Origin of the sequence: Acidovorax sp. A1169, assembly GCF_030704685.1 — a bacterium.
Classification (GTDB): Bacteria; Pseudomonadota; Gammaproteobacteria; order Burkholderiales; family Burkholderiaceae_C; genus Acidovorax.
This window is the reverse complement of sequence record NZ_JAUZDX010000004.1, coordinates 1-111,350: the sequence shown is the minus strand read 5'-3', so window position 1 is coordinate 111,350 and position 111,350 is coordinate 1. Positions and strand designations below refer to the sequence as shown.

The window sequence follows — 111,350 nt, the reverse complement described above, 5'->3', positions numbered from 1 at the left end:
CCATCACGTCCGGGCGGTCCAGGAAGTAGGTGATGCGGCGGAAGCCCTCGGCCTCGCACTGCGTGAAGAAGGTACCCTGGCTCACGTACAGGCCCATCAGGTGCGTGTTCTTGGCCGGGCAGCAGGTGGTGAAGATCTCGAGCGCGAAGGCATCGGTGCCGGTGGGCAGGTTCTCCAGCACCAGGCGCGAGCCCTCCATCTTGAACGAGGTGCCCTGGCCGTTGACCAGCACGCGCGCCAGGTTCAGGTCCTCGCCATCGAGCTTCAGGGGCTGTTCGGCCACGTCGGGGTTGCGGCGCAGCGTCATGCGGTTGAGCACGCGCGTCTTGGCGGGGTCCAGGTCGAAGGTCAGCTCGACGCTGTCGATCCAGTAGGCGGGGGCGGTGTAATCCTCGCGGCGGATGGCAATGGCCGGTCCCGCGCCGCTTGCGTCTGCGTTAGGCGATGGCAACATGGATGCGCTCCAGAAAGTCGGTGTTCATGAGTTCGTGGTAGTCACGCACGGCGGCCAGCACATGCGGGCCCGCCAGTTCCTGTGCGCTGTGGGTGCTGCACACCGCCACGGCATGCATGCCCGCGCGGCGTGCGGCTTCGATACCGAAGGGTGCGTCTTCAAACACGATGCAGCGCTCGGGCGCGGCGCCGATGCGGCGCGCCGCTTCGAGAAAGATGGCCGGCTGGGGCTTGCCGGGCAGGCCCTCGTCGCCGCGCACGATGGTCAGCGGCTCGGGCGCCATGGCCAGGCGCGACATGGCGAAGGCCACATTGTGGATGTCGCCTGCCGTGCCTACGGCCAGCTTGTAGCCGCGTGTGCAGGCCTGCGCCGCGAAGGCGCGAAAGCCCGCCACCTCGGTGAACGAGGGGCCGAACAACTCGCGGTAGATGTCTTCCTTCTCGCGCGTGAGCGCGTCGGCCTCGGCCTGCTCGACATCGCGCTGCAGCAGCTCGCGGATGCACTCGGTGCCATTGCGGCCCGTGGTGCGGGCCATCAGGTCGGGCACGTCGATGGCCATGCCGCGGCGCCGCGTGAACTCGACCCAGGCCTTGGCGTGCCAGGGCATGGAGTCGATCATGGTGCCGTCCATGTCGAAGATGAAGGCCTCTACGGCAATCGGGCTACCGCGCGGGGCCGTGGCTGCGACGGTGGTGGCGGCTGCTGCGTCGCGCTGCATCACACGCCCTGCTTGAGCGAGGCTTCGATGAAGGCGTCCAGGTCGCCGTCCAGCACCTTCTGCGTGGCCGAGATTTCCACCCCGGTGCGCAGGTCCTTGATGCGGCTGTTGTCCAGCACGTAGCTGCGGATCTGGTGGCCCCAGCCCACGTCGGTCTTGGTGTCCTCGAGCTTTTGCTGCTCTTCCTGGCGCTTGCGCATCTCGTGGTCGTACAGGCGCGAGCGCAGGCGCTGCCAGGCGATGTCGCGGTTGCCGTGCTGGCTGCGGCCGTCCTGGCACTGCACCACGATGCCGGTGGGCATGTGCGTCAGGCGCACGGCCGAGTCGGTCTTGTTGATGTGCTGGCCACCCGCGCCCGATGCGCGGTAGGTGTCGGTGCGCACGTCGGCCGGGTTGATGTCGATCTGGATCGAGTCATCGATCTCGGGGTAGACGAACAGGCTGGCAAAGCTGGTATGGCGCCCGCCCGACGAGTCGAACGGCGACTTGCGCACCAGGCGGTGCACGCCGGTCTCGGTGCGCAGCAGGCCGTAGGCGTACTCGCCCTCGACCTTGATCGTGGCGCTCTTGAGGCCGGCGATGTCGCCCGGGGTTTCTTCCTCGACCGTGGTCTTGAAGCCCTTGCGTTCAGCGTACTTGAGGTACTGGCGCAGCAGCATGCCGGCCCAGTCGCAGGCCTCGGTGCCGCCGGCGCCGGCCTGGATGTCGACGAAGCAGTTGAGCGGGTCGGCCTCGTGGCGGAACATGCGGCGGAACTCGAGCTGCTCGATCTCGGGCTGCAGCTTGGCGGTCTCGGCCTCGATGGTCATCAGGCCGTCTTCGTCGCCGTCTTCCTTGCTCATGTCATAGAGCTCGGTGTTGTCGGCCAGCTCGCGCGTGAGTCGCTCCAGCGTAAGCACCACGCCGTCCAGCGACTTCTTCTCCTTGCCCAGTTCCTGGGCCTTCTTCGGATCGTTCCAGACCGAGGGGTCTTCGAGCGATGCGTTGACGGTTCTCAGACGTTCGAATTTGGCATCGAAGTCAAAGATACCTCCGTAACTCTTGCGTGCGCACGGTCAGGTCGCTCAAGGTGTTGCCGATGAGGTTGATGCGTTCTGCGTCCATGATGGTGTCCTGGTAAGTGTGTTCTGTAGAGGGTGACAAGGCTGAACAGGCCCCTGGTGCGCTGCGCTGTGGGCGCACGCAAGGGGATGACCCGCACCGGGGCGGGATGGTTCAGCATCGCCCGAATTGGCCATTTTCTCATGGATGGGCATGGGGGCCGGCAATGCCCCTTGCCCTCGTGAAAACAGCCTCGGAACAGTACGCAGGACCGATCAGGAAGAAAGGTGCTCTTCGATCAACCGTGCCACGGCTTCGGGCTGGTCATGGTGCAGCATGTGGGCAGCGTCCTGCACCACGGCCGTGCGGCAGTTGCGCACGTGGGTCAGGCGCTGGTGGTATTCGCCCAGGTCGTAGCGGCCCTTCCACCACTGACCCAGGCTGTCGTCGCTGGCCTCCACGGCCAGCACCGGCGCGGAGATGCGCTCGTACAGGGCCAGGGCTTCGTCGAGCCGGTACAGCTGCGAGCTGGTGATCTTGTGCGCCGGGTCGCCCAGGATCTCCCAGCGGCCCTCGGCATTGGGCTCGGCCCAGTGCCGGGCCAGCCAGTCGGCCTTGTCCTGCGACAGGCGCGGGTTGGTCTTCATCAGGCGCTGGGCCACGCCGGCCACGCCGTCGTAGGCCTTGAGGGCCATGTCGCCCGTCTGCAGTTGCTTGATCTCGTCGATCCACTGGGCATAGCGCTTGGGCGCCTGCTCGGGCTTGCTTGCGGGCATGCCGAAGCCCTCCAGGTTGACCAGCCGGCGGATGCGCTCGGGCCGCACGCCGGCATACATCATGGCGATATTGCCGCCCATGCTGTGGCCCACCAGGTCCACGGGCTGGTCGCCCACGTAGTGGTCGAGCAGCAGATCCAGGTCGGCCAGGTAGTCCGGAAAGGTGTAGTGGTCGCAGGGCGTGGGCAACTTGCTCAGGCCGAAGCCGCGCCAGTCGGGGGCGATGATGTGCCGGCCATCGGCGAACGCGGCCGAGAACGCATCCACCACGAACTGGTAGGAGGCGCCCACGTCCATCCAGCCGTGCACCATGACCAGCGGGGTTTGGGTCCTGTCCAGCGACACCTCGCCCCAGTGGCGGACGTGGTAGTTCAGGGTGCGGATGGGGACGAACTCGCTGCGCGAGGTGCGGACGGTGGAATACATGGAGGAAGCGAGGTGAATGGGTGAACAGGCGTTGCTCCGATGGTACGTCGGTAGCCCGGCGACCGTGGCTGCGGGGTTGTCGCCTTGGCGCCTGCCCGCCCATGGGTATGGAAATTGCTGGTGTTGATGCAGATCAAAGCGGCAGGCCTCGACGCATGCTGCGTCCCTTCCCACGCCGAGGTCCTGCCTGATGGTTCCCATGTCTGCCCTGTCCCTGGATCTGTCGGCGCTGCAGCAGCGCCCGCTGTTCACGTCGGACCTGCGGGTGGACTCCCATGACCTGGTGGCCCGCGAGTTCTCGGACCATGGGCTGAAATGGTGCGGCGGGCCGGTGGCCACCTCGCTGTCCAAGGTGCGCGTGCGCCAGCTGCAACTGTTCATGCTGCAATACGGTGCGGAGGTGGAAATCCGCCCGCGCCCCTTCGACGATTTCGTGCTGGTGCACCTGTCGCTCTCGGGCACGGCCGAAATGGTGTCCGATGGCGTGCCCATCCGCCTGCCCGCCGGCGCCGCCGCGCTGATCGCGCCGCGCCACAACCTGCACATGCGCTGGCAGCAGGGCGCGCGCCAGCTCATCCTCAAGGTGCCGTGCCAGTTGCTGCGCGCCTGGGCACCCGAATTGCTGGTGGGTGATTCCACCTTCGCGCACCCGCTGCTGCCCTTAAGCGCGGGGCAGGGCCAGCAGTGGCACTTCCTCATGCAATCGCTGCTGCACGTGAGCCAGCAGGCGGTGGAAAGCACCGCGCATGCGCGCTGGGTGGATCACATGGAAAGCAACGTGGCGCTGTTCCTGGCTTCGTGCGCGCAGAGCGTGCCGGTGCCTGCGGCGCCCTTGCTGGACGCGGGTGCCGACAAGCTCTTGCCAGGCGCACATGGCGATGTGCGCCGGCTCGACCGGCTCGATGCCTACATGCGCAGCCGCCTGTGTGCGCCCGTGGCGCTCGAAGACCTGGCGCGCGCCGCAGGCGTCAGCGTGCGTGGCCTGAACATGCTGTGCCAGCGCCACCACGGTGAATCGCCCATGGCGCTGCTGCGCAACATGCGTCTCGACGCCGTGCGCGCGCGCTTGCAGGAGCGTCGCGGCCATTGTGTGACCGACGCGGCGCTGGAGTTCGGCTTCGGCCACCTGGGCCGTTTCTCCAGCTACTACCGCGAGCGCTTCGGCGAACTGCCGAGCCAGACGGCGGGCAATTAGAACGACCCATGCAGATTTTCCGCAGAGGGCATGCCGCCTGAGGGGAGGGTACGTCCGTCTTCAGCGGTGGGACCGCATTTCCAACTCCACATTTGCAAGAACCGGACAGCCTGCGCGCCCTGGGTGCCGATACTGGATAGCGGGGCAGGGCGGTCATTCCTAGCATGGAGGCATACCAATCGAAGAGGTCTTGCCCATGTCCGAAACCACCGTTGTCGCTGTTGCGCCGCCCGTCTCGCTCAAGGCGCAGCGGCAGGTGCATTTTCCGCAGCCCGATGGCTCCAGCGTGCCCTACCGGGTGTTCAGCTCGCAGGAGGTGTACGAGCGCGAGCAGGAGCGCATCTTCCGCGGCCCGGTGTGGAGCTTTCTGGGGCTGGAGGCCGAGATCCCGAACGTGGGTGATTTCAAGTCCACCTTCGTCGGCGACACCCCTGTAGTCGTTACGCGCACGGCCGAGGGGCTGGCCTGCTGGGTCAACCGCTGCGCGCACCGGGGCGCCATGGTCTGCCGCGAAAAGCGCGGCAATGCCGCCAGCCACACCTGCGTGTACCACCAGTGGAGCTTTGCCGCCAACGGCGACCTGCAGGGCGTGCCGTTTCGCCGTGGCCAGAAGGGCATGGTCGGCATGCCCAAGGATTTCAAGACCGAAGAGCACGGCCTGCAGAAGCTGCGCGTGGACAGCTACAAGGGCCTGCTGTTCGCCACCTTCAGCGACGAGACGCCGCCGCTGCCTGAGTACCTGGGCGAGCAGATGCGCCCGTGGATCGACCGCATCTTCCACAAGCCCATCGAGTACCTGGGCTGCACGCGCCAGTTCTCCAAGTCGAACTGGAAGCTGTACTTCGAGAACGTCAAGGACCCCTACCACGCCAGCCTGCTGCACCTGTTCCACACCACCTTCAACATCTTCCGCGTGGGGATGAAGGCGCGCTCCATCCCGGATGCGAACCATGGCCTGCACAGCATCATCACCGTGACCAAGCCCGAGGTGGAAACGGACACCGCTGCGGCCTACAGCGCGCAGAACATCCGCTCCATGGACGAAGGCTTCGAACTCGAAGAGCCTGCACTGCTGGGCCAGATCCAGGAGTTCGACGAGATGACCACCAACCACATCCAGCCGATCTTTCCGCAGCTGGTGGTGCAGCAGATCCACAACACGCTGGTGGCGCGCCAGCTGCTGCCCAAGGGGCCGGGCAACTTCGAGCTGGTGTTCCATTTCTTCGGCTATGCCGACGACACCCCCGAGCTGCGCGAACTGCGCATGCTGCAGGCCAACCTGGTGGGGCCTGCGGGCTACATCTCGATGGAAGACACCGAGGCCACCGAGCTGGTGCAGCGCGGTACGGCGCGCGACGGCGACAAGCACTCCTACATCGCCATGGCGCGCGAAGCGCCCGAGCAGATGGACACCGTGATCACCGAGAACCTGATCCGCCGCTTCTGGGTGGGCTACCAGGCACTGATGGGCTACTGAGGCACCGCACACCATGACCACGATGACACCCCCCATCGCCCCCACCGCCCCCATCGCCCCCATCGGCATCAGCCGCCAGGAGCGCCTGCAGCTGTGGACCGAACTGCTGGAGCTGCAGCACCGCTACGTGAGCGCGCTGGACAACAACCGGCTCGAAGAGTGGCCCGGCTTCTTCGTCGAGGAAGGCCGCTACGAAATCATCCCCAAGGAGAACTTCGACGCAGGCTTTCCCGCACCCATCATGTACTGCCGCAATGCCGGCATGCTGCGCGACCGCGTGCTCTCCCTGCGCAACGCCAACATCTTCGAGGACCACGTGTACCGCCACGGCACCTCGGGGCTGGTGATCACGGCCGTGAAGGACGGCGTGGTGCACACGCAGTCGAGCTACGTGGTGGTGATCACCGGCACGGCTGGCGATTCGAGCGTGTACCAGGCCGGCACCTACCTCGACGAGGTGGTGCTGCACGAAGGCGAATGGCGCTACCGCAGCAAGCGCGTGGTGTACGACACCTCGCGCGTGGCCACCTTGCTTGCCACCCCCATCTGAGGACCAGCGCCATGCAGACAACGACCGACAGCGCACTGGAACAGGGCGCGGCAGCCGCCTGGCACGACGTGGGGGAGCCCGAGGATTTCCCGGACGGTGCCGTGTGGCCCGTGGTGGTGGACGGCCTGCCCGTGGCGGTGTTCCGCGACGGGGAAGGGCTCTTTGCCCTGTACGACCTGTGCACCCACGGCGCCGCCAAATTGTCCGACGGCTGGGTGGAAGACGGCTGTGTGGAATGCCCCTTGCATCAGGGCACCTTCGACATCCGCACGGGGGCGCCCTGCAAGGCGCCTGTCACCGAAGCGGTGCGCACGTTCCCGGTGCGCGTGGTGGCCGGGCGGGTCGAAGTGGGGCTCTGAGCCTCCGCTCCCGCAGCGCTCTTGGTTCTGGTTTTTCCCTTTTGTTGATGGATAAGGATTGAAGATGGCACAACTCTCAAGCACCTCGCTTCGCAACCGGCTGGGCGCAGCCGCCCTGGCCACCCTGGCCGCCTGCGCAAGCTTCACGGCGGCGGCCCAGCAGGGCCCCATCAAGGTCGGCATGGCGCTCGACATCTCGGGCCCTTTTTCCGGACCTGGTGCCGACGCACGCGACGGCTTCAACCTGGCCATCAAGCAACTCGCTGGCAAGCTCGGCGGCCAGCCGGTGGAGTTCGTGCAGACCGACATGGCCGGCAGCCCCGACCAGGCCAAGCAACTGGTCGACCGCTTCGTGCAGCGCGAGAAGATCGACCTGTTCACCGGGCCCATCGCCTCCAACGTGGCACTGGCCGTGGCGCCCACGCTGTTCGCCGCCAAGGTGCCCTACCTGTCGAACAACGCCGGCCCGAGCCAGTTGGCCGGCGCGCAGTGCAATGCCTACTTCTTCGGCACCGCCTACCAGAACGACCAGTACCACGAGGCCGCGGGCCAGTTCGCGGCCGACCGCGGCTTTGGCCGCATGGTGCTGATCGCCCCCAACTACCCCGCCGGCAAGGACGGGCTCACCGGCTTCAAGCGCAAGTTCAAGGGCACGGTGGTCGACGAGATGTACACCAAGGTCGGCCAGATCGACTATGCGACCGAACTGGCGCAATTGCGCGCCGCCAAGCCCGAGGCCGTGTACTTCTTCCTGCCCGGTGCCATGGGCATCAACTTCATCAAGCAGTTCGTGGGTGCGGGGCTGTCCAAGGACATCATGCTGGTGACCAGCGGCTTCTCGGCCGACGAGGACATCATCGGCGCGGTGGGCGAACCCATGCTGGGCCTGTTCAACACCTCGCACTGGGCGCATGACCTGGACAACGCGGCCAACAAGGCCTTCGTCGCGGCCTTCCGCAAGGAATACGGCGGGCGCTACCCCTCCATCTACGCCGCGCAGGCCTTCGACGTGATCAGCGCCATGGACTCGGCCGTGAAGGCCGTGGGCGGCAAGGTGTCCGACCGCGAGGCCCTGGTCAAGGCCCTGGTCAAGGCGCAGTTCCCCTCGGTGCGCGGCAGCTTCCGCTATGCCAACAACCACTACCCGGTGCAGAACTTCTACCTGCGCACCATCGGCAAGAACGCCGAGGGCCGCGTGACCAACAAGACCATCAAGACGGTGCTGGAGAACTACGGCGACGCGTTCTCCGCGCAATGCCCGCTGAAGTGACCTTGCCACCATTGCCCCTGCGCAGCCCCTTCACGCCATGAACCCGATCCTCGTCATCGAACAACTGCTCAACGGCGCAGGCTACGGGCTCATGCTCTTCCTGATCGCCGCGGGCCTGACCCTGGTCTTCGGGATCATGGACGTGATGAACCTCTCGCACGGCTCGCTGTTCATGGTGGGCGCCTACGTGGCGGCCACCGTGCATGTGCACAGCGGTTCGTTCGCGGGGGCGGTGCTGGTGGCGATTGCAGCCACGGTGCTGGTGGCCGTGCTGTTGGAGGTGACGCTGATGCGCCGCCTCTACGGGCGCGATCACCTGGCCCAGGTGCTGGCCACCTTCGGCGTGATCCTCGTGGCCGACGATGCGGTGAAGATGGTCTGGGGCCCATCGCCGGTGATGGCGCCCACGCCCGCCCTGCTGTCGGGCCCGGTGGAGTTGTTCGCCGGCCTGCCTTACCCCTCGTACCGGCTGGTGGTGCTGGCGGCCGGGGTGCTGGTGGCGGGCCTGTTGTACCTGCTGGTCAACCACAGCCGCGTGGGCATGCTGGTGCGTGCGGGGGCATCGGACCGGTGGATGGCCGAGCTGATGGGCGTGCGCGTCAAGCGCGTGTTCAGCGGCATCTTCGTGCTCGGGGCGGCGCTGGCTGCCCTGGCGGGGGCCCTCATGGGCCCGCTGATGGCGGTGCAGGTGGGCATGGGCGAGGCCATTCTGATCCCGGCGCTGGTGGTCATCGTCATCGGCGGCATCGGCTCGGTGCGCGGGGCCTTCGTGGCCGCCTTGCTGGTGGGGCTGGTGGACACCATCGGCCGCGCCTTCTTGCCGCTGCTGCTGCGTGCCACCCTGCCACCCGCCGTGGCCGCCGATCTGGGCCCGCTGTGCGCCGAGGTGGCCATGTACGCCCTGATGGCGGCGGTGCTGAGCTTTCGCCCTGCGGGGCTGTTTTCTGCCAAGGCCTGAGCCACCATGTCCGCTTCCCTGACTTCTTCCCTGCCTGCGGACTCCGCCGTGCCGCGCTGGCGCGGCGCAGTGCTGCCGCTGGCCTTGCTGGTGGCGCTGGCGCTGTTTCCGCTGGTGGCTTCGGCCCTGGGCCTGGATTTCTACATCGGCTTCGTGCGCCGGGTGCTGGTGGTGGCGCTGGCCGCCGCAAGCCTGAACTTCATCATGGGCTTTGGCGGCATGGTGGCGCTCGGGCATGCGGGCTTCGTGGGCGTGGGCGCCTATGCGGTGGTGGTGCTCAGCGATGCGGGCGCCACCTCGGCCTGGGTCGTCTGGGGCGCTGCGATGGTGGTTGCCGCGCTGGTGGCTGCACTGGTCGGCGCCATCTCGCTGCGCACCAAGGGCGTGTACTTCATCATGATCACGCTGGCCTTCGCGCAGATGCTGTACTTCGTGTTCGTGTCGCTGCGCAGCTATGGCGGCGACGACGGCTATACGCTGCCCATGCGGCCGGCGCTGGGCCTGGGCCTCGATGTGATGCACGAGCCCACGCTGTACTGGGTGGTGCTGGCCCTGGTGGCGCTGGTGCTGTGGTGGCTGGACCGGGCCACGGCCTCGCGCTTCGGCGCGGCGCTGGCGGGCATCCGCGACAACGAGACGCGCATGCGCGCCCTGGGCTACCCGGTGTACCTGCTGCAGCTGGCGGCCTTCACGCTGGCCGGTGCAGTCGCCGGCCTGGCGGGCGCGCTGCTGGCCACGGGCAACAGCTTCGTGAGCCCTTCGATGATGCACTGGACGCAATCGGCCACGCTGATCGTGATGGTCGTCATCGGCGGCCTGGGCCGGCGTTGGGGCGGGCCGCTGGGCGCCGCCGTGTGGCTTGCGCTCGAAGAGGTGCTCAAGCTGCACACCGACTACTGGCACATGCCGCTGGGCGTGTTGTTGATCGCCACCGCGCTGTATGCGCCCAAGGGCCTGGCCGCGCTGGCAGACCTGCGCGCAAGGAGCCCGCGATGAGCCTCTTTCAAGTGCAGGGCCTGGTCAAGCGCTTTGGCGGCCTGCTGGCCACCGACCATGTGGACCTCTCGGTGGCGCATGGCGAGGTGCATGCCCTCATCGGCCCCAACGGCGCCGGCAAGACCACGCTGGTCAACCAGATCTCGGGCCTGCTGGCGCCCGACGCGGGCCGGGTGCTGCTCGATGGTGCCGACATCACCGCGCTGCCCATGCACCGCCGCGTGGCCAAGGGGCTGTCGCGCTGCTTTCAGGTGACGCGCATCTTTCCCACGCAGACCGTGCGCGACAACCTGCTGCTGGCCGTGCAGGCGCACAGCGGGTCGAGCTTTCGCTTTGTGCAGCCGCGCTCGCAGGCGCACGGTCTGTACGAGGCCGCCGACCGGCTGGCCGAGCGCGTGGGGCTGCAGGCCAGCATGGGCGAGGTGGCGGGGGCCCTGCCGCACGGCGCGCAGCGCACGCTGGATGTGGCGCTGGCGCTGGCCTCGGCCCCCAAGCTGCTGTTGCTGGACGAGCCCATGGCCGGCATGGGGCCGGACGAATCGCTGCAGATGGTGCAGCTCATCGAATCCCTGCGCAAGGACATGGCCGTGCTGCTGATCGAGCACGACATGGAGGCCGTATTCCGCTTGGCCGATCGCATCTCGGTGCTGGTCTATGGCCGGGTGCTCACCGCCGGCACGCCCGACGAAATCCGCAACAACGCCGAGGTGCAGGCCGTGTACCTGGGCACCGAAACCCTGGAGACGACCCCATGAGCGCCCCCGAACCCTTGCTGAGCTGCCAGGGCCTGGAGGCCGGCTACGGCGTGAGCCAGGTGCTTTTCGGCATCGACCTCGATATCGCTGCAGGCGAGGTGGTGTCCCTGCTCGGCCGCAACGGCATGGGCAAGAGCACCACCATCAAGACCCTGGTGGGCGCGTTGCGCCCCACGGCCGGAGGCATCCGCTTCGCGGGGCAGGCCACCGATCGCCTCAAGAGCGACGCCATCGCCCGCCTGGGCCTGGCCATCGTGCCCGAGGGGCGCCACGTGTTTCCCAACCTCACGGTGCGCGAGCACCTGCTGGCCTTTGCCGACAACCGCAATGGCCTGCGCGATGCCTGGGACCTGGCGCGCATCTACGGCGTGTTCCCGCGCCTCAAGGAACGCCAGAACCACCTGGGCAACCAGCTCTCGGGTGGCGAGCAGCAGATGCTGGCCATCGGCCGGGCGCTGTCGACCAACCCGCGCCTGCTCATCCTGGACGAGGCCACCGAGGGCCTGGCCCCTGTCATCCGCGAGGAGATCTGGCGCTGTCTGGCCACGCTCAAGGCCGCCGGGCAGACCATTCTGGTGGTCGACAAGTACGTGCACCGCCTGGTGGGACTGGCCGACCGCCACGTGATCCTGGAGCGCGGCCGCGTGGTCTGGCAGGGCGATTCCGCCGCGCTCAATGCCGACCGCAGCCTGTGGTCGCGCTACCTCACCGTCTAGACCCTTAAAGGTTTCCCCATGCAGATGACCGAAGAGGCCGGCGCAGCCGTGGCCGACGCGCCCATGCACGCCATCACCTTGCTGCCGTCCGGCAAGACCTTCTCCAGCACGGCGGGCGAAAGCGTGCTCGACGCCGCGCTGCGCCAGGGCATCCTGCTGCCGCACCAGTGCAAGACCGGCACCTGCGGCGCCTGCCGCGCCCGTGTGGTGCATGGCGAGGCCGTGTGCCTGCCAGATGCGCAGCCTGCCGCACTGTCACCGGAGGAAGCCGGGCAGGGCATGCACCTGCTGTGCTGCACCCAGGCCGCGAGCCCGCTGCATATCGAATGCACCGAGATCCCGCACATCCCGGGCATCGCCGTGCGCAAGCTGCCGGTGCGCGTGGTGGCGATGGAGCGCCTGGCGCACGACGTGATGCGTGTGCAGCTGCAGCCCCCGGCAGGCCAGCGCCTGCACTACGCCGCAGGCCAGTATGTGGACGTGCTGCTGCCCGGCAAGCGCCGGCGCAGCTACTCACTGGCCACGCTGGCCCGTGAGGGGCAGGAACTGCTGGAGCTGCACATCCGCCACCTGCCGGGCGGGCTGTTCACCGACCAGGTGTTCTGCAAGCTGAAAGCCCGTGACGTGCTGCGCATCGAGGGGCCGTTCGGCACATTCGGCATGCACGATGGCGCATCGCAGGCGCCGGCCATCCTGCTGGCCAGCGGGACTGGCTTTGCACCTGTGAAGGCCCTGGTGGAGCAACTGCTGGCCACCGGCAGCGAACGCCGCGTGCACCTGTACTGGGGCGGCCGTGCGCGGGCCGACCTGTATCTGCACAGCCTGTGCCTGGAGTGGGAGCAGGCTCTGCAGGGCCGCCTGAGCTATGTGCCCGTGCTGTCGGATGCGCCGGCTGCCGATGCCTGGGCCGGCCGCACCGGCTGGGTGCACCAGGCCGTGCTGCAGGACCATGCGGACCTGTCGCAGCACGAAGTGTATGCCTGTGGTGCGCCGGCCATGGTGGACGCCGCGCGGCGCGACTTTGCGGCACAGGCCGGCATGCGGCCCATGGCGTTCTTTGCCGATGCCTTCGTGGCGCAGCCGGGGTGAGCCGGACTCAGTGGGGCTCGCCGTGGCGCTGGCGGGTGTCCGACGGGGTTTCGCCAAAGCGCTTGCGGTAGCCCTCGGCAAAGTGGCCCAGGTGAAAGAAGCCGTAGCGCGCCGCGATGTCCGAGACCTGCGGGGCACGCTCCGCCAGGCAGGGCTGCTGCAGTGCCGCGCGCACGGCATCGAGCCGCAACTCGCGCAGGAAGGCCATGGGGCTCTTGCCTGTGCACTGTGCAAAGGTCTGCTGCAGCGAACGCGCGCTGACGCCGACGTGCGCGCACACCTCGGCCAGGGTGATGGGCAGCTCCAGCCGGCTGTGCATGAACTCCTGCGCGCGCTTGACCACGCGCGGCAGCACCACGGGTGCGTTGCCCGGCTTGGCCGTGCCGGCCGCCAGGGCCTGTGAATAGTTGTGCTGCGTGGACAGCAGCAGGCTGGTGAGCAGATGGTTCTCGGCCTGTTCGGCCAGCACCGGGTGGCCCAGCAGGAAGGCGTTGGTCTCCACCGCCGAGCGCAGGTAGGCAATGAAGCTGGCCATGCCCATGAGCGAGGGTTGGGCCAGGTCCACACCGAGCTCGAACACCAGTGGCTGCTGCACCGGTGTCTGCAGCAGGGCCGACAGGCGGGTATGCAAGGCCGCGCGGTCGATCTTGACGATGAACTGCGGGCTGTCCTCGTGCCAACGCATGGACAGCGGCTCGGTGGGCGAGGGCAGCGAGGCCATGAGCGCATGCGACTCCACCGCCTGGCCGCCGCAACGCACCGTGGCACCACCGCGCAGCGGTATCTGCAGCAGGTAGAAGCCGCCCAGGTGGCCGGGCTCGATGCGCACGGCCGGGCCGTATTGCACGTAGTTCAGGCTGGCATCGCGGTGCAGGGGCACGCTGTGGTGGCAGGCATCGAGCTGTGCGCCCGGGTGCAGGGTGGCCAGCTCGTGCGGGCAGAACACGCGGCCCACGAATTCGCGCGCCTCGTCCAGGTCATGGCTGTCGAACAGGCGAAAGCGCTCCAGCGGTAGCGGGTGCGCGGTGCTGCTCTGCTGGGCGGTGTGCATGCGGTTCGGCCGGTGGGGTATTGGTTCTTGGGTAAGCACGAAACACGCCACGGCAGGGGCGCGAAAACATGCGTTTGCGGGATACGCCCCGCGCTTTCGGGATGCGGATGCGCGGGTCGCCTTTCTATTCTTGTGCATGCCCCGGGTGCTGCGCAAGAGCGTTAGCACCCGGGTGCACGGGGCGGATGTGACGGCGTGTTACCGCTGATGCACTGCAACAGTCATTGCAAAACCCACAGGAGTCAGCATGGTCCAGGGATTCGACAGCATGCGCGGCAAGAGCGCGATCGTGACCGGGGGCGCCACCCTCATCGGCGCCGGGGTGGTGCGTGCCCTGCACCAGGCTGGGGTGCGGGTGGTGGTGGCCGACATCAACGCCGAGGCCGGGCAAGCGCTGTCGGACGAGTTGGGTGACGGGGTGCTGTTCAGCCGCACGGACATCACCGATGACGCCCAGGTGGCCGCCTGCGTGGCCCTGGCCGCAGAACGCCACGGCGGGGTGAACTACCTGGTGAACCTGGCCTGCTCGTACCTGGACGATGGCATCGCCTCGCCGCGCGAGGACTGGCTGGCCTCGCTCAACGTCAACCTGGTCAGCGCGGTGATGGTGCTCAAGGCCGTGCGCCCGCACTTCCAGCGCGCGGGCGGCGGGGCGGTGGTCAACTTCACCAGCATCTCCTCGGGCGTGGCGCAGACCGGGCGCTGGCTCTACCCCGTGGGCAAGGCGGCCATGGTGCAGCTCACGCGCAGCATGGCCATGGACCTGGCGGGCGAGGGCGTGCGCGTGAACAGCGTCTCGCCCGGCTGGACCTGGTCGGCCATCATGGACCAGCTCACCGGCGGCGACCGTGCCAAGACCGACCGCGTTGCCGCGCCCTTCCACCTGCTGCGCCGAGTCGGCGACCCGGCCGAGGTGGCCAACGTGGTGCTCTTCCTGTGCTCGGACATGGCCAGCTTCGTGACCGGTGCCGACTATGCGTGCGACGGCGGCTACTCGGCCATGGGGCCCGAGTCGCATGAGCCTGCCATTCCCAAACTCATGTCCTGAAGGAGTGCCACCATGACCAGAACCGTAGGCATCATCGGTGCCGGCTTTGCCGGCCTTTCCACAGCCAAGGTGCTGCGCGCCTTCGGCTTCGAGGTGACGGTGTTCGAGAAGGAGCCCGACGTGGGCGGCGTCTGGGCTGCCTCGCGCCGTTACCCGGGCTTGACCACGCAGAACCCGCGCACCACCTATGCGCTGTCGGATTTTCCGATGCCGGCCAGCTACCCCGAGTGGCCTTCGGGCCAGCAGGTGCAGGCCTACCTGCAGTCGTATGCCGAGCACTTTGGCCTGGTGCCGCACCTGCGCATGTCCACCACGGTGGAGAGCGCGGTGCTCGATGAAGAGGCCGGTGTGTGGACCGTGAAGGCGCGCCGTGCAGCGACCGCCCAGGGCGGCGCCTTGCCGGCCGAGGTGCACCGCTTCGACTACCTGGTGGTGTGCAACGGCATCTTCAGCGAACCGGCCGTGCCGCTGTACCCGGGCGCGGATGCCTTCGTGGCTGCGGGCGGGCGCGTGTGCCATACCAGCCAGTTCAACGACGCGAACGAGGCGCGCGGCAAGCATGTGCTGGTGGTGGGCTACGGCAAATCGTCGTGCGACGTGGCCAATGCCATCGCGGCCGACAGCGCCAGCACCACGGTGCTCGCGCGCCAGCTGATCTGGAAGATCCCCAAGAAGTTCATGAATGTGCTGAACTTCAAGTTCCTGCTGCTCACGCGCATGGGCGAGGCGCTGTTCAAGTACATCGAGCCCAAGGGCTTCGAGAAATTCCTGCACGGCCCGGGCTTGCCGGTGCGCAACTCCATGCTGGGCAGCGTGGAGTCGGTGGTCACGCGCCAGCTCAAATTGCGCGAGATCGGTCTGCACCCGGGCACCCCGTTGGAGACCATTGCCCGCAGCACCGTGAGCCTGGTGACCGACGGCTTCTACGAGAAGGTGGCTGCCGGCGAATTGGGCGTGCGCAAGGGCGTGAGCATCCGCACGCTGCAGCCCGGCCAGGCCGTGCTGAGCACCGGCGAGACGGTGCCTGCCGACATCGTGGTCTGCGGCACGGGCTGGCACCAGCAGGTGCCTTTCTTCGACAGCAGCGTGCTGCAGCGCGTGACCGATGCGCGCGGCAATTTCCGCCTGTACCGCTCGATCCTGCCGGTGGCCATGCCGCGCCTGGCGTTCAACGGCTACAACTCATCCTTCTTCAGCCAACTCAACTGCGAGATCGGGGCGCTGTGGCTGGCCAACCACCTGCGCGGCGGGCTGCAGCTGCCACCGCCGGACCAGATGAACGCGCAGATCGACCGGCGCCTGGCCTGGATGGAGGAGCGCACCGACGGCAAGCATTCCAAGGGCACCAACATCATCCCGTTCTCGGTGCACAACATCGACGAGCTGCTGCAGGACATGGAGCTGCCCCTGGGCGTGTTCACCCGCTTCAAGCAGTGGCTGGGGCCGGTGGACCCGTCGGACTATGCTGTGGTCACCCGCCATTTGCTGGCGCGGCATGCGGGCGCACCCTCCACGGCAGGCGCCCCCCAGGCAGCCCCCGGCGCTGCTGCCTCCTGAACCCTTCACCAAATTCCACTACACATAAAGGATCCCCACCATGCCAGGACAATGGACCACGCTGGACGCCGCAGACGGCAGCGGCAGCTTTCGCGCCTACCTTGCCACCCCCGCCAGCGGCAGCGGCCCAGGGCTGGTGCTGGCGCAGGAGATCTTCGGCGTGAACGCGACCATGCGCGACGTGGCCGACTACTACGCCGAGGAAGGCTACGTGGTGCTGGTGCCCGACCTGTTCTGGCGCCAGGAGCCGGCCGTGGAGCTCGATGCCGCCAGCGACATGCCGCGTGCCTTCGGGCTCTACCAGGGCTTTGACGAGGCCAAGGGCGTGCAGGACCTGCAGGCGGCCATCTCGGCGCTGCGTGCGCGCCCCGAGGTCCGCACGCAGGGCGGCAAGGTGGGCGTGCTGGGCTTCTGCCTGGGCGGCAAGCTGGCCTACCTGGCGGCCTGCCGCACCGATGCCGACGTGGCCGTGGGCTACTACGGCGTGGGCATCGAGGCCGCGCTGGCCGAGGCCACGGACATCCGGTGCCGCCTGGTGCTGCACATCGCCGAGCTCGACGGCTTTTGCCCACCGCCCGCGCGCGAGGCCATCGTGCAGGCCCTGTCGGGCCGCGAGAACGTGGAGCTGTACGTCTACCCCGGCACCGACCATGCGTTTGCACGAGTGGGCGGCGACCATTTCCACAAGCCCTCGGCCCTCATGGCGCACCAGCGCAGCGTGGCCGCGTTCCGGCGCGCAATGGGCCCGCACTACGACCTGTCGGCGCTGTGGGACAAGCACTGCGAATACGAGTTCGCCACGCGCGACGTGGACGCCACCATGTCCACCATGGTGGCCGAGCCCTATGTGAACCACATCCCCACCATGACGGGCGGCGTGGGCCATCGCCACCTGCACGACTTCTACACGCGCCACTTCGTCAACAGCAACCCGCCCGATACCCGCCTCACGCCGATCTCGCGCACTGTTGGGGCTACGCAGGTGGTCGACGAGATGTTGTTTTGCTTCACCCACACCACCGAGATCCCCTGGATGCTGCCCGGCGTGGCGCCCACCGGCCGGCGCGTGGAGATACCGCTCTTGGCGGTGGTGAAGTTCCGCGGCGACAAGCTCTACCACGAGCACATCTACTGGGACCAGGCCAGCGTGCTGGTGCAGGTGGGGCTGCTCGATCCCAAGGGCCTGCCCGTGGCGGGGGTGGAGACGGCGCGCAAGCTGCTCGATGAAACGTTGCCGTCAAATGAGCTGATGGAGCGCTGACCCCGCGGTCTCTGTGTTCTAGGTGATAACCCGACAGGCCGTGTGACTGATGTGCCGCATCAGAAACAATGATTGGCCGCCGCTGCTGCGCGCGCCTACATTGGGGCCACTAGAACATCAAGGAGACATCCATGCAGCGCATTCTTTGTGCCGGGGCCCTGGCCGTCGGTCTGTTCGTGCAGGGCGCCCAGGCGGGCACAGTGACGGTGCTCACCTCGTTCCCCAAGGAGCTGACCACGGCCTACCAGAAGGCGTTCGAGGCGAAGAACCCCGGGATCAAGGTCGAGATCCTGAACAAGAACACCACGGCGGCGATCGCCTACGTGCGTGAGCTGCCCGAGGGCCAGCGGCCCGACATCATGTGGGCATCGGCCCCCGATGCCTTCGAGGTGCTGGCGCGCAACAAGCTGCTGCAGGCCGCCCCGGACACGAAGAACCCTGCAGCGCCGGCCAAGATCGGCAACTACCCGCTCAACGACCCGCAGGGCCTGTACTACGGCCAGGCGCTGGCGGGCTACGGCATCATGTGGAACACGCGCTACCTGCAGGCCAACAAGCTGGCAGCGCCCAAGGAGTGGGCTGACCTCACGCGCCCTGAATACTTCGGCCATGTGGCGATCTCCTCGCCATCGCGTTCGGGCACCACCCAGCTCACGGTGGAGACAATCTTGCAGGGCGAGGGCTGGGACAAGGGCTGGTCGCAGCTGCTGGCCATGATGGGCAATGCCGCCGCCGTCACCGACCGCAGCTTTGCCGTGCCCGATGGCGTGAACAACGGCCAGTACGGCATCGGCATCGTGATCGACTTCTTCGGCCTGGCAGGCAAGTACTCGGGCTTTCCGGTGGACTTCGTCTACCCGGCCATGACCGCCGTGGTGCCGGCCAACATCGCGCTGATCGCGGGCGGCAAGAACACCGATGAGGCCAAAAAATTCATGGCCTTCAGCATGTCCACCGAGGGCCAGCAACTGCTGTTCGATCCCAAGATCAGCCGCCTGCCCATCCTGCCCTACAGCAGTCTCAAGGCGCCCGCGGGTTACCCGGTGCCGCAGGACGTGGCACAGCGCGCCAAGGTGCAGTTCGATGCGGACCTGTCGGAGAACCGCTACCAGGTGGTGACCAGCCTGTTCGACCAGATGGTGACCTTTCGCCTGAAGGAGTTGCAGGCCGCCACGCGCGCCATCCACGACGCGGACAAGGCCTTGAAGGCCAAGCCCAACGCCAAGGGCACCGAGCTGCTGGCGCAGGCGCGCAGCCTTGCCTACACCGCACTGGTGGGCGAGAGCAACGTGAAGAACGAGGAGTTCCTGGCGCTGTTCCGCAAGAACCGGCGCGACGTTGAGGTCTCCAAGCAGCTCACGGGCCTGGAGCAGCTGTGGGCCACCAAGGCGCGCGAAAACTACGAGCGCGCGCGGGGTTTGGCGCAGCAAGCGCAAGGCATGGCCAAGTAGGGGCCTCCACCCTCTCTCCTTCAACTGGGCGCCCTGCAGGTGCGCCGGGAAGCCACCACCATGTCTGCTGTCTATTCCGAACCCGGCGCCGCCGGGCCCGGTGCGGCCCGCCCGCGCCGTCTGCTGCACGCCCTCACGGGTGTGGGGCCCTGGGTCGCCTTCGGGCTGATCCTGGCCTTTCTACTGCTGTTCCTGCTGATCCCGGTGGGGCTGGTGGTCTACACCGCCTTCATCAACGAGACGGGGGCGCTCACCATCGGGCACTTCGCCAATTTCTTCGAGCAGTCGGTGTTCCGCGAGTCGTTCTTCAACAGCCTCGTGGTGTCGATGGCGAGCGTGTTCTTTGCGAGCCTGATTGCGGTGCCGCTGGCCTACCTCACGGTGCGCTTCGAGTTCCGCGGGGCGCTGCTGATCCAGACGCTGGGCGTGCTGCCGCTGATCATGCCGCCCTTCGTCGGGGCGGTGGCGCTGCAGCTGATCTTCGGGCGTAATGGTTCCCTCAACCTGCTGCTCAATGAGTATTTGGGCTTCACCATTCCCATCATGGATGGCCTGGTGGGCGTGACCTTCGTCGAGAGCATCCACTACTTTCCGTTCATCCTGCTGAACCTGGTGGCGTCCATGCGCAACATCGACGGGGCCATGGAAGAGTCGGCCTTGAACCTGGGCGCGCGCGGCTGGCGGCTGTTCCGCCGGGTGATCTTTCCGCTGGCCATGCCGGGCTACCTGGCCGGTGCGGCCCTGGTCTTCGTGAAGGTGTTCGACGACCTGGGCACGCCGCTGGTGATGGGCGTGACCAACATGCTCGCGCCCCAGGCCTACCTGCGCATCACCTCGGTGGGCATCGACGACCCGCTGGGCTATGTGATCAGCGTGATCATGATCGCCTTCTCGATCCTCGCGCTGTGGATGGCGGCGCACGTGATGAAGGGCAAGGATTACGCCACCTTGCAAAAGGGCGGCAGCTCGCTGCAGCGCAGGCGGCTGTCGGCCTGGGAGTCGGTGCTGGCCTATGGCTGGATAGGGCTCATCCTGCTGGTCACACTGGCGCCGCACATCGGCATTTTGCTGATGTCGTTCTCCAAGGTGTGGAGCTTCTCGGTGCTGCCCGATTCCTACACGCTGGAGCACTACGCCACGGTGTTCACCGACTCCAAGCAGATGATTGGCAACACGCTGCTGTACTGCTTCATCGCGGCGGGGCTGGACGTGGTGATCGGCACCTCGATCGCCTACCTGATCCTGCGCACGCAGCTGCCGGCGCGCCGCTGGCTCGACTACCTGGCCTCGGCCGCTCTGGCCATTCCGGGGCTGGTGCTGGCCATTGGCTACCTGCGCATGTTCAAGGGCGTGAACCTGCCGTTCACCGACACGCCGGTGGTCACCACCTGGGTGCTGATCATGCTGGCCTATGCGGTGCGGCGCCTGCCGTATGCGCTGCGCTCGTGCATGGCGGCGCTGCAGCAGGTGCATGTGTCGCTGGAAGAAGCGGCGCAGAGCCTGGGGGCGTCGCGCCTGTCCACCATCCGCCGCATCATGGTGCCGCTGATGATGGGCGGCATTCTCGCGGGTTTCGTCACCAGCTTCATCACAGCGGCGGTGGAGCTGTCGGCCACCATTTTGCTCTCGTCGGCGCAAAGCCAGGCACCCATGAGCTACGGCATCTACCTGTACATGCAGAGCATCTCGGGCCGCGGCCCGGGCGCGGCCCTGGGCGTGCTGGCCGTTGTGGTGGTGGGGCTGGGCACATATTTCTCGCACCGCTTCGTGGAGCGCTCGCGCACCACGGTGCAGGCCAAACAGGGGTGAACATTCCATGCATCTGAACAAAGTCTCTCTCGAAGCCCGGCACATCAGCCTGAGCTATGGCAGCACCGAGGTGCTGCGCGACGTCAACCTGCGCATCGAACCTGGTGAGTTCTTCGCGCTGCTCGGCCCCTCGGGCTCGGGCAAGTCGACCCTGCTGCGCCTGATCGCAGGCTTCAACCAGCACCAGCGCGGCGAGCTGCTGGTGGATGGGCAGGACATCACCGGCACGCCACCGCATGCGCGCAACGTGGGCATGGTGTTCCAGAACTACGCGCTGTGGCCGCACATGACGGTGTGGGACAACGTGGCCTTTGGCCTGGTGGAGCGGCGCGAGACCAAGGATGCCATCCGCCGCAAGGTGGGTGCGGTGCTGGAGCTGGTGGGCCTTTCCGACTACGGGCAGCGCCGGCCCGGGCAGCTCTCGGGCGGGCAGCAGCAGCGCGTGGCGCTGGCGCGCACCGTGGTGATCGAGCCCAAGCTGCTGCTGCTCGACGAACCCCTGTCCAACCTGGACAAGCAGCTGCGCGTGCAGATGCGCGAGGAACTCAAGAACCTGCAGCGCAAGCTCGGGCTGACCACCATCTTCGTGACGCACGACCAGGAGGAGGCCATGACCACCGCCGACCGCATGGCCGTGCTGGACAAGGGCATCCTGCAGCAGGTGGGGGCCGCCACGGGGCTGTACGACTTTCCCATCAACCGCTTCGTGGCGGGCTTCGTGGGCACGGCCAATCTGCTGGAGGGGCAGGTTGTGTCGGTGGGCGGCGAGACGCTGGTGTTCCGCGTGGAGGGCCTGGGCAACCTCACGCTGCCCCGGCCGGCCGACCCGCCGGCCGTGGGCGCGGCGGCCCTGGCCTTCCGCCCGCACCAGGTGAGCATTCGCGTGCGCGACGAGCAGGTCGATGCCTCGCGCCTGTGGCTCAACGGGCTGGTGGAGAGTGCCGAGTTCCTGGGCGAGTTCTCGCGCTACCGGGTGCGCGTGGGCGAGGTGGCCATGGTCACCGACCAGCCGCACTATGCCGGGCTGGCCATGTTCGCGCCCGGCTCGGAGGTACGCCTGGGCATCGAGCCCACGCAGGTGCGTTTTCTGGACCAGTAAGAAGGTGTGAGCACGCCACAATCCAGCCCAATGCCTGAACCGTTCTTCTTCTGCTTCTCCGTGGCCTGACCGGCATGGAGATCTACCAACTGCGTGCCTTCGTCACGGCGGCCAAGCTCGGCCACGTGACGCGCACCGCCGAGGCGCTGCACCTGACACAGCCGGCCATCACCGCCCAGATCAAGGCGCTGGAGGAGGAGCTGGGCGTGGCCTTGTTCGACCGGCGCCCCGGCCGCATCAGCCTCACGCGGGCCGGCGAGGCCTTGCTGTCCGATGCCGAGAACGTGCTCACGGCCGCCGGGCACCTGCTGGGCAAGGCGCGTGACCTGCAGGGCGAGGTCACCGGCTCGCTGACCCTGGGCACCGTGGCCGACCCCGACACCCTGCGCCTGGGCTCGCTGCTCGGCGCGCTGGTGCGCACCTTGCCGTTGCTGGAAATACGCACGCGCAATGGCCCGGCCGAAGAACTGCGCGAGCAGGTCGCGGCGGGGCTGCTGCAGGGTGCCTTCTACATCGGCCCCAACATCCCGCGCGAGGTGATGGGGCTGGCGCTGCAGACCATCCACTACCGCATCGCCGGGCCGGCCAGCCAGGCGCCGCAGGTGCTGCATGCGGGCTGGCGCGACATCGCGGCCATGCCCTGGATCGGTGCGCCGCCGCTGCACCATGTGCAGACGCTGATGCGCGACATGTTCGCGCGCCAGGGGCTCACGCCGCACCAGGTGATCGAGTCCGACGAGGTCTCTTTGCCGCAAAGCCTGGTGCGCGCGGGCGTGGGCCTGTCGCTGCTGCGCGAGGACGTGGCGCTGCCCGCCAGCGAGCGCGGCGAGGTGGTGATCTGGCCGCATGCCCGGGTGGGGGCGCTCTTGAGCTTCATCTACCCGCGCGCAGCCGAGCACGACCCGGCCATCGTGGCCACGCTGCAGCTGCTGCGCAGCGTCTGGGGTCTGTCGGGGTAAGGGCTGGGGGTGGTCCGGCCCTGGCCTGCAGACTTTTCCGGCAACCCGTAAACTGCGCGGCTTGCCAACGGAGTCCGCATGAAAACCATCCAGCTCGGTCAGAGCGATCTGCACGTCACCCCCATTTGCCTGGGCACCATGACCTTTGGTGAACAGGTCAACGAATCCGATTCCCACGACATCCTCGCCCGTTCGCTGGCCCGGGGCGTGAACTTCATCGACACCGCCGAGATGTACGCGGTGCCCGCCAAGGCCGAGACCTTTGGCGCCACCGAGACCATCATCGGCAACTGGTTCGCGAAGAACCCAGGTGCGCGCGAGAAGCTGGTGGTGGCCACCAAGGTGGCCGGCCCCTCGCGCGGCATGCCCTGGGTGCGTGAAGGCAAGGGCCTGACGCCTCAAGACATCGTCGCATCCTGCGAAGGCAGCCTGCGCCGCCTGCAGACCGACGTGATCGACCTCTACCAGATCCACTGGCCCGAGCGCCATGTGCCGGCTTTCGGCACCATGTACTACGACCCGGCCAAGGAAACCTCGGAGACGCCCATCCACGCCCAGCTGGAAGCCCTGGCGGGCCTGGTCAAGGCGGGCAAGGTGCGCTATGTCGGCCTCTCCAACGAGACCGCCTATGGTGTGCACGAGTTCGTGCGCCTGGCCGAGCAGCATGGCCTGCCGCGCGTGGCCACCGTGCAGAACCCCTACTGCCTGGTCAACCGCACCTGGGAAAACGCGCTGGACGAGACCTGCCACCGCCTGAATGTGTCGCTGCTGGCGTACTCGCCCCTGGCCTTCGGCCTGCTGACCGGCAAGTACGACGACAGCGGCACCACCGGCCCGGATGCCCCCAAGGGTGCGCGCATCTCGTCCTACGAGTCGGTGCGCAAGCAGCGCTGGGGCCGACCCGAGTCGCTGGTGGCCGCGCGCCGCTACAACGCGCTGGCGCGCGACAACGGCCTCACGCCCACGCAGCTGGCGCTGGCGTTCTGCTACACCAAGTGGCAGGTGGCCAGCACCATCATCGGCGTGACCTCGGTGGCGCAACTCGAAGAAGACCTGAACGCCTGGGGCACGGAACTCTCGCCCGAGCTGCTCAAGGCCATCGACGCCATTCGCCTGGAGCTACGCGACCCGGCGCTGTGACGGCCGGGTGACGGCCCTGGCCGTCACCGTGCTGTCAAGCCTCGGTGGCCAGCGCGCCTTCCTTCCAGGGCACGCCACCGGGCTCGCCCAGGTCCCAGAACAGGCCCGCCATCACGGCCAGGCCTTCGCGGGCCACGCTGGCCAGCAGGTGTTCGTTGGGCGCATGCTGGGCACAGGCCGGGTACGAGTGGGGCACCCACAGCGTGGGCAATCCCAGGTCGTCCGCGAAGATGTCGTTGGGCAAAGAGCCCGCCAGGTTGGGCAACAGCGTGGCCGGGCTGCCTGCGCTGGTCTGCATGGACGCCAACGCCCAGTCCACCCAGGGGTTGTGCAGGTCCAGGCGCGTGGCGCCGCACTGCATCCCGAGCTCGATCTCCACGTCGGCAAAGCCGTGTGCGTCGAGGTGGGCGCGCACGATGTCCTTGAGGTTTCTCCAGTCCGTGCCGACCACGAAGCGCAGCTGGCAGTGCGCCACGGCGCTGGAGGGAATCGCATTGACGGGGCGCGCGGGCAAGCCTGCGCCCAGGGCCAGCACCTCCAGCGTGTTCCAGCCCACGAGCTGCTCGGCCGGGGTCAGGCCCGGCTCGCCCCAGCCCGGCGTCAGGGCTGGGTCGTCGGCGCCGCCGCCGATCACCACGTCTTTCAGGGCGGTGCGCAGCTTCTCGGGCAGGGGTGGGGGCAGCAGGCCGGGCACGAGCATGCGGCCACGGGCGTCCACCATGCTGGCCACTGCATGGGCCAGCACCGTGGCGGGGTTGGACAGCACGCCGCCCCAGTTGCCCGAGTGGTAGGCCTTGGGCCGGCTGTTCATCTTGAGCGAGAAATTGATGGCGCCGCGCGAGCCCAGGAACAGCGTGGGCCGCGCTGCGTTCACGCGCGGGCCGTCGCTGGCGATGAAGAGATCGGCCCTGAGGGCCTCGCGCTGCTGCTGGCAGAAGGCCGCCAGGCCCGGTGAGCCGGCCTCCTCGCCCATCTCCATGAGCAGGGTCACGTTGTAGCCCAGGCGCCCCTGGCGGGCGTCGATGGTCTGCGCCAGGGCCGCCAGTACCACCGTGTGCTGGCCTTTGTTGTCGGCCGTGCCGCGGCCGTACCAGCGGTCCCCTTCGATCTTCAACTCCCAGGGTGAGAGGCCTTCGCGCCAGTTGGCGTCCTGCCCGTTGACCACGTCGCCATGGCCGTAGGTGAGCACCGTGGGCAGATCGGGCGACTCCACGCGCCTTGCCAGCAGCACCGGGCCGCCGCGTGCATCGGGGTTGTCCAGCACCTCGCAGGCAAAGCCCAGCGGGATGAGGCCGGGCACGATCTCGTCGGTCAGGTACTGGCGCAGGGCGGGGGCACCGGGCTGGCCGGTATCGCTCTCGGTGCGCCAGCCCACGCGGCGGCGCAGGTCGGCCTCGAAGCTGCCGCCATCGAAGTGGTGCTGGACGTTGGCCAGCAGTTGTTCGCGGGATGGGTTCATCGTCGTTGTCGTCATGCTGTCATCACTCCACAATGATTTTGGCGCGGTGGGCCAGGGCGCGGTAGCGTCCGATCTCGTCGTCGATCACGGCCCGCGTGGCCACGGGCCCCAGGTGCACGGGCTCCATGCCCTGGGCGCGCATCTGCTCCTGTATGGCGGGGTCGCGCGTGATGGCCTCGACCTCGGTCACCAGCCGGCGGATGATGGGCAGTGGCGTGCGTGCCGGCGCGGCGATGGCGTACCAGGCGTCGAAGGCGGCATCGGGCAACTGGAGTTCGGCCACCGTGGGCACGCCGGGCAGCATGCTGGAGCGGCTCTTGCCCGCAATCGCCAGGGCGCGCAGCTTGCCCGCACGGATCTGCGGCGCGGCAGCCGCCACGGTGTCGATGCCCAGCTGGATCTCGCCGCCGATCAGCGCCATCAGCGACTGGCTGCTGCCGCGGTAGGGCACGTCCTGCAGCTGGATGCCGGCGGCCTGCCCCAGCAGTGCGCCCGCCAGGTGCGGGCCTGAGCCGGAGCCGAAGGTGGCGTAGTGGATGGTCTTGGGCGCGGCCTTGGCGGCTGCGATCAGGGCATTGAGGTCCTTGTAGGGCGCGCTGGCGCTGACCACCATCACCAGTGGCGCGCGGGCCACGGTGGCCACCGGGATCAGGTCGGTCGCGGGGTCGTAGGGCAGCTTGCTGCGCAGCGCGGGGTTGACCGAGTAGCTGGTGGAGCCCGAGACCAGCAGGGTGTAGCCGTCGGGCTTGGCACGCACCACGGCCTCGGTGCCGATGATGGTCGAGGCGCCGGGCTTGTTGTCCACCACCACGGGCGTACCCAGCCGGATGCCGAGCTTCTGGCCCAGGGCGCGGGCCACCGCGTCGGTGCCGCCGCCAGGCGGAAAGGGCACGACCAGGCGCACGCTTTGCTCTGGCCAGGGGTCTTTGGCGGCAGGGGCGGTCTGGGCATTGGCCGCGGCAAATACGCTGGCAAGGGCTGCCAGAAGCAGGGAGGCGCGAAGGCGTTGTGTCATGGGGGCTCCAGGGTAGGGCGCCGGGCCTTGCACCACAAGGGGTGGGCCCAGCGTGGCTATCGGTTGATTGGAGCCTCTATGCACGCAAGATCGATGCTGGTTTACCATTGCTATTCATAGAGAATAAGCAACTAACCATTGCCTTGAAGGCAATACAAGAGCACCCCATGTCCCTGTCCCTGCTGAGCCTGCCCCTGCGCTACTTCCTCGAAGTGGCCCGCATCGGCTCGGTCAACCAGGCCGCGCAGCGCCTGCATGTGGCCGCTTCAGCCGTGAGCCGCCAACTGGGCAAGCTGGAGGATTCGCTGGGTGTGGCCCTGTTCGAGCGGCAGTCGCGCGGCATGCGCCTGACAGCCGCAGGCGAGCGCCTGCTGGCCCATGCGGGCGCGCATGCGCAGGAGTCGGCCCAGCTCGTCGAGCAGTTGCAGGGCCTGGCGGCGCAGGAGGCGCGGCGCGTACGGCTGGCCTGCACCGAAGGTTTCGCCGCGGGCTTCATGCCGCTGGTGATGGCGCAGTTCCGAGATGCCCACCCCGAGGTCGAACTGCAGTTGCATGTGGGCGTGCCCGAGGAGGTCTCGGCGCAGGTGGCGCGCGGCGATGCGGACCTGGCCCTCAAATACAGCGTGGCGCCCGAGAAGGGCCTTGCGGTGCTGCACTCGGCCATTGCCCCGGTGTTCGCCATCACGGTGGCAGCCCATCCGCTGGCGCAGCAGCGCATGGTGAGCGTGGCCGACGTGGTGCGTTACCCGCTGCTGCTGGGCACGGCCGGCATCACCGGGCGCCAGTTGTTCGACCTCTCGTGCACGCTGCAGGGCCTGCGCTACACGCCGGCGGTGGTGAGCAACTTCTCGTCAGCGCTGCTGCCGCTGCTGGGCCCGCGCGACGTGGCGCTGGCCAGCTACCTCACGGCAGCGCGCTGGGTGGAGGAGGGCGTGCTCGCCGCCCGCCCGTTCGAGGACGTGCAGCTGCAGCAGCGCCGCCTGCAGGTGCTGGCGCTCGACGGCCGCGTGCAGCCTCCGCTGGTGCAGGAGTTCACCGGCGTGCTGGTGGCCGCCATAGAGCAGTACGGCAAGCGCAAGGTGGGGCGGCGCAAGCGTGTGCCCGTGTGAATGGGTACCATCGCTGCGCCATGGCCAAGAAAGAACACGTCTCCGAAACCCCTGCCACCCAGCTCCTCAAGGCGCGCAAGGTGGCCTTCACCGAGCACCCCTACGAGTACCTGGAACACGGCGGCGCCCTGCACAGCGCCGAGGTGCTGGGGCTCGATCCGTTCACCGTGGTCAAGACCCTGGTGATGCAGGACCAGAACGCCAAGCCCCTGATCGTGCTGATGCACGGCAACCGCAAGGTCTCCACGAAGAACCTGGCGCGCCAGATCGGCGCCAAGTCGGTCGAGCCCTGCGCCCCCGAGGTCGCCAACCGCCACAGCGGCTACCTGGTGGGCGGCACCTCGCCCTTTGGCACGCGGCGCGAGATGCCGGTGTACATCGAAAGCAGCATCCTCGACTTGCCGCGCATCGCCATCAATGGCGGGCGGCGCGGCTTTCTGGTGCAGATCGACCCGCAGGTCTGCGTGCAACTGCTCGGTGCGCAGACCGTGCACTGCGCGCTGGCAGAATAGCGGGCCTGCGCACGCCCGCCGTGCGCACCCCATTCCAAGGAGCTGATTTGACCGCCGTGTACCCCCTTCTGGCCACCATAGCCGCCTACCTGCTCGGCTCGCTGTCGTTTGCCGTGATCGTGACGCGCGCCATGGGCATGCGCGACCCGCGCACCTATGGCAGCAAGAACCCCGGCGCCACCAACGTGCTGCGCTCGGGCAGCAAGGTGGCGGCCGTCGTCACCCTGGTGCTCGATGCCGTGAAGGGCTGGCTGCCCGTGGCCCTGGTGGCCTGGTTCGGCAAGCCCTACGGGATGCAGGAGGGCACCATGGCCCTGGTCGGCCTGGCGGCCTTTCTGGGCCACCTGTGGCCGGTATTCTTTCGTTTCGAAGGCGGCAAGGGCGTTGCCACGGCGCTGGGCGTGCTGCTGGGCGTGAGCGGCTGGCTGGGCCTGGCCACGGCGGTCACCTGGGTGATCATCGCCTTCTTCTTTCGCTATTCGTCGTTGGCTTCGCTGGTGGCGGCGGTGTTCGCGCCGGTGTACTACCTGCTGGCCGATGGCGTGGTCTGGAATGCCGATGGGCGCATTGCGGCAGCCATGGCCGTGATGGCCCTGCTGCTGGCCTGGCGCCACAAGGAGAACATCAAGCGCCTGCTGGAGGGCAAGGAGTCGCGCCTGGGCAGCAGCAAGGTGGTCAAGGCCAAGGGCGCCAAGGGCTGAGTTCTTCCATGATCGCGAAGGCTGCAGCCCGGTGGGCTGCTCTGCAATAGATCAGCGCGTTCCGAGCGATGCGGGTGCCGTGATGAGCGAGCGCATGCTCGAGATGCGCTGCGCCGCATACAGGCCCAGGCGCACCATGGTGCGGTGGTTGAGCTCCACCTTCACCGCCGAGCGGGCCACGGCTGACTGGATGCGCGGCTTGCCGCTGGCCGTCTGGTACAGGTTGGGCAGGTTCTGCTGCTGGCCCACGGGGTCGAGCAGGCTGGCCACCAGCGGGTAGTTGGCCTTTTCGCTGCGGCGCAGCACGATGGCCACCTCGCCGTTGTCCAGCCGCACAAAGGTGCCGGGCGGGCACAGGCCGATGGAGCGCACGAGCGTATAGCTCACCTCGTCGCGCTGGTCCACTTCCTGGCCCACGATGGCGCGCACCGAATCGGTGGCGCTGCGCCCCGCGCGCGACTTGCGCGGGCTGATCATGGCCGCGTAGCGGTCGATGGTGCCCAGGATGCGCGTGAGGCGGTCCTCGGGGTTCTGCTGGGCCAGGGGAACCTGATCGGCCATGTTGGTGTGGTGCTGGCCCACGACCTCGAGCCACAGCGGGTCGTTCACGAACAAACGCTCCAGCAGGGCCTGGCTCTCCTCGGGGTGGCTGCGGATGGCTTCCTGCTGCACGTTGCTGGGGCGCTCGCGCTGTTCGGCCAGTTCGTCCTGCAGCGCGGTCATGCCGATGTTCATGGTGAGTGCGGCACGCACGAGGCTGTCGCGTTCGCTCTGCACCAGGCGCAGGTCCTGCGCCATGATGTGGCACAAGGTGCCGCAGACCAGCGCGTGCGCTGCGCTGTAGCCCACCGACGAGGTGGAGGCCAACTGAAACATGAGGTACAGCGCCGCGTCGATGTCGTGCGCCACCAGGTCCTGCAGCCACAGGTCGAAACTGCGCACCTTGCCCGGAAAATCCTGCACCTGCAGCGGCTTCGACAGCAGCACCGACAGGGCCGACTCCAGGTCCGACCACAGGCCGAGCAAGTCCTCGTACTCGCCCTCATGGGGGCTGCTGTTACTGGGCAGGTGGGTGGTGGCGTTCATGGCGGGGTTGGTGGGGCCACGTCTGCTCAGTGGCGCTTTTCCAGCACCATCTGGTCGTTGGTGCGGGTCATCTGGAACTGCGTCAGAAAGCTGTTGCCCAGCAGCACGAAGGGCATGCCCTCGGGCATGATGACCGCCGTCACACCGAGCACTTCCACGTCGCCCAGGCGCACGGAATTGAGGCGCACACGCCAACCGGTCGCGGAGCCGTTGGCCGTGCTCATGATCACTTTCTGGCTGTCGTCGACCTTGATGCCCATGCGCTCCGCGTCGGGCCTGCCGATGGCGACCACGGACGCGCCGGTGTCCACCATGTACTTCATCTGCTTGCCGTTGATGGTGCCGGTGTTGATGAAGTGGCCCTGGTTGTCTGCCATCAGCACGATGCGCTTGCCGCTGCCGCTGGAGCCCAGCGCCACGGGGGACTCACCCAGCCTGAGCAGCCGGCGGGTGCCCTGGACTTCCACCGTGGCCTCATCGCGTGTCACGGACAGCACCTTCACGCCCTGGTGCGTCTCGCCCGGACCGACGGCGCGTGGCGCGCTGCCATCGACCACCAGCAGGGCCTTGCTGCCGAGCACGCCGGCCAGGGCGATGGACTGGTCGGCGGCCACCGCAGGCAGCGCAAGGGCCAGGCCGGCCGCCAGGGCCAGGGAGATCGCAGTGCGAAGGGCTTGCATGGAGATGGTGGCCGCGCTGTTCTTCAGTCGCGGAAGTTGTCGAACGACAGCGGGACGTCGGTCACGTCCTTGCGGATCAGCGCCATGGCCGCCTGCAGGTCGTCGCGCTTGGCGCCGGTGATGCGCACCTTGTCCTCCTGGATGGCGGCCTGCACCTTGAGCTTGCTTTCCTTCATGAGCTTCTGGATCTTCTTGGCCAGCTCGCTCTCGATGCCGTTGCGTACCTTGATGACCTGCTTGACCTTGTCACCGCCCATTTTCTGCACGTCGCCCATGTCCAGGAAGCGCACGTCCACATTGCGCTTGGTGAGCTTGTTGCGCAGCACGTCTTCGATCTGGGTGAGCTGGAAGTCCGCGTCGCCGATCAGGGTGATGTCCTTGTCCTTGATCTCGATGCTGGCCGAGGTGCCTTTGAAGTCGAAACGGGTGCCGATTTCCTTGGCGGTGTTTTCGACCGCGTTCTTCACTTCGACCAGGTTGGCTTCGCAGACGGTGTCAAAAGATGGCATGGTGGTGGTTCTCTCTCTCGGGAATACGGTTTTCGCCGCAGCGCCAGGATGCGCGGGTGCGACAATCGGGCCAATGGTAGTCGAGAAAAACGCCCCTTTGCAGCCCTGCAACACCTTCGGCATTGCGGCACGCGCCCAAACCCTGGTGCGCGTGCGCTCGGCCGATGATATTTCGGCCTTCCTGGCCGATAAAGAACTGTCTGGCAGCCCGGTCTTCGTGCTGGGCGGTGGCAGCAACATCATTCTGACCGGTGACGTGCGCCCCGTGGTGCTGAAGATGGAGATCAAGGGCCTGCGCCTGGTCGATGAAACCCCCAAGGCCTTCATCGTCGAGGCGGGCGCCGGCGAGGTCTGGCACGACTGCGTGGCCTGGACCCTCGCGCAGGGCTATCCGGGCCTGGAAAACCTGGCGCTGATCCCCGGCACCGTGGGGGCATCGCCGGTGCAGAACATCGGCGCCTATGGCGTGGAATTGCAGGACCGCTTCGAGTCGCTGGACGCGATGGACCTGGCCACGGGTGAGCGCTTTACGCTCAACGCCGCGCAGTGCGCCTTCGGTTACCGCGACTCGGTGTTCAAGCACGCCCCCTCACAACCCGAGGTGGCCGGCGGGCTGCCGCGCGGCATGGGCCTGGCCGGGCGCGCGGTGATCACGCACGTGCGCTTTCGGCTGCCGCGCCCCTGGAAGCCGGTGCTGGGCTACGTGGAGCTGGAGCGCCGCAGGGCCGAGGCCGGTATCGAACAGCCCACGGCGCAGCAGATGTTCGACTGGGTGTGCGACATCCGCCGCGCCAAGCTGCCCGACCCCGCCGTGGTGGGCAATGCCGGCAGTTTCTTCAAAAACCCCACGGTATCGCCCGAGCAGTGCGCCGACATCATTGCGCGCGAGCCCAAGATCGTGCACTACCCCATGCCCGACGGCAGCATCAAGCTGGCAGCGGGCTGGCTCATCGACGCCTGCGGCTGGAAGGGCAAGTCCATCGGCAAGGCCGGCGTGTACGAAAAGCAGGCCCTGGTGCTGGTCAACCGCGGGCGCGGTGCCCACAGCGTGACCGGCGGCGAGGTGATGACCCTGGCCAAGGCGATTCAGACCAGTGTGTACGAGCGCTTCGGCATCCGGCTGGAGCCGGAGCCGGTGGTGGTGTAGTCCTTTCGGACTGTCGAACAAATAAAAAAGCCACCCGAGGGTGGCTTTCCATATGCTGCAGGGCGTTGTTATTCGCTGCGTTCGTCGTTCAGTTGCGCCAGGGCGGCATTGCCACCCAGCGACAGCAGGCCGCTGCGTGCGTACACGCCCAGCTTGGCGCGCGTGTCGATGATGTCCAGGTTGCGCATGGTCAGCTGGCCGATGCGGTCGGCGGGCGAGAACGGCGCGTCTTCGACCTTTTCCATGCTCAGGCGCTCGGGCGCGTAAGTCAGGTTGGGCGATTCGGTGTTCAGCAGCGAATAGTCGTTGCCGCGGCGCAGCTCCAGCGTCACGGTGCCGGTGATGGCGCGCGCCACCCAGCGCTGGGCGGTGTCGCGCAGCATGATGGCCTGGGGGTCGAACCAGCGGCCCTGGTAGAGCAGGCGGCCGAGCCTGAGGCCGTTCAGGCGGTACTGCTCAATCGTGTCCTCGTTGTGGATGCCCGTCACCAGGCGCTCGTAGGCGATGTGCAGCAGCGCCAGGCCCGGGGCCTCGTAGATGCCGCGGCTCTTGGCCTCGATGATGCGGTTCTCGATCTGGTCGCTCATGCCCAGGCCATGCCGGCCGCCGATGCGGTTGGCTTCAAGGATCAGGGCCACGGGGTCGCTGAACTCCACGCCGTTCAAGGCCACGGGCTGGCCTTCCTCGAAGCGCACCGAGACTTCTTCGGACTTGACCTGCACGTCGTCCTTCCAGAACGCGACGCCCATGATGGGGTTCACGATGCGGATGCCGCTGTTCAGGAACTCCAGGTCCTTGGCCTCGTGCGTGGCACCCAGCATGTTGCTGTCGGTGCTGTAGGCCTTCTCGGCGCTCATCTTGTAGCCGAAACCTTCCTTGGTCATGAAGGCCGACATCTCGGCGCGGCCACCGAGCTCGTCGATGAACAGCTGGTCCAGCCAGGGCTTGTAGATCTTGAGCGAGGGGTTGGTCAGCAGGCCGTAGCGGTAAAAGCGCTCGATGTCATTGCCCTTGAAGGTCGAGCCGTCGCCCCAGATGTGGACGTCGTCTTCCTTCATGGCGGCCACCAGCATGGTGCCGGTGACGGCACGGCCCAGCGGCGTGGTGTTGAAGTAGGTGACGCCGGCGGTGCTGATGTGGAAGGCGCCGGCCTGCAGGGCGGCAATGCCTTCGTGCGCCAGTTGCGTGCGGCAGTCCACCAAGCGGGCCTTTTCGGCGCCATATTCCATGGCCTTGGCGGGGATGGCGTCGTAGTCGGGCTCGTCGGGCTGGCCAAGGTTGGCCGTGTAGGCGTAGGGCACGGCGCCCTTGTTCTTCATCCAGCGCAACGCGGCGCTGGTGTCGAGGCCGCCGGAGAAGGCGATGCCGACCTTTTCGTTGAGGGGCAGGTTCTGGAGGATGGTGGCCATGTCGTTCAGGGCTTTCTGGCGGCTCAGCCGAAGTGGCAGATGTAGTGGTAGGCGCTGGCGACGCGGATCTCGAACTTGGAGTTGCCGGGCACGCTGAACTTCTCGCCTGCGGCGGACTTGACCCAGGCATCGGTGCCGTCGAGCTTGTACTCGCACTCGCCGCCCACGCATTCCATGATCTCGGGCGCGCCGGTGTTGAAGGTCAGCGAGGCGGGCAGGACCACGCCCACCGACTTCTTCGTGCCATCGGGGAAGGTGATGTTGTGGCTCACGCACTTGCCGTCGAAGTACACATTGGCCTGGGTGGTGACGGACACGCCGTCGATTTTTTCGGTGGTCATGGATGCGCGTTGGTTAGAGGGAAACCCCTGATTTTAGGCCACCGTGCCGCATTGAAGCTTTCGATGCGGCGCAGGGCAAAAAAAAGAGCCCCGAAGGGCTCTTGGAGGGCTGGACGCCAGGGGAGGGCAGCCGTCAACGGCAATGGTCACTGGGCCGGCAGCGTGCGCATGCCGCCGGCTGCCTGGGCTGCCCACCCGAACTCAGCGGTTTTTAGCGCCAGTAGGGATTGCGCGGGTGGTGGTACGAGCGGTCGTAGCCGTACTCGATCACCGTGACCGGGGGCGTCACGTAAGTGGGGGGCGGTGCCGGGTAGGTCGAGGTGACCACGCCGGGCTGGGCGTAGCCTTGCTGGTACGAGGGCTCCGTGGAGTAGGTCTGGCCCGGCTGCACGCTCACGGGGATCCAGCGGCCCGGGTCGTACTGGGTGCGGGTGGTGTACTGGCGGCCTGCGTATTCGTAGGTCACGTTGTAGCCCACGGTGCGGTTCTCGTAGTAGGTCTGGTTCTGGCAGCGCTGCACGTTTTCGTACTGCGGCTGGCCGCCCTCGATGTTGTTGCCCAGCACGGCACCACCGATCAGGCCCAGTGCAGTGGCCGCCGCGCGGCCACTGCCCTTGCCGATCTGGTTGCCGACGGCACCGCCGGCAATCGCACCGATCACTGCGCCACCACCCGTGGTGCGGTTGCCGCTGTACACGGTCTCGTTGTTGCATACCTGCTGGGGCACGGCCACCTGCTGGACGATGGGGGTGGTCGAGAGCACGCGGCCCTGTTCCTGGGCTGCGGCCATGGAGGCAATGGCTGCCATGGCGGAAAAAACGACGATCTTTTTCATGGAGAAACTCCTTTCAGGTCGGTACATAACGCACCAGACTGTTGAAAAGTTTAGGCGCTACCCGTCAATACCGGGTGGGCAGGCCGTAAAACTGCGTAAAGATTTGTGCAATATCTCCGGTTTCAGTGCACGCAATCCCTGCGATGTCAGCTGTTGGAGCCCGCTGAACCCCATTCGTTCCAGGTCTCGGGCACAAAACCGACCGAAATACGGGTCGTGCCGCCCTGCACCCACTCCACCACAGGGCGTTTGACCACGCTGGGCTGGGCCTGCAGCAGGGCGCTGGCGCTGGCGTCGTCGGTCACGGCGGCCTGGGTGTCCGCGTCGAGCTTGCGCCAGGTGGTGCCTTGGCGGTTCACGAGCTTGTCGCGCCCCACGGCGGCCAGCCAGGCGGGCAAGCGGTCGGCGGGGACGCCTTGCTTCTTGAAATCGTGGAACACGTAGGCCAGCCCCTGGTCGGTGAACCAGGTGCGGGCCTTCTTCACGGTATCGCAGTTGGGAATGCCGTAGAGGGTGATGGTGCGGGGGCTTGTCATGGGTAATAGGGATTGAAGGTGTGCACGACCGTGGGCTCGGCGACAATCGCAGGCTGTATGCACACCAATAATATCGACACCCTGGAAGGCTGGCTGCAGCACTGCGAGCAGCTGCACCCGCACAACATCGACATGGGCCTGGACCGGGTCAGCGAAGTGGCCCGCCGCATGGCGCTGCGCTTCGACTGCCCGGTGATCACCGTGGCGGGCACCAATGGCAAGGGATCCACCTGCGCCATGCTGGAGGCCGTGGGCCTGCAGTCGGGCTACCGCACGGGGGTGTACACCTCGCCCCACCTGGTGCACTTCGAGGAGCGCTGCCGCGTGCATGGCGAGATCGTGGCCGCCGCCGACCTGGTGCCGCACTTCGCGGCGGTGGAGGCCGCCCGGGTGCAGGGCGGCGCGGCCATCTCGCTGACCTACTTCGAGTTCAGCACCCTGGCCATCCTGCGGCTCATGAGCCAGGCGCGCCTGGATCTGGCGATCCTGGAGGTGGGCCTGGGCGGGCGGCTCGACGCCACCAACATCATCGATGCCGACTGCGCCATCATCACCAGCATCGACATCGACCACACAGAGTTCCTGGGCAAGGACCGCGAAAGCATCGGCCGCGAGAAGGCCGGCATCATGCGCACCGGCCGCCCGGTGATCGTGAGCGACCCCATGGCCCCGCAGAGCGTGGTGGACCATGCCACGGAGATCGGCGCCGACCTGTGGCGCTCGGGCCGCGACTTCAATGTCTCGGGCGACAAGCAGCAGTGGAGCTGGGCCGGGCGCGGCCGCCGCTATGCGGGCCTGGCCTACCCCTCGTTGCGCGGCGCCAACCAGTTGGTGAACGCTGCGGGCGTGCTGGCCGCCTTCGAGGCGCTGCGCGAGCGCATCCCCGTGACGGCCCAGGCCGTGCGCACGGGCATGGCCATGGTGGAGCTGCCCGGTCGCTTTCAGATCGTGCCGGGCGAGCCCACGCTGGTGCTGGATGTGGCGCACAACCCGCATTCGGTGGCGGCCCTCACGGCCAACCTGGATGCAATGGGCTTCTTCCCCACGACGCACGCCGTGTTCGGCGCCATGGCGGACAAGGATCTGGCCACCATGCTGGCCAAGGTGGGCCCGCTGGTGGACCGCTGGTACTTCACCAGCCTGCCCACGCCGCGGGCCGAGACGGGGGCGGCGCTGCAGCAGAAGTGGAACGCCCTGCAGATGGTGGCTGGCGGGCGCCGCGAGGTGGCCACCAGCGTGCACCAAGACCCCATGCAGGCACTGCAGGCTGCCGTGGCGGCGGCAGGGCCCGCTGATAGAATCGTGGTCTTTGGCTCGTTCTACACGGTGGGCGGGGTATTGATCAACGGCACCCCTCGCCTGCACGCCAAACATCTGGGCGCGTAAGCACCCCGCACGAGTCGCAACTCCATGGCATTTTTCAAGTTTCGGTGGCCCGGTCAGAGTGAACCCGCACCGGCCGACAAGCCGGCCAAGCGCTCGCGCGCAGCGCCCCCGGCCGAAAGCATCGAAGCGATGCGCCGGCGTGCGCGCCACCGCCTGATCGGCGCTGCCGTGCTGGTGGCCCTGGGCGTGGTGGGGTTTCCGCTGCTGTTCGACACCCAGCCGCGCCCCATTGCGGTGGACATTCCCATCGAGATCCCCGACCGCAACAAGACCGCGCCCGTGGTGGTGCCAGCACCCGCTGCCGCACAGGCCCCATCGCCTGCGCCGGCCTCTGCAGCTGTGGCACGCCCAGCGGCCCCGGCCACGCCCTCCGGCAGCCGCACTGCGGTGGGCCAGGCCAGCGCAGGCAATGGCCTGAGCGAGGGCGAGGAGATCATCGCCAGCCCCAAGCCCGCGATGGTGCCCAGGCCGCCCGTGGTGGCCGCCGCGCCCAAGCCAGAGCACAAGCCCGAACCGAAACCGGAGCCGAAACCCGAGCCCAAGCTGGCAGTGGTGGCGGCTGCGCCAGCGCCCGCCCCGGCGGTGCCGGCGCGTGCCAACGACGAGGCCGCCCGGGCCCGCGCGTTGCTGGAGGGCCGCACTGCGGCGCCGGCCGCTGCCGCCGTGGCTTCGGCCAGCGCCGAGGATGCCCGTTTCATCGTGCAGGTGGGCGCGTTTGCCGACGCGGACAAGGCCCGCGAGGCGCGCACCAAGGTGGAGCGCTCCGGCCTCAAGACCTTTGTGCAGGTGGTGGATACCAAGGACGGCAAGCGCACTCGGGTGCGCGTGGGCCCCTTCAACAACCGGGCCGATGCGGACAAGGCCGCTGGCAAGATCCGTGCGCTGGAACTGTCGGCATCGGTGCTGACGCTCTGATGCTGGAGCAGGCTGCGCCGGTGATGGCCGCGCTGGACTGGGTTTTCGTGGCCGTGCTCCTGGCCTCCATGCTGATGGGGGCCTGGCGCGGCCTGGTGTATGAGGTGCTGTCCCTGGTGGGATGGGTTGTGGCGTTTTTTGTGGCGCAGTGGCTGGCCGAGGATATGGCAGCTTTGCTGCCCATGGGCGAATCGGCCGCTGGCCTGCGCTATGCGGCGGGCTTTGCCCTGGTGTTCATCGGTGCGGTGTTTGCGTGCGGATTCGTGGCGTGGCTGGTCAAGAAGCTGGTGGAGTCCATCGGCCTGCGCCCGGTGGACCGCACGCTGGGTGCGGCCTTCGGGGTGCTCCGGGGCATGGTGCTGCTGCTGGCCGTGGCCGTGGTGGCGGGGCTCACGCCCCTGCACGAGGCTGCGTGGTGGCAGGAATCGAGGGGTGCACCGGTATTGACCCAGGTGCTCGAAGGGTTGAAACCGGCGCTTCCGGAAGAATTTACGAGGCACTTGCCTTCGTGAGGCGGCAACGGCCAGAAGCTGTTGTCGTGGGTTTGCAGCGGGGATGTTCCCGCAAACGGATGGAAACGAACTATGTGTGGAATCGTCGGCGTCGTCAGTACCGCGCCCGTCAATCAGTTGATCTATGACGCATTGCTGCTGCTGCAGCACCGGGGCCAGGATGCCGCCGGCATCGTGACCCAGCAGGGCCGCAAGTTCTTCATGCACAAGGCCAAGGGCATGGTGCGCGACGTGTTCCGCACGCGCAACATGCGGGCCTTGCCCGGCAATGTGGGCCTGGGCCAGGTGCGCTACCCCACCGCCGGCAACGCCTACAGCGAAGAAGAGGCCCAGCCCTTCTACGTGAACGCGCCTTTCGGCCTGGTGCTGGTGCACAACGGCAACCTGACCAATGCCCAGACGCTGCGCACCGAGCTGTTCCAGACCGACCACCGCCACACCAACACCGACAGCGACTCGGAAGTGCTGCTCAACGTGTTCGCGCACGAACTCGAGCGCGCCACCGCAGGCGTACCGCTGCGGCCCGAAAATGTGTTCGACGCTGTGCGTGCCGTGCACAAGCGCATCAAGGGCTCGTATGCCGTGATCGCCATGATCGCCGGCCACGGCCTGCTGGCCTTCCGCGACCCGCATGGCATCCGCCCGCTGGCCATTGGCCGCAGCGTGGACGGCAACGTCATGGTGGGCAGCGAATCGGTGGCGCTGGAGGGCACCTCGCACGTGTTCGAGCGCAATGTCGAACCCGGCGAGGCCGTGTTCATCACGCTCGACGGCACCGTGCATTCGGCCCAGTGCGCCGAGAACCCGCAGCTCAACCCCTGTATCTTCGAGTTCGTGTACTTGGCACGCCCCGATTCGGTGTTGGACGGCATCTCGGTCTACCAGGCGCGCCTGAACCTGGGCGAGGCCCTGGCCAAGCGCGTGGTGTCCACGGTGCCGCCCAACGAGATCGACGTGATCATCCCCATCCCCGAATCGAGCCGGCCCAGCGCCACGCAACTGGCGCACCTGCTGGGCGTTCCGTACCGCGAGGGCTTCGTGAAGAACCGCTACGTGGGCCGCACCTTCATCATGCCGGGGCAAGGCGTGCGCAAGAAGTCCGTGCGCCAGAAGCTCAATGTGATCGCCAGCGAGTTCAAGGGCCGCAACGTGCTGCTGGTGGATGATTCCATCGTGCGCGGCACCACCTCGCGCGAAATCGTGCAGATGGCGCGCGACGCCGGTGCCCGCAACGTCTACCTGGCCAGCGCCGCGCCGCCGGTGCGCTACCCCAACGTGTACGGCATCGACATGCCCACCAGCAGCGAGCTGGTGGCCCATGGCCGCACGGTGGAAGAGATCCGCCAGGTCATCGGCTGCGACGCCCTGATCTACCAGGACGTGGACGGCATGAAGCGCGCCATCGGCTCGCTCAACAAGGCCATCGTCGGTTTCGACGCATCGTGCTTTGACGGCACCTATGTGACGGGCGACATCACCGCCGAAGACATCGCGCGCCTGAACGAAGGCCGTGTGGGTGTGGAAGAGAACGAGGAAGATACCTCGCGCCTGGCATTGCCCAACGCGCAAGACGCATGACGGGTGCCCCTTTGCGGGGCCATATTCTTCGTTGATAAGCCAGTCATGGGCGCGCCGATCATCCGGTGCGCCCATGCCGTTTCCGGGTGTTGAACGCCCGGTCACGGCGCGGCACTTATCATTAACGGCATTGACCGCCGCCTGAACCTGCCTGACCGCAGCGGGGTAGGGCGGCCCACCTAGCAAGACCTATGACCGACCAGAACAACACACCCACCCCAGCTGCGGGCCGCGTGCGCACCCGCTTTGCCCCGTCGCCCACGGGCTTCATCCACCTGGGCAATATCCGCTCGGCCCTGTACCCCTGGGCCTTCGCGCGTGCCATGGGCGGCGACTTCATCCTGCGCATCGAAGACACGGACGTGGAGCGCTCCAGCCAGATTGCGGTGGACGTGATCCTGGAAAGCATGGAATGGCTGAACATGCAGCCCGACGAGGGCCCGTTCTACCAGATGCAGCGCATGGACCGCTACCGCGCCGTGCTCGAAGACCTCAAGGCCACCGGCCTGGTCTACCCCTGCTACATGGGCATTGCCGAGCTCGACGCCCTGCGCGAGGCGCAGATGGCCGCCAAGGAAAAGCCGCGCTACGACGGCACCTGGCGCCCCGAGGCCGGCAAGACCCTGCCGCCCATCCCCGAAGGCGTGCAGCCCGTGCTGCGCTTCAAGAACCCGCAGGGCGGCGTGGTCGCCTGGGACGACAAGGTCAAGGGCCGCATCGAGATCAGCAACGACGAGCTCGACGACCTGGTAATCGCGCGCCCCGACGGAACGCCTACCTACAACTTCTGCGTGGTGGTGGACGACATCGACATGGCCATCACCCACGTGATCCGCGGTGACGACCATGTGAACAACACACCGCGCCAGATCAACATCTTCCGCGCGCTGGGCAAGGAGCCGCCGGTGTACGCCCACCTGCCCACCGTCCTGAACGAGCAGGGCGAGAAGATGAGCAAGCGCAATGGAGCCAAGCCCGTCACCCAGTACCGCGACGAGGGCTACCTGCCCGACGCCATGGTCAACTACCTGGCCCGCCTGGGCTGGAGCCATGGCGACGACGAGATCTTCAGCCGCCAGCAGTTTCTGGAATGGTTCAACCTCGACCACCTGGGCCGCAGCGCCGCGCAGTTCGACGAGGCCAAGCTGCGCTGGGTGAACGCCCAGCACCTGAAGGCCATGGACGACGAGGCCCTGGCTGCCCTGGTGTCGGCCCTGCTGCAAAAGCGCGGTGTGCCCGCGGCCGAGCTGGCCGATGGCCGCCTGCCCCGCATCTGCGCACTGTTCAAGGACCGCTGCGACACCACGGTGGCCCTGGCCGACTGGGCCCAGGTGTTCTATGGCGACGTGACCCCCAACGAAGCCGAGCGCGCCCAGCATGTGACCGAGGCCATCGCCCCCGCCATCGATGCGCTGGCTGCAGCACTGGCCACCTGCGAGTGGAACAAGGCCGCGATCAGCGCCGCCTTCAAGCAGGTGCTGGCTGCACAGGGTCTGAAGATGCCCCAACTGGCCATGCCCGTGCGTGTGCTGACGGTCGGAACGGCGCATACTCCATCGGTCGATGCGGTGCTGGAATTGGTTGGACGCGAAAAAGTTGGCGTTCGTTTGCAAAACCGCTAAAAACCTGTCTATAATTCAAGGCTCTGATGATGACGACATACACAGTGTGAATGAAGTCTGAAAAGGGTGGTTGAAAAGAAATTTTCGACCACTTCAAGTGGGGGTATAGCTCAGCTGGGAGAGCGCTTGCATGGCATGCAAGAGGTCATCGGTTCGATCCCGTTTACCTCCACCACTTACATCGGAAACAGTTCGCAAGTTCCAAGGTTTTGACCCTATCGTCTAGAGGCCTAGGACATCACCCTTTCACGGTGAGTACCGGGGTTCGAATCCCCGTAGGGTCGCCAAGTTGTAGCGCTTGGCTTGTGTGATGTGAAGACATCGTTGCAAGCGAAAGCTGCCTGCCAGGAGTGGTAGTTCAGTTGGTTAGAATACCGGCCTGTCACGCCGGGGGTCGCGGGTTCGAGTCCCGTCCACTCCGCCAGTTTATTGCCGTTGTGTGTCGCATTGGTGGCTCACAGGGGTTTGTGGGGGTATAGCTCAGCTGGGAGAGCGCTTGCATGGCATGCAAGAGGTCATCGGTTCGATCCCGTTTACCTCCACCACGGTTTGTTGAGTCAGTCAGTCAGTCAGTGAGTTGGTTCCAAGGTTTTGACCCTATCGTCTAGAGGCCTAGGACATCACCCTTTCACGGTGAGTACCGGGGTTCGAATCCCCGTAGGGTCGCCAAGTTGTAGCGCTTGGCCTGTGTCACAAAGATGCAGGCGAAAGCTATCTACCAGGAGTGGTAGTTCAGTTGGTTAGAATACCGGCCTGTCACGCCGGGGGTCGCGGGTTCGAGTCCCGTCCACTCCGCCACAATTAAAGGGTTACGTCAGCAATGGCGTAACCCTTTTTTCTTGCTCGCACGGTTCTGGGCATTAATCCGGCCAGAATCAGGGGCTGCAACGGCGGTATTTACGGGACGCTTTCGCCTATTTACCGACAGGGTGTTTTTGAATCGGGCGGCCTCGGGTCAGCGAACGGCCGAGGGCAGGTAGCCGAAGCGCGCGCGAAAGCGCTCGGCAAAGCGCGTACGCGACTGGTAGCCCGAGGCCTGCGCGATGAGCGGGATGCTCCACGACGTGGTCTGCACCAGCATCATCGCGTGGTGCATGCGCACATCGATCAGCAGATTGTCAAAGCGCTCGCGCTCGTTCGCAAGGCGCCTGCGCAGCGTGGCTTCGCTCATGGCGAGCGCGCGCCCGGCCTCATGGGCCGTCCAGCGCCTCTCGGGTGCCTCGCCGATCAGGGTGCGCAGGCGTCCGGCGGTGCTGTGCTGCGCGCTTGGCGCAAAGACATGGCCGCGTTCAGCCAAGGCTGCAAGCAGGTCCATCAGCCGGTACTGGAGCCGCTCATCGCCCACGCGCTGCACCTCGACACTGGCATGCACGTGACGCAAGGTCGAGGCGAGGTCGTCGTCCAGTAGCAGTTGCCGAAACGGGGCTGGGTGCGGCTGCCGGTCCGCTGGGGCGGGTGAGCGGGCGCGATGGAATGCCTCCAGCAGCGGGGAGGCGAGCGTCAAGAGGATCGAGCGAAAGCGCTGTTCGCTGCCACCTGGTGTCTTCACGAGGTCCGCGCGGGTGTTGGGCTCGACGAGCAGCAGCGATGCCGGTGAGTCCACCGCCACCTGCGCAACGCCGTCGTCGAGATCAAGCCGGCCTGCCGTCACCAGCACCACCGCAGCCTCGTGGAACACGAAACGTGGCGTGTGCTGCGGCTGTTTCAGGCAGGGCTGCGCCAGCGTGCACAGGCTGCGCCGCAGCACGGGCGCACCCGATGGGAACTGCCAGGGCACGGGCGTGCCGCTGGCTTCTTGCGGCGAGTGCGTGCCGGTGGAAAAGACCTGCCTGGGCGCCATCCTGCCAATCGCTCAGCCAACCGACACCGCAGGATTGAGGCTGTACAGCCCCGTGATGCTGGCTTGGCCGAGCACTGAGGACTCGGCCAGCGCCGCGCGCACGCTGGCGCCCGTCAACGGACCTGCGACGGCGAGCGTGGGCGTGGCCAGTGCATAGACGGTGAAGATGTAGTGGTGCACCAGTGTGTCGTTCCACGGTGGGCAGGGGCCGTCGTAGCCGTAGTAGTCGCCCTTCATCTGTTCGTCGCCCGCGAACCAGCCGGTGTAATCGTTGATGCCGTGGCGCGCACCGCCGGGTGCGGCAGCACCGGGTTTGCCGCGCGGCGTCACCCCGTCGGAATGGCTGCCCGCCGGGATCTGCCGGGTATCGGCCGGCAGATCGAGCAGCAGCCAGTGGAAGAAGTCCACGCGCGGCAGCGCTGCGGGCACTTCGCAGCCCTCCTGGTTCACGTCGTCACCGCGGCTGGGCACGTCGGGGTCGTGGCAGACCACCACGAACGACTGGGTGCCCTCGGGCACACCGCTCCAGGCGAGGTGCGGGTTGCGGTTGGATGACAGCGCGACATGCGTGGCGGTGTCGGGCACCGCGAACGCGAATTCGCCTGGGATCGCCTGGCCGTCCTGAAAACTTTGGCTGGTGAGTTGCATGGCTTGTGTCCTGTGTTGGGTGTGAAGGATGGGTGTTGGCGAATTCTAGGGACATGCCGCGCCGGAGACGTTCCAAAGCCAATCAAATCGACTCCCGATCCGCTCAATGTGACGGCATTTGAGCCTTTGCGTGGCGGCCGTGCCGTCAGCGGTCGTGCATCCGCTCTGCGCAGAAGTCCCGCACCACCTTCAGGGCGGGGGCTTCGGTGATGCCTTCCAGCGTGACGAAGGCAAACTGCGAAGTCAGCCGCAGCGGGCGGCTCAGCCTCAGTTCCACCAGTTCGCCCATGTCGATGAGCGCGCGTGCCACTTCGATGGCGCCCAGGAACACGGCGTCGGTGGTGCGCACCACTTCGAGCAGGCAGGCCGCCTCGTCCGACTGGAGCTGGATGGCTTCGTTGAAGTGCACGGACTGGCCGAAGTGGGCATTGAGGCTTTGCACCGCCTCATCGCTCAGGCCCGTGCCACTGGCGGCCAGCGGGTACTGGCGCAACTGGGCGAACGACACCTGCGCGGCCCCCTGTAGCGGATGGCCGCTGCGGCAGACGAAGCCCAGGCGCATTTCCGGGAACAAGGCCACGTTGAGGTCGTCGTACGGGGGCAGGGAGCGCCGGTGGATCACCAGCGCGTCCAGGTCCCTGGCGCGCAGGCTCTGCAATTGCAGCTCCGCCGGGCCGCTGGAGAGCTGGACCTTGATGCGCGGGTGGTGCGCAAGCATGTGCTGCAACAGCGGCACGGCCAGCATCGCCGTGGGCGCAGGGCCCAGGCCCAGCTTCACGGTGCCGATCTGCAGGTCCGCCAGCAGGCTGGCACTGCGCTTGAGTTCGGACAGCTCCAGCCCGATGCGCCGGGCGCGCGCCGCGACCAGAATACCGAGCGGCGTGAGCTGCTTGCGCTTGCCGGAGCGCTCGATGAGCGGTGCGCCCAGCTCGTCCTCCATGGCCAGGATGCTGCGGCTGAGCGCGGGCTGCGTGAGGTATAGCTGCTCGGCCGCGCGGCTGAAGGAGCCCGTTTCGGCGACGGCGAGCAAGTGCTCGAACTGCTGGAGGTTCATGCAACAGCCTCGGGTTTCATGAGGGTGGGTAATGGGATTTCAAATAATTATGCATTGGACGTTCTGCCAGGCGCTGCATAGCATCGCCCTGCATCCACTCACTGCAAAGGCGCGCACCATGGTTTCATATCCTCTTTTCTCCGGGCTGGCGATGGGCCTCGCTGGCCTGGTGGTCTTCGCCGCCATGCCTCTGCAGGCCCAGCAGGCCTATCCGTCCAGGGCCATCACGGTGGTGGTGCCGGTGGCCGCAGGCGGTGCCGCGGATGGCCTGGCGCGGGCCTGGGCCGACCATGTGGGCAAATCGCTCGGGCAACCCGTGGTGGTCGACAACAAGCCCGGTGCCAATGGCGGCATCGCAGCCAGCTACGTCGCCAAGCAGCCCGCCAATGGCTATGCCATCCTGTTCGGCAGCACGTCGAACATGTCGCTCAACCGCTTCTCGTACAAGACGCTCGCCTACGACCCGGTGAAGGATTTCGATCCGGTGCTGATGCTCGCGGGCACCTCGCAGGTGCTGGTGGCCAACCCGGCCTCGGGCATCAAGTCGCTGGACGACCTTGTCAGGCTGGCCCGCGCCAAGCCCGACTCGCTCAACTACGGGTCTGCCGGCAAGGGCAATTCGACGCACCTCAACGTCGAGTTCCTGGCGCAGCACCATGGCCTGCAGATGACCCACGTGCCTTACAAGGGCGCGGCCCCCGCCATGGTCGGGCTGATCGGCGGCGAGACCCAGGTCACGGCCGATGCCATCACCAGCGTGGTGCCCCAGGCCAAGGGCGGCAAGGTGGTGCCGCTGCTGGTGTTCGGCAGCCAGCGCTCACCGGCCTTGCCGAATGTGCCCACGGTCTACGAAGCCGGACTCAAGGACTTCCCTGCCGGCGGCTGGTATGGGTTGATGGTGCCCAAGGGCACACCCAGAGAGGTGGTGGCGCTGCTGAATGCCGAGACGAAGAAATTCTGGGCCGACCCGACCGTCAAGGCCCGCATGGACGCGCTGTTCATGGACCCGCCCACGGCCCTGGGGCCCGAAGCGGTGGCCAGAACGATGCAGGACGAGGCCCTGGTGTGGGGCCCGATCATCAAGCGCCTGGGCATCCAGAACGAGTGAGCACCCTCCATGCAGCGCAACACGGTGTCCGACATGCTTATTTCTCCTTCCATCGACACGGCCCCCACTGCACAACCCAGGGTGCACCTGCCACGCAGCGAGGACTTCCTGCTCTGGTCGCCCCCCTTGCAGGCCTATGGCTACCGCATCGTGGATCAGCTCTTCGCCACGCGCACCATCCGGCGTGGCAGTGCTGCAAGGCCTGCCGTGCGCGGCCGCGAGTTGCAGCTGCGCTATGCCCACGCAGGCGAGCCGCGCACGGTCGAGGACTTCATGGACCGCAACAGCGTGGCCGGCCTGCTCGTGATCCGCGATGGCCAGGTGGTGCTCGAGCGCTATGGCCTGGGGCTGCAGCCCGGCGAGCGCTGGAGCACCATGTCCACCGTGAAGTCGATGACGGCCCTGCTGGTGGGGGCTGCCGTGCGCGATGGCGCCATCGGCAGCGTGGACGACCCGGTGGTGCGCTATCTGCCGCAACTGCAGGCGTCCGGCTACGCCGAGGTCACCGTGCGGCAGCTGATGACCATGTCTTCGGGGGTGGCCTGGTCCGAGGTCTACACCGACAGGCAATCCGATGTGAACCGCTACAGCAAGTCGCTCGCCGACAAGGTGCCGGGCGGCGTGCTGCGCATGCTGCAGGCCGTGCCCCCGCAGCATGCACCCGGCAGCCACTGGCACTACAACACCGGCGACACCTACCTGCTCGGCTGCGTGCTGTGTGCGGCAACCGGGCAGACCCTGGCCGACTACATGAGCGCCCGCCTATGGCAGCCCTGCGGCATGGAGGACGATGCGTACTACACGCTCGAATCGGAGGACGGCCAGGAGATCGCGGGCAGCCGAGCGGGAATGTCGCTTCGCGACATGGGGCGGCTGGCTTCGCTGGTCGCCGCGGACGGGGTGCTGGACGGCGCGGCCATTCTGCCCCCGGGTTGGGTGGACACCATGGCCACCCGCGCCTTCGACATCCCCGAGGATTTTCATCCTGCCCGGCGCTCGCTGGGGCTCACGGGCTACGGCTTTGGCTGGTGGCTGACTGATGACGGAGCCATGCTGGCCATGGGCCATTCGGGCCAGCGCATCTACATCCACCGCGCCGAGAAGCTGGTGGTGGTGAATCTGGCGGTCTACCCCGAGCCGCGCTACGTGAGCGCACACGAGCACGACCGGGATGCGGAGCTGTACAGCTTCATCCAGGCCTGCCGGGCCTGACCCCCGGTCCACTGGGGGAGGGCGGGGCCTGGTCCTACAGAAAATCAGGACACGGCCGCCATGGCGCGGCAGGCTACAGCGCCCAGCATGCATTGATCCGTCCCCACAGGAAAAAAACATGCAACAAGCGACTGCGCTGCCGATCTCCCGGCGCGATTTGCTGATCGCCGGCGCCGCTTCCGGCACGGCGACAGCGGCCATGCCCGCCGATGCCCAGACACCCGTGGCGCCCCAGCCGCCTGGCGTCACCGTTCCCACCCCCATGGCCAAAGTCACGTTCTCCGTGAACAGCCAACCGCGCGAGCTGGAGGTGGACACCCGCACCACGCTGCTCGACGCGCTGCGCGAGCACCTGCACCTTACCGGTACCAAGAAGGGCTGCGACCATGGCCAGTGCGGCGCCTGCACGGTGATGGTGGATGGTCGGCGCATCAATTCGTGCCTGACCCTGGCCGTGATGCACGAGGGCGCGCAGGTCACCACGGTGGAAGGCCTGGGCACGCCGCGCAACCTGCACCCCATGCAGGCGGCTTTCGTCAAGCACGACGGCTACCAGTGCGGTTATTGCACGCCGGGGCAGATCTGCTCGGCCGTGGGCGTGCTCGACGAGATCCGCCGGGGCATCCCGAGCCACGTGAGCGCCGACCTCACGGCGCGGCCCCTGCTGTCGGCCGATGAACTGCGCGAGCGCATGAGCGGCAACATCTGCCGCTGCGGCGCCTATTCGAATATCGTGGATGCCATCACCGAAGTGGCGGCGAGAGCAAAAGCATGAAGCCCTTCACCTACGAACGCGCGCAGTCCCCCGCAGAGGCGGCCGCCGCCGTCGAACGCGTCCCCGGCGCCAGGTTCATCGCCGGCGGCACCAACCTGCTGGACCTGATGAAGCTGCAGATCGAAAACCCCGTGCACCTGGTGGACGTGAACGCCTTGCAGCTCGACAGGATAGAGCCCACGCTCGAAGGCGGCCTGCGCATCGGCGCGCTGGCGCGCAACACCGACCTGGCCGCGCACGAGCGCGTGCGGCGCGACTATGCCGTGCTCTCGCGCGCACTGCTGGCCGGTGCCTCGGGCCAGTTGCGCAACAAGGCCACCACGGCCGGCAACCTGCTGCAGCGCACGCGCTGCCCGTATTTCTACGACACCCACATGCCCTGCAACAAGCGCCAGCCGGGCAGCGGCTGCAGCGCCATCGGCGGGGTCACGCGCCAGCATGCGGTGGTTGGCGCCAGCGCGGCCTGCATCGCCACGCACCCGAGCGACATGGCCGTGGCCCTGCGCGTGCTCGACGCCACGGTGGAAACCGTGCGCGGCGATGGCCGCACGCGGGTGATTCCCATCGCCGACTTCCACCGCCTGCCCGGCACCACCCCGCATGTGGAGACGGTGCTGGCGCCCGGTGAGCTCATCACTTCCGTGACGCTGCCCAAACCCTTGGGCGGCACGCATATCTACCGCAAGGTGCGCGATCGCGCGTCCTACGCCTTTGCGCTCGTATCGGTGGCCGCCATCGTGAACCGCAATGGCTCCGGCCGCATCGCCCTGGGTGGTGTGGCCCACAAGCCCTGGCGCGTGGCGGCGGCCGAGGCCGAGATGCCCCTAGGTGCCAAGGCCGTGGCAGCCAGGCTCTTCGCTGGCGCGCAGCCGGCGCACGACAACGCATTCAAGCTGACGCTGGCCGAGCGCACCATCGCCGCCGTACTGTTGCAGGCAAGGAGCTGAGCCATGAAGTTCGATACCCCCGCCATCACCAACCCCATTGATCAGCTCAAATTCATTGGCCAGCCCATGGACCGCATCGACGGGCCCATGAAGACCAGCGGCACCGCCCCTTACGCCTATGAGCGCCACGACGCGGTGCAGAACCCCGCCTACGGCGTGGTAGTAGGTGCGGCCATTGCCAAGGGGCGCATCGAGTCCATGGACCTGCGCGCCGCACAGGCCTCGCCGGGCGTGATCACCATCGTCACGGCGCAGACTGCTGGCAAGCTCGGCAAGGGCCAGTTCAACACTGCCGCCTTGCTCGGCGGCCCCGAGATCGCGCACTACCACCAGGCCATCGCGCTGGTGGTGGCCCAGACCTTCGAGCAGGCGCGGGCGGCTGCGCAACTGGTGAAGGTGCAGTACAGCCGCGCCAACGGCCGTTTCAATCTGGCTGCGGCCCGCCCCTCGGCGCACAAGCCCCCCGAACAGGATGGGTCGCCTGCCGACACGCGCAAAGGCAATTTCGAGAAAGCCTTCGATACGGCACCGGTGCAGCACGATGCGACCTACACCACACCCGACCACTCGCATGCCATGATGGAGCCACATGCCTCCACGGCAGCGTGGAAGGGCGACAAGCTCACCGTGTGGACCTCCAACCAGATGATCGACTGGAGCGTGGGCGACCTGGCCAAGACCCTGGGCATCCCCAAAGACAACGTGCGCCTGGTTTCGCCCTTCGTCGGCGGCGGCTTTGGCGGCAAGCTCTTCATCCGCGCCGACCTGCTGCTGGCCGCCCTGGGCGCCAAGGCCGCGCGCCAGCCCGTGAAGGTGGCGCTGCAGCGGCCGTTGATCGCCAACAACACCACGCACCGCCCCGCCACCATCCAGCGCATCCGCATCGGCGCGGCCAAGAACGGCAAGATCAGCGCCATTGCGCACGAGAGCTGGTCGGGCGACTTGCCGAATGGCAAGCCCGAGACGGCAGTGAACCAGACGCGGCTGCTCTATGCCGGCGCCCACCGGCTCACCGCCACGCGCCTGGCCGTGCTCGACCTGCCCGAGGGCAACGCCATGCGCGCGCCCGGCGAGGCGCCGGGCATGATGGCACTGGAAATCGCGATGGACGAGATGGCGACCAAGCTGGGCATCGACCCGGTGGAGTTCCGCGCCATCAACGATACCCAGGTCGACCCCGAAAAGCCCGAGCGGCCTTTCTCGCAGCGCCAGCTGGTCGAGTGCCTGCGCACCGGTGCCCAGCGCTTCGGCTGGGGCCAGCGCCGGGCCGAGCCCGGCCAGGTGCGCGATGGCCGCTGGCTGGTGGGCATGGGCGTGGCGGCGGCATTCCGCAACAACATGGTGATGAAGTCGGGCGCGCGCGTGCGGCTCAATGCCCGGGGCATGGTGACGGTGGAGACCGACATGACCGACATCGGCACCGGCTCGTACACCATCATCGCGCAGACCGCTGCCGAGATGATGGGCGTGCCCATCCACAAGGTCATGGTGCGCCTGGGCGACTCGGCCTTCCCCGTGTCGGCCGGCTCGGGCGGGCAGTGGGGTGGCAACTCGTCCACTGCCGGCGTGTATGCCGCCTGCGTGAAGCTGCGCGAGGCCGTGGCCCAGAAGCTTGGCGTGCCGGTCGATGGCGCCGTGTTTGCCGACGGCATGGTGCGCTCGGGCGAGCGCTCCGTACCGCTCGCCGAGGCCGCCGTGGGTGGCGAACTGGTGGTGGAAGACAGCATCGAGTACGGCGACCTGGACAAGAAGTTCCAGCAATCGACCTTCGGCGCGCATTTCGTGGAGGTGGGGGTGGACGTGGCCACCGGCGAGATCCGCGTGCGCCGCATGCTGGCGGTGTGCGCCGCCGGACGCATCCTCAACCCCAAGTCCGCGCGCAGCCAGGTAATCGGTGCCATGACCATGGGCGTGGGCGCGGCGCTGATGGAAGAGCTGGCCGTGGACAAGCGCCAGGGCTTCTTCGTGAACCACGACCTGGCGGGCTACGAGGTGCCGGTGCATGCGGACATTCCGCACCAGGAGGTGATCTTCCTGGACGAAACGGACCCGGTCTCCTCGCCCATGAAGGCCAAGGGTGTGGGTGAACTGGGCCTGTGCGGCGTGGCGGCGGCAGTGGCCAACGCAGTCTTCAACGCCACCGGCGTGCGGGTGCGAGACTACCCCGTCACGCTGGACAAGCTGCTCGACAAGCTGCCTGAAGTGACCTGAAGATCAGTTCGACAGCTCACGCAGCAGTTCGGTCTCGATCTGGATCTGCCGCGCGTTGTTCTGCAGCTCGGGCCCCTGCACCAGAAAGGTGTCTTCCACCCGCTCACCCAGGGTGCTGACCTTGGCCAGTTGCACGCTCAGGTGGTGGTTGGCGAGTACGCGGGCCACCAGGTAGAGCAGGCCGGCACGGTCACTGGCCGAGATGGCCAGCAGCCAGCGCTGGGCCTTCTCGTCCGGGCGCAGGGTGACGCGCGGGGCGATGGGGAAGCTCTTGACCCGGCGCGACACGCGCTTGCGCGTGGGCTCGGGCAGCGGGCCGCCTTCCTCGATCACATGCACCAGGTCGCTCTCCACCATGTGGGTCAGCTCGCGGTAGTGGCCGGCCTGGTCGTCGGCCACGATCTGGAAGGTATCGAGCGCATGCTGGTTGTTGGCCGTGTGCACCCGCGCATCCAGGATGCTGAAGCCCGCACGGTCGAAGTAGCCACAGATGCGGGCGAACAGGTCTTCCTGGTCGGGCGCATAGACCATCACCTGCAGGCCGTCGCCGGCCAGCGACTGGCGTGCCCGCACCACGGCGCGCGGCGCGCCCACGTGGCGCGACAGGTGGCGCGTGTGCCAGGCGATGTCGGCGGCCTCGTGGCGCATGAAGTAGCTCACGTCCAGCGTGGCCCACAGGGCCTTGTGCGCCTCGAAGGGCAGTGCGCTCAGCGCCAGCAGCACCAGGGCCTCGCGCTTGCGGGCCTCGACCTCGGCAGCGGCATCGGGTGCCCGCCCGCCCAGGGCGCGCAAGGTCGCGCGGTACAGGTCTTCCAGCAGCTTGCCCTTCCAGGCGTTCCACACCTTGGGGCTGGTGCCGCGGATGTCGGCCACCGTCAGCAGGTACAGCGCCGTGAGGTAGCGCTCATTGCCCACGCGCTTGGCAAAGGCGGCGATCACGTCGGGGTCGCTCAGGTCTTCCTTTTGCGCGATGCGGCTCATGGCCAGGTGCTCGCTGACCAGGAATTCGACGAGCTGCGCATCCTCGCGGTCCACGCCGTGCTGGCGGGCGAACCGCCGCACCTCCATGGCGCCGATCTGCGAATGGTCGCCACCTCGGCCCTTGCCGATGTCGTGGAACAGCGCGGCCAGGTAAAGGATCCAGGGCTTGTCCCAGCCGCCCGCCAGTTGCGAGCAGAACGGGTATTCGTGCGCATGCTCGGCCATGAAGAAGCGGCGCACGTTGCGCAGCACCATCAGGATATGCTGGTCCACTGTGTAGACATGGAACAGGTCATGCTGCATCTGCCCCACGATGCCGCGAAACGCCCACAGGTAGCGCCCCAGCACCGAGGTCTGGTTCATGAGCCGCATGGCATGCGTGATGCCGGCGGGCTGCTGCAGGATGCGCATGAAGGCGGCGCGGTTCACCGGGTCGCTGCGAAAGGCCCCGTCCATCACGCTGCGGGCGTTGTACAGGGCCCGCAGGGTGCGGGCCGACAGGTCCTTGAGCCCGACGGTGGTCTGGTAGAGCAGAAAGGTCTCCAGGATGGCGTGCGGGTCCTTCAGGTACAGGTCGTCGCTGGCCACCTCGATCAGGCCCGACTTCTCGAAGAAGCGCTCGTTGATGGGGCGCGGCTCGTGCGCCGAGGGGTTGAGCGATTCCTCGATGTTGAGCAGCAAGATCTGGCTGAGCTGCGAGACCGCCTTGGCCGCCCAGTAGTAGCGGCGCATCATGGCCTCGCTGGCGCGCATGGGCAGGCGTGAGCCGTCGGGCGCCTGCGAGCGGTAGCCGAAGGATTCGGCCACCGTGGTCTGCAGGTCGAACACCAGGCGGTCTTCGTGACGGCCTGCTGCGGCATGCAGGCGCGCGCGGATCAGGCACAGCACGGCCTCGTTGCGCTCGATCTGGCGCACCTCGAAGGCAGTGGCCATGCCGCTGGTGGCCAGCTCCTTCCAGGTGCTGCCCAGGCCGGCCGCGCGGGCCACCCACAGGATCATCTGCAGGTCGCGCAGGCCGCCGGGCGACTCCTTGCAATTGGGCTCCAGCGAATAGGGGGTGTTCTCGTACTTGTTGTGGCGCTGGCGCATCTCCAGCGTCTTGGCCACCAGAAAGGCCTGCGGGTCCATCTGCGCGCGGTATTGCACCTGGAACTGCGCGAACAGCCCGGTGCTGCCGCAGATCTGCCGCGCTTCGAGCAGCGAGGTCTGCACCGTCACGTCGGCGGCCGACTCGGCCAGGCATTCGGTAACGGTGCGCACGCTGGAGCCGATTTCCAGCCCCGCGTCCCAGCAACTGCCGATGAAGGCTTCGAGCTGCGCGCGCAGCACGCTGCAGCCATCGGCGGCCCGGTCGTCGGGCAGCAGCAGCAGCACGTCCACGTCGGAATACGGGAACAGCTGGTCGCGCCCGAACCCGCCCACCGCCACCAGGGCTAGGTCGGGGGGCAGCTCGGCCCGGCGCCACAGCTCCTGCAGCAGGCTACCCGCCAGGGTGGAAAGCTTGCGCAGCAGCACGCGGATGCCGCGCGTGGAGGCGCCCGTGGCCTGGATGGAGGCCATCAGCGCCGCCTTGTCGCGGCGGTAGGCGTCCCGAAGGGCGTGGATTTCGGTCATGGACGATAGGGGCGTTGCAGTCGATATGGCCATGCAGTGTTCCACGCAAGAGTCGTGCGCAGCGGGGTTCCCGCTGACTTTTTATGTCTTTGTGGAAGTCACAAAGGACGGCAGCGGCGGCGAGCCGGCCGACAACGTCATCACCTCGTAGCCCGTCTCGGTGACCAGTACCGTGTGCTCCCACTGGGCCGATAGGCTGTGGTCCTTGGTGACGATGGTCCAGCCGTCGTTGCCATGGTCCTTCACCTCGCGGCGGCCGGCGTTGATCATGGGCTCGATGGTGAACACCATGCCGGGCTTGAGCTCGTCGAGCGTGCCCGGCTTGCCGTAGTGCAGCACCTGGGGCTCTTCATGGAAGCGCTGGCCGATGCCATGGCCGCAGAACTCGCGCACGATGGAAAACCCCAGGCCTTCGGCAAACTTCTGGATGGCGTGGCCGATGTCCCCCAGGTGGGCGCCCGGCTTGACCTGCACGATGCCGTGCCACATGGCGTCGAAGGTCACCGCGCACAGGCGCTTGGCGGCGATGGAGGTTTCGCCGATCAGGTACATGCGGCTGTTGTCGCCGTACCAGCCCTCCTTGGTGATCACGGTGACGTCCACGTTCACGATGTCGCCCTTCTTGAGGGGTTTGTCGTTGGGAATGCCATGGCACACCACGTTGTTGACCGAGGTGCACAGCGATTTGGGATAGGGCGGGTAGCCCGGCGGCTGGTAGCCCACCGTGGCCGAAATCGTGCCTTGCTGGACCATGCATTCGGCGGCCAGCCGGTCGATTTCGTTGGTGGTGATGCCGGGCTTGATGTGGGGGGCGATGTAGTCCAGCACTTCAGACGCCAGGCGGCATGCCACGCGCATGCCCTCGATGTCCTGTGCAGTTTTGATGGTGATGCTCATGCCGGGATTATCCCATTGCGGTGAAGAACCTGTTCACGCTCTCGCAGGGGATCGCGTTGGAGCGCAATCGGGATGAGTGGATGCTTCGGATGCGCCGCATGGGCCCATGCCCATGCAAGCAGCCGGGGCGTCCAATCGCCCGATTTCGCTCCAACCCTTCGGGCAGTGGCCTTGGCGGGCGGTCTGCGGCGTTGCGGCGCTTGTTGATAGCCGGGCTATCAACTGCGCACCGCGCCTTGCATACCACCCGCCAAGGCCGCTGCGCGACCCCTGGGAGATCGTGAACAGGTTCTGCTGCTGCATGGGGAGGAGCGCCGCCGGTTAAAATGGGAGGCTAACCGCCACCAAGCCTGCGTTTTTCGGATGGCGGCGGCGCCCACCGTACCCCTCACACCCCAACAGGCCGCTACCGTGACCTTGCACATGACCACGCTGGCGGGCGGCAACGCCCTCAGCACCTTTCGCGCCCAGCAACTCCAGCCTGCCCTCGAGGCCATCCACCCCAAGATCACTGGCATCGCTGCGCGCTTCGTGCACCTGGTGGCCACCGATGCGGCACCCTCGCCAGCCGATCAGGAGCGCCTGGCGGCCCTGTTGACCTACGGCGACCCCTACGCCGGTCCCGACAACGGGGCTGTCATCGTCGTCACCCCGCGCCTGGGCACGCTCTCGCCCTGGGCCTCCAAGGCCACCGACATCGCGCGCAACTGCGGCATCGCGATTCGCCGCGTGGAGCGCATCACCGAATACCGCGTGGCCCTCAAGCCCGGCCTGCTGGGCGGCACGCCCGAGCTGAGCGCCGACCAGGTGGCCCAGGTCGCGGCCCTGCTGCACGACCGCATGACCGAATCGGTGGTGGCCGACCGCAGCGGCGCCGCAGCCCTGTTCACCGAGCTGCAGCCCGCGCCCATGGAGCATGTGGATGTGCTCGGCGGCGGCCGCGCCGCGCTGGAGGCTGCGAACACCCGCTTCGGCCTGGCCCTGGCCGAGGACGAGATCGAATACCTGGTCAACGCCTTCACCGGCCTGGCGCGCAACCCCAGCGACGTCGAACTGATGATGTTCGCGCAGGCCAACAGCGAACACTGCCGCCACAAGATCTTCAACGCCGAGTTCACCATCGACGGCGTGGCGCAGGACAAGAGCCTGTTCGGCATGATCCGCAACACCCACCAGCTGGCGCCCCAGCACACGGTGATCGCCTACTCGGACAACGCCTCCGTCATGGAAGGCCACACCGTCGAGCGCTTCCTGGCGCGCATGGGCGATGCCGGCACGGTGGGCTACGCCAAGAGCGAAGCCACCCAGCACGTGCTGATGAAGGTGGAAACGCACAACCACCCCACGGCGATCTCGCCCTTCCCCGGTGCCTCCACTGGTGCCGGCGGTGAAATCCGCGACGAAGGCGCCACCGGCCGGGGCTCCAAGCCCAAGGCGGGCCTCACCGGCTTCACCGTGTCCAAGCTCTGGGGCAGCGAGGTCGGCAAGCCCGAGCACATCGCCAGCCCGCTGCAGATCATGGTCGAAGGCCCCCTGGGCGGCGCGGCCTTCAACAACGAATTCGGCCGGCCCAACCTGGCGGGCTACTTCCGCGAGTACGAGCAGAACGTGGGGGGCGTGCAGCGCGGCTACCACAAGCCCATCATGATCGCGGGCGGCGTGGGTGTGATCGACGCGGGCCTTACGAAGAAGATCGAGTTCCCCGCCGGCTCGCTGCTGATCCAGCTGGGCGGCCCCGGCATGCGCATCGGCATGGGCGGCAGCGCCGCCAGCTCCATGGCCACCGGCACGAATGCGGCCGAGCTGGACTTCGACTCCGTGCAGCGCGGCAACCCTGAGATCGAGCGCCGTGCGCAGGAGGTCATCAACCACTGCTGGGCGCAGGGCGATGCCAACCCCATCCTGGCCATCCACGACGTGGGTGCGGGCGGCCTGTCCAACGCCTTCCCCGAGCTGACCAACGACGCCGGCCGCGGTGCACGCTTCGACCTGCGCGCCGTGCCGCTCGAAGAGTCGGGCATGGCGCCCAAGGAAATCTGGAGCAACGAGAGCCAGGAACGCTACGTGCTGGCCATCGCCCCCGGTTCGCTGGCCCAGTTTCAGGCCTTCTGCGAGCGCGAGCGCTGCCCCTTTGCCGTGATCGGCACCGCCACCGAAGAGCGCCAGCTGGTGCTGGACGACACGGCCGTGGCCGCTGGCGACCAGAAGAGCCCGGTCGATATGCCCATGAACGTGCTGCTGGGCAAGCCGCCCAAGATGCACCGCGACGTGGCCACGGTGGAGCGCCAGTTCGCGCCCATGGACCTCACCGGCGTGCCGCTGCAAAAGGCCGTGATCGACGTGCTGGCCCACCCCACGGTGGCCTCCAAGCGCTTCCTCATCACCATCGGCGACCGCACGGTGGGTGGCCTGTCGCACCGCGACCAGATGGTGGGCCCCTGGCAGGTGCCCGTGGCCGATTGCGCCGTGACCCTGGCCGACTACAAAGGCTTTGCCGGCGAGGCCATGAGCATGGGCGAGCGCACGCCCCTGGCGGCCATCAACGCGCCCGCATCGGGCCGTATGGCCGTGGCCGAGGCCATCACCAACCTGCTGGCCGCGCCCATCGAGCTGCCGCGCGTGAAACTCAGCGCCAACTGGATGGCCGCCTGTGGCGAACCCGGTGAAGACGCGGCGCTGTACGCCACGGTGAAGGCCGTGGGCATGGAGCTGTGCCCGGCCCTGGGCATCTCCATCCCCGTGGGCAAGGATTCGCTGTCCATGCGCACGCAGTGGCAAGAGGGCGGCGACAAGAAGAAGGTCACCTCGCCCGTGAGCCTGATCGTGAGCGCCTTCGCCTCGCTGGCCGACGTGCGCGGCACGCTCACGCCGCAGCTTGACGCGACCGAAGCCGACACCACCCTGGTGCTGGTCGACCTGGGCAAGGGCCAGAGCCGCATGGGCGGCAGCATCCTGGGCCAGACGCTGGAGCAAAGCGGCGATGTGGTGCCCGACCTCGATGACCCGCAGGACCTGGTGAACCTGGTCAACGCGGTGAACGCGCTGCGCGCCAAAGGCCAGATCCTGGCCTACCACGACCGCAGCGATGGCGGCCTCCTGGCCGCCGCCGCCGAGATGGCCTTTGCCGGCCACGTGGGCGTGTCGCTCAACGTGGACCTGCTGGTCACCGAGGGCGACGGCATCAGCGACAGCCGCATGGAAACCGGCGACGCCAAGAACTGGGCCACCCAGGTCAGCGCGCGCCGTGAAGAACTCACGCTCAAGGCACTCTTCAACGAAGAGCTGGGCGTGCTGCTGCAGGTGCGCACCGCCGAGCGTAACGAGGTGATGCAGCTGCTGCGCGAGCACAATCTGTCGCGCTTCAGCCATTTCGTGGGCAAGACGCGGCCGGTGTCCTCGCCCATCGACGCTGGCAAGGGCGAGCTGCAGGTCTGGCGCGATGCCAAGGCCGTGTTCAGCGCGCCGCTGGTCGATCTGCACCAGGTGTGGGACGCCGTGAGCTGGAAGATCTGCCAGCAGCGCGACAACCCCGCCAACGCCGATGCCGAGCACGCCGCTGCCGGCGCCCCGGCCGATCCCGGCATGCATGTGCACCTCACGTTCGACACGGCCGAGAACGTGGCTGCGCCCTACCTCAACCTGGCGCGCCCCAAGGTCGCCATCTTGCGCGAGCAGGGCGTCAACTCGCACATCGAGATGGCCTATGCCTTCACCGAAGCGGGCTTCGAGGCCTACGACGTGCACATGACCGACCTGCAGACCGGCCGCGCCCAACTGGCGGACTTCAAGGGCGTGGTCGCCTGCGGCGGCTTCAGCTATGGCGACACCCTGGGTGCCGGCATCGGCTGGGCGCGCAGCATCACCTTCAACCCGGTGCTGGCCGAGCAGTTCCAGGGCTTCTTCGGCCGCGCGGACACCTTTGGCCTGGGCGTGTGCAACGGCTGCCAGATGTTTGCCGAACTGGCCGACATCATCCCCGGTGCGCAGGACTGGCCGCGCTTCACCACCAACCAGAGCGAGCGCTTCGAGGCCCGCCTGTCGATGGTGGAGGTGCTCGAATCGCCCAGCCTGTTCTTCCAGGGCATGAACGGCAGCCGCCTGCCTATCGCCGTGGCGCACGGCGAGGGCTATGCCAACTTCCGCTACCGGGGCAATGCCGACAAGGCGATTGCGGCCATGCGCTACGTGGACAACCACGGTGCGGCCACCGAGCAGTACCCCTTCAACCCCAACGGCAGCGCGGGCGGCCTCACCGCCGTGACCACGGCCGATGGCCGCTTCACGGCCATGATGCCGCACGCCGAGCGCGTGTTCCGCAACGTGCAGATGAGCTGGACCAGTGAAGACCGCAGCAAGTTGAGCCCGTGGATGCGCCTTTGGCAAAATGCCCGCAAGTGGGTCGGCTGACCGCTGGCATGGTCGAAAGGCCGTAACCACGATCAAGACGGGGCTTCGGCCCCGTTTTTCATGCGCGAGGCGCTTGTTGCCTCAGCTCACTAGCGCAGGGCGCTGGTACACCAGCAGCCGGCCCTTGTAGGCGGGCCGGTCGTCCAGGGCCGGGTGGTCCAGGCGCTCTTCCACCACGGCGAAGCGGTGCGCGGCCATCTGCTTGTGGAAGGCGCTGCGGTTGCCGCGATCCGGGTCCACGATCCAGATCTGGGCGCCCACGCCAGCGTGGCGGTCGATGAAGCCGGCCAGGGTGGCGCGTGCGTCGCGCTCGTAGAGCACGTCGCTGCCCATGATCAGGTCGAACTGGCCGCTCACGGTGCTGGCGGCGGTGCCGTCGCCCTCGGTGCCTTCGGGCGGGTTCCAGTGGCCGGCGCAGTATTTCATGGGCGGCAAGGCGTTCAGCCGCAGGTTTTCCAGCAGAAAGCGGTCGGCCAGCGGGTGTCCGTCGCTGGCGGTGATGTCCATGCCGCGCCGGTGGCACACCAGGCTGGCCAGGCCCAGGCCGCAGCCGATCTCCAGCACGCGCTCGCCCGCCTGCAGCGGCCGGGTGGCCATGCGCTCGGCCAGTTGCGTACCCGAGGGCCACAGCAGGCCAAACAGCGGCCACAGAGCCGACGAAATGCCCAGCCGCTCGGCCTCGCCCAGCGGGTCGGAGAACTGCTGCCTGTCCAGCAGCGAACGGATGGTGAGATTCGCAGCGCCCGCGATCGGGACGCTGTCTTGCTTGGTGAGGTAGCCTGGCATGGCCCGGGCGAGAAGCCCGGTATCAAGGGACCCCAAAGGTTGGTGGTGCAGCGCCAAGTATGCGCCTTTTGGCCAGGAGGGGCTTCTTGGCGTGACCCGCAATGGGCTCCTGGCCTACTTTGCATGTAGCCGTTGGGCGCGTGGGGACGGACCCTGCGCATTGCTATAGTCGCGCATTCACCGCAATCTCAAGGACATTCCATGGCCGCTGGCAGCCTTTTAGCCCTGTTGGACGATATCGCCACCATCCTCGACGACGTCGCCCTCATGACCAAGGTGGCGGCCAAGAAGAGCGCCGCCATGGCCGACGACGTGTCGGTCATGACCAAGGTGGCCGCGCAGAAGACGGCCGGCGTGCTGGGCGACGACCTGGCGCTCAATGCCCAGCAGGTCACCGGCGTGCGCGCCGAGCGCGAGCTCCCGGTGGTCTGGGCCGTCGCCAAGGGCTCCATGGTCAACAAGGCCATCCTGGTGCCGGCAGCGCTGTTGATCAGCGCCTTCGCGCCCTGGGCCGTCACGCCGCTGCTGATGGTGGGCGGCGCCTTTCTGTGCTTCGAGGGCTTCGAGAAGATTGCCCACAAGTTCCTGCACAGCGAGAGCAAGGACGAGGCCGAGCACGAAAGCCGTGCCCAGGCCAATGCCAACCCCGCCGTGGACCTGGTGGCCATGGAAAAAGACAAGATCAAGGGCGCCGTGCGCACCGACTTCATCCTCTCGGCAGAAATCATCGCCATCACGCTGGGCACGGTGGCGACGGCCTCGTTTGCGCAGCAGGTGGCCGTGCTGGTGGGCATCGCCGTCATCATGACGGTGGGGGTGTATGGCCTGGTGGCCGGTATCGTCAAGCTTGACGACCTGGGCCTGTGGCTCAACAACAAGCGCAGCGCCGTGGCCAAGGCATTGGGCACGGGCATCGTCAATGCGGCGCCCTGGCTCATGAAGTTCCTGTCCATCGCCGGCACGGCCGCCATGTTCCTGGTGGGTGGCGGCATCCTGGTGCATGGCGTGCCGGCCCTGCACCACGCCGTGGAGGGTGCAGGCGCTGCGTCCGCCCTGTGGCCCGTGGGCGGGCTGTGGGCCGTGCTGGTCCCCAACCTGCTCAATGCCGTGGTGGGCATCATTGCCGGCGGCCTGGTGGTGGCAGTGGTGACCGCCGTGCAAAAAATGCGCGGCAAGGGCGCGGCCGCGCACTGAAGTGAAGCACCCCCTGAGGCGCTGCGCGCCTTCACCCCTCTCTCGACTCGCTACGCGATTCGGGAGGGGGACGCCCCCAGCGCGGCGGGGCGGCCCTTGCGCGGGGGCGCTGGCTTAGGCCGCGCCAGTTTCATGCGCCGCGGGTGGCGCACAGATTGTTGATCCAGATCGAAGCCTGGGCGCTGGGTCGGTGGCGCGCCGCGCCAGCGGTGCCTATGGTTGATCTGTGGCAAGGCGCATCGCTGCGCGCGGGGGCCCAATGCATGCACGGGGGTCGTCCCCGTGCAACCGCATCGAATCGCTCCCATGAAGAACAACAAGCTGCTGAACCTGGCCCTGGTGGCCGCCTGCGCGCTGGCATCCGGCGCCGCCATGGCGCAAGAATCCGAAGGCCCCTGGCTGGTGCGCGCCCGCGCCGTGAACCTGGCCAGCGCCAACAAGGACACCACCGGCCTGGGCCTGTCGATCAACGACAAGGTGATCCCCGAGGTCGACGTCTCCTACTTCTTCACCAAGAACATCGCCGCCGAACTGGTCCTCACCGTGCCGCAGAAGCACGATGTGCGCGCCAGCACGCTCGGCGGCAAGATCGGCACGCTCAAGCACCTGCCGCCCTCGCTGCTGCTGCAGTACCACTTCGACGCCCCCGGCTTCAAACCCTATGTGGGTGCGGGCCTGAACTACACGCGCTTTTCCAGCGTGCACCTGCCTGCCGGCGTGGGCATCGACAAGAGCAGCTGGGGCGGCGCGCTGCAGTTGGGGGTGGACATTCCCCTGTCGAAGAACCTGTATTTGAACCTGGACGTGAAGAAGGTCTACATCCAGGCCGACGTGTTCGCTGGCGGCGCCAAGGCGGGGACTTTCAAAGTGGATCCGGTGCTGGTCGGCGTGGGCCTGGGCTACCGGTTCTAGGCGCTACGGCGGTAGAACGCCAAAGACCCGGCCAGCGCCAACAGCGCCCCGCCGCAGCAGCGGTCGAGCCAGAGCACGGCGCGGCGGTGCAGCAACTGCACCGCCTTAGCGCCCACGATGGCGTAGGCCAGCATCACTGCGAAATCCAGGCCGGCGAACACCACTGCAATGGCTGCGTACTGCGGCCATTGCGGCGCATTCGCGTCGATGAACTGCGGCAGCAGGGCCGAGCAGAACAGATAGCCCTTGGGATTGGTGACCGCCACCAGGAACGACTTGGCAAAGACGCTGCGGGCCGTCACGCCCTCGGCACCGCCGGCCTGCGACAGGTCCAGCCCGCCCTGCGAGCGCAGCAGGCGCACGCCCAACCAGGCCAGGTACGCCGCCCCCACCCACTTGACGACGGAGAACCAGAACTCCGAGGCCGCCAGCAGCGCGCCCAGGCCCAGCGCCACGGCGCCCACCAGCACGAAGTCCGACGCTACCGCGCCCAGCATGCCCGGCACCGAGCGGCGCACGCCATAGCGCGAGCCATTGGCCAGCGCCAGCAGCACCGTGGGCCCGGGTGTGGCAATGGCCACCAGGGCCACCAGCGCAAAGACCAGCAGCGTGGCGAGGCTCATGCCAGCACCGGGCCGCAGCCTTGCGGTTTGTGCACGCGCTCGGTCGATGCGGGAAACTTCGCGAGCTTGGGCGCCGGCCGGCGCGGGCGCTGCAGCAGCTCACCGCCGCAGTTGGGGCAGATGCCGCCCAGTGGGCCGCCCGCACAGGTGCTGCAGAAGGTGCACTCGAAGGTGCAGATGCGCGCGGCAGTCGTATCAGGGGGCAGGTCTTTGTCGCAGCATTCGCAGCTGGGGCGCATCTGGAGCATGGCGGGGCCTCGGGGTGGTCGGTGGACCGCCCACTCTATGCGCAGCCGCCTTGCCCGGCAAGATACAGACAGCTGCTGCCAGCAGCGCCGTCTGTACTGCCCACCCGCTCAGCTGGGTTCGGCCTTCGGGGCAGGCGGCGGGCGCGCGCCGTCGTCAATCCCTCGGATGCGCCGCGACAGCCAGGGCAGGGCTGTCTCCAGGTCCGGCCGCTGCAACTCTTGCCGCGCCTTGGCGGTACCGGCCAGCACCTGCTGCGGCGTGCCGATGTCGAAGTGGAACGAGTACGCAGGCTCCATGCCCATGCGCAGGTCGGTGATGTAGACATGCCCACCTGCCTCGTTCATGCGGTAGAAGCCATGGGTGAAGCGCGACAGGCGCTGCACATGCGCGTTGCCCTGGTAGGTGGCGAACAGGTCCGCGCCGCGCTCATGGCGCGTCCATCGCATGGGTTGGTTGCCGCCGTCGGCCAGCGAGCGAAAGCCCTCCAGGTAGTGCGTGGGCGTCATCGCCACCACCCGCCACAGCACGGTAGAGAAGGGCGCTGGCGTCACCAGCACGCGCTCTGCGGCGATGCCCTGCGACTGCAGCGATGCACGCGCAATGCCTTCCACATGCTGCTGTGCCAGCACGCTCCATCCCAGGTAGGCGGTGCTGAACACCAGCGCCCAGGCATTCCAGCGCAGGCCGCGCCTGCCGTCCCTGCCGCGTGCCACCAGTGCGGCCACCACCCCGATGATCAGCGGCACCGTGTACATCGGGTCGATGATGAACACGCTGCCCACGCCATAAGGGTAGTTGGTGAACGGGTACAGCAGCTGCGTGCCGTAGATGGTCATCGCGTCGAGCAGCGGGTGCGTGACCAGCGCCAGCCACAGCGCCAGCCACCAGCGCAGCATGTAGCGCATCTCGCCATGCATGCGCGCCACCAGCCAGGCCAGCGGGCCTGACAAAAGGGTCAGGTAAAGCAGGGCATGGCTGCTGCTGCGGTGCAGCACCATGTTGAGCATGGCATCGCCATGGTCGATGAAGGCATCCAGGTCGGGCAGGGTGCCGGCCACGGCGCCCCAGAAGACCGCCTTCCACGCGGCGGTGCGGCGGCCCATGGTGGCGAGGGTGACGGCGCAGCCCAGGGCGATCTGGGTCAATGAATCCATGGGGCGGTGTGTCCTTGTCTGGTGTATTTGTGGCAAAGATGTGTCTGCAAGCGAAATGCGGGCCAGCCACAACAGGGCTTGCCGCGCCTGCTCCGGGGCGACATGATGGTGGCATGGCCCGATGACAGGAACACCTGCGCCGATGCGCCCCAGCAGCAACATCCAGGATGCCCCATGATCAGGCACATGCGCGCTCGTCCTACTTTGGGGCCCTGGCTCCGCCGCTAACCTACCGAACCATGGCCCAAGCACTCCTCCAGACTCCATCGCCCTTGCTTCCAACCCAGGGCGCGCCGCGCCAGGCGGCCTGGAATGCCAAGCCACCCCACCTGGCCTTCGAAGCCTTCGAGGGGCTGGCCCCCGAGCCCGACAGCGCCCAGGCCCCCGTGCCCGCGCTGGCAGACCCGTCCGTGTTCGACGAGATCACCGCGGGCCTGCTGCAGCAGCCCGCCACCATCTCGCCCAAGTATTTCTACGACCAGCTCGGCTCAGAGCTGTTCGAGTCCATCACCCGCCTGCCCGAGTACTACCCCACGCGCACCGAGCACGCGGTGATGCAGCAGCACGCCGCCGCCATTGCCGACGCCGTGGGCCACGGCCGTACGCTGATCGAGCTGGGCGCCGGCAATTGCGAGAAGGCGCGCACCCTGTGCCGCACGCTGGCGCCGGCCTGCTTTGTGGGCGTGGATATCTCGGCCGACTTTCTGCACGACGCCGTCGCCCGCATGCGCGAAGAGTTCCCCGGCATGGACGCCCGCGCCGTGGGCGCTGACATGACGCGCGGCGTCACCCTGCCAGCCGACATCCCGCGCACCGGGCGGCTGGTGTTCTACCCCGGTTCGTCCATCGGCAACTTCGACCCGCCGCACGCGCTGATGCTGCTCGAACAGATGCGCGACCTGGTCGACGGCGAGGGCGAACCGCATGCCAACGGTGGCCTGCTCATCGGCATCGACCTGCCCAAGGACGTGGATGTCTTGGAGGCCGCGTACGACGATGCCGCCGGTGTCACCGCTGCCTTCAACCTCAACGTGCTCACGCATGTGAACCGCCTCATCGGCAGCAATTTCGACCCCGCGCAGTGGCGCCACCTGGCCTTCTTCAACACCCTGCAGTCGCGCATCGAAATGCACCTGCAGGCCATGTCGCCCTTGCAGGTGCGCTGGCAGGGCGGCGGCGTGCGCGACTTTGCGGCGGGCGAGTGCATCCACACCGAGAACAGCTACAAGTACACGCTGCCCGTGTTTACCGACATGCTGGCGCGCGCCGGCTTCTCGCGTGCCCAGGCCTGGACCGATCCACGTGGCTGGTTTGCGGTGGTGCATGCGCAGCCTTGACACGCGGCTTGCGCCGCCACAACCATTGCACGGCACGCGACTCCCCCAGCCGAATGCTGCCACGCTGGGGCACACTGGCAGGATGATGAACACGCTGGCGACGACGACCAACCCGCCCCCTCAGCCCGCCGACTATGCCGCCGTGCGCCAGCGCTCGGTAGCGCTGGCGGCCCCCCTGTCGGCGGAAGACGCCTGCGCCCAGTCCATGCCCGACGCCAGCCCCGCCAAATGGCACCTGGCGCACACCACATGGTTCTTCGAGACCTTTGTGCTGGAACCGCATGAACTGGCGTTTGCGCCGTTCCACCCCGCGTTCCGCGTGCTGTTCAACTCGTACTACAACGGCGTGGGCGCCAAGCACCCGCGCCCGCAGCGCGGCCTGCTCACCCGCCCCTCGCTGGCCGAAGTGCTGGCCTACCGCGCCAATGTGGACGAGCGCATGCAGCGCCTGCTGGCCCGCCACGCCGGCAACGCCAAGCTGCTGGCCCTCGTGGAGCTGGGCCTGCACCACGAGCAGCAGCACCAGGAGCTGCTGGTTACCGACATCAAGCACCTGCTGTCGTGCAACCCGCTGTTCCCGCCGTACCACGCCCTCCAGCCAGCCACTACCGTAGGCAGCGGCCCCGCCCAGCCCCTCACCTGGCACCGCAGCGACGGCGGCGTGGTCGAAATCGGCCATGCCGGTGGCAACAACAACAATAACAACGGCGTTTTTGCCTTCGACAACGAACTGCCGCGCCACCGCGTCTACCTGCAGCCCCACGCCCTGGCATCGCGCCTGGTGAGCAACGGCGAATACGCCGCCTTCATCGAAGACGGCGGCTACCGCAACCCCGTGCACTGGCTGGCCGAAGGCTGGGACTGGCGCACCGCGCAGGGCCTTGAGCAACCGATCTATTGGCACCGCGCAGGGCAGGGCGGTGGTGATGAGGGTGACGCCTGGCACGAATTCACCCTGGCCGGCCTGCAGCCCCTGGCCAGCGCACTGCCCGCCGTACACCTGTCGTACTACGAAGCCGACGCCTACGCCCGCTGGGCCGGCGCCCGCCTGCCCACCGAGGCCGAATGGGAATGCGCCGCCGCGCGCCAGCCCCTGCAGGGCCATTTTGCCGACGGCCCCGATGCACTGCTGCACCCCGGCGCGGCAGAGGGCGCGGGCATGGCGCAGATGTTCGGCGATGCCTGGCAGTGGACCCAGTCGAGCTACGCCCCGTACCCCGGCTTTCGCACGGCCGAGGGTGCCGTGGGGGAGTACAACGGCAAGTTCATGGTCAACCAGTATGTCTTGCGCGGGGGCTCGTGCGCCACGCCGGCCGGGCATGTGCGGGCGACCTACCGCAACTTCTTTCCGGCGACTGCGCGGTGGCAGTTTTCGGGGGTGCGGTTGGCGCGGGATGTGTAGGGCCCAGGCGCTGAGCGTCTGCTCCTGAACACCCGTTGGTGAAACACCAACCGCTGTTGTAAACATTCTTTGCAGTCGCCCTACTGTGTGAGACTTCATGAATCGCTGGCTGCAATTCGCCGTACCGGCTTGTTCAAAAAAGTAACCGTGCGATGGCTGGAATGTTGACGTGGCTTGCCAAGTCGATGGGGGCGTGCGCGTTGTTGATTTTGGGCAGTGCGCAAGCACATAGCGATTAAATGACGGCTTGTGACGAGAAACTCGGCTTCGCCTACGTCTACGGCCAGGACGGCACTCTGCTGGGCGAATACGGCATGGGCGGCAGCAACAGCACCGGCACCACCCAGTACATCTACCTGCCCACGGCCAACGGCCCCATGCCCATTGCCGCCATCGTCAATGGGGTGGCGTATGCCGTGCACAGCGACCACCTGAACACCCCGCGCAAGTTGACACAGCCCGACGGCCAGGTGGCTTGGCAATGGGCCTACAGCGCATTTGGCGACGAACAGCCCACCCTGGGCTCCAAGCGCTTCACCAACGAAACCACCAACCCCACCACGGGCAGCACTACCTTGGTCCATCAAATGCTGATGATGTGGCCGCTTATTGGGCAGACCGAGTAGGAATGGTCCGCTTCGATGTGGAGCGCATCAGCGCATCAGCGCACGGCGCCGGTGCTCTGGGCGCGCCATTCGGCTGGTACGCGATCGTATAGCGGACTGGGGTCGCGCTGCCATCCAGTGGGGCCGGCGGGGGCTGTCGTGCCCTGGCGCATGCCGGTGTTGTGGTCCAGGCGGCCCGGTGGGGCCAACTGCTGCATCCAGGCGATGTCGATCGAGCCGCCGGGGCCTGGGCGCGAGAATATCTGCTGCAGTATCTGGCTGGCCCGCAGGTCGCCGCCGGCCGCAGCCAATTGGTACAGGCGCACGGCCTCGGTGTAGTTGGCCGGCACGCCATCGCCCTGGTGATAGCGACGGGCCTGCTGGTAGCGGTCTGCGGCGCCCCGGCGCACGTCTTCGGGGCGGGTTGGCTCGGTCCGTGCGGTGCCCGCGCGGTGCGCGGGGCCTCCTTCGCCTGCAACTCCCATGCGGCCGGCAAGCAGGTCGGCATTGGCTGCGGCTGCATAAGAGCGCGGCGCTGCCGCCTGGAACTGCGCCAGCGCCTGCTCCAGATGGCCTGCGGCAAGGTATTCCAGTCCAAGCTCGTTCTGTGCCTGAACATTGCCTGCGCGCGCCGCATCCGCAAGCAGTTGCGCTACCGGGCCCTTGGCGGGTGACAAGGCCGCAGTGGGCGGGGGCAAAGGCGCCATTGCCCTTGCCACGTGCCATTCCAGGTATCTGGCCAGAGCCGGGTCGGTGCGGCGCAGCGGGGCAATGAAGCGCAGCGCGCCGCTGGGGCTGGGCGGGGAGACGCAGCCACTGACTTGACACCATGCCGCGCCCGCGGCTGCCAGTGGGTGGCCAAGCAAGTGAGCGCGTTCGAACCAGTGCTGGGCTAGCGGAAGATCCGCGGGCATGGCCAGTCCGTGCAATGCGAGCAGGCCTAGAAGCCAGGCCGCGTCGGCAGGCGCACTATTGCCCTGCGTCGTGCGGGGTGCGGTGGTGCGTTGTCGCGCGTGAGGTGGGGCGGAGCCGTCGCTCGGTGCGGCTGGCTCCTGCAGGGCCGTGGCACGCAGGGCCTGCAAGGTCTTGTCCAGCACAGCGACCTCGGGGCTGGGCCGCAGTGGAGCTGCTGCGCCGAGTGCCGAGCGCTCGATCAGCGGCGCGTCTTCCTGCGGGCCGGGTAGGGCACGTGCGTATGCCTGGGTGCTGGCCGCAGACGCCAACAACAGACCACAGCACACGAACACGGCGAGCCCTGCCGCATTGAACCGGCGTGTGAGGGGCGTGGCTGTCTCTGTGCGCATGGCTCGCCTTCGGGGTGGAATGCTCACTTGCGCGGCGCACCTGCGGGTGCAGCGGCGGGCATGGCCGGCCCCGGTCGCGGCGCCACATTCCAGAACACTGCGTTGCCGGTATACCCCTCGCTTCCCCACGCGGCAGCAAAGGCCTCGTTGAGCTTCTCGAGCGCCCGGTAGCCGAGAATGGGTTTGAGAGGCGGGCCTCGCAGTTCTTCAGGCAGACGGGGGGTGCTGTCCTCGTCGGTAGCGAAACAGGCCACGCCTTCGGTTCCGGGGCTCGCCGCGTCCATGATGAAGCCAGGGTTGGGGCTCATCCAATCCGGGATGCGGATGGCCAGGTTGGCCGATGCCCAGCCCGTGCTGTTGGCCTTGTTGGGCAGCAGGCGGATGATGGTGCCGGTGGCGTCTGCCAAATAGCACTGAAGGTAGGAGGCGCGCGACACTGTGGCCGATAGGAAGATCTGCTCGCCCACTTCGAAGGCGGTGCGATCCAGCAGCACGTTCTCGATCTGGAGGTCGATGGTGCGGGCAGGAGCGGGCGCGCCGTACCTGGGGCCTGCGGGGGCTGCTGCAACAGGTACATCGCCCACGGAGGCGACCGCAGCCACTTCGATGGGTCGAGCATGGCCACTGTCCCAGCCGACGCGGGCCAGCGTGCCGTCGGGCGACAGGCGCACAAAATGGCGCAGCGCACGCTCGTACGTGGCGAAGTCCACTGCGCCGCTCACCACCATGCCGTTGTCGGCCTGAAAGCGCGCAAGCGCCATGCGCAACCGCGGGCTATGGTCAGGCGTGGCCTCGTTGCCCGCGTCCAGATAGCCCTGGCTGGCCAGCGAGCGAACAATAAGCTGCGTGCGCACCGATGGGCCACCCTCGTCAAACCAGTCGCGCAACTGGCGCTGGAAATCAGGATGGTTCTGCTCCAGCGTCAGGCACTGCCAATACGGCACGCGCGCCCACTTGCCAATGAGCTCGATGGTGGCCAGATCCACCAGAGTGCGCACTGCGCTGCCTGAGCCCTGTGTGTAGTCGCGGCCCACGTTGAACTGCACGCCATAGCTGCCGATGCGCCCGGCCAGGTCCACCCCTTGGCCGCCTGTGCCCACGATGACCTCGTTGGCGGAGTCCAGCCCGGGGATAAGCGTGCGCGTGCGAAAGTCGCCCAGGTGCATCTCCAGTGCAATGATGGTGGCGTTGCGGCTCTGGCTGTAACCCACGTCCACCCGCGGGCCCGACAGGCCCGCGTCCGCCCGGTTGTTGATGACGTTCTGGTCCACGAAGGCCACCGCCCCCGACAGGTACAGCGCGGGCCGCTGCAGTTGCATCTGGTTGTTGTTGAGCAGGATGGTGGTGAGGTTCTGCACCGTGTCCTGCCGAGCGATGTCGACCTCATAGTCCACGAAGCGGAACGCATTGCTCAGACGCGACATCTGCGACAGCGCGGTGATCACCATCTCTTTTGTGGCTACTGCCACGCGATTCGACGCATCGGGAATCTGCTTGCTCGTGATCAGCGTGGTTGGCAACTGCGCGTCGCGCAGCAAGCGGTCCATGCACATCAGCGAATCGGAAAAGCTCGAGAGTGAGCGCGCCGGCCGCACAGCGGGTCGGTCTGCCACCGACGCTCGCGAGAGGAAGTCGGCGTCCTTGCGTGGGTCCATGGGCATGGCACAGCCGGCAAGCAGCACCAGTGCAACTGCTGTCAGAGCAACCCATGCTGCCGAGCGGGACACCCAAGCGCTGGAACCCAGGCCGTCAGCCGGCAACGAAATATTGGGGGAGGGCATATTCTGGTTCCTCTGGCCCTTGCGCGCACCTATGCGGCGGGCCATGTTCTCTGTTTCTCGCTGGTCAGGGGCATGCCTACCGGCAGATGTTGACCAGGTCTCCCCGCAGCACCACGACCTGCGGTGCCTGATTTGCTCCGTAGCGCCCCGTGCTCGCCGGCACAGTGTTGCTGCCCACTTCCTGCACGCAGGTCTTTTGCATGCCCTGGGCGGTGGCCGTCGTGACCACGTCATTGTTGGTCAGCACTCCCGTGGTGTCTTCGGCGAACGCACGTGCCTCGTAGCGGGCTATGCGCGCGCGCAACCAGGCTGGAGTCGAGCCGTTGGCGTCCAGCCCCGTCGAGGCGGCCGCCGTGCCAGTGGGTTGCATCTGCACGATGAGCTTCTTGGTCAGCAGCACCGGGTCTTCGCCGGGCGCCTGCGCGCAGACGGCTCCTGCCGAGCAGGCCAGAGCCATAGCCAGGGCGCAATGATGAACCCTTATGGCGGACATGAGGAAGGGGGCGAAGTTCATGGAACACCTTTTGCGAAGAAGACGGGCCAGAGTCGGGTTGACCGCCGGGCATGGCGTGCACGCCCGGTGGCGGCCAAAGGCCGGGCTCAGTGGCCGCCGTAGCCACCGCCGCTGCTGGTGCGCGTGGGCTGGCAGGTAAAGCAGGCGTTGTTGCTGGCGATGTTCTGTACCGCCTTGCTATTGCTGCCGCTGGACAGGTTGGTCAGCGTGGCGTTCACCAGGGTGGTGGTCTGGCGCGAATTGCCGCCGATGGTGACCTCGCCCAAGTTGGTCGACAGGTTCTGGCTGGCATAGGCGTCGCTGCCGCTGGCTGTATTGGTGACGCTGCCGCCGCGGCCGCTGACCGACTGCGTGGAGTTGCCGCTGATGGTGACATTGCCGGTATTGGTGGCCAGGTTCTGGAAGGCCTCGCTCTTGGAGCCCGTAGAGTTGTTGCGCACGGCCACAGAGGTCAGCGATGCGGATTGCGTGGAGTTGCCGGTGATGCTGATGTCGGGGCTCGAAGAGACGGGGCCGGTGGCCATGGCGGCGGAAGCAATGGCGCTCAGCGCGAGGAAAGCGAGGGTTTTCATGGCAGTTCTTTCGATGGTGGATGCGTCTTACATACGGTTTGCGCCGCAGCGGATCTGCGGTGCACGGCGGGGCAGTTCGGGCCGGTGGCGCTGCTCGCTTGGCGAGGCATCTGCTACCGTTCCTTACTGCCTGAGGCCAGTGTCTGGCTGGGGCGCCGCAGAGCGAATACACAGCCGCGGCTACCTAAGGCGGGGGAGCCCCGACTACCGGTTTGCGCATTAAAAGCCGGATGCAGCGCGATGTTGCGCCGCCAGAAAGAGCTGCAATCCGCAAAAAAACTTGGTAGTTACTATTTGCAACTTGTGCAACAAGGATATTTTCCGCTAGGGGTGGTTTGCTTTTTGTTGCACTGTGGCGCCATTCCACACAGGCTAGATGGCCAGTGGTAAACGGGGTGTGAGAGGTAGCTGCGGGTGCATCGACTGCTCGGTGGGCGTCTTGCGCTGTGCGATCTTCTGGGAGATTGCAGGCAGATTCTGGGCGCCCACTAGGAGATGAGCGCATGACGATCAAGGATGGGCAAGCCAGAGACATTGCAACACTGGTGCGGACGCATCCGCAGGCGGGTGGAGCACAGCCGCATGCGGCACCGGCGCTGAAACCGCATCTGCACCAGCCGGCCTACCTGCCGCCGCAGCAGTTCCTAAGCTATGACAACCCGCCATCGCTATGGCCTGCTTTCCTGGTGGGGCAAGAGACTAGCCCGGTACGCGTGCTGCTGGTGGACGACGACCCACATGTGCGCCTGGTTATCGCCCAGCAGCTCATGGCCGACCCGCGCACAATGTTGGTGGCCCAGGCCGGCAGCATGCGTGAGGGGCGCAAGGCCATTCGACTCCACGAGTTCGATGTGCTTCTGGTCGATCTGAACCTGGGTGACGGCGACGCCTTCAGCCTGCTCGAACTGCTCAATCCCGTGCGTCCCAGCGCCCAGGCTGTAGTCATCTCCGTCATGGAGAACGATGACCAGGTGATGCGAGCCTTCGAGTTGGGCGCCGCTGGCTACGTGGGTAAGGGCTCGTGGTTCGGAAGTTATGCGCAGGCCGTGCTGCAGGTGGCGAATGGGGGGGCCTCCATCACGCCAAACCTGGCGCGCCGCCTGTTGCAACGCTTTGACCGCACGCACTCGGCTGAATCGAAACGGCGAGTACCTGACGAGGCCAACCGTCTGTCTGCACGCGAGAAGGAAATTCTGCGCATGGTGGCCAGCGGCTACACCAGCGCAGAGGTGGGCACCCGCCTGCTCATCAGCAGCATGACGGTGAACACCCACCTGCGCAATATTTACCGCAAGCTGCAGGTGCGCACCCGCGCCCAAGCCGTGCGGTTTGCGTCGCTGCGAGGTCTGTTCTAGCAGGTTGCGCCCAGCACCGGCACGCCTTCCTGCCTGAGTGGCATGGTCTTGTTGCGCAACGAAGGGAGTCCTCCTGTGTTTCGTGCCCGTCCGCCATTGGTGGCCATGGTCTGCGTCGGCCTGTGGCTGATGCAGTTGGTGCTTACCGTGTGGCTGCTGTTCTACCGGCGCAGTTGGCCAGGATGGCAGGGCAACGATGCTGCCGCGCCCTGGTGGGAAATGACGGTGGTAAGCATCTCCATAGTGCTGGGTATGCTGCTCGTGTGGCAACTGCCGAGGGCCCTGCAGTGGCGCCCCCGGCGAAGCGTGCGCCCCAGCGCCGAAGTGGCGGCCGAGCGCCAGCGCATCGCTCGCGACCTGCATGACAACCTGGGCTCCCAACTGGTCAGCGCCATGACGTTGCTCAGCACTCGGCCCACTCCCGATCACGAGGTACGCACCATCCTTGAGCAGTGCATGCTCGATATCCGCCTGGTTGTTGACTCAATGGATGGCGCGGGCGAACCCTTCATCGATCGCCTGGCACGCGTGCGCCACCGCATGCGGCCTGTACTGGAACAACGCGGTATCGCCATGGTGTGGGATATCGACGTGCCCGATGGTGTCAACCCGTTGCACCCACAGGGCACTGCCCAGCTAATCGCGATCGTGCAGGAATCATTGAGCAACGTACTGCAACATTCCCAGGCCAGTGAGGTAGTGGTGACCGTGCGCTACGCCCCCGAAGCCCAGTCTTGGTCACTGCAGATCCGCGACAACGGCTCTGGTGTGCGTGCCAGCACGCCGCCAGAAACCAGCGCGATGGCGTCTGCTCTCGGCAGTGGCATCCGGGGCATGCACCACCGCGCCCGTTCGGTCGGAGGACTACTGCGTGTGGAGCCTGTGCCCGGTGGCGGCATCTGCGTGTGGGTATTGGTTCCGAGCAACCGCGCGGATTGAGGGGTCAATGCCCAGGATGCGAAATCCACCGGTTGCCAAGTGACTGGGCAATGCCCGAAGACGGCATGTCCAATAACGCAGTTGGTCGGACTTTCTCCAGCGTCTGCTCCAGATCCGGGGGAAATGCTTTGAGCGGATCAGATCCAACCGGTCCAGTTTGCAGGACGGCCCACGGAGTGTCTTCGTGCGCCTCTCCTGGTGTTCCGGTCTTCGACATTCCAGCCTAGGAGCGTGCGCGGCAGAAGGCATCGAAGCGAAACGTCCGAAAACCGAGGATCGCTGGGTAGTACCGACAAGCCCAGGGTGGACCCCTGGGCGCCGGAGGTGATACCCGGCGAGACCGGTTTGTCGGGCGTTGCAGCCGATGCTCCTTCTGCTGCGCACGCTCCTAGCTAGATTTCCGGACCCGATCAGCCCATGGTACCCGCCCTGGCGTTTCCAGGCGAACTAGGTTACTGCAATGCGCACCAGATGCCGATCAATCAACAACTGGTAGTCCTAAGTCACACCTTCGCCAGCGCCTGCTCCAAATCCGCCTTCAAATCATCGATGTGCTCAATCCCCACCGACAAGCGCACCATCCCCTCGCGCACCCCGGCCTTGGCCAGTTCTTCGGGATTGAGCTGGCGGTGCGTGGTCGATGCCGGGTGCGTGGCCAGTGACTTCGCATCGCCAATATTCACCAGGCGGGTGAACAGCTGCAATGCATCAAGAAAACGCGCTCCCGCAGCACGCGGATCCGCGTCGCTGTTTTTCACCCCAAAGCTCAGAATGCCTGACGCGCGCCCGCCCAGTTGGCGCTTGACCAGGGCATGGTCAGGGTGGTCGGGCAGGCCGGCGTAGCGCACCCATTCGACCTTGGGGTGGGCCTGCAGGTACTCGGCGATGGCCTGGGTGTTGTCGCAGATGCGGTCCATGCGCAGGGCCAGGGTTTCGATGCCTTGCAGGATAAGAAAGGCGTTCTGCGGTGCCAGTGCGGCGCCCGTATTGCGCAGGGGCACGACGCGGGCGCGGCCGATGAAGGCGGCGGGGCCCAGGGCTTCCGTGTACACAACCCCGTGGTAGCTCACGTCGGGCTCGTTCAGGCGCGGGAAGCGCTGCTTGTGCTGCGCCCACGGGAACTTGCCGCTGTCCACGATGGCGCCGCCTACGCTATTGCCGTGGCCGCCCAGGTACTTGGTGAGCGAGTGCACCACGATGTCGGCGCCGTGTTCGATGGGGCGCAGCAGGTAGGGGCTGGGCACGGTGTTGTCCACGATGAGTGGCACGCCATGGTCGTGCGCGACCTTGGCCAGGGCTGCGATGTCGGTCACGTTGCCCAGGGGGTTGCCGATGCTTTCGATGAAGATGGCCTTGGTGCGCGCATCGATGTGCTGCGCAAAGCTGGCCGGGTCGCGCGGGTCGGCAAAGCGGGTTGTGATGCCCTGCTGGGGCAGGGTGTGGGCGAACAGGTTGTAGGTGCCGCCGTAGAGCGTGCTGGCCGACACGATGTTGTCGCCCGCCTCGGCAATGGTCTGGATGGCGTAGGTGATGGCGGCCATGCCCGATGCGACGGCCAGCGCGGCAATGCCGCCTTCGAGCGCCGCGACGCGTTTTTCGAGCACGTCGTTGGTTGGGTTCATGATGCGGCTGTAGATATTGCCCGGCACCTTGAGGTCGAACAGGTCGGCGCCATGCTGCGCGCTGTCGAAGGCATAGGCCACCGTCTGGTAGATGGGTACGGCGACGGCCTTGGTGGTGGGGTCGGGGCTGTAGCCGGCGTGCACGGCCAGGGTTTCGATCTGCATGGGCGTTTGTCTCTCTGTGAACGGTGGTGAAGAAAGGGGCAGGGCGCCAGTTGGGGGACTAGGGCCTGTGCGCCGGACTATTCTTGCACCGCCCGTTGCCGGGCAGATCGAATCGTTTGCTATGTGCTTATGCGCACTGCGCACTGCGCGGTGCCGCATGGCAGCGCCATGCGGCCGTGGCTCAATTGCCCTGCTGCGGCCGCGTGCGGTAGAAGTTCATCGGCGCCTCGCGCGCCTGGTTGTTGAGCACCTGCCGCTTGATCTTGCCCACCACGTGCATCTCGCATGGCTTGCAGTCAAAGCGCAGGGTCAGCTTTTCCTTGCCGTTGATGAGCATCAAGGGCTCGGCCTTGATGGTGCCCTGCACGCCGGTGACGCCCTTGGCCTGCTTGGGGCACAGGCTCATCGAGAAGCGCACGCAGTGCTTGGTGATCATGAGGCTGACTTCGCCTTCTTCCTCGTGCGCCTCGTAGGTCGCATCGATCACCTTCACGCCGTGGCGCACATAGAAGTCGTGCGCCTTGTGGTTGAACACGTTGCCCAGAAAGCTCAGCGTGTCCTCAGGGTACAGGGCCGGGGGCTCCACCGGGGTGGCGCGCTGCAGGCGCGTAAAAACCTTGGCGCGGTTGGCCTCCAGGTCGGCCAGCGCGTCGCGGCGCAGCGCGTTGACGGCCGATGCGGGGATGAACCAGGGCTGCGAGAGCTGCAGACCCACATCGTTCACCGCGAAGATGGTGGCGCCGAAGCGGGCCAGGTGCTCGCGCAGGCTGGCCTCGGCCTTCGTGGCGTCGGTCGCTGGCTGGTGCACATGGTCCAACTGGGCGCCGCCGGCGTAGCCGTCTTCGTCGGTCAGCGTGAGGGCAAAGCCGGTCGGCGTTTCCGACAGGTAGACCCACAGGCCGATGCGGCGGTCGCTTGATTTCTTGTCGAGCGTGCGCACCCAGTCCATGTCGCGGTTGCGGTTGATCTCGGTGCCCCGGCGCAGGTCCTTGAAGCCCTCCATCGGGTCTTTGGGGAACACGCGCCACTGCGTGGTGCTGCGCGGCGACACAGGCTCGGCCCGGTTGATGGCCATGCCCACCAGGTCCTTGTGCAGGTCGTAGAAGCACAGGCCGTCTCCGTTGTGCAGCACGGTGGCGGGGCTGCTCACCTCCAGCTCCACGAAATCGGCGCCCACCTTGGTCACCCAGCCGATGGCCTGGCCGGGGTTCTTGGGCGTGTCGAAGGCGCCGATGTCCTGCTTGCGGCCGGTGACGAAGTAGTCGGTGAACTCGCGGTTGAAGTTCTGCAGCGGGTCGGGCGTGAAGGTGAACCTAGTGCGCCCGCTCGACGAGCGCGACAGCGGGTGGCCCGAGGACTCGCGCTCTTCCATGATGCCGTCGATGAGGGTGCGGTAGTGGGCGGTGATGTTCTTCACGTAGCCCATGTCCTTGTAGCGGCCTTCGATCTTGAAGCTGCGCACGCCGGCATCGATCAGTGCGCGCAGGTTGTCGCTCTGGTTGTTGTCCTTCATGCTCAGCACGTGCTTGTCGTGCGCGATGAAGCGGCCCTGCGCGTCGGTCACCTGGTAGGGCAGGCGGCAGGCCTGGCTGCAGTCGCCGCGGTTGGCGCTGCGGCCGGTCTGCGCATGACTGATGTTGCACTGGCCGCTGTAGGCCACGCACAACGCGCCGTGGATGAAGAACTCGATGTTGGCGCGCCCCGGCGCATCCACCGGGCCCAAGGCCTTGTGCACGGCTGCGATCTGCTGCACCGTGAGCTCGCGCGCCAGCACGATCTGCGACAGCCCCGCGTCCTGCAGAAAGCGCGCCTTCTCGGGCGTGCGGATGTCGGTCTGCGTGCTGGCATGCAGCTGGATGGGCGGCATGTCGATTTCGAGCAGGCCCATGTCCTGGATGATCAGCGCATCGGCCCCCGCCTCGTACACCTGCCAGGCCATCTTGCGCGCGTCTTCGAGCTCATCGTCGCGCAGGATGGTGTTGAGCGTGATGAAGATGCGGCTGTTGAAGCGGTGCGCGTGGCGCACCAGGCGCGCTATGTCACGGATGTCGTTGCCCGCTCCGGCGCGTGCGCCGAAGGCCGGGCCGCCGATGTAGACGGCGTCGGCACCGTGGTTGATGGCTTCGATGCCAATGTCCGCATCGCGCGCAGGCGCGAGCAGTTCGAGCTGGTGGGGCAGGAGAGACATGGGGCGTGATTATTCCAGCGGCGGTCACTCGCGGTCCAATGGGATTTTAATTAGCCCAACTAATACTGTATGCAATTCTGTTGTGCAAGTCTGATGTGCCGAAGTCGGGATAGGATGGCGGCGCCTGGCTTGGCCAGCGCGCCCTCCCTTGTCCTTGCTCATCCGGAGTTTTGCCTGTGTCCTTTGCTTCCCGTTCGCGCTTTCACCTCTCTCTGGCTGCTGCGGCAGCCGCCACCGTTGTCTGCACCGCCGCCCTGGCGCAGGACGTGCAGGTCGTCAAGATCGCCCATGCAGGCCCGCTGTCGGGCGGCATCGCCCACATCGGCAAGGACACGGAAAACGGCGTGCGCCTGGCGCTGGACGATTTGAACGCGCAGAACCTGGTGATTGGCGGCAAGAAGATCAAGTTCGAGATCGCTGCCGAAGACGATGCGGGCGACCCGCGCCAGGCCACGGCCGTGGCGCAGAAGCTGTGCGACCAGAAGGTGGCCGGCGTGGTGGGCCACCTGCAGTCGGGCACCTCCATCCCCGCCGCATCGGTGTACGACAAGTGCGGCGTGCCCCACATCACGGCCGCCGCCACCAACCCCGACCTGACCAAGCCAGGCTACAAGACCACCTACCGCCTGATCGCCAACGACAGCGCGCTGGGTGCGGCACTGGCCATCTTCGCGGCCGACCACCTCAAGCTCAAGTCCGTGGCCATCATCGATGACCGCACGGCCTACGGCCAGGGCGTGGCCTCGGTCTTCAAGGCCACGGCGCAGCAAAAGGGCCTCACGGTGGTGGGCGAGGAGTTCACCAACGACAAGGCCACCGACTTCATGGCCATCCTCACGTCCATCAAGAACAAGAAGCCCGATGCCATCTTCTACGGCGGCCTGGACGCGCAGGCCGGCCCCATGCTGCGCCAGATGGAGCAACTGGGCCTGGGCGGCGTGAAGTTCTTTGGCGGCGATGCGCTGTGCACCGAGAAGCTGCCCGAGCTGTCGGGCAAGACGCCGGCCCTGAAGAACGTGACCTGCGCCACGGGCGGTGCGTCGGTGGCCAAGATGCAGGGCGGCGCCGACTGGAAGAAGCGCTACGACGCCAAGTTCCCCGGCCAGTTCCAGATCTACAGCCCCTACGCCTACGACGCGGCCATGGTGCTGGTCGATTCGATGAAGCGCGCCAACTCGGTGGACCCCAAGGTGTTCATCCCCTTCATCGGCAAGACCGAGTACAAGGGCGTGACGGCAAACATCGCCTTCACGGCCAAGGGCGAGCTGACGACGCCTGCTGTGACGCTGTACACCTACAAGGACGGCAGCCGCGTCGCGCTGAACTGATCTCTCAGGGCGCGGTTCTGGACCGCTCTGCGCGCAACGCGCCGGGGCTGGTTCCATAGTGCTTGCGGAACAGCCGTGCCAGGCTGCTGGCATTGCCCAGGCCCACCTCGTCGGCAATGGCCGCCAGGCTGTGGTGCGAGTGGGTCACGCGCCAGTGGGCCTGCTCCATGCGCATCTTCGTCCAGTGGTCATGGGCGCTCATGCCCATCTGCTCGGTGAATAGCCGGTCCAGCTGCCGGCGGCCGATGCCGATGCGCTCGGCCAAGTCGGCCACGGTCAGGCCATCGGCCAGGGAACTGCGCATCAGCGCCACGGCGCGCGACAGGTGGCGGGTGAGGTCGGGCCCGCCGCCTTCCATCGACTGCAGGTGGTGGCCCTGGTGCCGGGGCGCGTCCACCAGCATGTCGGCAAGGCCCTTGAAGGCGCGCACCCGGCCGCAGTGGCGCGACAGCAGCTCCACCGCCATGTCGATGGCGGCCGTGCCGCCCGCGCAGGTGATGCGGTCGCGGTCAAAACAATAGATCTGCTCGCTGGCCACCGCGATGCGTGGAAAGGCATGGCGGAACTCGGCCACATGGCGCCAGTGCAGGGCCACGCGGTGGCCCTTGAGCAGGCCCGCCTCGGCCAGCAGGAAGCTGGCGTTGTCGATGGCCACCAGCGGCAGGCCCCGCGACGCCGCCTTGCGCAGCACCGGGCCGTAGGCCTGCACATACGCGCGCGAGGCCTGCACCGTGCGGCTGCCAAAGACCACCAGGTAGTCGAATGCCGCCAGGTCCACGGCATCGACCGTGGTGTCCATGTTCACCTGCACGCCGCTGCTGGAAACCACCGGGGCGCCGTCGATGCCCAGCAGCGTCCAGGCGCAATAGCGCTGGCGGCTGTGGTCCTCGTCGTCGGCCGAAAAGCGCAGCTTGTCCAGAAAGCCGCCAAAGGGCAGCAGCGCTAAGTCGGGCAGCGGCATGAGCAGCAGACGCACGTCGGGGCGGGGCAGGGGGATGGGGGTGCTCATGCGGGTGTCAAATTTGGTATGGATATTAGCCAATTTGGATGCGGTGTGTGTCACTGTACGCCACTAGACTGCAGGCCATGTTTGGAGAGATGGTGCTGCAATGGAACTGAAAATCTGGCTGATCTACCTGCTCGCGGTCATCGGCCTGTCGCTGACCCCCGGCCCCAACAGCCTGCTGGTGCTGGCCCATGGCGCCCTGCACGGGCGGGCGCGCACGCTGTGGACCATTGGTGGCGGGGCGGTGGGGTTTGTGGCGCTGATCGGGCTGTCCATGCTGGGCATTGGGGTGCTGCTGCAAACGTCGGCCCATGCACTCACAGTGATGAAGTGGGTGGGCGGTGCCTACCTGGTGTGGCTGGGCATCCAGCTGTGGCGGGCCCCGGCCATGCAGCTGGAGGGCTTGCCGAGTGCCCAGGGTGAGCGGGTGGTCACGGGCGGCAGGCTGTTTCGGCAAGGGCTGCTGGCCGCCATCTCCAACCCCAAGGTGCTGCTGTTCTACGGTGCGTTCCTGCCGCAGTTCATCGTGCCCGGGCGCGACCTGTGGCTGCAGTTCGTGGTCATGGCGGGTACCTTCGCGCTGGTCGAGTGCCTGGTGGAGTTCGGCCTGGCGAGCCTGGCGCACCGCATCCGCCCCTGGCTGCAGCGTACGGGGCGCAAGTTCAACCGCTCCTGTGGGGCCTTGTTCGGGCTGATGGGGGCGGCGTTGCCGATGACGCATTGACCTCCTTCACTGCCGTCCCGGTTTACAGTGCGGTGTTGCACGGTATCGGGAGCAGAGCATGCGTGGATTGTTTGGTTTGGTGGGGCTGGTCGTGGTGCTGGCCATCGTGGGCATCGTTGCCAAGAAGCAGTTGTCGGCCACGCGCGCGCCTGCGGCGGCGCTGCAGCAGGCGCCCATCGCGGGCACCGGTGCATCGGCCCCGGTGATCAACCCCACGGGCAATGTGCGCGAGCAGAGCCAGCAGGTGCAGCAACAGGTGCAGCAGCAGCTCGATGACATCATGAAGCAGCGCACGCAGGCCCTGCCGGACGCCGACAAGTGATGGACGTGGCCGTGGTGCTCACCGACGAGGACGGCATGCGCCTGGCGCTGGCCGAGGCGCGGGCCGCCGCCGATGCGGGCGAGGTGCCGGTGGGCGCCGTGGTCGTCAAGGACGGCCGGGTGATCGCCACCGGCCGCAATGCTCCGGTGCAGGCCAACGACCCCACCGCGCATGCCGAGATCGTGGCCTTGCGCGCGGCCGCGCAGCACCTGGGCAACTACCGGCTCGATGGCTGCACGCTCTACGTCACGCTGGAGCCCTGCGCCATGTGCAGCGGCGCCATGCTGCATGCGCGGCTGGCGCGCGTGGTGTTCGGTGCCACGGAGCCCCGGACCGGCGCTGCGGGCTCGGTGCTCGACCTGTTTGCCCACACCGCCATCAACCACCAGACGTGTGTGCAGGGCGGGGTGCTGGCGGACGAATGCAGTGCGCTGCTCACCGGTTTTTTTGGTGCGCGGCGCAGCCAGCAGCGTGCCGACGCGTTGGCACGCCACCCGCTGCGCGACGACGCACTGCGCACGCCCGATGCGGCCTTTGCCGACCTGCCCGGCTACCCCTGGGCGCCGCACTATGTGAGCGACCTGCCCAGCTTGGCCGGGCTGCGCCTGCACTACCTGGACGAAGGCCCGCAGGATGCACCGCGTACCTGGCTGTGCCTGCATGGCAACCCGGCCTGGAGCTATCTGTACCGCCATATGCTGCCCGTGTGGCTGGCGGCGGGCGACCGGGTGGTGGCGCCCGACCTGATCGGCTTTGGCAAGAGCGACAAGCCCAAGAAGGAGGCCGCGCACCGCTTCGAATGGCACCGCCAGGTGCTGCTGGAGCTGGTGGAGCGCCTCAGCCTGCAGCGCACCGTGCTGGTGGTGCAGGACTGGGGCGGCATTCTGGGGCTCACGCTGCCCATGGACTGCCCTGAGCGTTTCGACGGCCTGCTGGTGATGAACACGCTGCTCGCCACCGGCGACGTGCCGCTGCCGCAGGGCTTCGTCGACTGGCGTGCCATGTGCCGCGACAAGCCGCTCTTCGGGGTGGGCCGGCTGCTCGCGCGCGGCAACCCGCAGCTATCGCCGGCCGAGTGCGCGGCCTACGATGCGCCGTTTCCCGACAAGGGCTACCGCGCTGCGCTGCGTGCCTTCCCCGAGCGGGTGCCCGCCGGGCCACAGGACGAGGGCGCCGCAATCTCGCGCCGGGCGCGCGACTTTTGGCGGCAGCAGTGGCAGGGCCGCAGTCTGATGGTGGTGGGCGCGCAGGACCCGGTGCTGGGCCCGGCGAGCATGCAGGCGCTGCAAAAGGACATCCGCAACTGCCCCGATCCCGTCGTGCTGCCGCAGGCCGGGCACTTCGTGCAGGAGCATGGCCGGGGCATAGCCGAACGGGCTGTGGAATACTTCGCACCCTGACCGCACGCCAGCGCCGCTCTTTGCGGCCCGCCAGCGGCATCCATTTCACGGAGCAGGCCCGACACGGGCGCCTGAACGCTTTGCACAACGATCACGACCACCACCATCACGACCACGCCGATTGCGACCATGACCATGGTCCCAAGCACATCTATATCTACTCGCCGTCCAGCGCCGTGCGCGACAAGGCAGCCTTCAAGCGGGGCATTGCCCGCCTGAAGGCCCTGGGGCATGAGGTGGAGGTGGATGTGGACGCGCTGGCCAGCCATACGCGCTTTGCCGGCGACGACGACACCCGCCTGGCCGCCATCCACCGCGCGGCCGCCAGCGGCGCGCATGTGGCGCTGATCTCGCGCGGGGGCTACGGGCTCTCGCGCATCCTGCCGGGCATCCGCTACAAGGCGGTGGCCAAGGCCATCGACAAGGGCATGAAGTTCGTCGGCCTGAGCGATTTCACGGCCTTCCAGAATGCGCTGCTGGCGCAGACCGGCGCCGTGAGCTGGGCCGGCCCCGCCCTGGGCGCCGACTTCGGCGTCGCGGGCGAGCCCGACGACATCATGGAGGCCTGCTTCGACGACCTGCTGACCGGCCACGGCGAAGGCGCGGGCTGGCGCATGCACCGCGAAAAGCCCCATGCCACCACCGGCAAGCCGGCCGTGCCCGACATCTACGTGAAGAGCGCCCAGCTGTGGGGCGGCAATCTGGCGGTGCTGGCATCGCTGGTGGGCACGCCCTACCTGCCCAGCGTGAAGGGCGGCATCCTGTTCCTGGAAGACGTGAACGAGCACCCCTACCGCATCGAGCGGCTGCTCACGCAATTGCTGCACGCGGGCGTGCTGGCGCAGCAAAAGGCCGTGGTGCTGGGCCAGTTCACCCAGTTCAAGCTGGTGCCGCACGACAAGGGCTACAAGCTGCAATCGGTGGTGGACTGGCTGCGCAGCCAGATCAAGGCGCCCGTGCTCACCAACCTGCCGTTCGGGCATGTGGAGACCAAGGTGCTGCTGCCCGTGGGGGCCACGGTGTCACTGTCGGTGGAAGAGCGGGACGCGCTGATTTATTGGGGGCATCTGTAGGCCCTGCAAAAAGGCCCCGCGCGCCGCAGGGGCTTGCCGCTCAGGATGCCGACGACGCGCGTGCCACCGGCGTACCCAGGGCGCGCGGCAACAGGCCCTGGAACAGGAGTGTCACCTGCGCGATGACGTTTTTGGCAGAAGGCTCGCCCTGCAAAGGGACCAGGGTGCTCTGCAGGTCGGTGCGCAGGTACCACAGCGCCTCGATGTCGCCCGCATAGCGCAGGCGGATGTTCATGCGCGCCACCTCGCAGCCGGAGAAGCCCGACAGGCTGCCGATCATGGCGCGGCGCACTTCCTCCAGTTGCTGGTCGCGCACCCAGGCGGTCGACGCAGGTGCGTCACGGCCAATCAGGCCGTGCAGGCTGCTGCCGCGTACGTAGGGTTTGTTCCAGCGCATGGAATGGTTCTTCACCATAAATAAGTAACAAGGAGCTCAAGGTACGTGGCCGACTGCGCAAATGCAAGGGGGCCGCTCTCGCTTTTCGCATAAAGCCAACAAGCCTTGATAGCTTTTTGCAAACAATTGCAAGTTTTCGATCTGTTTTTGAATGTAGTACGAATGGATTAAGCAGAAGTCATGCCCGGTGCTGTGAACGCTTGGAGCCATCCACCGGCAGCTGCTTGCAAAGCGCTGCTGGCCTGTGAATGCGGGCGAAAGCCTGCCGTGTAACTGCGCCAGCAAAGCTGGCCCGGCCGGGCCGCCGTGGCCTCAGTGCAGGGCCCTTGCCAGGCGTGCGCAGCCGCGGTGGCGCCATGCGTTCTGTTGGCGCTTGAACTAAACTGATTCACATGAAGTTACCTGCGCTTGCGTACCCATGACGGTTTTATCGACGGTGGTCTTTGCCGACATTTCCGGCAGTACTTCGTTGTACGAGACGCTTGGGAACGAGCGCGCCACCGAGGCGGTGACGCAGCTGACCCAGTGGATCGCCGACACCATCGAGGCCAATGCCGGCCGCGTCGTCAAGAAGCTGGGCGATGGTGTCCTGGGCATCTTTGGCGATGCCGCCGGTGCCGTCTCGGCCATGGCCGAGATGCAGCGCAAGCACCTGGCCCGGCTGGACCGCTGGCCCCACCCCCTGCGCATGGACATCCGCGTGGGCGTGGCCAGTGGCGAGGTGGTGGATGTCGATGGCGATTGCTATGGCGACGCCGTGAACGTGGCCTCCCGCCTGTGCGAGCGGGCCGGCCCGTCCGAGATCTGGGCCACCGAAACGTCGGTACTGCTGGCAGGCGCTGCGGCCTCGGTCTGGTACCGCAAGCTCGGGATGATGGAAATCCGTGGCAAGGCCGAGACCCTGATGCTCTACCAGGTGGAGTGGCGCCAGAACGAGGAGCCCGACTCGCTCACCATGCAGTCGGCGCTGATCAGCAGTTTCTCGCCGGTGGATTCCATCCTGGGGCAGATCCAGTTCTCCTGGCATGGGGTGGACCTGTCGTTCAGCTCGGCCGATGCCCCCGTGAATGTGGGCCGAGCCACCGAGATGCAGCTGCGCATCAATGACCCCCGCGTGTCGCGCCTGCACGCCCGCATCGACTGGCGCAACAGCGGTTTCGTGCTGACCGACATGAGCAGCTTCGGCACCTGGGTGCGCTTCAAGGGCAGCGACTCGCCCGTGCGCCTGCGCCGCGATGCCTGCATCCTGCACGGCACGGGGGAGATTGCGCTGGGCGTCTCTTTCAGCGAGTCCACTGCGCCCAAGATGCGCTTTCAGGTGGTGGGCGGCAACGTGCACTTGGGTTGATTCCCTTGGCCCTTTTTACAGGGGCAATTCGAAACGTTCTGACACAATGCCCGGCGACAAGACAGGACGGAACGAAATGGCGTGGATCAAGAAAACGGCCGTGGGCCTGGTGGCTGCGGCCTTGCTGATAGGGGCGGGCGCTGCCATGTACGTGCAGCGCACGTTTGCGGTGGTGGACGGCAAGATCACCGTCGCCGGCCTGGCAGGGCCCGTGAGTGTGCGGCGCGACGGCGCGGACGTGACGCACATCGGCGCGCAAAGCCCGCAGGACGCCTGGTTTGCCATGGGTTATGTGCATGCGCAGGAGCGCACCTGGCAGCTGGAATTCAACCGCCGCGTGATGCATGGCCAGCTCTCCGAAGTGTTTGGCGAAGCCACGCTGGAGACCGACAAGCTCATGCGCTCGCTGGACATCATCGGCACGGCGCGCAAGCAGTACGCCGGCCTGCCCCTGTACGCTCGCGAGGCGCTGCAGGCCTACAGCAAGGGCATCCATGCCTTCCACAAGGACCGCCCGCAGGCGTTGCCCCCTGAGTTCCTGGTGCTGGGGGTGAAGCCCGGCGGCGAGGCCGGCGCGGTGTGGGAGCCCGAGGACAGCGTGGGCTGGGCGCTGATGATGGCGCTGGACCTGGGCGGCAACTGGGGCAATGAATTCGCGCGCCTGTCCGTGGCCCGCACGCTCGACACCGACCGTCTGTGGCAGCTGATGCCCCCGTACCCGGGCGAGCCACCCGCCGCATCGGCCGACCTGGCGGCGCTGTACCGGCAACTGGGCGTTTACCGCAGCGATGCCGCTGCCGCAGCGCCCAGCGCCGGTCTGCCCCGTGGCGCCGCGCTGCAGGCCCGAAAACCCGACGCTGCGCCTGCGGCAGAGCAGGGCGGCAACCCGCTCTCGCGCCAGATCAGTGCCGGCATGCTGGCCTGGGCCGATGAGCTCACGCGCAATGCCGGCACCAGCGACGGCAAGGGCAGCAACAACTGGGTGGTGGCCGGTTCACGCACCGAAAGCGGCAAGCCCCTGCTGGCCAACGATCCGCACCTCTCCCTGAGCGCGCCTGCCATCTGGTACTTCGCGCGCCTGCAGGCGCCGGCCGGCAAGGCGTCGGACGGTTCGCCGATCGCCGCCATCGATGCCATGGGTGCCACCCTGCCGGGCCTGCCCTTCGTGGTGCTGGGCCGCACCGCCAGCGTGGCCTGGGCCTTTACCAACACCAGCCCCGACGTGCAGGACCTGTACCTGGAGCAGATCAACCCGGCGGACGCCACGCAGTACCGCACGCCCGAAGGCTGGGCGCCATTCGCCGTGCGCAAGGAGACCATCCGCATCAAGGGCAAGCCCGACGTGGATATCGCACTGCGCAGCACGCGCCACGGCCCGGTGCTCAGCGATGCGCAGAAGTCGCACGCCGACGTGCTCGACCTGAAAAAGTACGTGCTGGCCCTGCGCTGGACGGCGCTGGAGGCGGACAACCAGACCGTGCTGGCCGGACTGATGGTCAACCAGGCCACCACGGTGGAGGACCTGTTCGCCGCCTTTGAGTACCACCAGGCGCCCATGCAGAGCGTGCTGGCGGCCGACGTGAGCGGGCGCATCCGCTTCCAGGCCGTGGGCCGCGTGCCCGTGCGTGCGCCGGACAACGACATCCGCGGCGTGGCTCCATCTCCCGGTTGGGAAGCGCGCTACGACTGGAAGGGCTGGCTGCCGCTGGACCAGACCCCGCAGGACGAGGGCGCCAAGGGCTGGATCGCCACGGCCAACCAGCGCGTCACGCCCCCTGGCTACCCCCACTACCTGGCGCAGGACTGGGTGCTGCCCTACCGCTACGAGCGCATTGCCGAGCTGATCGAGGCACGCCCCCGGCATACCGCTGCCAGCCTGCAGGCCATCCAGCTCGACATCACCTCGCTGGCCACCCGGCGCCTGCTGCCGCACCTGCAGCAGGCGAAGTCCAGCCACCCGCTGGCCGCCAGGGCGCAGGCCCTGCTCAAGGACTTTGACGGCGTGATGGACGCCGGGCGTGCAGCGCCGCTGGTGTTTGCCGCCTGGGCCGACGAGTTGGCGCGTGGTGTGATCATTGCGCGCATTGGCGAGGCACGCTTTGCCGCCACCTACGGCAAGCGCGACTACCGCGCCGGCATCGAAGGCATCCTGCAGCGCAACGACACCTGGTGGTGCCAGCCCTCTACCTGTGCGGAGCAGTCCGGCGCGGCCCTGGGCCGTGCGCTCGATCGCCTGCAGGCCGCCTATGGCGCCGACCCGGCCGCGTGGCGCTGGGGCGATGCCCACCCCGCGCTCAGCGCCCACCGGCCTTTTGGCAGTGTGGCGGCCTTGGCGCGCTTCTTCGACGTGAGCGTGCCTTCCGATGGCGACGGCTACACCGTGAACGTGGGCCAGTACAACGCGGGCGAGGCCAAGGGCCCGTTCGCCAACCGCCACGCCGCGTCGCTGCGCGCCATCTACGACCTGGCGGACCTGGAAAAATCGACCTTCATCTACCAGACGGGGCAAAGCGGCCTGGTGTTCTCGCCGCGCTACCGCGACATGGCGACCGCCTGGGCGGGTGCTGGCACCCGGCTGCTGCAGCGCCAGCCAGCGCGCTTCAGCCACGCCCTTACGCTCGCGCCGGCGCCTTGATCCAAGAACAGTTTCCAAGGATTCCCGTGGGTTTCATACCGTTGATCGAAGTGACCCGGGGCGCCCTGGTCGAATGCCAGCACTGGGGTGCCGTGGCCGTGGCCAACCGCGAGGGCAGGCTGCTCGCCCAGGTGGGAGATCCGCACTCGGTGGTGTTCACGCGCTCCACCATCAAGGCTTTCCAGGCGCTTCCCTTCATGCAGTCGGGCGGCGCCCGTGCGCTGGGCTGGGGCCCGGCCGACCTGGCGCTGCTGTGCGCCAGCCACAACGGCGAGCCCATGCATGTGGCACAGGTGGAGCACATGCTCGCCAGCGTCGGCAAGGACTACCACGCGCTGCACTGCGGCTGCCACCGGCCGCTGTTTGCCGAGCTGGGGCTCGGCTTCCTGCCGGCGGACTTCGTGCCCGACGAGCGCCACAACAACTGCAGCGGCAAGCATGCCGGCTTCGTTGCCTACTGCGTGCGGCAGGGCCTGCCGCTGGACGACCACCTGCACCCGGCGCACCCGCTGCAGGTGGAGATACGCAGCCGCGTGGCCCAGGCCGTGGGCCTGGAGCCCGATAGCCTGGCCGCCGGTACCGACGGCTGTTCGGCCCCGAACTACGCCATGCCGCTGGCCAACCTGGCACGCGGCTATGCACGCCTGGCCGGCGGCGCGCCGGACACCGATCTCGACGAGAGCCTGACGGCGCTGGCCGATGCCATGGTGGCGCGGCCCGAGCTGGGCTCGGGCACGGGTCGGCACGACCTCGACTTCATGCGCGTGGGCGCGGGCGACTGGGTCTCCAAGACCGGGGCCGATGGCGTGCAGGTGGTGGGCAGCCGCAGCCGGGGCGAGGCCTTCGCGCTCAAGATCATGGACGGCAACATGCCCGCCCAGGTGGCGGCGGCCGTCGAAGTGATGGATCAGCTCGGCTGGCTCAGCGATGAGCAGCGCGCGGCACTGGCCCCTCGGCGCTCGGTGCACCTGGTCAATCCGAAGGGGATCGAGGTGGGTACCCGCCGGCCCGTGTTCCAGCTCGGCTCTTCACGGGTCTGACAGCGAGGCTCAGGAGGGCAGGGGGTAGGCCGCATCGGCCGCCGGGAAAAAGCTGGCGAAGGGCTCCGAGTCGGGCAGCACATACACCACACCCGCCTCGCGCCCGAACCAGGGCGCAATGTTCCGGTTGTAGAACTCCGTCGGCGCATTCACGCAGCCGTGGCTGATGCGCCGCTCGGCCAGCACGGGGCTGGCCAGGCGCTGCACGCGGCGCTCGGCCGGGTTGCCGCGCACGCGGTGCAGGGAGACGGCCGACTGGTAGTCGATCCACACGATGTCATGGCCCTGCAGGTTGCTGCCGGGCTCGCTCACGAAGCGGCCAGCTGGCGTGGTGCGCTCGTGCGGGCGTATCTGCGACAGCGGCCGCTGGCCGATGCCGGGCGCCGAGTGGTCGCCCAGGGCCGAGCCCAGCAGCACCGGCGCGCTGCCGGCGTAGCCGCCTGCGGGGCCGAACACGTGGATGGTGGCGGCAGGCTTGTCGATCACGGCAAAGGCCATGCCCTGGTGGTTGGCGCTGGCGCTGACCCAGCGCACCAGCCGCTGTGCATCCACCGAGGCGCCCGAGCGGCTCCACGGGTCAGCCGCCGCCAGGGCAGCGGGTGACCATGCGGCTGCTGCCAGCCATACCCCGGCGCTGGCCAGCAGGGCGCGGCGCGGCATGGCGCAGGGCTGCTGCGCGCTTGAAAGCGCCAAAAATTCACGGAGAGCGGGGTTGGTAGCGGTGGACAGTGTCATGGTGCCCCCCAATCGTAGCGGTTTGTGCCAATAATGGCGCTACCCGCGACTTCCGCAAGGCCCCCGGGCCTGTGACCACCATGTTCGATCGCATTCGCCAGGCTTTTGCCGGCACCGCCGCCGACGCCGACTCCACCCAGGGCCACGCGGGGCCGGTCACCGGCGCGCAGTTGGCCCGCTGGATCGCAGAGCAGGGCCTGCACAGCGTGCCGCAGCCGGTCGAAGGCCATTTCGACGTGGGCGGCGAGATACTGGGCCGACCCTGGCGGCTGGAGGGCAGCACCTCCACGCGCGACTACATCCTGGGCCTGGAGCTGCGCGGGCGCGCCGATGTGGATGCCGACCCCGACGCCGCGGTGCTGGTGCTCAACCGCCCGCTGCGCGACGCGCTCGAGCGCCATGCCTACAACGCCATCACCGACAGCCTGCAGACCAGCGTGGATGCGCGCCTGCCCGAGGAGATGCGCTGGCTGTCCATGTTCGACGAGGTGTCCTGGCCCGAACTGCCTGGCTCGTTCCGGCGCCATTTCGCCGTGGTGGCCGAGCGCATCGACCATGCCGAGCGCTGGATTCACGCGCACCTGGTGTCCGAACTGCTCAACGCGGTGGAGGGCGAGCAGGGCGCGCTGCGCTCGGAAACCCCCATGGTGCTGATGCTTGCGCGCGGCCGGGTCTACCTGCGCACCGAGCACACGCGCCGCTCCCTGTCCGAAATCGTCCATGCCCGTTCCGTGCTGCTGACGGCAGCCCAGGCCGCAGCGCAGCACCTGCCGGCACCGCCGGTGGACCTGGATTCCTGACCCGTCGCCCCGCCTTCAGGGGCAGGCTTCTGCGAATCTCCCGCTTGCGGCGCCGGGTCCGCCGTGCTCCTATCATCAGGGCCTGCGTTCCATAGAGATTCAGAATGACCACACCCTCTGTCCGCGCCATTGGCGGGACCACCCCTTTCACTGTGACCCTGACCGATGAGGCCGGGCATACCTGGCTGGGCGACGAGCCTGCGGAGATGGGCGGGGCCGATGCCGGGCCTTCTCCCTTCCACCTGCTGCTGTCGAGCCTGGGGACGTGCACCGTCATCACCTTGCAGATGTTCGCCGCGCGCAAGCAATGGCCCTTGGCCGGCGTGCAGGTGGCCTTGCAGCTCAACCCCGCAGCCACGCCCGCCAGCGGCAGCGACATCACGCGCACGATCACTTTGTGGGGCGCGCTGAGCGATGAGCAGCGCGAGCGCCTCTTGCAGGTGGCCAATGCCTGCCCGGTGCACAAGCTGCTGACCGGTGAGGTGCGCATCGCTTCTGCACTCGTTGAATCAAGCTGAAGCCGTGCGTCAGCGCAGACCCCCTGCGCTGCGCGCAGGGGCAGGGCTTGCTCAGCTGCCGCGCGTGATCGGCACGCCGGCATCGCGGCCGTAGGCGCCGTACTTGCCCAGCTCCCACTTGGCGATGGCGTTGCGGTGCACTTCGTCCGGGCCGTCGGCAAAGCGCAGGGTGCGCGCTCCGGCGTAGGCATAGGCCAGCGGGAAGTCGTCGCACATGCCGCCGCCGCCATGCACCTGCATGGCCCAGTCGATGACCTGGCATGCCATGCTCGGGGCCACCACCTTGATCATGGCGATCTCGGTCTTGGCGACCTTGTTGCCGGCCACGTCCATCAGCCAGGCGGCCTTCAGGGTCAAGAGGCGCGCCATGTCGATCTTGCAGCGGGCCTCGGCAATGCGCTCCTGCGTCACGGTCTGCTGGGCCACGCTCTTGCCGAAGGCGACGCGCGAGCTGGCGCGCTTGCACATCAGCTCCAACGCGCGCTCGGCCAAGCCGATCAGGCGCATGCAGTGGTGGATGCGTCCGGGGCCAAGGCGGCCCTGGGCGATCTCGAAGCCGCGGCCTTCGCCCAAGAGGATGTTGGAGACCGGCACGCGCACGTTCTCGAAGGTCATCTCCACATGGCCGTGGGGCGCATCGTCGTAGCCGAACACGTTGAGTGGGCGGATGATGGTGATGCCCTTGGCATCGGCGGGCACCAGCACCATGCTCTGTTGCGAATGGCGGGGGGCGTCGGGGTCGCTCTTGCCCATGGTGATGAACACGGCGCAGCGCGGGTCGGCCGCGCCCGAGATCCACCACTTGCGGCCGTTGATCACGTACTCGTCGCCATCGCGCTCGATGCGCGTCTCGATGTTGGTGGCGTCGCTCGACGCGACGTCGGGTTCGGTCATCGCGAAGGCCGAGCGGATCTTGCCTTCCAGCAGCGGCTTGAGCCAGCGCGCCTTGTTGGCATCGTCGCCGTAGCGGGCGATGGTTTCCATGTTGCCGGTGTCGGGCGCGGAGCAGTTGAACACCTCGCTGGCCCATGGCACGCGGCCCATGATTTCGGCCAGGGGCGCGTACTCCTGGTTGGTCAGGCCGGCACCGGCGTAGCCCGATGCGGCGGCACTGTCCACCGGCAGGAACAGATTCCACAGGCCGGCGGCCTGGGCCTTGGGTTTGAGGTTCTCGATGGTGGACAGGGCCGTCCAGCGCTTGCCTGCGGCGGTATTGGCCGCCAGCTCGTTCTTGTACGCCGCCTCGTTGGGGTAGACATGCTCGTCCATGAACTGGAGCAGTCGGGCCTGCAGGTCCTTGGTCTTGGGGGAATAGTCAAAGTCCATGGGGAGTCTCCGTCAAAAAATTCGTGGAAGAAATTCGGGCTGCATCGGCGCTCAGCTGCGCTGGGCGAACGACCAGGCCAGCTCGGCCATCGGCCGCGCGGTGTCGCCCGAGGCCTTGGCTTGGGCGCTGGAGGCGGTGCCTGCCTCCACCCGCTTGGCAATGCCTTGCAGGATGGCGGCGATGCGGAACATGTTGTAGGCCATGTAGAAGTTCCAGTCGGCACGCAGTGCTTCGGGCGTGGTGATGCCGGTGCGTTCGCAGTACAGGCGGATGTAGCTGTCCTCGTCGGGGATGCCTAGCGCCGCGATGTCCATGCCCGCGATGCCGCGGCCCATGCCGGCAGGGATGTGCCAGCTCATGCAGTGGTAGCTGAAGTCGGCCAGCGGGTGGCCCAGGGTGGACAGCTCCCAGTCGAGCACGGCGATCACGCGCGGCTCGGTGGGGTGGAACATCAGGTTGTCCAGGCGGTAGTCGCCGTGCACGATGGAGACATGGCCTTCGTCGCGCGCGCTGGCGGGCATGTGCGCGGGCAGCCATTCCATGAGGCGGTCCATCTCTTCGATGGGCTGGGTGATGGAGGCCACGTACTGCTTGCTCCAGCGGCCGATCTGGCGGTCGAAGTAGTTGCCCTGCTTGCCATAGCTGGCCAGGCCCCGCTCGGCGAACTTCACGCTGTGCAGCGCGGCGATCACGCGGTTCATCTCGTTGTAGATGTCGCCGCGCTCGGAGGGGGTCATGCCGGGCAGCGACTGGTCCCAGAGCACGCGGCCCTGCATGCATTCCATGATGTAGAAGGCGCGGCCGATCACCGACTCGTCCTCGCACAGCACATGCATTTGCGGCACGGGCACGTCGGTGCCCGCCAGGCCGCTCATCACCGCGAACTCGCGCTCCACCGCGTGGGCCGAAGGCAGCAGCTTGGCTACGGGGCCTGGCTTGGCGCGCATCACGTAGCTCGCCTTTGGGGTCACCAGCTTGTAGGTGGGGTTGGACTGCCCGCCCTTGAACATCTCCACCGTCATCGGGCCTTCGAAGCCCTGCATGTGGGTGGTGAGCCAGGCGGTGAGGGCGTCGACGTCGAATGCGTGCTGCTCGGACACCGCGCGGGTGCCGACGAAGTGGTCAAAATTGCTCATGTACTGGGGTTCCCCACGCGGGTTGCCGCGTGCTTGTCTCTGTCCACCGGCAGACGCAGGCGGTGGTGTTCTTGTAGGTGGCGAGGACCGTGCCGGTCTTCGCTGCGGCCAGATTCAGGTGTCCGCGTCGGCTATGCGCATCAGCGCTTCGCGGTCGCGTATCACCAGGCCGCCCGGCTCGATGCGGATGGCGTCCTCGCGCTCCATCGACTTGAGTTCCTGGTTCACGCGCTGGCGCGATGCGCCCAGGAGTTGCGCCAGTTCTTCCTGCGCCAATTGCAGGCCGATGCGCATCTCGCTGCCGTCCGACAGGCTGGGCACGCCGTAGCTGCGCACCAGGTGCACCAGCTGCTTGGCCAGGCGCGAGCGCAAAGGCAGGGTGTTGAGGTCTTCCACCAGCCCGAACAGCTGGCGTATGCGCCGTGCATGCAGGCGCAGCATGGCTTCGTAGAGCTCGGTGTGCGCCGCCAGGATCTTGCGAAAGTCGGCCTTTGCCACGCACAGGATGGTGGTGTCGCCATGGGCGTAGGCATCGTGCGTGCGCCGGTCCCCGTCGAAGATCGCCACGTCGCCGAACCAGATGCCCGGCTCCACATAGGTCAGCGTGATCTGCTTGCCCGAGATGGAGGTGGAACTCACCCGCACCGCGCCGCGCGCACACGCAATCCACTCCTCGGGTGGGTCCCCGCGGGCGGCGATGAGGCCGCCATCCTTGAAGCGTTTGACGTAGGCACATCGGAGGATGTCGTGGCGTAGAGAAGGTGATAGGGATGAAAACCAGCGACCTGAGTTGATCGCTTCACGTTCTTCGATGGTAAGAATCGGGTCGTCCATGGCCTGTCTTTTGCGTGACTAGAAACAGCCCCATTGTCGCGTGAGGGACCGGCGCGCCGCGTCAGGGTTGTCACCTGAGCGTCTTGGATATCTGTTGGGCGAACGCGAGCGCAAACACACACGGCCCTGTGCAGGGGCCGTGAGTGTGCGGTGAAGACAAGGTTTGCGCCCAGGGCAGGGCGATTGAGCCTACTCGTAGGTCGGCGTGCGCTTTTCGAGAAAGGCCGAGATGCCCACGCCGCCATTGGCATGGTGCAGGTTCTTCACGAAGTGGTCGCGCTCGCTCGCGAGGTGTTTCGTGAGGTGGTTGCCGGGCGCGTCGCCCAGCAGTTCCTTGATGCTGGCCAGTGCGTTCGGTGCGCGCGCGTTCAGGCGCTCGGCCAGGGCCATGGCGACTTCGAGCGCGCTGCCCGGATCGGCCAACTGGTTGACCACGCCCAGCGTGTGCAGGCGCTCGGCGGGGATGCGGTCGCCGCACATCAGGATCTCGGTGGCGATCTGGCGCGGCAGGGCCTGCGCCAGGCTCCAGCTGGCGCCGCCGTCGGGCGACAGGGCCACGTTGCTGTAGGCCATCACGAACACGGCGTTGCGCGCGGCCACCACCATGTCGCAGGCCAGCGCCAGCGAAAAGCCCGCGCCCGCTGCCGCCCCTTCCACTGCCGCGATGATGGGCTTGGGGTAGGTGCGCACCATCTCGATCCAGTTGTGCAGGCCTTCGATGCTTTGCGCCTGCACCTCGGGCAGCTCCTGGCGGTTGGCCAGCAGGCGCTGCAGGTTGCCGCCCGCGCAGAACATGTTGTCCGAACCGGTGATGACCACGCTGCGGATGTCGTCACTGCTCTCGGCCACGCTCAGGGCCTCCACACCGGCCGCATAGATGGCCGGCTCGATGGCGTTGCGCCGCTCGGGGTTGTGGATGGTCAGGACCAGGGTCTTGCCCTGGCTGGTGCTTTTGAGTTCTGCGGGCATCTTGTCTCCGGGTCGCTTTTCTTTTCTAGAGGGGGCTCAGGCTTCTTCGACGTGCGTCAGACTCAGGCCGATGGCGCCGCGCCGGCGCAGCCAGGGGCTGGGGCGGTAGCGGGTGTCGCCGTACACGGTCTGCATGTTGAACAGCACTTCCAGGATGTTGGTCGGGCCCCAGCGGTCGCCCATGGCCAGTGGGCCCAGGGGGTAGCCCAGGCCCAGGGTGACGGCGGTCTCCAGGTCGCGCGGGCTGCAGATGCCCTGCTGGCAGATGTCGCTGGCGATGTTGACGATGGTGGCCACCACGCGCTGGGTGACGAAGCCGCCGCTGTCGCGGATCACGCTCACCGGCTTGCCGTCGCGGGCGAACAGGGCGTGCGCGGCGTTGCGGATGTCCACGCGCGTGGCGGGGTTGGTGGCCAGCACGCGGCGCTTGGTGGCGGCTTCTTCCACCAGCATGTCGATGCCGATGGTGCGCGCCGGGTCCAGGCGCTCCACCACGGCCACGGTGGTCACGTCAAAGCCCAGGGGCGCCACGAGGGTGAGGGCCGTGGGCGACGGCGAGGTGCCGGTTTCGATGGTGGCGCCCAGGTCCTTGAGCAACTGGTACAGCTCGGCCCGGCGCGCGGCGCGGGGCGACACCCACACCGGTGGGATCTCGGCCACCACGGGCACCGGGGGCTCGGCGGGCACCTGGGCCACGCCCTTGTCGTAGCGGTAGAAGCCTTCGCCGACCTTCTTGCCCACCACGCCGCCGGCCAGGCGCTGTGCGGTGATCACGCTGGGGCGGTAGCGCGGCTCGTCGTAGTACTGCTGGTAGATGGATTCCATCACCGGGTGCGAAACGTCCAGTGCCGTGAGGTCCATGAGCTCGAAGGGCCCGAGCTTGAAGCCCACCTGGTCACGCAGGATGCGGTCGATGGTGGCGAAATCGGCCACGCCTTCGCCCACGATGCGCAGGGCTTCGGTGCCGTAGCCGCGCCCGGCGTGGTTGACGATGAAGCCCGGCGTGTCCTGCGCCAGCACGGGCGTGTGCCCCATCTGCTTGGCGTAGGCCGACAGGGCGGTGCAGACGGCCGGCTCGGTCTTGAGCCCGGCAATCACCTCCACCACCTTCATCAGCGGCACGGGGTTGAAGAAGTGAAAGCCCGCCAGGCGCCCGGGCCGCTGCATGCCCGCACCAATCGAGGTGACCGACAGGGACGAGGTGTTGGTGGCCAGCACGGTGTCAGCGCCGACGACCTTCTCCAGGTCGGCGAACAGGCCGCGCTTCACGTCCAGCCGCTCGACGATGGCCTCGATCACCAGGTCGCACTGCGCCAGGCCGGCCGCATTGTCAACAATGTGCAATTGCGCAGACCAGGCCGTGGCCTGCTCTGCAGAAATGCGATTTTTCCCTACGAGTTTTTGCCACTGGTCGTGGATACTGTCTTTGGCGGCAAGTGCTGCACCATCTTGGGCATCCAGCAAAAAAACCTGGCTGCCGGCCTGGGCAGCGATCTGTGCAATACCGCGACCCATGGCGCCCGAACCCACGATGCCGACATTGAGAAACTGAATTTTCATAGCGCCATTATGGCTGTGGACATGCCTGCGCACTTATGTGCAAGAATGGGCCGCGCTCAAAACAGAAACTATTGTGAATATCCGTAACACCATTCTGGGAGCCGGTTTGTGGGTGGTTGCCATGGGCGCCTCGGCGCTTTCAATGGGCAACGGGCGGGGCGCCGTGGTGATCGGCTCGCCTGTCGACCTGGTCTTCGACATCCAGCCAGACCAGGGCTCTGATGTCGCATCGTCATGTATCGGTGCCACCCTGGTCGCGGGCGACACCCCCATCAGCGCCTCCCGGGTGCGCGTGACGCCCCAGGCCGAATCGGCTGGGCGCGCGGCCTCCGTCCGCGTACAGACCACCTCGGTGGTTGACGAGCCCGTCTTGACCGTCACGCTCACCGCCGGCTGTGCAGGCAAGGTCACGCGCAGCTACACCTTTCTGGCAGACCCCCCCGCGCGCCTTCCCCCTGTTGCCGCTGGGCAACTGCCGGCGGTGCCGGCGGCACTGCCGGGCACCCTCGCTGCGGGCGCTTCGGGCCTGGCCGGTGCTTCTTCCCCCCCCGATCGCAATGCTGCCGGCGCACCGGCCCGTGGCGCTGCCGCAGCGCCCACCCGGGCGGCACCGGCCAGCGCCGCTGTGGCGCGTGCCCCGCGTGCCGCCGCCCCTGCACCCGCCCGCACCAATGCGCGCGTGCTCGCCGGTGCGCAGGCACCCGCCCCCGCAGCCGCCGGCCCGCGCCTGGTGCTGGAACCCCTTGACCTGTGGCTCGAAAGCCCGGTGGCCTTGCGCGCCACGGCACAGCTGCTGTCCACCCCGGCAGAGGAATCGTCGCCCCAGCGTGCCGAAGCGGCTGCCGCCTGGAAGGCCTTGAACGCCACGCCGGAAACCCTGGCGCAGGACGCCGAGCGCCTGCGCGTGCTGGAGGCCGAGGCCAAGGCCGTGAAGGCGGGCTCGGCCCAGCAACTGGCCACCACGCAGCAATTGCAGCAGCAGCTCGACGAGGCCCAGGAGCGCTTCCCCGCCACGGTGGTCTACGTGCTGGGCGCCTTGCTGGCGCTGGCGCTGGGCCTGCTGGCCTGGGTCTGGCAGCGCGCCAGCCGCCAGGCCACGCTGTCGCAAAAATCATGGCGCGAGTCGGTCAAGGTCAGCGCGGTGGACTCCAGTGCGCCCACGGCAGGGCAGGTCGACCCTGGATGGGAGCCGCTCGAAACCCTGCCCATCCCTTCGATGAAGAGCGATCTGCTGGCACCATCCGGCAGCGCCGCATTGTTCAAGGATGTCAAGCCGGTCTCCGCACCGGCGCCGCTGTATGCCGCTTCGACTGCTGAGGCGGCTGCCGCCGCCCGGGTGCCGGTGGCTGCCAAGGCGCCAACCCCTGCGGTCGAGCCGGCAAGGGCCTTGCAGATCGTCAACCCCGACGACCTGTTCGACATCCAGCAGCAGGCCGAGTTCTTTGTCTCGGTGGGCGAGCACAACCAGGCGGTGGAGGTGTTGCGAAAGCACATCGTCGACCACCGCGAGACCACGCCTGTGGCCTACCTGGAGCTGCTGCGCCTGTTCCACACCCTGAGCCGGGCCGAGGACTTCATGCAGCTGCGTGCGCAGTTCATGCGCTATTTCAACGCCAAGGTGCCCGAGTTTTCGGCCTTCAACCGCCAGGGCCGTCCTCTGGACCGCTACCCCGATGCGCTGGCCGAGGTCGAAGCCGAGTGGAGCTCACCGGCCGTGCTGCACACGCTGGACAAGTTTCTGTTCCACCGCCCGGGCAACCAGGCGGCAGAGCCCTTCGATCTGGCCGCCTACGACGACCTGCTGCTGCTGCTGGGCATTGCGCAGACCACGCCGTCGAGCGCGCGGGGCGCACCGCCGCCGCGCAAGCGCACCACGCCTGTGGAAGACTCGTTCGAGGCCGCTGCCGAGAAGGGGTTGAGCCATCTGTCGCCGCTGGACAACACGCAACCCGACTTTCCGCTCGATTCGCTGGCCGCCAGCCTGGAGTTCGATTTCGGTGAGGTTCCCTCGCCCGCTCCGGCGCCGGTGGTACGGCATTCCGGGCCTGCCGAGCTGAGGTTGGAGCCCGCATCGGGCCTGTCGCCCATCATGGGGGTTTCCTCTTCCCCGGCACCGCTGAATTCCGCGCAGCCGCGCCATCCGCCGGCAACCTACACCAAGTCGTCCATCAACCTGGATGTGGACCTGTCGGAGCCCCTGCACCTCACGCTGAGCGACCTGCCGCCCGTGCCGGTCACGCCCCCTCCGCCCGCCGGCCAGGCCGTGGGTTTCGGGGCGGAGAACGACCTCATGGAGCTGCGCCTGGAGCTGGAGCAGCGCAAGGACGACGACGAACCCAAGAAGTAGAAAAAGAAACAGGCCTTCAAGGCCTGTTTTTATAGGACCGCCGTTGGGCCTGGGGTGTTGCTAAGAGCCTTGCATCGCCTGCATCAGCGCTGCGGCGGCGGCCTCAGGGTCGGGCGCGTTGACCAGCGCCCGCACCACCGCAATCGAGCCTACGCCCGTGGCCAGCACCTCGGGAAACTGCTCTGCACCGATGCCCCCGATCGCCACCTGCGGGTAGCTGCGCAGCAGCCGCGCGTAGCCCTGCAGCCGGCCCACGCCCTGCGGCGCGGTGGCCATCTTCTTGAGCGTGGTGGGGAACACGGCGCCCATGGCGATGTAGCTCGGCCCCACGGCATCGGCGCGCACCATCTCGGCATAGCCATGGGTGCTCACGCCCAGGCGCAGGCCCGAGTTGCGCAGGGTCTGCAGATCGCCCGCGCTCAGGGCATCGAGGTCTTCCTGCCCGAGGTGGATGCCGTAGGCACCGGCATTGATCGCCGCGCGCCAGTGGTCGTTGATGAACAGCAGCGCGCCGGTGTCCTGCACCGCCTGCACGGCAGCGTTCACCTCCCGGTCGATGGCGGCCGGGTCGTCCGATTTGAAGCGCAACTGCACCGTGGGCACACCCGCGCGGGCCATGCGGCCCACCCAGGCGGCGTCGGGAAGCACGGCGTAGAGGCCCAGGTCCTTGGGGCAGGCGGCAAAAGCCAGGGCGCGCGGCAGGCGCTGCAGGCCGAAATCCTCGGGCTCATCGGGCCAGTCCTCTGGGCTCGCGGCACCCGTGCGCACAGTGCGTGCCTGCCAGGCGCGGGCGATGCATTCGGCATCGTGGGCGATGAAGCCCAGGGTGCTGGCTGCCTGCAGGGCGGCCAGGTACGCCGGCTCGCCTGAAGTGGGGGCCGGTACCGGTTCGGCGCCGAAGCCCGTAAACGTGGCGGCGTGGTGCGCGAGGATGGCCTTGGCCAGTTCGGTGGGTGCGGTATCAGGCATGGTCGTCGTGGTGCCAGAAAGGGGTGCCGAGCACGGGCGTGCTGGGCTGGGCTGCGTCCTGCGCGGTCATGGCACCGGCCAGGCGGGCAGTGCGGCCAGCCTGCACGGCATTGGCGAACGCGCCGGCCATGGCCACGGGGTCTTGCGCCAGGGCCACGGCGGTGTTGAGCAGTACGCCGTCGTAGCCCCACTCCATCACCTGGCAGGCGTGCGAGGGCAGGCCCAGGCCGGCGTCCACCAGCATGGGCACCTTGAGCCGCTCGCGCAGCATCTGCAGCGCATACGGATTGACCGGACCGCGGCCGGTGCCGATGGGTGCTGCCCAGGGCATCACGGCCTGGCAGCCCACGTCCACCAGGCGCTGGCACAGCACGAAGTCCTCTGTGCAGTAGGGCAGCACCTGGAAGCCTTCCTTGATCAGGTGCTCGGCAGCACCCACCAGGTTCAGCGTGTCGGGCTGCAGGGTGTAGTCGTCGCCGATCAGCTCGAGCTTGATCCACGGCGTGTTGAACACCTCGCGCGCCATCTGCGCGGTGGTGATGGCCTCCTGCACGCTGTGGCAGCCGGCGGTGTTGGGCAGCACCGGCACGTTCAGGCGGCGCAGCAGCTCCCAGAAGCTGCTGCCCGACTCGGCCGGGTTGCTGCCCTGGCGGCGCAGCGAAGCCGTGACCATGGCGGGGCGGGCGGTCTGCACCGCCGCTTCCAGCACGGCGGGCGATGGGTAGCGCGAGGTGCCCAGCAGCAGGCGGCTGGCGAAGGTCTGGCCGTACAGGACCAGGGGGTCGTTGATTGCGGGTGTTGTCATGGTGGTGGGGGTGTGCTCAGCCGCCTGTTACAGGGGAAATGACTTCGACCTTGTCGCCCGGGTTCAGCGCTTGCGCCGCATAGCGGCTGTTGGGCACGAAGACCGTGTTCACGGCCACGGCAAAGGGGGGGCGGGCAGCGATGGCGGCGACGGCAGAGGCGACGGTGGCGCCCTCGGGCAGCTCGTGCGGGGTCTGGTTGATGGAAACGTTCATGGCAAAAGGGCGGCGGCAACCGCCTCCTGGGGCTGCTGCAGCAATTGCAGGTTCAGATCGAATCGGGGGGCGAGCCGGGACTGGCCCGCAGCGAGCAGCTCCATGACCACGTCCAGCATGGCCGGTGCGATCATGAAGCCATGGCGGTACAGGCCGTTGACCTCGAGCACGCCCGGGCGCTGCTGGCGGATGGCGGGCAGGTTGTCGGGCAGCGTGGGGCGGCACTGGGTGGCCACCTCGACGATGCGCGCCTCGGCAAAGCCGCTGTGCACGGCATACGCTGCGCTCAGCAGTTCGAGCGTGGAGCGCACGCTGGCGGGCGAGAGGTCGTCGGACTCGATCTCGGTCGCGCCGATCACGAACAGGTGATCCTCTTTGGGGGCGATGTAGATCGGGTAGCGCGGGTGCACCAGGCGCGTGGGGCGCTGCAGCGTGACCTCGGGCGCGTGCACGCGCACCACCTCGCCGCGCACGCCGCGCAGGGCGCGCCACGGGTCGCGTGCGCCCAGGCCGCGGCAGTCCAGCACCCAGTCGGGCTGGTCCGGCTTGCCGGGGGCAAAGGCATCGGGGTGGCGCGGCGCATGCCAGTGCGTGTGCACGCCCAGGCGCTGCATTTCGTGCAGCAGGGCGGCCAGCAACTGGCGGTTGTCGAGCTGGCCTTCGCCGGGCAGGTACAGGCCCTTGGTGAAGCGGCCGGCCAGCGCCGGCTCTATGGCTGCAAGGCCCGTGCCGTCGAGCACTTCGAGGGCCGGCAGTTCGGGAATGGCCTGGTTGTTCGCCTGCAACTGGCGCGTGAGGCGCTGGGCCTCGGCCGCATCCTGCCGGTGCCAGACGATCAGCGTGCCCTGCTGCTGGAAGAACACGGGCTTCTCCAGCCCTGCCAGCAACTGCGGCCAGCGCACCAGCGCGTGCTGGCCCATGCGCACCACGCCGGGCTCGGTCACCGCAGACTCGGCCAGCGGCGCCAGCATCGCAGCGGCCACCGTGGCGGCCGACTGCTCGGCTGCCGGGCCTGCGGCGTCGTAGATGTCCACGGCGTGGCCGTGGCGTGCCAGTTCGACGGCCAGCAGCCGGCCCATGAGTCCGGCGCCCAGAATGGCAAACGACGAGGAGGAAGGGAGTTTCATGCGTCCAGCTGTGCAACAGGTGGACAAAACGGGATGGCTTTCCGTCACTGTGGAAACTCCCCACGCCAGCATGACCTGGATCGGGTAGCGGGGCCGCGTGTACGCGGGCCCCAGGGTATTTCTCAGTCGCGCGCCGCATGGGCGGGACACCCCTGTTTCGTCCGTAAGCCGCAATTACAGCACAACCCTTCGGGCCGGCGCTGACCCAGGTCATGCGCGATAATTTTCCCCCTATGACTTCTGCCCCTCTCAACGCGCCCGCTGGGCCTTCCACGGCCCCGCGCTATGCGCGCGTGCTCTCGATCGCCGGTTCCGACAGCGGGGGCGGCGCAGGCATCCAGGCCGATCTCAAGACCTTTGCCGCGCTGGGCTGCTACGGCATGACGGCCATCACCGCCATCACCGCGCAGAACACCCGGGGCGTGACCGGCATCCACGGCATTCCGCCCGAAATGCTCAAGGCCCAGATCGACGCCGTGGTGCAGGACATCGGCGTGGACGCCGTGAAGATCGGCATGCTGCACTCGCCCGAGGTGGTGCGTGTGGTGGCCAACGCCATCCGTGAATACCGCTTGCCCCACGTGGTGCTCGACCCGGTGATGGTCGCCACCAGCGGCGACCGCCTCATCGCGCAGGAGACCGTGGGCGTTCTGGTACGCGAGCTGTTCCCGCTGGCCGAGGTGATCACCCCCAACCTCGATGAGGCCGGTTGGCTGCTGGGCCGCACCCTGGCGGGCCTGGATGATCTGGAGCAGGCTGCGCAGGATCTGCTTGGCCTGGGCGCGCGCGCTGCACTGCTCAAGGGCGGCCACCTGCCCGGCGACTGGGTGGTGGACATGCTGGCCACCGCCCCGGGCCAGCCAGGCCACCGCCTGCAGTCGGCCCGCATCGCCACGCACAACGGCCACGGCACGGGCTGCACGCTGTCGTCCGCCATCGCCGCGCACCTGGCCCTGGGCCTGCCGCTGCAGCAGGCCGTGGAAAGCGCCCGCGCCTACATCCTGGGGGCGATTGCCGCCGGTGCCAATGTGGTCACCGGTGGCGGCCATGGTCCGCTGAACCATGGCTATGCGCCGGTGGCGCAGCGGGTGTTCTGATCAGGCTTTGGGTCGTGTTGCCCAGGCCAGGCTGAAGCTGAACACCAGCGCCGGCAGGGCAGAGCCCGCGCCCGGCAGCACCAGCGGCGCCACGTGGTACACCGCGATGCCCACGAGCCAGATGGCCACAGGCAGCCAGTTGACCTGGGGGGCGCGCTGCAGCAGTGCCGGGGCGTTGGTGCCAAAGGCCAGGCGGCCGATGATCACGCCGAACAAGGGCACGAACACCGAGCTGAGCCGCAGCAGGAAGGGCTCCAGGCTGTGCATGGGCAGCACCAGCGCCAGGGCTGTGCAGCCCGCAGCCATGGCGATGCCCCAACGGCGCACGCCCCAGCGCGGCAGCAGGCTGTGGGCCGACACGGCGCCCGAATAGGCGTCGCCATAGGCGTTGTCCACCTCGTCGATCAGGATCAGCGACAGCGCGATCAGCCCGCCCTGGGCCAGCAGCAGGGCCTGCACCAGGTCCTTGCTCGGCAAGGTCAGCGCCACCAGCACACCCAGCGTGTAGCACCACATATTGGCCAATGCATAGCCCAGCCAGGTGCCGCGCAATGCGGAGCTACCGTTCTTGCCATGGCGCGCATAGTCGGCCACCAACGGCAGCCACGAGATGGGCATGGCGATCACCAGGTCCAGCGCGGGCAGCACGCCCATGCCACCGGCGCCAGGCCGGTTCCACAGCTGCGCAAAGCCCTGGGCGTTGGCCAGGGACAGAAACTGCCAGCTCAGCCACAGCAGCGACAGCACCACCAGCGGCAGCGCCACGCGCGCAATCACCTTGCGCACCAGCTGCACCATCGATGCGCTGATCAGCAGCATCACCACGCCGCCCCACAGCAGAGTGGCCAGCACTGGCCACTGCGTGCCGGCCATGCTGCCGGACTGCCGGCCAATGGCCACCGTGGCCTCGCCCATCACCACCAGTTCGAACGTGCCCCACCCCACGAGCTGCACGATGTTGAGAATGATGGGCAGGCTCGCGAAGGTGCGGCCATACACCGCATGCATCAACCCCGCACTCGCCAGCCCGCTGTCGCAGCCCAGCTTGGCCACCCAGCCGAGCAGGCCCGCTCCCACGATGGAGCCGGCCACGATGGCGATCAGCGCCTCCTTGGTGCCCAGCGCGGGCATGAGGTAGGCCCCGACCTGCATGACCAGCAGGCCCACACCCAGGCTGAACCAGAGCGAGGCATGGTCATGCCAATGGAAGACGCGGCGGTCCGGTGAAACCGGGGCCAGCGCCTCGTTGGCGGGGGCGGAAACGTGGGCAGACATGGTGGTTGGGCTCTCCGTTCAGAAACGACAGAGCAGGGTCGGCAGCGTACTGGCTGGACCCCAACGCACCAGCTCCCAGTGCACTGGGAGTGGAGCGCCAGGTATGGCGTATGCGGACTGCTTCCCTGCGCGAGGATGATCTCAATCAGGTTCAAAGGGACTCTCTCAGCCTCACCCGGTTTCCCGGCTTCGGCACCCCTAGCTGGGCGCGATTCTATAGCCAGAAATAAAACGGCCCGCGTGGTGCGGGCCTTGGCTTGCCGAGGATGCTCAGGTCTGCATTTTCATTTTGATCATCTGCGACATTTGGGTGTTTTTACATTCGGTCACCGATGGTAGATTCGGGCGATTCGAAAGAGGGGATCTTTGTGCCGTTGTTGACGTTGTCTTGTGCAAACTGTTCTGCGCCGCTGGAGGTGGCCGCAGATTTGGAGCGATTCACCTGCAGCTACTGTGGGACGGCGCAGATCGTTGAGCGCTCGGGCGGGGTGGTGTCAACGCGCAAGCTGGAGGCGGCAATCAGCGCAGTGCAAAGGGGCACCGACCGGACGGCGGCGGAGTTGGCCATGCCCCGCTTGAACCGTGAACTGGATGAACTCATGGAACAGAGGGCTCAGGTGGTGCACCGGTTGCAACAGCGGTTGGAGCAAGCCAAAACCGGTCGGCACACGTTGGTCATCATCGCCACGTTCAGCGTTGCGATTCTATGGGCGATCTTTGTGAGTCCGATAACGCCGACATCGACGCTGGGCAACATCGTGAAAATCGTGCTTTTTTGGGTGGTGGTGATCGGGACCTCGACCCTGGTCTATAGGAAGACCAAGCTGCCGAAGTTCGATCTGGTGCAAGAGACGGAGCACCTGGATGAGAAGATCGACAAGATCCGGGCGCACATCAAGGCGAACCGGCGCATTCTGGATACGCTGCCGACTTGACGGCGGCTATGGCGTTTCGACGATTCACGATGGAGCATCCAGAATGGCACGGCTGGCACCGATGTCTTCCTCAATCTGGGCGATTCGGGCGTCGATTTCCGCCAAGGGCTGTTGTATGTCGACGCGGGTGGGCGCCTTGATCGAATAGAAGACTGCCAGGGGCGTGCCCAGACTGACCATGGCCCAGACGAACAAGGATTCACCCTCCCTGATGTGCCTGCCGAAAAGGCCAACGACCATGGGGAACAGCAAAGCTGCAGCCATGAACGAGATCGAAGCAATGCTGCTGCGGTGGGCGTTGGCTTTCGCAAACTGCGCGTTCGCCGCGTGGATCAACGCTGCCTTGCTCGCCTGGGCTTCGCCGAGTTCACGGTCCAGGCGCACCAGGGCGAGTTCTGCCGCTGTTCGGTCGGTGCCCCGTTGCACGGCCTTGATCGCGGTCTCCACCTTCCGTAACCAGACGATGCCTCCGGAGCGCTCCACGATTTGCTCGGTCCCGCAGTAGCTGCAGGCAAAGCGTTCCAGGTCTTCTCCGATTTGCAGGGGGGCAGAGCAGTTGGCGCACGAAAGTTTCAACAGTGGCACAAGGTGTCCTTGGGAGTAGCCAGAAAATTTACCATCACTTGCATGCCTTGCGGCAGCCGGGTGTCTGCATCTCGCGCCACGAGTCGGTCTCCGTTCTGTCACATGCCCTCCCTAGACTCGCCCGCTTCACTCACGGGAGAAAACCACAATGACAGTTTTTCGCAGCATCTGGACGCTGGGCGCGGTATGCGCCGCCACCGCACTGCTCGCCGCCTGCGGCGGCAGCGATGACAACAACAACAACGGCGAGCGCAGCGTCGGCTCCCTGCGCCTCATCGGCCAGCAGATCCTGCCGCGGCGCATGGAGTACCAGGGCACGGTGGTGGGCGGCATCTCGGGCATCGACTATGACGACAAGAGCAACCAGTTCGTGCTGCTGTCGGACGACCGCACGAATACCGACTCGGCGAATGCGCCGCGCATGTACACCGTGCGCCTGAACTACGACACGAGCAGCTTCAGCGGCGTGCAGTTCCTCTCGACCTTCAGCATGAAGCAGCCGAATGGCGCGGTGTACCCCAAGGTGCCCGATCCACTGGTGGCCGACCCCGAATCGGTGCGCATCGACCGCGCCACGGGCAACTATGTCTGGGTCAGCGAGGGCGACCGCACGCTGGCGTCCGGCACGAGCGCCGCGCGCATTATCGACCCGTTCATCCGCGAGGTGCGCGCCGATGGCACCCATGTGCGCGAGTACCAGATCCCCGCGATGTTCCGCATGTCGGCCGACAACACCGGTCCGCGCGGCAACCTGGCCTTCGAGGGCATCGCCTTCACGCCCGACAACAGCCGGGCTGCCGTGCTGATGGAAGGTGCGCTGCTGCAGGATGGCCCCGCATCGACCACCACGGCCGGCAGCGTGTCGCGCATCACCATGTTCGACCGTGCCACCGGCGCGGCCGTGGCGCAGTACGCCTATCCCGTCGACAGGGTGCAGGCCGTGCCGGTGCCGGCGGACCAGTTCACGGTCAGCGGTGCCACGGAAATCCTGGCCCTGAGCGCCACGCGCTTCCTGGTGCTGGAACGCAGCTTCTCGGTGGGCGTGGTGGGCAACCAGGCGCGGCTGTACGAGATCAACACCGCCAACGCCAGCAATGTGCTGGCCACGGCTGCACTGGCCGGGGCCGCCTACACGCCGGTCACCAAGCGCCTGGTGCTCGATTTCGAGACCTTGAAGGGCCCATTGGGCGGCATCGCCAACCTGGAAGGCATCACCTTCGGCCCCAAGCTGGCCAACGGGCGCGATTCGCTGGTGGTGGTGGCGGACGACAACTTCCCCACGGCAGACTCGCAGACTGACCGCAACCAATACCTGGTGTTTGAAGTGCTTCCTTGATCGAGGTCATTGCCGATGGCGATGTGAATCCATGGCGGGCCTGGGAGGCCCGCCATGCTGCCTATAATTGGCCACCATGTTCCGGAGCCTTGTCGCCGTCTTTCTTCTGCACTTTTTGCTGTGCGTGGGGATTTCCGTCGTCGGTTCCAGCAAGCCCTACATGTCGTTCGATCCGCAGGACGTGGCGGCGCTGTGCCAGTCTGCACCAGGGCACGAAGCGCCCGGTGCCAATTCCGATGCGGACGACCATGCCCTGCTCGATGACCGGCAGGACTTTCCCGATCTGCTGCAGCCCCAGGCCCTGGCAGATACCGGCACCGTTGCTGACAGGGGCCTGATTGCGGTTACCCCCGTGCGAACGCCTTCTGCGGCCATTGCGCCACCGCACAAACCGCCAAAAGCTCTGGGCATCCTCGCCTGAGCGTCCGGCCCACGGCCGGCTCCCCCTTCGCTGCTGAAGCGGTGTTTCTCTTGGGGGCTGCCTTACGGCAGCCTTGCGCCACGCGCACCTGGCTGTTGCCGCATCCCCTCTGCACCGAAACGCCCATCGAAATTCCCTGCGCCGCCAACCCGTGGCGCCGGCGACTGGCCCCAGACATTCACCATGGAAATCGCCACCGTGCCTGCCTTTCCCCTGCCCAAGCGGCTGTCCAACCCTTGCGGGTTTGCGGGCCCAGGTGCCATTGCCCACCTGAGCACCATGAACAAGAACACCGGGGTGCACGCCTGCCACAACGCCCCCATTTCCGGAGCAAGCCATGCGCCTGACCACCCGTAGCAAGTTTGCCGTCGTCGCCATTGTGGACCTGGCGTCCCGCTCCGTGGGCAGCCCGGTGGCATTGTCCGCCCTGAGCGAGCGGTACGAGATTTCCGTGTCCTACCTGGAGGTGCTGTTCAGCGGCCTGCGCCAGGCGGGGCTGGTGATCAGCACCCGGGGCCCGGGCGGCGGCTACACGCTGGCCCGCGGGGCGCGCGACATTTCGGTGGCCGACATCGTGCTGGCTTCAGAGGTTGGCAAGCCGGGTGGGGCAGGCGGGCCGGCCGATGCCATGAGTTCTTCGCAAGGGGCCATGACGGCGGAGCTCTGGGCGGCTTTCAACCATTCGGTGATGGAGTACCTGGCATCGGTGTCCGTGGCCGAGCTGGTGAGCCAGCAGGCACCCGTCGAGCGCATGCCGGTGGCCGCAGAAAAGAGCAGCCCTGCCAAGCGGATGAAGCCCCGGCCGCAACTCCCCCGGGAAGGGGTTCCCAACTCGGTCTTTGCACTGGGCGCCTCAAGGGCGCTGGAGTAGCGCAGTAGCGGGCCGTGCGGGCCCGCTGCAACTCGCGCTGCTTGTTACTTGGCAGCCGTGCGAGCCGCCTCGGCCTTGGCCTTGGCTTCATCGGCCTTGCGCTGCAGTTCCTTGGCTTCCTTTTCGGCGGCTTCGGCTTCCTTCACCTTGGCTTCCTTGGCCTTGGCATCCTTGTCTGCGCTGGGGCTGGCCATGGCATTGCCGATCATGGCGCCGGCCACGCCGCCTACGGCGGCAGCGCCCAGGGTGGAGCCGATACCGGGGCGTGGCGCAGGTGCCGCTGCGGCAGCAGGGGCTGCAGCAGCCGGTGCGGCAGCTGCCGGGGTTGCGGGAGTCGCCGGTGCCTTGGGCGCGGCGGTGGCAGCCGGGGTTGCTGCAGGTGCTGGGCGGGCCGCAGCGGCCTTGCTGCTGCCACCCATGCGCTTGGCCTGCGCCAGCGTGGGAACGGCCAGGGCGGCGATGGCCAGGGCGATGACGGCCGAGGTGGTGCGAAGCGAAGCATTCATGGGTAGATCCAGGTCCTTGTACAGGTGAGCGGACATGCTACTGAACCAGTCTTTGGCCCTGCTGCGCCAAAGGCATTGGCTGCGCATGGATACCCGCCCGTGCGGGGGGGCCGGCCAGGTCAGCCGAGCTTGTGGACCATGTCCTCGATTTCCTGTCGGTCCAGCTCCCGGCGCTGCTCCAGGTGGTCGATGACCTGGGCGAGCAGCCGCGCCGTGCGCTCCGCCGTCGTCGAGTCCTGCTCGGTGAGGCTGTCGAAGACCAGTTGGTAGGTGTCCTTGGGTGGAATCGCGCTCATGGAAGTCTCCCGGTGTCGTGGGCAGAGTCTGGGCGCGCAAGGGCCGGACGGGTGTAGGTCGATGGGTGGCCTGGCTGTAGTGCGGATTCGGCGGTGGCGCGTTCCCGCAGGTCATTAAAAAAAGGGTGCGCCGGCAAGCCGGCAGCACCCAAGGGAGGGAAGAGAGAAAGAAATGGCGGCTGCGCAGTCTCAGCCGTTCACGCCCACGCGCAGCTTGGCCACATAACCGGCGCTGTTGCTGCCCGTGACCGTGGCGGTCTGCAGCGAGACGCCGTCGCTGAACACGTTGTCGGTGGCAAATGTGATCTGCGAGAGGTTGCGCACGCTGGCGCTGTAGCCGTCGGCGGTGTAGACCTGCTGGCAGGTGGCGGTGGGAAAGGCCAGTTGCGAGGTGCGGATGGCGTTGGAGCCGCGCGTGGCGCTGGCGAGATTGCGGTACACCTCGAAGTGGATGTGGGGCATGCGGCCCGAGTAGCACCCAGGAAAGATGGACTGGAAGGTGGCCACACCCGAGGCACTGCTCTCCTGCACGCCGCGCAGGTAGTTCTCGTTGGTCACCCCATTGGAATACATGGAGTACAGGCCGTCGCGCGTGCAGTGCCACAGGTACACGGCATAGCCCGACAGGGTGGCGCAGCTCGATGCGGTGTTGACCAGCTCCAGCTCGATGCGCAGGGGGATGCCGGCCGCGATGCCGGTGGCGCCGCCGATGCTGGGGCGGATGTCGCTGCGTACGATGCCCGAGAGCGTGAGCGCATTGGCCACGCCCGACTGGTTGCTGTTGGTGCCGTCGCCTGGATAGGGGCCGGCCGTCTCCTGCGGAATGATGCTGCAGGTCTGGCTGGTGGCACCGCCGCCCGCCATGCTCACCCAGTGCGACAGGGGGCCCAGGTTCAGGAAGGCATAGCCGGTCTCGCGGCCGTAGGCGTACAGGTTCGAATCCTGCAGGCTCACGCCCAGGTAGTTGTCGGTGGTGGGGTAGAAGCGGAAGATGAAATTGGCATTGCTCTGCGCCACGGCCGAGCTGGCCGGGAACCACTGCGGGTAGGTGGCCTGGGCCCAGTTGAGCACGGTGCTGGTGTCGCTGGCCGTGTCGGCCATGCTGTTGCCCGAGAGCAGGGACAGCGGCGCCATGCTGCCCACGGCCAGCCAGCGCAGCGCATTGCGGCGCGTGGCGGCCTGGCGCGTCAGGGTCTTCAGGTCGTGCTGGAGCCCGTGGTGGTGGGCGGTGTCGTCGTCGTGGTGCAGGGTGTTGGTGTTCATGGGCTTGCAGGTTCTGTTGAAGAAGGAAACCATCCACCCGGACTGCGCTGCCTTTGGCTGTCTGGGTGACCGTGTGCACAGTGTCTCGCCAGCCTGTATCCCCTGTTTATGCAGTTTGTGTCGTGGTTGAAATGAAGAGCTATTGGATCGCTATTGGAATGGCTGGGGCGGTGGTTGCTCCTGGTGTTGTTTTGAGGGCGGAGGCCGGGGTGTGCGCCCGGCGGCGCACCTACCTTCTTTTGCTTCGT

103 protein-coding genes, 6 tRNA genes and 2 riboswitches (1 of these 111 running past the window's edge) are annotated in these 111,350 nt (G+C 67.2%); of the genes, 63 read left to right on the top strand and 46 right to left on the bottom strand.

Going from position 1 to position 111,350, the window contains the following annotated elements:
* From pepN to QYL93_RS08890, 4 genes are all read right to left on the bottom strand, one after another.
* Window positions 1–454, bottom strand: partial view of an aminopeptidase N gene (gene pepN / locus QYL93_RS08905; RefSeq protein WP_305743333.1) — the 5' portion only. 2,261 nt of this gene lie to the left of the window's left edge; 454 of the gene's 2,715 nt are visible here — the first part of the coding sequence; the start codon lies at window positions 452–454; its stop codon lies beyond the left edge, outside the window.
* Complete coding sequence (locus QYL93_RS08900) at window positions 438–1,172, bottom strand: HAD family phosphatase (RefSeq protein WP_305743332.1); 735 nt, start codon at window positions 1,170–1,172, stop codon at window positions 438–440. Before QYL93_RS08900 ends, pepN begins: the two co-directional genes overlap by 17 nt.
* Window positions 1,172–2,276 (bottom strand): peptide chain release factor 2 gene (gene prfB, locus QYL93_RS08895; RefSeq protein WP_157412597.1). Its coding sequence is split into 2 segments (ribosomal slippage): window positions 1,172–2,194 and window positions 2,196–2,276, totalling 1,104 coding nucleotides; the frame shifts between segments, so codons are not numbered across the junction. Before prfB ends, QYL93_RS08900 begins: the two co-directional genes overlap by 1 nt.
* A gap of 212 nt (window positions 2,277–2,488) precedes the next feature.
* Window positions 2,489–3,415 (bottom strand): alpha/beta fold hydrolase, encoded by a 927-nt coding sequence (locus QYL93_RS08890; protein ID WP_305743331.1) that lies wholly within the window; start codon window positions 3,413–3,415, stop codon window positions 2,489–2,491.
* A 199-nt stretch (window positions 3,416–3,614) separates the two neighbouring features.
* Between QYL93_RS08890 and QYL93_RS08885 the strand changes: the two genes are divergently transcribed.
* The 10 genes from QYL93_RS08885 to QYL93_RS08840 all read left to right on the top strand — a co-directional run bounded on the left by QYL93_RS08885 (window position 3,615) and on the right by QYL93_RS08840 (window position 12,780).
* Window positions 3,615–4,610: an AraC family transcriptional regulator gene (locus tag QYL93_RS08885; protein WP_305743330.1), complete on the top strand. Its 996-nt coding sequence runs from the start codon at window positions 3,615–3,617 to the stop codon at window positions 4,608–4,610.
* A 196-nt stretch (window positions 4,611–4,806) separates the two neighbouring features.
* Window positions 4,807–6,087 carry an anthranilate 1,2-dioxygenase large subunit AndAc gene (andAc, locus tag QYL93_RS08880; RefSeq protein WP_305743329.1) on the top strand — a complete coding sequence of 427 codons (1,281 nt, stop codon included), beginning with the start codon at window positions 4,807–4,809 and terminating at the stop codon, window positions 6,085–6,087.
* A 22-nt stretch (window positions 6,088–6,109) separates the two neighbouring features.
* Window positions 6,110–6,637, top strand: a complete 528-nt coding sequence (gene andAd, locus QYL93_RS08875; RefSeq protein ID WP_305743525.1) for an anthranilate 1,2-dioxygenase small subunit AndAd — start codon at window positions 6,110–6,112, stop codon at window positions 6,635–6,637.
* Between the two features lie 35 nt (window positions 6,638–6,672).
* Complete coding sequence (andAb, locus tag QYL93_RS08870) at window positions 6,673–6,996, top strand: anthranilate 1,2-dioxygenase ferredoxin subunit AndAb (RefSeq protein ID WP_370876955.1); 324 nt, start codon at window positions 6,673–6,675, stop codon at window positions 6,994–6,996.
* Between the two features lie 64 nt (window positions 6,997–7,060).
* Window positions 7,061–8,266, top strand: a complete 1,206-nt coding sequence (locus tag QYL93_RS08865; RefSeq protein WP_305743327.1) for an ABC transporter substrate-binding protein — start codon at window positions 7,061–7,063, stop codon at window positions 8,264–8,266.
* A gap of 37 nt (window positions 8,267–8,303) precedes the next feature.
* Complete coding sequence (locus QYL93_RS08860) at window positions 8,304–9,224, top strand: branched-chain amino acid ABC transporter permease (protein WP_305743326.1); 921 nt, start codon at window positions 8,304–8,306, stop codon at window positions 9,222–9,224.
* Between the two features lie 6 nt (window positions 9,225–9,230).
* Window positions 9,231–10,220: a branched-chain amino acid ABC transporter permease gene (locus tag QYL93_RS08855; protein ID WP_305743325.1), complete on the top strand. Its 990-nt coding sequence runs from the start codon at window positions 9,231–9,233 to the stop codon at window positions 10,218–10,220.
* Window positions 10,217–10,975: an ABC transporter ATP-binding protein gene (locus tag QYL93_RS08850; protein ID WP_305743324.1), complete on the top strand. Its 759-nt coding sequence runs from the start codon at window positions 10,217–10,219 to the stop codon at window positions 10,973–10,975. The genes QYL93_RS08855 and QYL93_RS08850 overlap by 4 nt, the downstream gene beginning before the upstream one ends.
* Complete coding sequence (locus QYL93_RS08845) at window positions 10,972–11,691, top strand: ABC transporter ATP-binding protein (RefSeq protein ID WP_305743323.1); 720 nt, start codon at window positions 10,972–10,974, stop codon at window positions 11,689–11,691. Before QYL93_RS08850 ends, QYL93_RS08845 begins: the two co-directional genes overlap by 4 nt.
* 18 nt (window positions 11,692–11,709) lie before the next feature.
* Window positions 11,710–12,780 (top strand): CDP-6-deoxy-delta-3,4-glucoseen reductase, encoded by a 1,071-nt coding sequence (locus QYL93_RS08840; protein ID WP_305743322.1) that lies wholly within the window; start codon window positions 11,710–11,712, stop codon window positions 12,778–12,780.
* A 7-nt stretch (window positions 12,781–12,787) separates the two neighbouring features.
* Here the strand turns inward: QYL93_RS08840 and QYL93_RS08835 are convergent, their stop codons facing one another.
* The gene (locus tag QYL93_RS08835) at window positions 12,788–13,831 is read right to left on the bottom strand and encodes an AraC family transcriptional regulator (RefSeq protein WP_305743321.1); all 1,044 of its coding nucleotides are present in this window, start codon (window positions 13,829–13,831) and stop codon (window positions 12,788–12,790) included.
* 247 nt (window positions 13,832–14,078) lie between these two features.
* Here QYL93_RS08835 and QYL93_RS08830 point away from each other — a divergent pair, with 247 nt between their 5' ends.
* The 8 genes from QYL93_RS08830 to QYL93_RS08795 all read left to right on the top strand — a co-directional run bounded on the left by QYL93_RS08830 (window position 14,079) and on the right by QYL93_RS08795 (window position 24,155).
* A complete protein-coding gene (locus QYL93_RS08830) occupies window positions 14,079–14,879 on the top strand; it encodes an SDR family oxidoreductase (protein WP_305743320.1) in 801 nt (266 codons plus the stop codon).
* A 12-nt stretch (window positions 14,880–14,891) separates the two neighbouring features.
* The gene (locus QYL93_RS08825) at window positions 14,892–16,436 is read left to right on the top strand and encodes an NAD(P)/FAD-dependent oxidoreductase (RefSeq protein ID WP_305743319.1); all 1,545 of its coding nucleotides are present in this window, start codon (window positions 14,892–14,894) and stop codon (window positions 16,434–16,436) included.
* A gap of 40 nt (window positions 16,437–16,476) precedes the next feature.
* Window positions 16,477–17,697, top strand: coding sequence for a dienelactone hydrolase family protein (locus QYL93_RS08820; RefSeq protein WP_305743318.1), 1,221 nt, complete (start codon window positions 16,477–16,479; stop codon window positions 17,695–17,697).
* A 131-nt stretch (window positions 17,698–17,828) separates the two neighbouring features.
* On the top strand, window positions 17,829–19,148 hold the full coding sequence (locus tag QYL93_RS08815) for an ABC transporter substrate-binding protein (protein ID WP_305743317.1): 1,320 nt from the start codon (window positions 17,829–17,831) through the stop codon (window positions 19,146–19,148).
* 60 nt (window positions 19,149–19,208) lie between these two features.
* Complete coding sequence (locus QYL93_RS08810; RefSeq protein WP_305743316.1) at window positions 19,209–20,957, top strand: iron ABC transporter permease; 1,749 nt, start codon at window positions 19,209–19,211, stop codon at window positions 20,955–20,957.
* 13 nt (window positions 20,958–20,970) lie between these two features.
* On the top strand, window positions 20,971–22,056 hold the full coding sequence (locus QYL93_RS08805) for an ABC transporter ATP-binding protein (RefSeq protein ID WP_305743524.1): 1,086 nt from the start codon (window positions 20,971–20,973) through the stop codon (window positions 22,054–22,056).
* 74 nt (window positions 22,057–22,130) lie between these two features.
* Window positions 22,131–23,015 carry a LysR family transcriptional regulator gene (locus tag QYL93_RS08800; protein WP_057203613.1) on the top strand — a complete coding sequence of 295 codons (885 nt, stop codon included), beginning with the start codon at window positions 22,131–22,133 and terminating at the stop codon, window positions 23,013–23,015.
* 78 nt (window positions 23,016–23,093) lie between these two features.
* Window positions 23,094–24,155, top strand: a complete 1,062-nt coding sequence (locus QYL93_RS08795) for an aldo/keto reductase (RefSeq protein ID WP_057265807.1) — start codon at window positions 23,094–23,096, stop codon at window positions 24,153–24,155.
* 34 nt (window positions 24,156–24,189) lie between these two features.
* On the opposite strand, the gene QYL93_RS08790 is transcribed toward QYL93_RS08795, so the two are convergent.
* Together QYL93_RS08790 and QYL93_RS08785 are read right to left on the bottom strand one after the other, a co-directional pair.
* Entirely contained in the window at window positions 24,190–25,629 is a 1,440-nt protein-coding gene (locus QYL93_RS08790; RefSeq protein WP_305743315.1) for a M20 family metallopeptidase, read from the bottom strand.
* Window positions 25,630–25,636: 7 nt separating this feature from the next.
* Window positions 25,637–26,629, bottom strand: a complete 993-nt coding sequence (locus QYL93_RS08785) for a tripartite tricarboxylate transporter substrate binding protein (RefSeq protein ID WP_305743314.1) — start codon at window positions 26,627–26,629, stop codon at window positions 25,637–25,639.
* A 167-nt stretch (window positions 26,630–26,796) separates the two neighbouring features.
* Here QYL93_RS08785 and QYL93_RS08780 point away from each other — a divergent pair, with 167 nt between their 5' ends.
* Genes QYL93_RS08780 through plsY form a run of 3 tightly spaced genes read left to right on the top strand, consistent with a single transcriptional unit; the run spans window position 26,797 to window position 28,951 of the window.
* On the top strand, window positions 26,797–27,738 hold the full coding sequence (locus tag QYL93_RS08780; protein WP_305743313.1) for a LysR family transcriptional regulator: 942 nt from the start codon (window positions 26,797–26,799) through the stop codon (window positions 27,736–27,738).
* A 20-nt stretch (window positions 27,739–27,758) separates the two neighbouring features.
* The gene (gene ybaK, locus QYL93_RS08775) at window positions 27,759–28,250 is read left to right on the top strand and encodes a Cys-tRNA(Pro) deacylase (RefSeq protein WP_305743312.1); all 492 of its coding nucleotides are present in this window, start codon (window positions 27,759–27,761) and stop codon (window positions 28,248–28,250) included.
* Between the two features lie 47 nt (window positions 28,251–28,297).
* Window positions 28,298–28,951, top strand: coding sequence for a glycerol-3-phosphate 1-O-acyltransferase PlsY (gene plsY / locus QYL93_RS08770; protein WP_305743311.1), 654 nt, complete (start codon window positions 28,298–28,300; stop codon window positions 28,949–28,951).
* Between the two features lie 51 nt (window positions 28,952–29,002).
* On the opposite strand, the gene QYL93_RS08765 is transcribed toward plsY, so the two are convergent.
* From QYL93_RS08765 to QYL93_RS08755, 3 genes are read right to left on the bottom strand one after another with little or no spacing between them, the layout of a single operon-like run.
* Entirely contained in the window at window positions 29,003–30,037 is a 1,035-nt protein-coding gene (locus tag QYL93_RS08765) for an HD-GYP domain-containing protein (RefSeq protein ID WP_305743310.1), read from the bottom strand.
* 26 nt (window positions 30,038–30,063) lie between these two features.
* Window positions 30,064–30,717, bottom strand: coding sequence for a TIGR02281 family clan AA aspartic protease (locus QYL93_RS08760; RefSeq protein ID WP_305743309.1), 654 nt, complete (start codon window positions 30,715–30,717; stop codon window positions 30,064–30,066).
* A 23-nt stretch (window positions 30,718–30,740) separates the two neighbouring features.
* On the bottom strand, window positions 30,741–31,226 hold the full coding sequence (locus QYL93_RS08755) for a YajQ family cyclic di-GMP-binding protein (protein ID WP_008906652.1): 486 nt from the start codon (window positions 31,224–31,226) through the stop codon (window positions 30,741–30,743).
* Between the two features lie 73 nt (window positions 31,227–31,299).
* Here QYL93_RS08755 and murB point away from each other — a divergent pair, with 73 nt between their 5' ends.
* Window positions 31,300–32,373, top strand: a complete 1,074-nt coding sequence (gene murB, locus QYL93_RS08750) for a UDP-N-acetylmuramate dehydrogenase (RefSeq protein WP_305743308.1) — start codon at window positions 31,300–31,302, stop codon at window positions 32,371–32,373.
* 68 nt (window positions 32,374–32,441) lie between these two features.
* On the opposite strand, the gene argG is transcribed toward murB, so the two are convergent.
* The 4 genes from argG to QYL93_RS08730 all read right to left on the bottom strand — a co-directional run bounded on the left by argG (window position 32,442) and on the right by QYL93_RS08730 (window position 35,494).
* A complete protein-coding gene (gene argG / locus QYL93_RS08745; protein WP_305743307.1) occupies window positions 32,442–33,782 on the bottom strand; it encodes an argininosuccinate synthase in 1,341 nt (446 codons plus the stop codon).
* 23 nt (window positions 33,783–33,805) lie between these two features.
* Window positions 33,806–34,123, bottom strand: a complete 318-nt coding sequence (locus QYL93_RS08740) for a pyrimidine/purine nucleoside phosphorylase (RefSeq protein ID WP_057203602.1) — start codon at window positions 34,121–34,123, stop codon at window positions 33,806–33,808.
* A 211-nt stretch (window positions 34,124–34,334) separates the two neighbouring features.
* Window positions 34,335–34,958 carry a glycine zipper 2TM domain-containing protein gene (locus tag QYL93_RS08735; protein WP_305743306.1) on the bottom strand — a complete coding sequence of 208 codons (624 nt, stop codon included), beginning with the start codon at window positions 34,956–34,958 and terminating at the stop codon, window positions 34,335–34,337.
* Window positions 34,959–35,104: 146 nt separating this feature from the next.
* Window positions 35,105–35,494, bottom strand: a complete 390-nt coding sequence (locus QYL93_RS08730) for an arsenate reductase (RefSeq protein ID WP_305743305.1) — start codon at window positions 35,492–35,494, stop codon at window positions 35,105–35,107.
* Between the two features lie 57 nt (window positions 35,495–35,551).
* Here QYL93_RS08730 and folC point away from each other — a divergent pair, with 57 nt between their 5' ends.
* From folC to QYL93_RS08675, 11 genes are all read left to right on the top strand, one after another.
* Complete coding sequence (gene folC / locus QYL93_RS08725) at window positions 35,552–36,880, top strand: bifunctional tetrahydrofolate synthase/dihydrofolate synthase (protein ID WP_305743304.1); 1,329 nt, start codon at window positions 35,552–35,554, stop codon at window positions 36,878–36,880.
* 24 nt (window positions 36,881–36,904) lie between these two features.
* On the top strand, window positions 36,905–37,795 hold the full coding sequence (locus QYL93_RS08720; protein WP_305743303.1) for an SPOR domain-containing protein: 891 nt from the start codon (window positions 36,905–36,907) through the stop codon (window positions 37,793–37,795).
* 23 nt (window positions 37,796–37,818) lie between these two features.
* Complete coding sequence (locus tag QYL93_RS08715; protein WP_305743523.1) at window positions 37,819–38,307, top strand: CvpA family protein; 489 nt, start codon at window positions 37,819–37,821, stop codon at window positions 38,305–38,307.
* Between the two features lie 72 nt (window positions 38,308–38,379).
* Entirely contained in the window at window positions 38,380–39,885 is a 1,506-nt protein-coding gene (gene purF / locus QYL93_RS08710; RefSeq protein WP_305743302.1) for an amidophosphoribosyltransferase, read from the top strand.
* 191 nt (window positions 39,886–40,076) lie between these two features.
* Entirely contained in the window at window positions 40,077–41,507 is a 1,431-nt protein-coding gene (gltX, locus tag QYL93_RS08705) for a glutamate--tRNA ligase (protein ID WP_305743301.1), read from the top strand.
* 99 nt (window positions 41,508–41,606) lie between these two features.
* A tRNA-Ala gene (locus tag QYL93_RS08700) sits at window positions 41,607–41,682 on the top strand.
* A gap of 36 nt (window positions 41,683–41,718) precedes the next feature.
* Window positions 41,719–41,794 (top strand) — tRNA-Glu (locus tag QYL93_RS08695).
* A 60-nt stretch (window positions 41,795–41,854) separates the two neighbouring features.
* Window positions 41,855–41,931, top strand: a tRNA-Asp gene (locus tag QYL93_RS08690).
* A gap of 45 nt (window positions 41,932–41,976) precedes the next feature.
* Window positions 41,977–42,052: transfer RNA gene (locus QYL93_RS08685), tRNA-Ala, on the top strand.
* 48 nt (window positions 42,053–42,100) lie between these two features.
* Window positions 42,101–42,176: transfer RNA gene (locus QYL93_RS08680), tRNA-Glu, on the top strand.
* Window positions 42,177–42,228: 52 nt separating this feature from the next.
* Window positions 42,229–42,305: transfer RNA gene (locus QYL93_RS08675), tRNA-Asp, on the top strand.
* A 157-nt stretch (window positions 42,306–42,462) separates the two neighbouring features.
* On the opposite strand, the gene QYL93_RS08670 is transcribed toward QYL93_RS08675, so the two are convergent.
* The 3 genes from QYL93_RS08670 to QYL93_RS08660 all read right to left on the bottom strand — a co-directional run bounded on the left by QYL93_RS08670 (window position 42,463) and on the right by QYL93_RS08660 (window position 45,049).
* A complete protein-coding gene (locus tag QYL93_RS08670; RefSeq protein ID WP_305743300.1) occupies window positions 42,463–43,347 on the bottom strand; it encodes a helix-turn-helix transcriptional regulator in 885 nt (294 codons plus the stop codon).
* A 12-nt stretch (window positions 43,348–43,359) separates the two neighbouring features.
* Entirely contained in the window at window positions 43,360–43,995 is a 636-nt protein-coding gene (locus QYL93_RS08665) for a YbhB/YbcL family Raf kinase inhibitor-like protein (RefSeq protein WP_305743299.1), read from the bottom strand.
* Between the two features lie 145 nt (window positions 43,996–44,140).
* Window positions 44,141–45,049: a LysR family transcriptional regulator gene (locus tag QYL93_RS08660; RefSeq protein WP_305743298.1), complete on the bottom strand. Its 909-nt coding sequence runs from the start codon at window positions 45,047–45,049 to the stop codon at window positions 44,141–44,143.
* Window positions 45,050–45,167: 118 nt separating this feature from the next.
* Here QYL93_RS08660 and QYL93_RS08655 point away from each other — a divergent pair, with 118 nt between their 5' ends.
* From QYL93_RS08655 to paoC, 5 genes are all read left to right on the top strand, one after another.
* A complete protein-coding gene (locus tag QYL93_RS08655; RefSeq protein WP_305743297.1) occupies window positions 45,168–46,157 on the top strand; it encodes a tripartite tricarboxylate transporter substrate binding protein in 990 nt (329 codons plus the stop codon).
* 9 nt (window positions 46,158–46,166) lie between these two features.
* On the top strand, window positions 46,167–47,369 hold the full coding sequence (locus QYL93_RS08650; protein ID WP_305743296.1) for a serine hydrolase: 1,203 nt from the start codon (window positions 46,167–46,169) through the stop codon (window positions 47,367–47,369).
* A 118-nt stretch (window positions 47,370–47,487) separates the two neighbouring features.
* Window positions 47,488–48,144 carry an aldehyde dehydrogenase iron-sulfur subunit PaoA gene (gene paoA / locus QYL93_RS08645; RefSeq protein ID WP_305743295.1) on the top strand — a complete coding sequence of 219 codons (657 nt, stop codon included), beginning with the start codon at window positions 47,488–47,490 and terminating at the stop codon, window positions 48,142–48,144.
* Window positions 48,141–49,091, top strand: a complete 951-nt coding sequence (locus QYL93_RS08640; RefSeq protein ID WP_305743294.1) for a xanthine dehydrogenase family protein subunit M — start codon at window positions 48,141–48,143, stop codon at window positions 49,089–49,091. The genes paoA and QYL93_RS08640 overlap by 4 nt, the downstream gene beginning before the upstream one ends.
* 3 nt (window positions 49,092–49,094) lie before the next feature.
* Window positions 49,095–51,302 (top strand): aldehyde oxidoreductase molybdenum-binding subunit PaoC, encoded by a 2,208-nt coding sequence (gene paoC, locus QYL93_RS08635; protein ID WP_305743293.1) that lies wholly within the window; start codon window positions 49,095–49,097, stop codon window positions 51,300–51,302.
* A gap of 3 nt (window positions 51,303–51,305) precedes the next feature.
* Here the strand turns inward: paoC and QYL93_RS08630 are convergent, their stop codons facing one another.
* Together QYL93_RS08630 and map are read right to left on the bottom strand one after the other, a co-directional pair.
* Window positions 51,306–53,897, bottom strand: a complete 2,592-nt coding sequence (locus QYL93_RS08630; RefSeq protein ID WP_305743292.1) for a [protein-PII] uridylyltransferase — start codon at window positions 53,895–53,897, stop codon at window positions 51,306–51,308.
* An 81-nt stretch (window positions 53,898–53,978) separates the two neighbouring features.
* Window positions 53,979–54,794: a type I methionyl aminopeptidase gene (map, locus tag QYL93_RS08625; protein ID WP_305743291.1), complete on the bottom strand. Its 816-nt coding sequence runs from the start codon at window positions 54,792–54,794 to the stop codon at window positions 53,979–53,981.
* Window positions 54,795–55,205: 411 nt separating this feature from the next.
* Between map and purL the strand changes: the two genes are divergently transcribed.
* Complete coding sequence (gene purL / locus QYL93_RS08620; RefSeq protein ID WP_305743290.1) at window positions 55,206–59,201, top strand: phosphoribosylformylglycinamidine synthase; 3,996 nt, start codon at window positions 55,206–55,208, stop codon at window positions 59,199–59,201.
* 81 nt (window positions 59,202–59,282) lie between these two features.
* Here the strand turns inward: purL and QYL93_RS08615 are convergent, their stop codons facing one another.
* Window positions 59,283–59,987 carry a methyltransferase gene (locus tag QYL93_RS08615; RefSeq protein ID WP_305743289.1) on the bottom strand — a complete coding sequence of 235 codons (705 nt, stop codon included), beginning with the start codon at window positions 59,985–59,987 and terminating at the stop codon, window positions 59,283–59,285.
* Between the two features lie 201 nt (window positions 59,988–60,188).
* Here QYL93_RS08615 and QYL93_RS08610 point away from each other — a divergent pair, with 201 nt between their 5' ends.
* Complete coding sequence (locus QYL93_RS08610; protein ID WP_305743288.1) at window positions 60,189–61,181, top strand: DUF808 domain-containing protein; 993 nt, start codon at window positions 60,189–60,191, stop codon at window positions 61,179–61,181.
* A gap of 306 nt (window positions 61,182–61,487) precedes the next feature.
* Window positions 61,488–62,093 carry an OmpW family protein gene (locus tag QYL93_RS08605; protein WP_305743287.1) on the top strand — a complete coding sequence of 202 codons (606 nt, stop codon included), beginning with the start codon at window positions 61,488–61,490 and terminating at the stop codon, window positions 62,091–62,093.
* On the opposite strand, the gene QYL93_RS08600 is transcribed toward QYL93_RS08605, so the two are convergent.
* From QYL93_RS08600 to QYL93_RS08590, 3 genes are all read right to left on the bottom strand, one after another.
* Complete coding sequence (locus QYL93_RS08600) at window positions 62,090–62,716, bottom strand: LysE family translocator (RefSeq protein ID WP_305743286.1); 627 nt, start codon at window positions 62,714–62,716, stop codon at window positions 62,090–62,092. The genes QYL93_RS08605 and QYL93_RS08600 overlap by 4 nt on opposite strands.
* Window positions 62,713–62,964 carry a DUF1272 domain-containing protein gene (locus tag QYL93_RS08595; RefSeq protein WP_305743285.1) on the bottom strand — a complete coding sequence of 84 codons (252 nt, stop codon included), beginning with the start codon at window positions 62,962–62,964 and terminating at the stop codon, window positions 62,713–62,715. The genes QYL93_RS08600 and QYL93_RS08595 overlap by 4 nt, the downstream gene beginning before the upstream one ends.
* Window positions 62,965–63,072: 108 nt before the next feature.
* Window positions 63,073–64,119: a metal-dependent hydrolase gene (locus tag QYL93_RS08590; protein WP_305743284.1), complete on the bottom strand. Its 1,047-nt coding sequence runs from the start codon at window positions 64,117–64,119 to the stop codon at window positions 63,073–63,075.
* A 239-nt stretch (window positions 64,120–64,358) separates the two neighbouring features.
* On the opposite strand from QYL93_RS08590, the gene egtD reads away from it, so the two are divergent.
* The 3 genes from egtD (at window position 64,359) to QYL93_RS08575 (ending at window position 67,484) form a co-directional block, all read left to right on the top strand.
* On the top strand, window positions 64,359–65,456 hold the full coding sequence (egtD, locus tag QYL93_RS08585; RefSeq protein WP_305743283.1) for an L-histidine N(alpha)-methyltransferase: 1,098 nt from the start codon (window positions 64,359–64,361) through the stop codon (window positions 65,454–65,456).
* An 85-nt stretch (window positions 65,457–65,541) separates the two neighbouring features.
* On the top strand, window positions 65,542–66,858 hold the full coding sequence (gene egtB / locus QYL93_RS08580) for an ergothioneine biosynthesis protein EgtB (protein ID WP_305743282.1): 1,317 nt from the start codon (window positions 65,542–65,544) through the stop codon (window positions 66,856–66,858).
* Between the two features lie 239 nt (window positions 66,859–67,097).
* Window positions 67,098–67,484, top strand: coding sequence for a hypothetical protein (locus tag QYL93_RS08575; protein WP_305743281.1), 387 nt, complete (start codon window positions 67,098–67,100; stop codon window positions 67,482–67,484).
* Window positions 67,485–67,519: 35 nt separating this feature from the next.
* Here the strand turns inward: QYL93_RS08575 and QYL93_RS08570 are convergent, their stop codons facing one another.
* From QYL93_RS08570 to QYL93_RS08555, 4 genes are all read right to left on the bottom strand, one after another.
* On the bottom strand, window positions 67,520–68,767 hold the full coding sequence (locus tag QYL93_RS08570) for an SEL1-like repeat protein (RefSeq protein WP_305743280.1): 1,248 nt from the start codon (window positions 68,765–68,767) through the stop codon (window positions 67,520–67,522).
* Window positions 68,768–68,790: 23 nt separating this feature from the next.
* Complete coding sequence (locus QYL93_RS08565; RefSeq protein ID WP_305743279.1) at window positions 68,791–70,428, bottom strand: DUF4384 domain-containing protein; 1,638 nt, start codon at window positions 70,426–70,428, stop codon at window positions 68,791–68,793.
* Window positions 70,429–70,624: 196 nt separating this feature from the next.
* Window positions 70,625–71,062: a hypothetical protein gene (locus QYL93_RS08560; protein WP_305743278.1), complete on the bottom strand. Its 438-nt coding sequence runs from the start codon at window positions 71,060–71,062 to the stop codon at window positions 70,625–70,627.
* A gap of 86 nt (window positions 71,063–71,148) precedes the next feature.
* Window positions 71,149–71,634 carry a hypothetical protein gene (locus tag QYL93_RS08555; RefSeq protein WP_305743277.1) on the bottom strand — a complete coding sequence of 162 codons (486 nt, stop codon included), beginning with the start codon at window positions 71,632–71,634 and terminating at the stop codon, window positions 71,149–71,151.
* Between the two features lie 503 nt (window positions 71,635–72,137).
* On the opposite strand from QYL93_RS08555, the gene QYL93_RS08550 reads away from it, so the two are divergent.
* Window positions 72,138–72,989 (top strand): response regulator transcription factor, encoded by an 852-nt coding sequence (locus QYL93_RS08550; RefSeq protein ID WP_305743276.1) that lies wholly within the window; start codon window positions 72,138–72,140, stop codon window positions 72,987–72,989.
* Between the two features lie 75 nt (window positions 72,990–73,064).
* Window positions 73,065–73,928, top strand: a complete 864-nt coding sequence (locus QYL93_RS08545) for a sensor histidine kinase (protein ID WP_305743275.1) — start codon at window positions 73,065–73,067, stop codon at window positions 73,926–73,928.
* A 503-nt stretch (window positions 73,929–74,431) separates the two neighbouring features.
* Here QYL93_RS08545 and QYL93_RS08540 read toward each other — a convergent pair.
* Complete coding sequence (locus tag QYL93_RS08540; RefSeq protein WP_305743274.1) at window positions 74,432–75,715, bottom strand: O-acetylhomoserine aminocarboxypropyltransferase/cysteine synthase family protein; 1,284 nt, start codon at window positions 75,713–75,715, stop codon at window positions 74,432–74,434.
* A 181-nt stretch (window positions 75,716–75,896) separates the two neighbouring features.
* Window positions 75,897–77,903, bottom strand: coding sequence for a U32 family peptidase (locus tag QYL93_RS08535; protein ID WP_305743273.1), 2,007 nt, complete (start codon window positions 77,901–77,903; stop codon window positions 75,897–75,899).
* Window positions 77,904–78,079: 176 nt separating this feature from the next.
* On the opposite strand from QYL93_RS08535, the gene QYL93_RS08530 reads away from it, so the two are divergent.
* A complete protein-coding gene (locus QYL93_RS08530; RefSeq protein ID WP_370876952.1) occupies window positions 78,080–79,231 on the top strand; it encodes a branched-chain amino acid ABC transporter substrate-binding protein in 1,152 nt (383 codons plus the stop codon).
* Between the two features lie 4 nt (window positions 79,232–79,235).
* On the opposite strand, the gene QYL93_RS08525 is transcribed toward QYL93_RS08530, so the two are convergent.
* Window positions 79,236–80,240 carry a GlxA family transcriptional regulator gene (locus QYL93_RS08525; protein WP_305743272.1) on the bottom strand — a complete coding sequence of 335 codons (1,005 nt, stop codon included), beginning with the start codon at window positions 80,238–80,240 and terminating at the stop codon, window positions 79,236–79,238.
* 100 nt (window positions 80,241–80,340) lie between these two features.
* Here QYL93_RS08525 and QYL93_RS08520 point away from each other — a divergent pair, with 100 nt between their 5' ends.
* From QYL93_RS08520 to QYL93_RS08505, 4 genes are all read left to right on the top strand, one after another.
* The gene (locus QYL93_RS08520) at window positions 80,341–80,961 is read left to right on the top strand and encodes a LysE family translocator (protein WP_305743271.1); all 621 of its coding nucleotides are present in this window, start codon (window positions 80,341–80,343) and stop codon (window positions 80,959–80,961) included.
* A gap of 58 nt (window positions 80,962–81,019) precedes the next feature.
* Entirely contained in the window at window positions 81,020–81,283 is a 264-nt protein-coding gene (locus QYL93_RS08515; RefSeq protein WP_305743270.1) for a hypothetical protein, read from the top strand.
* A complete protein-coding gene (gene tadA, locus QYL93_RS08510) occupies window positions 81,283–82,683 on the top strand; it encodes a tRNA adenosine(34) deaminase TadA (RefSeq protein ID WP_305743269.1) in 1,401 nt (466 codons plus the stop codon). The genes QYL93_RS08515 and tadA overlap by 1 nt, the downstream gene beginning before the upstream one ends.
* A gap of 80 nt (window positions 82,684–82,763) precedes the next feature.
* Window positions 82,764–83,756 carry an LD-carboxypeptidase gene (locus QYL93_RS08505; RefSeq protein WP_305743268.1) on the top strand — a complete coding sequence of 331 codons (993 nt, stop codon included), beginning with the start codon at window positions 82,764–82,766 and terminating at the stop codon, window positions 83,754–83,756.
* 40 nt (window positions 83,757–83,796) lie between these two features.
* On the opposite strand, the gene QYL93_RS08500 is transcribed toward QYL93_RS08505, so the two are convergent.
* On the bottom strand, window positions 83,797–84,153 hold the full coding sequence (locus tag QYL93_RS08500; RefSeq protein WP_057203834.1) for a hypothetical protein: 357 nt from the start codon (window positions 84,151–84,153) through the stop codon (window positions 83,797–83,799).
* 418 nt (window positions 84,154–84,571) lie between these two features.
* Here QYL93_RS08500 and QYL93_RS08495 point away from each other — a divergent pair, with 418 nt between their 5' ends.
* From QYL93_RS08495 to QYL93_RS08485, 3 genes are all read left to right on the top strand, one after another.
* Entirely contained in the window at window positions 84,572–85,501 is a 930-nt protein-coding gene (locus tag QYL93_RS08495) for an adenylate/guanylate cyclase domain-containing protein (protein ID WP_305743267.1), read from the top strand.
* 76 nt (window positions 85,502–85,577) lie between these two features.
* Complete coding sequence (locus QYL93_RS08490) at window positions 85,578–88,136, top strand: penicillin acylase family protein (RefSeq protein ID WP_305743266.1); 2,559 nt, start codon at window positions 85,578–85,580, stop codon at window positions 88,134–88,136.
* Window positions 88,137–88,162: 26 nt separating this feature from the next.
* Window positions 88,163–89,176 carry an asparaginase gene (locus QYL93_RS08485; RefSeq protein ID WP_305743265.1) on the top strand — a complete coding sequence of 338 codons (1,014 nt, stop codon included), beginning with the start codon at window positions 88,163–88,165 and terminating at the stop codon, window positions 89,174–89,176.
* 9 nt (window positions 89,177–89,185) lie between these two features.
* On the opposite strand, the gene QYL93_RS08480 is transcribed toward QYL93_RS08485, so the two are convergent.
* Window positions 89,186–89,911 carry a hypothetical protein gene (locus QYL93_RS08480; RefSeq protein ID WP_305743264.1) on the bottom strand — a complete coding sequence of 242 codons (726 nt, stop codon included), beginning with the start codon at window positions 89,909–89,911 and terminating at the stop codon, window positions 89,186–89,188.
* 80 nt (window positions 89,912–89,991) lie between these two features.
* Between QYL93_RS08480 and QYL93_RS08475 the strand changes: the two genes are divergently transcribed.
* Together QYL93_RS08475 and QYL93_RS08470 are read left to right on the top strand one after the other, a co-directional pair.
* Window positions 89,992–90,711 (top strand): hypothetical protein, encoded by a 720-nt coding sequence (locus QYL93_RS08475; RefSeq protein WP_305743263.1) that lies wholly within the window; start codon window positions 89,992–89,994, stop codon window positions 90,709–90,711.
* A gap of 104 nt (window positions 90,712–90,815) precedes the next feature.
* On the top strand, window positions 90,816–91,229 hold the full coding sequence (locus tag QYL93_RS08470; protein WP_305743262.1) for an OsmC family protein: 414 nt from the start codon (window positions 90,816–90,818) through the stop codon (window positions 91,227–91,229).
* Window positions 91,230–91,280: 51 nt separating this feature from the next.
* Here QYL93_RS08470 and QYL93_RS08465 read toward each other — a convergent pair whose 3' ends face one another.
* The 5 genes from QYL93_RS08465 to QYL93_RS08445 all read right to left on the bottom strand — a co-directional run bounded on the left by QYL93_RS08465 (window position 91,281) and on the right by QYL93_RS08445 (window position 97,055).
* Entirely contained in the window at window positions 91,281–92,555 is a 1,275-nt protein-coding gene (locus QYL93_RS08465) for an acyl-CoA dehydrogenase family protein (protein WP_305743261.1), read from the bottom strand.
* Between the two features lie 51 nt (window positions 92,556–92,606).
* The gene (locus QYL93_RS08460; protein ID WP_305743260.1) at window positions 92,607–93,692 is read right to left on the bottom strand and encodes a phosphotransferase; all 1,086 of its coding nucleotides are present in this window, start codon (window positions 93,690–93,692) and stop codon (window positions 92,607–92,609) included.
* Between the two features lie 114 nt (window positions 93,693–93,806).
* Window positions 93,807–94,526 (bottom strand): Crp/Fnr family transcriptional regulator, encoded by a 720-nt coding sequence (locus QYL93_RS08455; RefSeq protein WP_057203564.1) that lies wholly within the window; start codon window positions 94,524–94,526, stop codon window positions 93,807–93,809.
* 189 nt (window positions 94,527–94,715) lie between these two features.
* Window positions 94,716–95,495, bottom strand: a complete 780-nt coding sequence (locus QYL93_RS08450; RefSeq protein WP_305743259.1) for an oxepin-CoA hydrolase, alternative type — start codon at window positions 95,493–95,495, stop codon at window positions 94,716–94,718.
* A 36-nt stretch (window positions 95,496–95,531) separates the two neighbouring features.
* Window positions 95,532–97,055: a 3-hydroxyacyl-CoA dehydrogenase gene (locus QYL93_RS08445; RefSeq protein ID WP_305743258.1), complete on the bottom strand. Its 1,524-nt coding sequence runs from the start codon at window positions 97,053–97,055 to the stop codon at window positions 95,532–95,534.
* Window positions 97,056–97,128: 73 nt separating this feature from the next.
* Here QYL93_RS08445 and QYL93_RS08440 point away from each other — a divergent pair, with 73 nt between their 5' ends.
* The gene (locus QYL93_RS08440; protein WP_305743257.1) at window positions 97,129–99,402 is read left to right on the top strand and encodes a FimV family protein; all 2,274 of its coding nucleotides are present in this window, start codon (window positions 97,129–97,131) and stop codon (window positions 99,400–99,402) included.
* 60 nt (window positions 99,403–99,462) lie between these two features.
* Here the strand turns inward: QYL93_RS08440 and QYL93_RS08435 are convergent, their stop codons facing one another.
* From QYL93_RS08435 to QYL93_RS08420, 4 genes are read right to left on the bottom strand one after another with little or no spacing between them, the layout of a single operon-like run.
* Window positions 99,463–100,371: a thiamine phosphate synthase gene (locus QYL93_RS08435; RefSeq protein ID WP_305743256.1), complete on the bottom strand. Its 909-nt coding sequence runs from the start codon at window positions 100,369–100,371 to the stop codon at window positions 99,463–99,465.
* Entirely contained in the window at window positions 100,364–101,176 is an 813-nt protein-coding gene (locus QYL93_RS08430) for a thiazole synthase (RefSeq protein ID WP_057265703.1), read from the bottom strand. The genes QYL93_RS08435 and QYL93_RS08430 overlap by 8 nt, the downstream gene beginning before the upstream one ends.
* 16 nt (window positions 101,177–101,192) lie before the next feature.
* Window positions 101,193–101,390, bottom strand: a complete 198-nt coding sequence (thiS, locus tag QYL93_RS08425; RefSeq protein ID WP_305743255.1) for a sulfur carrier protein ThiS — start codon at window positions 101,388–101,390, stop codon at window positions 101,193–101,195.
* Window positions 101,387–102,517: an FAD-dependent oxidoreductase gene (locus tag QYL93_RS08420; protein WP_305743254.1), complete on the bottom strand. Its 1,131-nt coding sequence runs from the start codon at window positions 102,515–102,517 to the stop codon at window positions 101,387–101,389. Before QYL93_RS08420 ends, thiS begins: the two co-directional genes overlap by 4 nt.
* A 40-nt stretch (window positions 102,518–102,557) precedes the next feature.
* Window positions 102,558–102,681, bottom strand: a riboswitch (TPP riboswitch).
* A 69-nt stretch (window positions 102,682–102,750) separates the two neighbouring features.
* Between QYL93_RS08420 and thiD the strand changes: the two genes are divergently transcribed.
* On the top strand, window positions 102,751–103,614 hold the full coding sequence (thiD, locus tag QYL93_RS08415; RefSeq protein ID WP_305743253.1) for a bifunctional hydroxymethylpyrimidine kinase/phosphomethylpyrimidine kinase: 864 nt from the start codon (window positions 102,751–102,753) through the stop codon (window positions 103,612–103,614).
* Here thiD and QYL93_RS08410 read toward each other — a convergent pair whose 3' ends face one another.
* A complete protein-coding gene (locus tag QYL93_RS08410; protein WP_305743252.1) occupies window positions 103,615–104,889 on the bottom strand; it encodes a cytosine permease in 1,275 nt (424 codons plus the stop codon).
* 105 nt (window positions 104,890–104,994) lie between these two features.
* Window positions 104,995–105,099: riboswitch (TPP riboswitch) on the bottom strand.
* Window positions 105,100–105,221: 122 nt separating this feature from the next.
* Between QYL93_RS08410 and QYL93_RS08405 the strand changes: the two genes are divergently transcribed.
* Window positions 105,222–105,824 carry a hypothetical protein gene (locus tag QYL93_RS08405; RefSeq protein ID WP_305743251.1) on the top strand — a complete coding sequence of 201 codons (603 nt, stop codon included), beginning with the start codon at window positions 105,222–105,224 and terminating at the stop codon, window positions 105,822–105,824.
* Window positions 105,825–105,848: 24 nt separating this feature from the next.
* Here QYL93_RS08405 and QYL93_RS08400 read toward each other — a convergent pair whose 3' ends face one another.
* Window positions 105,849–106,409 carry a hypothetical protein gene (locus QYL93_RS08400; RefSeq protein WP_305743250.1) on the bottom strand — a complete coding sequence of 187 codons (561 nt, stop codon included), beginning with the start codon at window positions 106,407–106,409 and terminating at the stop codon, window positions 105,849–105,851.
* A gap of 148 nt (window positions 106,410–106,557) precedes the next feature.
* On the opposite strand from QYL93_RS08400, the gene QYL93_RS08395 reads away from it, so the two are divergent.
* From QYL93_RS08395 to QYL93_RS08380, 4 genes are all read left to right on the top strand, one after another.
* The gene (locus tag QYL93_RS08395; RefSeq protein ID WP_305743249.1) at window positions 106,558–107,745 is read left to right on the top strand and encodes an esterase-like activity of phytase family protein; all 1,188 of its coding nucleotides are present in this window, start codon (window positions 106,558–106,560) and stop codon (window positions 107,743–107,745) included.
* Window positions 107,746–107,821: 76 nt separating this feature from the next.
* The gene (locus QYL93_RS08390) at window positions 107,822–108,166 is read left to right on the top strand and encodes a hypothetical protein (RefSeq protein WP_305743248.1); all 345 of its coding nucleotides are present in this window, start codon (window positions 107,822–107,824) and stop codon (window positions 108,164–108,166) included.
* Between the two features lie 183 nt (window positions 108,167–108,349).
* Entirely contained in the window at window positions 108,350–108,523 is a 174-nt protein-coding gene (locus tag QYL93_RS08385; RefSeq protein ID WP_305743247.1) for a hypothetical protein, read from the top strand.
* Window positions 108,504–109,037 carry an Rrf2 family transcriptional regulator gene (locus QYL93_RS08380; RefSeq protein ID WP_305743246.1) on the top strand — a complete coding sequence of 178 codons (534 nt, stop codon included), beginning with the start codon at window positions 108,504–108,506 and terminating at the stop codon, window positions 109,035–109,037. The genes QYL93_RS08385 and QYL93_RS08380 overlap by 20 nt, the downstream gene beginning before the upstream one ends.
* Window positions 109,038–109,081: 44 nt before the next feature.
* Here the strand turns inward: QYL93_RS08380 and QYL93_RS08375 are convergent, their stop codons facing one another.
* From QYL93_RS08375 to QYL93_RS08365, 3 genes are all read right to left on the bottom strand, one after another.
* A complete protein-coding gene (locus QYL93_RS08375; RefSeq protein ID WP_305743245.1) occupies window positions 109,082–109,543 on the bottom strand; it encodes an ABC transporter substrate-binding protein in 462 nt (153 codons plus the stop codon).
* Between the two features lie 119 nt (window positions 109,544–109,662).
* Window positions 109,663–109,839 carry a hypothetical protein gene (locus QYL93_RS08370; protein ID WP_305743244.1) on the bottom strand — a complete coding sequence of 59 codons (177 nt, stop codon included), beginning with the start codon at window positions 109,837–109,839 and terminating at the stop codon, window positions 109,663–109,665.
* Between the two features lie 189 nt (window positions 109,840–110,028).
* Window positions 110,029–111,102, bottom strand: a complete 1,074-nt coding sequence (locus QYL93_RS08365) for an intradiol ring-cleavage dioxygenase (RefSeq protein WP_305743243.1) — start codon at window positions 111,100–111,102, stop codon at window positions 110,029–110,031.
* Between the last annotated feature and the right edge of the window lie 248 nt (window positions 111,103–111,350).

Excerpts from the sequence above, each read along its gene's own strand:
- QYL93_RS08900 (WP_305743332.1), bottom strand. The coding sequence starts at position 1,172 with ATGCAGCGCGACGCAGCAGCCGCCACCACCGTCGCAGCCACGGCCCCG.
- QYL93_RS08890 (WP_305743331.1), bottom strand. The coding sequence starts at position 3,415 with ATGTATTCCACCGTCCGCACCTCGCGCAGCGAGTTCGTCCCCATCCGC.
- QYL93_RS08885 (WP_305743330.1), top strand. The coding sequence starts at position 3,615 with ATGTCTGCCCTGTCCCTGGATCTGTCGGCGCTGCAGCAGCGCCCGCTG.
- andAc (WP_305743329.1), top strand. The coding sequence starts at position 4,807 with ATGTCCGAAACCACCGTTGTCGCTGTTGCGCCGCCCGTCTCGCTCAAG.
- andAd (WP_305743525.1), top strand. The coding sequence starts at position 6,110 with ATGACACCCCCCATCGCCCCCACCGCCCCCATCGCCCCCATCGGCATC.
- QYL93_RS08865 (WP_305743327.1), top strand. The coding sequence starts at position 7,061 with ATGGCACAACTCTCAAGCACCTCGCTTCGCAACCGGCTGGGCGCAGCC.
- QYL93_RS08860 (WP_305743326.1), top strand. The coding sequence starts at position 8,304 with ATGAACCCGATCCTCGTCATCGAACAACTGCTCAACGGCGCAGGCTAC.
- QYL93_RS08855 (WP_305743325.1), top strand. The coding sequence starts at position 9,231 with ATGTCCGCTTCCCTGACTTCTTCCCTGCCTGCGGACTCCGCCGTGCCG.
- QYL93_RS08850 (WP_305743324.1), top strand. The coding sequence starts at position 10,217 with ATGAGCCTCTTTCAAGTGCAGGGCCTGGTCAAGCGCTTTGGCGGCCTG.
- QYL93_RS08845 (WP_305743323.1), top strand. The coding sequence starts at position 10,972 with ATGAGCGCCCCCGAACCCTTGCTGAGCTGCCAGGGCCTGGAGGCCGGC.
- QYL93_RS08840 (WP_305743322.1), top strand. The coding sequence starts at position 11,710 with ATGCAGATGACCGAAGAGGCCGGCGCAGCCGTGGCCGACGCGCCCATG.
- QYL93_RS08835 (WP_305743321.1), bottom strand. The coding sequence starts at position 13,831 with ATGCACACCGCCCAGCAGAGCAGCACCGCGCACCCGCTACCGCTGGAG.
- QYL93_RS08830 (WP_305743320.1), top strand. The coding sequence starts at position 14,079 with ATGGTCCAGGGATTCGACAGCATGCGCGGCAAGAGCGCGATCGTGACC.
- QYL93_RS08825 (WP_305743319.1), top strand. The coding sequence starts at position 14,892 with ATGACCAGAACCGTAGGCATCATCGGTGCCGGCTTTGCCGGCCTTTCC.
- QYL93_RS08820 (WP_305743318.1), top strand. The coding sequence starts at position 16,477 with ATGCCAGGACAATGGACCACGCTGGACGCCGCAGACGGCAGCGGCAGC.
- QYL93_RS08815 (WP_305743317.1), top strand. The coding sequence starts at position 17,829 with ATGCAGCGCATTCTTTGTGCCGGGGCCCTGGCCGTCGGTCTGTTCGTG.
- QYL93_RS08810 (WP_305743316.1), top strand. The coding sequence starts at position 19,209 with ATGTCTGCTGTCTATTCCGAACCCGGCGCCGCCGGGCCCGGTGCGGCC.
- QYL93_RS08800 (WP_057203613.1), top strand. The coding sequence starts at position 22,131 with ATGGAGATCTACCAACTGCGTGCCTTCGTCACGGCGGCCAAGCTCGGC.
- QYL93_RS08795 (WP_057265807.1), top strand. The coding sequence starts at position 23,094 with ATGAAAACCATCCAGCTCGGTCAGAGCGATCTGCACGTCACCCCCATT.
- QYL93_RS08790 (WP_305743315.1), bottom strand. The coding sequence starts at position 25,629 with ATGACGACAACGACGATGAACCCATCCCGCGAACAACTGCTGGCCAAC.
- QYL93_RS08785 (WP_305743314.1), bottom strand. The coding sequence starts at position 26,629 with ATGACACAACGCCTTCGCGCCTCCCTGCTTCTGGCAGCCCTTGCCAGC.
- QYL93_RS08780 (WP_305743313.1), top strand. The coding sequence starts at position 26,797 with ATGTCCCTGTCCCTGCTGAGCCTGCCCCTGCGCTACTTCCTCGAAGTG.
- ybaK (WP_305743312.1), top strand. The coding sequence starts at position 27,759 with ATGGCCAAGAAAGAACACGTCTCCGAAACCCCTGCCACCCAGCTCCTC.
- QYL93_RS08765 (WP_305743310.1), bottom strand. The coding sequence starts at position 30,037 with ATGAACGCCACCACCCACCTGCCCAGTAACAGCAGCCCCCATGAGGGC.
- QYL93_RS08760 (WP_305743309.1), bottom strand. The coding sequence starts at position 30,717 with ATGCAAGCCCTTCGCACTGCGATCTCCCTGGCCCTGGCGGCCGGCCTG.
- QYL93_RS08755 (WP_008906652.1), bottom strand. The coding sequence starts at position 31,226 with ATGCCATCTTTTGACACCGTCTGCGAAGCCAACCTGGTCGAAGTGAAG.
- murB (WP_305743308.1), top strand. The coding sequence starts at position 31,300 with ATGGTAGTCGAGAAAAACGCCCCTTTGCAGCCCTGCAACACCTTCGGC.
- argG (WP_305743307.1), bottom strand. The coding sequence starts at position 33,782 with ATGGCCACCATCCTCCAGAACCTGCCCCTCAACGAAAAGGTCGGCATC.
- QYL93_RS08740 (WP_057203602.1), bottom strand. The coding sequence starts at position 34,123 with ATGACCACCGAAAAAATCGACGGCGTGTCCGTCACCACCCAGGCCAAT.
- QYL93_RS08735 (WP_305743306.1), bottom strand. The coding sequence starts at position 34,958 with ATGAAAAAGATCGTCGTTTTTTCCGCCATGGCAGCCATTGCCTCCATG.
- QYL93_RS08730 (WP_305743305.1), bottom strand. The coding sequence starts at position 35,494 with ATGACAAGCCCCCGCACCATCACCCTCTACGGCATTCCCAACTGCGAT.
- folC (WP_305743304.1), top strand. The coding sequence starts at position 35,552 with ATGCACACCAATAATATCGACACCCTGGAAGGCTGGCTGCAGCACTGC.
- QYL93_RS08720 (WP_305743303.1), top strand. The coding sequence starts at position 36,905 with ATGGCATTTTTCAAGTTTCGGTGGCCCGGTCAGAGTGAACCCGCACCG.
- QYL93_RS08715 (WP_305743523.1), top strand. The coding sequence starts at position 37,819 with ATGGCCGCGCTGGACTGGGTTTTCGTGGCCGTGCTCCTGGCCTCCATG.
- purF (WP_305743302.1), top strand. The coding sequence starts at position 38,380 with ATGTGTGGAATCGTCGGCGTCGTCAGTACCGCGCCCGTCAATCAGTTG.
- gltX (WP_305743301.1), top strand. The coding sequence starts at position 40,077 with ATGACCGACCAGAACAACACACCCACCCCAGCTGCGGGCCGCGTGCGC.
- QYL93_RS08670 (WP_305743300.1), bottom strand. The coding sequence starts at position 43,347 with ATGGCGCCCAGGCAGGTCTTTTCCACCGGCACGCACTCGCCGCAAGAA.
- QYL93_RS08665 (WP_305743299.1), bottom strand. The coding sequence starts at position 43,995 with ATGCAACTCACCAGCCAAAGTTTTCAGGACGGCCAGGCGATCCCAGGC.
- QYL93_RS08660 (WP_305743298.1), bottom strand. The coding sequence starts at position 45,049 with ATGAACCTCCAGCAGTTCGAGCACTTGCTCGCCGTCGCCGAAACGGGC.
- QYL93_RS08655 (WP_305743297.1), top strand. The coding sequence starts at position 45,168 with ATGGTTTCATATCCTCTTTTCTCCGGGCTGGCGATGGGCCTCGCTGGC.
- QYL93_RS08650 (WP_305743296.1), top strand. The coding sequence starts at position 46,167 with ATGCAGCGCAACACGGTGTCCGACATGCTTATTTCTCCTTCCATCGAC.
- paoA (WP_305743295.1), top strand. The coding sequence starts at position 47,488 with ATGCAACAAGCGACTGCGCTGCCGATCTCCCGGCGCGATTTGCTGATC.
- QYL93_RS08640 (WP_305743294.1), top strand. The coding sequence starts at position 48,141 with ATGAAGCCCTTCACCTACGAACGCGCGCAGTCCCCCGCAGAGGCGGCC.
- paoC (WP_305743293.1), top strand. The coding sequence starts at position 49,095 with ATGAAGTTCGATACCCCCGCCATCACCAACCCCATTGATCAGCTCAAA.
- QYL93_RS08630 (WP_305743292.1), bottom strand. The coding sequence starts at position 53,897 with ATGACCGAAATCCACGCCCTTCGGGACGCCTACCGCCGCGACAAGGCG.
- map (WP_305743291.1), bottom strand. The coding sequence starts at position 54,794 with ATGAGCATCACCATCAAAACTGCACAGGACATCGAGGGCATGCGCGTG.
- QYL93_RS08615 (WP_305743289.1), bottom strand. The coding sequence starts at position 59,987 with ATGCCAGGCTACCTCACCAAGCAAGACAGCGTCCCGATCGCGGGCGCT.
- QYL93_RS08610 (WP_305743288.1), top strand. The coding sequence starts at position 60,189 with ATGGCCGCTGGCAGCCTTTTAGCCCTGTTGGACGATATCGCCACCATC.
- QYL93_RS08605 (WP_305743287.1), top strand. The coding sequence starts at position 61,488 with ATGAAGAACAACAAGCTGCTGAACCTGGCCCTGGTGGCCGCCTGCGCG.
- QYL93_RS08600 (WP_305743286.1), bottom strand. The coding sequence starts at position 62,716 with ATGAGCCTCGCCACGCTGCTGGTCTTTGCGCTGGTGGCCCTGGTGGCC.
- QYL93_RS08595 (WP_305743285.1), bottom strand. The coding sequence starts at position 62,964 with ATGCTCCAGATGCGCCCCAGCTGCGAATGCTGCGACAAAGACCTGCCC.
- QYL93_RS08590 (WP_305743284.1), bottom strand. The coding sequence starts at position 64,119 with ATGGATTCATTGACCCAGATCGCCCTGGGCTGCGCCGTCACCCTCGCC.
- egtD (WP_305743283.1), top strand. The coding sequence starts at position 64,359 with ATGGCCCAAGCACTCCTCCAGACTCCATCGCCCTTGCTTCCAACCCAG.
- egtB (WP_305743282.1), top strand. The coding sequence starts at position 65,542 with ATGAACACGCTGGCGACGACGACCAACCCGCCCCCTCAGCCCGCCGAC.
- QYL93_RS08575 (WP_305743281.1), top strand. The coding sequence starts at position 67,098 with ATGACGGCTTGTGACGAGAAACTCGGCTTCGCCTACGTCTACGGCCAG.
- QYL93_RS08570 (WP_305743280.1), bottom strand. The coding sequence starts at position 68,767 with ATGCGCACAGAGACAGCCACGCCCCTCACACGCCGGTTCAATGCGGCA.
- QYL93_RS08565 (WP_305743279.1), bottom strand. The coding sequence starts at position 70,428 with ATGCCCATGGACCCACGCAAGGACGCCGACTTCCTCTCGCGAGCGTCG.
- QYL93_RS08560 (WP_305743278.1), bottom strand. The coding sequence starts at position 71,062 with ATGAACTTCGCCCCCTTCCTCATGTCCGCCATAAGGGTTCATCATTGC.
- QYL93_RS08555 (WP_305743277.1), bottom strand. The coding sequence starts at position 71,634 with ATGAAAACCCTCGCTTTCCTCGCGCTGAGCGCCATTGCTTCCGCCGCC.
- QYL93_RS08550 (WP_305743276.1), top strand. The coding sequence starts at position 72,138 with ATGACGATCAAGGATGGGCAAGCCAGAGACATTGCAACACTGGTGCGG.
- QYL93_RS08540 (WP_305743274.1), bottom strand. The coding sequence starts at position 75,715 with ATGCAGATCGAAACCCTGGCCGTGCACGCCGGCTACAGCCCCGACCCC.
- QYL93_RS08535 (WP_305743273.1), bottom strand. The coding sequence starts at position 77,903 with ATGTCTCTCCTGCCCCACCAGCTCGAACTGCTCGCGCCTGCGCGCGAT.
- QYL93_RS08525 (WP_305743272.1), bottom strand. The coding sequence starts at position 80,240 with ATGAGCACCCCCATCCCCCTGCCCCGCCCCGACGTGCGTCTGCTGCTC.
- QYL93_RS08520 (WP_305743271.1), top strand. The coding sequence starts at position 80,341 with ATGGAACTGAAAATCTGGCTGATCTACCTGCTCGCGGTCATCGGCCTG.
- QYL93_RS08515 (WP_305743270.1), top strand. The coding sequence starts at position 81,020 with ATGCGTGGATTGTTTGGTTTGGTGGGGCTGGTCGTGGTGCTGGCCATC.
- tadA (WP_305743269.1), top strand. The coding sequence starts at position 81,283 with ATGGACGTGGCCGTGGTGCTCACCGACGAGGACGGCATGCGCCTGGCG.
- QYL93_RS08500 (WP_057203834.1), bottom strand. The coding sequence starts at position 84,153 with ATGCGCTGGAACAAACCCTACGTACGCGGCAGCAGCCTGCACGGCCTG.
- QYL93_RS08495 (WP_305743267.1), top strand. The coding sequence starts at position 84,572 with ATGACGGTTTTATCGACGGTGGTCTTTGCCGACATTTCCGGCAGTACT.
- QYL93_RS08490 (WP_305743266.1), top strand. The coding sequence starts at position 85,578 with ATGGCGTGGATCAAGAAAACGGCCGTGGGCCTGGTGGCTGCGGCCTTG.
- QYL93_RS08480 (WP_305743264.1), bottom strand. The coding sequence starts at position 89,911 with ATGACACTGTCCACCGCTACCAACCCCGCTCTCCGTGAATTTTTGGCG.
- QYL93_RS08475 (WP_305743263.1), top strand. The coding sequence starts at position 89,992 with ATGTTCGATCGCATTCGCCAGGCTTTTGCCGGCACCGCCGCCGACGCC.
- QYL93_RS08470 (WP_305743262.1), top strand. The coding sequence starts at position 90,816 with ATGACCACACCCTCTGTCCGCGCCATTGGCGGGACCACCCCTTTCACT.
- QYL93_RS08465 (WP_305743261.1), bottom strand. The coding sequence starts at position 92,555 with ATGGACTTTGACTATTCCCCCAAGACCAAGGACCTGCAGGCCCGACTG.
- QYL93_RS08460 (WP_305743260.1), bottom strand. The coding sequence starts at position 93,692 with ATGAGCAATTTTGACCACTTCGTCGGCACCCGCGCGGTGTCCGAGCAG.
- QYL93_RS08455 (WP_057203564.1), bottom strand. The coding sequence starts at position 94,526 with ATGGACGACCCGATTCTTACCATCGAAGAACGTGAAGCGATCAACTCA.
- QYL93_RS08450 (WP_305743259.1), bottom strand. The coding sequence starts at position 95,495 with ATGCCCGCAGAACTCAAAAGCACCAGCCAGGGCAAGACCCTGGTCCTG.
- QYL93_RS08445 (WP_305743258.1), bottom strand. The coding sequence starts at position 97,055 with ATGAAAATTCAGTTTCTCAATGTCGGCATCGTGGGTTCGGGCGCCATG.
- QYL93_RS08435 (WP_305743256.1), bottom strand. The coding sequence starts at position 100,371 with ATGCCTGATACCGCACCCACCGAACTGGCCAAGGCCATCCTCGCGCAC.
- QYL93_RS08430 (WP_057265703.1), bottom strand. The coding sequence starts at position 101,176 with ATGACAACACCCGCAATCAACGACCCCCTGGTCCTGTACGGCCAGACC.
- thiS (WP_305743255.1), bottom strand. The coding sequence starts at position 101,390 with ATGAACGTTTCCATCAACCAGACCCCGCACGAGCTGCCCGAGGGCGCC.
- QYL93_RS08420 (WP_305743254.1), bottom strand. The coding sequence starts at position 102,517 with ATGAAACTCCCTTCCTCCTCGTCGTTTGCCATTCTGGGCGCCGGACTC.
- thiD (WP_305743253.1), top strand. The coding sequence starts at position 102,751 with ATGACTTCTGCCCCTCTCAACGCGCCCGCTGGGCCTTCCACGGCCCCG.
- QYL93_RS08410 (WP_305743252.1), bottom strand. The coding sequence starts at position 104,889 with ATGTCTGCCCACGTTTCCGCCCCCGCCAACGAGGCGCTGGCCCCGGTT.
- QYL93_RS08405 (WP_305743251.1), top strand. The coding sequence starts at position 105,222 with ATGGTAGATTCGGGCGATTCGAAAGAGGGGATCTTTGTGCCGTTGTTG.
- QYL93_RS08395 (WP_305743249.1), top strand. The coding sequence starts at position 106,558 with ATGACAGTTTTTCGCAGCATCTGGACGCTGGGCGCGGTATGCGCCGCC.
- QYL93_RS08390 (WP_305743248.1), top strand. The coding sequence starts at position 107,822 with ATGTTCCGGAGCCTTGTCGCCGTCTTTCTTCTGCACTTTTTGCTGTGC.
- QYL93_RS08385 (WP_305743247.1), top strand. The coding sequence starts at position 108,350 with ATGGAAATCGCCACCGTGCCTGCCTTTCCCCTGCCCAAGCGGCTGTCC.
- QYL93_RS08380 (WP_305743246.1), top strand. The coding sequence starts at position 108,504 with ATGCGCCTGACCACCCGTAGCAAGTTTGCCGTCGTCGCCATTGTGGAC.
- QYL93_RS08375 (WP_305743245.1), bottom strand. The coding sequence starts at position 109,543 with ATGAATGCTTCGCTTCGCACCACCTCGGCCGTCATCGCCCTGGCCATC.
- QYL93_RS08370 (WP_305743244.1), bottom strand. The coding sequence starts at position 109,839 with ATGAGCGCGATTCCACCCAAGGACACCTACCAACTGGTCTTCGACAGC.
- QYL93_RS08365 (WP_305743243.1), bottom strand. The coding sequence starts at position 111,102 with ATGAACACCAACACCCTGCACCACGACGACGACACCGCCCACCACCAC.